The sequence below is a fragment of the Curtobacterium flaccumfaciens genome, from assembly GCF_018598405.1.
GTDB lineage: Bacteria > Actinomycetota > Actinomycetes > Actinomycetales > Microbacteriaceae > Curtobacterium > Curtobacterium aurantiacum.
Window position 1 is genome coordinate 1 of sequence record NZ_JAHEWS010000015.1, and the last position, 95,145, is coordinate 95,145.

Annotated in this window: 100 protein-coding genes; 71 read left to right on the forward strand and 29 right to left on the reverse strand. The window is 71.4% G+C overall.

Annotation, left to right across the window (positions count from 1 at the left end):
- The first annotated feature begins 235 nt into the window (after window positions 1–235).
- Genes KK097_RS18695 through KK097_RS10745 form a run of 4 tightly spaced genes read left to right on the forward strand, consistent with a single transcriptional unit; the run spans window position 236 to window position 1,958 of the window.
- A complete protein-coding gene (locus KK097_RS18695) occupies window positions 236–586 on the forward strand; it encodes an SHOCT domain-containing protein (protein WP_214544717.1) in 351 nt (116 codons plus the stop codon).
- Window positions 586–837: a hypothetical protein gene (locus tag KK097_RS10735; protein WP_214530259.1), complete on the forward strand. Its 252-nt coding sequence runs from the start codon at window positions 586–588 to the stop codon at window positions 835–837. The genes KK097_RS18695 and KK097_RS10735 overlap by 1 nt, the downstream gene beginning before the upstream one ends.
- Window positions 838–846: 9 nt before the next feature.
- The gene (locus tag KK097_RS10740) at window positions 847–1,257 is read left to right on the forward strand and encodes a DUF6314 family protein (RefSeq protein WP_214544719.1); all 411 of its coding nucleotides are present in this window, start codon (window positions 847–849) and stop codon (window positions 1,255–1,257) included.
- A gap of 35 nt (window positions 1,258–1,292) precedes the next feature.
- A complete protein-coding gene (locus KK097_RS10745; RefSeq protein WP_214544721.1) occupies window positions 1,293–1,958 on the forward strand; it encodes a pentapeptide repeat-containing protein in 666 nt (221 codons plus the stop codon).
- 60 nt (window positions 1,959–2,018) lie between these two features.
- Here the strand turns inward: KK097_RS10745 and KK097_RS10750 are convergent, their stop codons facing one another.
- A complete protein-coding gene (locus tag KK097_RS10750) occupies window positions 2,019–3,038 on the reverse strand; it encodes an NAD(P)/FAD-dependent oxidoreductase (protein WP_214544723.1) in 1,020 nt (339 codons plus the stop codon).
- Window positions 3,039–3,105: 67 nt separating this feature from the next.
- Here KK097_RS10750 and KK097_RS10755 point away from each other — a divergent pair, with 67 nt between their 5' ends.
- On the forward strand, window positions 3,106–3,711 hold the full coding sequence (locus tag KK097_RS10755) for a helix-turn-helix domain-containing protein (protein WP_214530263.1): 606 nt from the start codon (window positions 3,106–3,108) through the stop codon (window positions 3,709–3,711).
- Between the two features lie 9 nt (window positions 3,712–3,720).
- Here KK097_RS10755 and KK097_RS10760 read toward each other — a convergent pair whose 3' ends face one another.
- Window positions 3,721–4,359 (reverse strand): hypothetical protein, encoded by a 639-nt coding sequence (locus tag KK097_RS10760; RefSeq protein WP_214544725.1) that lies wholly within the window; start codon window positions 4,357–4,359, stop codon window positions 3,721–3,723.
- 111 nt (window positions 4,360–4,470) lie between these two features.
- Window positions 4,471–5,226: a glycosyltransferase family 2 protein gene (locus tag KK097_RS10765; protein WP_214544726.1), complete on the reverse strand. Its 756-nt coding sequence runs from the start codon at window positions 5,224–5,226 to the stop codon at window positions 4,471–4,473.
- 148 nt (window positions 5,227–5,374) lie between these two features.
- On the opposite strand from KK097_RS10765, the gene KK097_RS10770 reads away from it, so the two are divergent.
- The 9 genes from KK097_RS10770 to KK097_RS10810 all read left to right on the forward strand — a co-directional run bounded on the left by KK097_RS10770 (window position 5,375) and on the right by KK097_RS10810 (window position 12,113).
- Window positions 5,375–6,178: a hypothetical protein gene (locus KK097_RS10770; RefSeq protein ID WP_214544728.1), complete on the forward strand. Its 804-nt coding sequence runs from the start codon at window positions 5,375–5,377 to the stop codon at window positions 6,176–6,178.
- Entirely contained in the window at window positions 6,175–6,618 is a 444-nt protein-coding gene (locus KK097_RS10775) for a phage holin family protein (RefSeq protein WP_051597109.1), read from the forward strand. Before KK097_RS10770 ends, KK097_RS10775 begins: the two co-directional genes overlap by 4 nt.
- Window positions 6,615–7,187, forward strand: coding sequence for a DUF3618 domain-containing protein (locus KK097_RS10780; RefSeq protein WP_214544730.1), 573 nt, complete (start codon window positions 6,615–6,617; stop codon window positions 7,185–7,187). The genes KK097_RS10775 and KK097_RS10780 overlap by 4 nt, the downstream gene beginning before the upstream one ends.
- A 79-nt stretch (window positions 7,188–7,266) precedes the next feature.
- Window positions 7,267–7,692: a MarR family winged helix-turn-helix transcriptional regulator gene (locus KK097_RS10785; RefSeq protein ID WP_214530268.1), complete on the forward strand. Its 426-nt coding sequence runs from the start codon at window positions 7,267–7,269 to the stop codon at window positions 7,690–7,692.
- 58 nt (window positions 7,693–7,750) lie between these two features.
- Window positions 7,751–8,392, forward strand: coding sequence for an MBL fold metallo-hydrolase (locus KK097_RS10790; RefSeq protein ID WP_214544731.1), 642 nt, complete (start codon window positions 7,751–7,753; stop codon window positions 8,390–8,392).
- A 55-nt stretch (window positions 8,393–8,447) separates the two neighbouring features.
- Window positions 8,448–9,137 (forward strand): HAD family hydrolase, encoded by a 690-nt coding sequence (locus KK097_RS10795; RefSeq protein WP_214544733.1) that lies wholly within the window; start codon window positions 8,448–8,450, stop codon window positions 9,135–9,137.
- Window positions 9,138–9,257: 120 nt separating this feature from the next.
- Window positions 9,258–9,740 carry a GNAT family N-acetyltransferase gene (locus tag KK097_RS10800; protein WP_214544735.1) on the forward strand — a complete coding sequence of 161 codons (483 nt, stop codon included), beginning with the start codon at window positions 9,258–9,260 and terminating at the stop codon, window positions 9,738–9,740.
- Window positions 9,741–9,789: 49 nt separating this feature from the next.
- Window positions 9,790–10,410, forward strand: coding sequence for a TetR/AcrR family transcriptional regulator (locus tag KK097_RS10805; protein ID WP_214544736.1), 621 nt, complete (start codon window positions 9,790–9,792; stop codon window positions 10,408–10,410).
- Window positions 10,407–12,113 carry an MDR family MFS transporter gene (locus tag KK097_RS10810; protein WP_214530272.1) on the forward strand — a complete coding sequence of 569 codons (1,707 nt, stop codon included), beginning with the start codon at window positions 10,407–10,409 and terminating at the stop codon, window positions 12,111–12,113. Before KK097_RS10805 ends, KK097_RS10810 begins: the two co-directional genes overlap by 4 nt.
- Before the next feature lie 221 nt (window positions 12,114–12,334).
- On the opposite strand, the gene KK097_RS10815 is transcribed toward KK097_RS10810, so the two are convergent.
- Window positions 12,335–13,333 (reverse strand): LacI family DNA-binding transcriptional regulator, encoded by a 999-nt coding sequence (locus KK097_RS10815; RefSeq protein WP_307858413.1) that lies wholly within the window; start codon window positions 13,331–13,333, stop codon window positions 12,335–12,337.
- A 162-nt stretch (window positions 13,334–13,495) separates the two neighbouring features.
- Between KK097_RS10815 and uriH the strand changes: the two genes are divergently transcribed.
- The 17 genes from uriH to KK097_RS10900 all read left to right on the forward strand — a co-directional run bounded on the left by uriH (window position 13,496) and on the right by KK097_RS10900 (window position 31,894).
- Window positions 13,496–14,527: a uridine-preferring nucleoside hydrolase UriH gene (gene uriH / locus KK097_RS10820; RefSeq protein WP_214544738.1), complete on the forward strand. Its 1,032-nt coding sequence runs from the start codon at window positions 13,496–13,498 to the stop codon at window positions 14,525–14,527.
- 5 nt (window positions 14,528–14,532) lie between these two features.
- Window positions 14,533–15,963: a uridine transporter UriT gene (uriT, locus tag KK097_RS10825; RefSeq protein ID WP_214544740.1), complete on the forward strand. Its 1,431-nt coding sequence runs from the start codon at window positions 14,533–14,535 to the stop codon at window positions 15,961–15,963.
- Complete coding sequence (locus tag KK097_RS10830) at window positions 15,960–16,820, forward strand: ribokinase (protein ID WP_214544742.1); 861 nt, start codon at window positions 15,960–15,962, stop codon at window positions 16,818–16,820. The genes uriT and KK097_RS10830 overlap by 4 nt, the downstream gene beginning before the upstream one ends.
- 51 nt (window positions 16,821–16,871) lie before the next feature.
- Window positions 16,872–17,807 carry a Ppx/GppA family phosphatase gene (locus KK097_RS10835; RefSeq protein ID WP_214544743.1) on the forward strand — a complete coding sequence of 312 codons (936 nt, stop codon included), beginning with the start codon at window positions 16,872–16,874 and terminating at the stop codon, window positions 17,805–17,807.
- A gap of 173 nt (window positions 17,808–17,980) precedes the next feature.
- Window positions 17,981–18,157 carry a thiazolylpeptide-type bacteriocin gene (locus tag KK097_RS18815; protein ID WP_123701219.1) on the forward strand — a complete coding sequence of 59 codons (177 nt, stop codon included), beginning with the start codon at window positions 17,981–17,983 and terminating at the stop codon, window positions 18,155–18,157.
- 82 nt (window positions 18,158–18,239) lie between these two features.
- Entirely contained in the window at window positions 18,240–19,145 is a 906-nt protein-coding gene (locus tag KK097_RS10845; protein WP_194628255.1) for an ABC transporter ATP-binding protein, read from the forward strand.
- The gene (locus tag KK097_RS10850) at window positions 19,142–19,981 is read left to right on the forward strand and encodes an ABC transporter permease (RefSeq protein ID WP_214544745.1); all 840 of its coding nucleotides are present in this window, start codon (window positions 19,142–19,144) and stop codon (window positions 19,979–19,981) included. Before KK097_RS10845 ends, KK097_RS10850 begins: the two co-directional genes overlap by 4 nt.
- Window positions 19,982–20,140: 159 nt before the next feature.
- Window positions 20,141–22,498, forward strand: a complete 2,358-nt coding sequence (locus KK097_RS10855) for a lantibiotic dehydratase family protein (protein ID WP_214544746.1) — start codon at window positions 20,141–20,143, stop codon at window positions 22,496–22,498.
- The gene (locus tag KK097_RS10860; RefSeq protein ID WP_214544747.1) at window positions 22,495–23,625 is read left to right on the forward strand and encodes a hypothetical protein; all 1,131 of its coding nucleotides are present in this window, start codon (window positions 22,495–22,497) and stop codon (window positions 23,623–23,625) included. The genes KK097_RS10855 and KK097_RS10860 overlap by 4 nt, the downstream gene beginning before the upstream one ends.
- Window positions 23,626–23,650: 25 nt before the next feature.
- Window positions 23,651–25,222, forward strand: a complete 1,572-nt coding sequence (locus KK097_RS10865) for a hypothetical protein (RefSeq protein ID WP_214544748.1) — start codon at window positions 23,651–23,653, stop codon at window positions 25,220–25,222.
- 185 nt (window positions 25,223–25,407) lie between these two features.
- Entirely contained in the window at window positions 25,408–26,928 is a 1,521-nt protein-coding gene (locus tag KK097_RS10870; RefSeq protein ID WP_214544749.1) for a SagD/YcaO family ATP-dependent cyclodehydratase, read from the forward strand.
- 146 nt (window positions 26,929–27,074) lie between these two features.
- On the forward strand, window positions 27,075–28,163 hold the full coding sequence (locus tag KK097_RS18700) for a hypothetical protein (protein WP_214544750.1): 1,089 nt from the start codon (window positions 27,075–27,077) through the stop codon (window positions 28,161–28,163).
- The gene (locus tag KK097_RS10880) at window positions 28,160–29,866 is read left to right on the forward strand and encodes a thiopeptide-type bacteriocin biosynthesis protein (protein ID WP_214544751.1); all 1,707 of its coding nucleotides are present in this window, start codon (window positions 28,160–28,162) and stop codon (window positions 29,864–29,866) included. Before KK097_RS18700 ends, KK097_RS10880 begins: the two co-directional genes overlap by 4 nt.
- A complete protein-coding gene (locus KK097_RS10885) occupies window positions 29,859–30,038 on the forward strand; it encodes a hypothetical protein (protein WP_194628271.1) in 180 nt (59 codons plus the stop codon). Before KK097_RS10880 ends, KK097_RS10885 begins: the two co-directional genes overlap by 8 nt.
- Window positions 30,035–31,261, forward strand: coding sequence for a M20/M25/M40 family metallo-hydrolase (locus KK097_RS10890; protein ID WP_214544752.1), 1,227 nt, complete (start codon window positions 30,035–30,037; stop codon window positions 31,259–31,261). Before KK097_RS10885 ends, KK097_RS10890 begins: the two co-directional genes overlap by 4 nt.
- Window positions 31,262–31,269: 8 nt before the next feature.
- Window positions 31,270–31,572 (forward strand): thiazolylpeptide-type bacteriocin, encoded by a 303-nt coding sequence (locus KK097_RS18820; protein ID WP_367575482.1) that lies wholly within the window; start codon window positions 31,270–31,272, stop codon window positions 31,570–31,572.
- Window positions 31,573–31,669: 97 nt separating this feature from the next.
- The gene (locus KK097_RS10900; RefSeq protein ID WP_214544754.1) at window positions 31,670–31,894 is read left to right on the forward strand and encodes a hypothetical protein; all 225 of its coding nucleotides are present in this window, start codon (window positions 31,670–31,672) and stop codon (window positions 31,892–31,894) included.
- A gap of 8 nt (window positions 31,895–31,902) precedes the next feature.
- Here KK097_RS10900 and KK097_RS10905 read toward each other — a convergent pair whose 3' ends face one another.
- Window positions 31,903–32,544 (reverse strand): antibiotic biosynthesis monooxygenase, encoded by a 642-nt coding sequence (locus KK097_RS10905; protein WP_214544756.1) that lies wholly within the window; start codon window positions 32,542–32,544, stop codon window positions 31,903–31,905.
- Between the two features lie 142 nt (window positions 32,545–32,686).
- Between KK097_RS10905 and KK097_RS10910 the strand changes: the two genes are divergently transcribed.
- Complete coding sequence (locus tag KK097_RS10910; protein WP_214544757.1) at window positions 32,687–33,499, forward strand: cupin domain-containing protein; 813 nt, start codon at window positions 32,687–32,689, stop codon at window positions 33,497–33,499.
- A gap of 13 nt (window positions 33,500–33,512) precedes the next feature.
- Here KK097_RS10910 and ku read toward each other — a convergent pair whose 3' ends face one another.
- On the reverse strand, window positions 33,513–34,538 hold the full coding sequence (gene ku, locus KK097_RS10915; protein ID WP_214544758.1) for a non-homologous end joining protein Ku: 1,026 nt from the start codon (window positions 34,536–34,538) through the stop codon (window positions 33,513–33,515).
- Window positions 34,539–34,673: 135 nt separating this feature from the next.
- Here ku and KK097_RS10920 point away from each other — a divergent pair, with 135 nt between their 5' ends.
- From KK097_RS10920 to KK097_RS10930, 3 genes are all read left to right on the forward strand, one after another.
- Window positions 34,674–35,564 carry an SDR family oxidoreductase gene (locus KK097_RS10920; RefSeq protein WP_214530279.1) on the forward strand — a complete coding sequence of 297 codons (891 nt, stop codon included), beginning with the start codon at window positions 34,674–34,676 and terminating at the stop codon, window positions 35,562–35,564.
- Window positions 35,561–38,095 carry an ATP-dependent DNA ligase gene (locus KK097_RS10925; RefSeq protein WP_214544759.1) on the forward strand — a complete coding sequence of 845 codons (2,535 nt, stop codon included), beginning with the start codon at window positions 35,561–35,563 and terminating at the stop codon, window positions 38,093–38,095. Before KK097_RS10920 ends, KK097_RS10925 begins: the two co-directional genes overlap by 4 nt.
- A gap of 159 nt (window positions 38,096–38,254) precedes the next feature.
- Complete coding sequence (locus KK097_RS10930) at window positions 38,255–38,410, forward strand: hypothetical protein (protein WP_214530281.1); 156 nt, start codon at window positions 38,255–38,257, stop codon at window positions 38,408–38,410.
- Between the two features lie 281 nt (window positions 38,411–38,691).
- Here KK097_RS10930 and KK097_RS10935 read toward each other — a convergent pair whose 3' ends face one another.
- The 6 genes from KK097_RS10935 to KK097_RS10960 form a co-directional block, all read right to left on the reverse strand.
- On the reverse strand, window positions 38,692–38,868 hold the full coding sequence (locus tag KK097_RS10935) for a hypothetical protein (protein ID WP_214544760.1): 177 nt from the start codon (window positions 38,866–38,868) through the stop codon (window positions 38,692–38,694).
- A 9-nt stretch (window positions 38,869–38,877) separates the two neighbouring features.
- Complete coding sequence (locus KK097_RS10940) at window positions 38,878–39,852, reverse strand: sugar phosphate isomerase/epimerase family protein (protein ID WP_214544761.1); 975 nt, start codon at window positions 39,850–39,852, stop codon at window positions 38,878–38,880.
- 153 nt (window positions 39,853–40,005) lie between these two features.
- A complete protein-coding gene (locus tag KK097_RS10945) occupies window positions 40,006–40,689 on the reverse strand; it encodes a fumarylacetoacetate hydrolase family protein (protein ID WP_214544762.1) in 684 nt (227 codons plus the stop codon).
- Window positions 40,690–40,722: 33 nt separating this feature from the next.
- On the reverse strand, window positions 40,723–40,938 hold the full coding sequence (locus tag KK097_RS10950) for a hypothetical protein (RefSeq protein ID WP_214530285.1): 216 nt from the start codon (window positions 40,936–40,938) through the stop codon (window positions 40,723–40,725).
- Entirely contained in the window at window positions 40,919–41,269 is a 351-nt protein-coding gene (locus tag KK097_RS10955) for a hypothetical protein (protein ID WP_214544763.1), read from the reverse strand. The genes KK097_RS10950 and KK097_RS10955 overlap by 20 nt, the downstream gene beginning before the upstream one ends.
- 93 nt (window positions 41,270–41,362) lie before the next feature.
- The gene (locus KK097_RS10960) at window positions 41,363–43,819 is read right to left on the reverse strand and encodes a phosphoketolase family protein (protein ID WP_214544764.1); all 2,457 of its coding nucleotides are present in this window, start codon (window positions 43,817–43,819) and stop codon (window positions 41,363–41,365) included.
- A 197-nt stretch (window positions 43,820–44,016) separates the two neighbouring features.
- On the opposite strand from KK097_RS10960, the gene KK097_RS10965 reads away from it, so the two are divergent.
- Window positions 44,017–44,697 carry a hypothetical protein gene (locus KK097_RS10965; protein WP_214544569.1) on the forward strand — a complete coding sequence of 227 codons (681 nt, stop codon included), beginning with the start codon at window positions 44,017–44,019 and terminating at the stop codon, window positions 44,695–44,697.
- 516 nt (window positions 44,698–45,213) lie between these two features.
- Here the strand turns inward: KK097_RS10965 and KK097_RS10970 are convergent.
- A complete protein-coding gene (locus tag KK097_RS10970; RefSeq protein WP_214544765.1) occupies window positions 45,214–45,816 on the reverse strand; it encodes a DnaJ family domain-containing protein in 603 nt (200 codons plus the stop codon).
- Between the two features lie 46 nt (window positions 45,817–45,862).
- On the reverse strand, window positions 45,863–47,683 hold the full coding sequence (locus tag KK097_RS10975) for a glycoside hydrolase family 15 protein (RefSeq protein WP_214544766.1): 1,821 nt from the start codon (window positions 47,681–47,683) through the stop codon (window positions 45,863–45,865).
- Window positions 47,684–48,168: 485 nt separating this feature from the next.
- Here KK097_RS10975 and KK097_RS10980 point away from each other — a divergent pair, with 485 nt between their 5' ends.
- From KK097_RS10980 to KK097_RS10995, 4 genes are all read left to right on the forward strand, one after another.
- Window positions 48,169–49,335: an RtcB family protein gene (locus KK097_RS10980; RefSeq protein WP_214544767.1), complete on the forward strand. Its 1,167-nt coding sequence runs from the start codon at window positions 48,169–48,171 to the stop codon at window positions 49,333–49,335.
- A gap of 127 nt (window positions 49,336–49,462) precedes the next feature.
- The gene (locus KK097_RS10985) at window positions 49,463–50,296 is read left to right on the forward strand and encodes a DUF1206 domain-containing protein (protein WP_214544768.1); all 834 of its coding nucleotides are present in this window, start codon (window positions 49,463–49,465) and stop codon (window positions 50,294–50,296) included.
- 190 nt (window positions 50,297–50,486) lie between these two features.
- On the forward strand, window positions 50,487–51,362 hold the full coding sequence (locus KK097_RS10990; RefSeq protein ID WP_214530292.1) for an SMP-30/gluconolactonase/LRE family protein: 876 nt from the start codon (window positions 50,487–50,489) through the stop codon (window positions 51,360–51,362).
- Between the two features lie 70 nt (window positions 51,363–51,432).
- A complete protein-coding gene (locus KK097_RS10995) occupies window positions 51,433–52,503 on the forward strand; it encodes an alpha/beta fold hydrolase (RefSeq protein WP_214544769.1) in 1,071 nt (356 codons plus the stop codon).
- A 31-nt stretch (window positions 52,504–52,534) separates the two neighbouring features.
- On the opposite strand, the gene KK097_RS11000 is transcribed toward KK097_RS10995, so the two are convergent.
- The 5 genes from KK097_RS11000 to KK097_RS11020 form a co-directional block, all read right to left on the reverse strand.
- Window positions 52,535–53,728 (reverse strand): NAD(P)/FAD-dependent oxidoreductase, encoded by a 1,194-nt coding sequence (locus tag KK097_RS11000; RefSeq protein ID WP_214544770.1) that lies wholly within the window; start codon window positions 53,726–53,728, stop codon window positions 52,535–52,537.
- Between the two features lie 31 nt (window positions 53,729–53,759).
- On the reverse strand, window positions 53,760–54,560 hold the full coding sequence (locus tag KK097_RS11005; RefSeq protein WP_214544771.1) for an SDR family NAD(P)-dependent oxidoreductase: 801 nt from the start codon (window positions 54,558–54,560) through the stop codon (window positions 53,760–53,762).
- A gap of 8 nt (window positions 54,561–54,568) precedes the next feature.
- Window positions 54,569–55,075 carry a Dps family protein gene (locus KK097_RS11010; protein ID WP_017886495.1) on the reverse strand — a complete coding sequence of 169 codons (507 nt, stop codon included), beginning with the start codon at window positions 55,073–55,075 and terminating at the stop codon, window positions 54,569–54,571.
- Window positions 55,076–55,197: 122 nt separating this feature from the next.
- A complete protein-coding gene (locus tag KK097_RS11015) occupies window positions 55,198–55,710 on the reverse strand; it encodes a MarR family winged helix-turn-helix transcriptional regulator (RefSeq protein WP_214530296.1) in 513 nt (170 codons plus the stop codon).
- A 138-nt stretch (window positions 55,711–55,848) separates the two neighbouring features.
- Entirely contained in the window at window positions 55,849–56,415 is a 567-nt protein-coding gene (locus KK097_RS11020) for an NADPH-dependent FMN reductase (RefSeq protein ID WP_214530297.1), read from the reverse strand.
- 94 nt (window positions 56,416–56,509) lie between these two features.
- On the opposite strand from KK097_RS11020, the gene KK097_RS11025 reads away from it, so the two are divergent.
- The 7 genes from KK097_RS11025 (at window position 56,510) to KK097_RS11050 (ending at window position 62,809) form a co-directional block, all read left to right on the forward strand.
- The gene (locus KK097_RS11025) at window positions 56,510–58,156 is read left to right on the forward strand and encodes a glycoside hydrolase family 13 protein (protein WP_214544772.1); all 1,647 of its coding nucleotides are present in this window, start codon (window positions 56,510–56,512) and stop codon (window positions 58,154–58,156) included.
- Window positions 58,157–58,265: 109 nt separating this feature from the next.
- Window positions 58,266–60,275: a lectin-like domain-containing protein gene (locus tag KK097_RS11030; protein ID WP_214544773.1), complete on the forward strand. Its 2,010-nt coding sequence runs from the start codon at window positions 58,266–58,268 to the stop codon at window positions 60,273–60,275.
- 142 nt (window positions 60,276–60,417) lie between these two features.
- A complete protein-coding gene (locus tag KK097_RS11035) occupies window positions 60,418–61,077 on the forward strand; it encodes a DUF308 domain-containing protein (protein ID WP_214544774.1) in 660 nt (219 codons plus the stop codon).
- Window positions 61,074–61,337 (forward strand): hypothetical protein, encoded by a 264-nt coding sequence (locus KK097_RS11040; protein WP_027464979.1) that lies wholly within the window; start codon window positions 61,074–61,076, stop codon window positions 61,335–61,337. The genes KK097_RS11035 and KK097_RS11040 overlap by 4 nt, the downstream gene beginning before the upstream one ends.
- Before the next feature lie 319 nt (window positions 61,338–61,656).
- Window positions 61,657–61,779 (forward strand): hypothetical protein, encoded by a 123-nt coding sequence (locus KK097_RS18100; RefSeq protein WP_307858445.1) that lies wholly within the window; start codon window positions 61,657–61,659, stop codon window positions 61,777–61,779.
- A gap of 123 nt (window positions 61,780–61,902) precedes the next feature.
- A complete protein-coding gene (locus KK097_RS18105) occupies window positions 61,903–62,043 on the forward strand; it encodes an RNA polymerase sigma factor (RefSeq protein ID WP_307858446.1) in 141 nt (46 codons plus the stop codon).
- On the forward strand, window positions 62,033–62,809 hold the full coding sequence (locus KK097_RS11050) for a hypothetical protein (RefSeq protein WP_214544776.1): 777 nt from the start codon (window positions 62,033–62,035) through the stop codon (window positions 62,807–62,809). Before KK097_RS18105 ends, KK097_RS11050 begins: the two co-directional genes overlap by 11 nt.
- 69 nt (window positions 62,810–62,878) lie before the next feature.
- Here the strand turns inward: KK097_RS11050 and KK097_RS11055 are convergent, their stop codons facing one another.
- The gene (locus KK097_RS11055; RefSeq protein WP_214544778.1) at window positions 62,879–63,757 is read right to left on the reverse strand and encodes a LysR family transcriptional regulator; all 879 of its coding nucleotides are present in this window, start codon (window positions 63,755–63,757) and stop codon (window positions 62,879–62,881) included.
- 81 nt (window positions 63,758–63,838) lie between these two features.
- On the opposite strand from KK097_RS11055, the gene KK097_RS11060 reads away from it, so the two are divergent.
- Window positions 63,839–65,128, forward strand: a complete 1,290-nt coding sequence (locus tag KK097_RS11060) for an MFS transporter (protein WP_214544780.1) — start codon at window positions 63,839–63,841, stop codon at window positions 65,126–65,128.
- A gap of 130 nt (window positions 65,129–65,258) precedes the next feature.
- A complete protein-coding gene (locus KK097_RS11065) occupies window positions 65,259–65,861 on the forward strand; it encodes a hypothetical protein (RefSeq protein WP_214544782.1) in 603 nt (200 codons plus the stop codon).
- 214 nt (window positions 65,862–66,075) lie between these two features.
- On the opposite strand, the gene KK097_RS11070 is transcribed toward KK097_RS11065, so the two are convergent.
- A complete protein-coding gene (locus tag KK097_RS11070) occupies window positions 66,076–66,990 on the reverse strand; it encodes a cation diffusion facilitator family transporter (RefSeq protein WP_111046242.1) in 915 nt (304 codons plus the stop codon).
- Window positions 66,991–67,038: 48 nt separating this feature from the next.
- Here KK097_RS11070 and KK097_RS11075 point away from each other — a divergent pair, with 48 nt between their 5' ends.
- Entirely contained in the window at window positions 67,039–67,716 is a 678-nt protein-coding gene (locus KK097_RS11075) for a DUF4166 domain-containing protein (RefSeq protein WP_214544784.1), read from the forward strand.
- Complete coding sequence (locus KK097_RS11080) at window positions 67,716–68,690, forward strand: epimerase (RefSeq protein ID WP_214544785.1); 975 nt, start codon at window positions 67,716–67,718, stop codon at window positions 68,688–68,690. The genes KK097_RS11075 and KK097_RS11080 overlap by 1 nt, the downstream gene beginning before the upstream one ends.
- Here KK097_RS11080 and KK097_RS11085 read toward each other — a convergent pair.
- Window positions 68,659–69,681 carry an EamA family transporter gene (locus KK097_RS11085; RefSeq protein ID WP_250896649.1) on the reverse strand — a complete coding sequence of 341 codons (1,023 nt, stop codon included), beginning with the start codon at window positions 69,679–69,681 and terminating at the stop codon, window positions 68,659–68,661. The genes KK097_RS11080 and KK097_RS11085 overlap by 32 nt on opposite strands.
- 71 nt (window positions 69,682–69,752) lie before the next feature.
- Here KK097_RS11085 and KK097_RS11090 point away from each other — a divergent pair, with 71 nt between their 5' ends.
- Window positions 69,753–70,667, forward strand: a complete 915-nt coding sequence (locus KK097_RS11090) for a LysR family transcriptional regulator (protein ID WP_214544787.1) — start codon at window positions 69,753–69,755, stop codon at window positions 70,665–70,667.
- 143 nt (window positions 70,668–70,810) lie between these two features.
- Here KK097_RS11090 and KK097_RS11095 read toward each other — a convergent pair whose 3' ends face one another.
- The 5 genes from KK097_RS11095 to KK097_RS11115 form a co-directional block, all read right to left on the reverse strand.
- A complete protein-coding gene (locus tag KK097_RS11095; protein WP_214530044.1) occupies window positions 70,811–71,578 on the reverse strand; it encodes a L,D-transpeptidase family protein in 768 nt (255 codons plus the stop codon).
- A 41-nt stretch (window positions 71,579–71,619) separates the two neighbouring features.
- On the reverse strand, window positions 71,620–72,843 hold the full coding sequence (locus tag KK097_RS11100) for a serine/threonine-protein kinase (protein WP_214544789.1): 1,224 nt from the start codon (window positions 72,841–72,843) through the stop codon (window positions 71,620–71,622).
- A 166-nt stretch (window positions 72,844–73,009) separates the two neighbouring features.
- Complete coding sequence (purB, locus tag KK097_RS11105) at window positions 73,010–74,395, reverse strand: adenylosuccinate lyase (RefSeq protein ID WP_214530031.1); 1,386 nt, start codon at window positions 74,393–74,395, stop codon at window positions 73,010–73,012.
- Window positions 74,392–74,904, reverse strand: coding sequence for a low molecular weight protein-tyrosine-phosphatase (locus KK097_RS11110; RefSeq protein ID WP_111110721.1), 513 nt, complete (start codon window positions 74,902–74,904; stop codon window positions 74,392–74,394). Before KK097_RS11110 ends, purB begins: the two co-directional genes overlap by 4 nt.
- A 47-nt stretch (window positions 74,905–74,951) precedes the next feature.
- Window positions 74,952–75,350 carry a phage holin family protein gene (locus KK097_RS11115; protein ID WP_017886475.1) on the reverse strand — a complete coding sequence of 133 codons (399 nt, stop codon included), beginning with the start codon at window positions 75,348–75,350 and terminating at the stop codon, window positions 74,952–74,954.
- A gap of 61 nt (window positions 75,351–75,411) precedes the next feature.
- Between KK097_RS11115 and KK097_RS11120 the strand changes: the two genes are divergently transcribed.
- From KK097_RS11120 to KK097_RS11145, 6 genes are all read left to right on the forward strand, one after another.
- Entirely contained in the window at window positions 75,412–76,491 is a 1,080-nt protein-coding gene (locus KK097_RS11120) for a histidinol-phosphate transaminase (RefSeq protein ID WP_214530030.1), read from the forward strand.
- A gap of 23 nt (window positions 76,492–76,514) precedes the next feature.
- Window positions 76,515–77,651, forward strand: a complete 1,137-nt coding sequence (locus tag KK097_RS11125) for a thiamine pyrophosphate-dependent dehydrogenase E1 component subunit alpha (protein ID WP_214544791.1) — start codon at window positions 76,515–76,517, stop codon at window positions 77,649–77,651.
- A gap of 86 nt (window positions 77,652–77,737) precedes the next feature.
- Window positions 77,738–78,697 (forward strand): alpha-ketoacid dehydrogenase subunit beta, encoded by a 960-nt coding sequence (locus tag KK097_RS11130; protein ID WP_110894911.1) that lies wholly within the window; start codon window positions 77,738–77,740, stop codon window positions 78,695–78,697.
- A gap of 57 nt (window positions 78,698–78,754) precedes the next feature.
- Window positions 78,755–80,371, forward strand: a complete 1,617-nt coding sequence (locus KK097_RS11135; RefSeq protein ID WP_214544792.1) for a dihydrolipoamide acetyltransferase family protein — start codon at window positions 78,755–78,757, stop codon at window positions 80,369–80,371.
- A 110-nt stretch (window positions 80,372–80,481) separates the two neighbouring features.
- A complete protein-coding gene (locus KK097_RS11140; protein ID WP_214544793.1) occupies window positions 80,482–81,063 on the forward strand; it encodes a GNAT family N-acetyltransferase in 582 nt (193 codons plus the stop codon).
- 126 nt (window positions 81,064–81,189) lie between these two features.
- Window positions 81,190–81,924 (forward strand): GntR family transcriptional regulator, encoded by a 735-nt coding sequence (locus KK097_RS11145; protein WP_214544794.1) that lies wholly within the window; start codon window positions 81,190–81,192, stop codon window positions 81,922–81,924.
- 78 nt (window positions 81,925–82,002) lie between these two features.
- On the opposite strand, the gene KK097_RS11150 is transcribed toward KK097_RS11145, so the two are convergent.
- Both KK097_RS11150 and KK097_RS11155 read right to left on the reverse strand, forming a co-directional pair.
- Window positions 82,003–82,455: a PTS sugar transporter subunit IIA gene (locus KK097_RS11150; RefSeq protein WP_214544795.1), complete on the reverse strand. Its 453-nt coding sequence runs from the start codon at window positions 82,453–82,455 to the stop codon at window positions 82,003–82,005.
- Entirely contained in the window at window positions 82,452–82,688 is a 237-nt protein-coding gene (locus KK097_RS11155; RefSeq protein WP_071293232.1) for a PTS sugar transporter subunit IIB, read from the reverse strand. Before KK097_RS11155 ends, KK097_RS11150 begins: the two co-directional genes overlap by 4 nt.
- Window positions 82,689–82,866: 178 nt before the next feature.
- Between KK097_RS11155 and KK097_RS11160 the strand changes: the two genes are divergently transcribed.
- The 13 genes from KK097_RS11160 to KK097_RS11220 all read left to right on the forward strand — a co-directional run bounded on the left by KK097_RS11160 (window position 82,867) and on the right by KK097_RS11220 (window position 94,907).
- A complete protein-coding gene (locus KK097_RS11160; protein ID WP_214544796.1) occupies window positions 82,867–84,135 on the forward strand; it encodes a PTS transporter subunit EIIC in 1,269 nt (422 codons plus the stop codon).
- Window positions 84,136–84,261: 126 nt separating this feature from the next.
- Window positions 84,262–85,167, forward strand: a complete 906-nt coding sequence (locus KK097_RS11165; protein WP_214544797.1) for a metal ABC transporter solute-binding protein, Zn/Mn family — start codon at window positions 84,262–84,264, stop codon at window positions 85,165–85,167.
- A gap of 47 nt (window positions 85,168–85,214) precedes the next feature.
- The gene (locus KK097_RS11170; RefSeq protein WP_214530043.1) at window positions 85,215–86,060 is read left to right on the forward strand and encodes a metal ABC transporter ATP-binding protein; all 846 of its coding nucleotides are present in this window, start codon (window positions 85,215–85,217) and stop codon (window positions 86,058–86,060) included.
- Window positions 86,060–86,998, forward strand: coding sequence for a metal ABC transporter permease (locus KK097_RS11175; RefSeq protein ID WP_214530023.1), 939 nt, complete (start codon window positions 86,060–86,062; stop codon window positions 86,996–86,998). The genes KK097_RS11170 and KK097_RS11175 overlap by 1 nt, the downstream gene beginning before the upstream one ends.
- A complete protein-coding gene (locus tag KK097_RS11180; RefSeq protein WP_214530022.1) occupies window positions 86,995–87,420 on the forward strand; it encodes a Fur family transcriptional regulator in 426 nt (141 codons plus the stop codon). Before KK097_RS11175 ends, KK097_RS11180 begins: the two co-directional genes overlap by 4 nt.
- Before the next feature lie 10 nt (window positions 87,421–87,430).
- A complete protein-coding gene (locus tag KK097_RS11185) occupies window positions 87,431–88,126 on the forward strand; it encodes an alpha/beta fold hydrolase (protein ID WP_214544798.1) in 696 nt (231 codons plus the stop codon).
- 92 nt (window positions 88,127–88,218) lie between these two features.
- Window positions 88,219–89,700, forward strand: coding sequence for a lipase maturation factor family protein (locus KK097_RS11190; protein ID WP_214544800.1), 1,482 nt, complete (start codon window positions 88,219–88,221; stop codon window positions 89,698–89,700).
- 383 nt (window positions 89,701–90,083) lie between these two features.
- Window positions 90,084–90,320: a 50S ribosomal protein L28 gene (gene rpmB / locus KK097_RS11195; RefSeq protein WP_027464952.1), complete on the forward strand. Its 237-nt coding sequence runs from the start codon at window positions 90,084–90,086 to the stop codon at window positions 90,318–90,320.
- Window positions 90,320–90,490, forward strand: coding sequence for a 50S ribosomal protein L33 (gene rpmG, locus KK097_RS11200; protein WP_017886456.1), 171 nt, complete (start codon window positions 90,320–90,322; stop codon window positions 90,488–90,490). Before rpmB ends, rpmG begins: the two co-directional genes overlap by 1 nt.
- 2 nt (window positions 90,491–90,492) lie before the next feature.
- Window positions 90,493–90,798: a 30S ribosomal protein S14 gene (gene rpsN / locus KK097_RS11205; protein ID WP_017886455.1), complete on the forward strand. Its 306-nt coding sequence runs from the start codon at window positions 90,493–90,495 to the stop codon at window positions 90,796–90,798.
- A gap of 290 nt (window positions 90,799–91,088) precedes the next feature.
- Window positions 91,089–91,376 (forward strand): HU family DNA-binding protein, encoded by a 288-nt coding sequence (locus KK097_RS11210; protein ID WP_017886454.1) that lies wholly within the window; start codon window positions 91,089–91,091, stop codon window positions 91,374–91,376.
- A 178-nt stretch (window positions 91,377–91,554) separates the two neighbouring features.
- A complete protein-coding gene (locus KK097_RS11215) occupies window positions 91,555–93,582 on the forward strand; it encodes a cytochrome c oxidase assembly protein (protein WP_214544801.1) in 2,028 nt (675 codons plus the stop codon).
- Window positions 93,579–94,907 (forward strand): ATP-dependent DNA helicase, encoded by a 1,329-nt coding sequence (locus tag KK097_RS11220; protein ID WP_214544803.1) that lies wholly within the window; start codon window positions 93,579–93,581, stop codon window positions 94,905–94,907. Before KK097_RS11215 ends, KK097_RS11220 begins: the two co-directional genes overlap by 4 nt.
- Window positions 94,908–95,145: the final 238 nt, after the last annotated feature.

Sequence of the window (95,145 nt, forward strand, 5' to 3'; positions counted from 1 at the left end):
GACGTCGCCGACGCCTACTGGCGGGCCGTCGACCGACGGGCAGCGGGGGCTCGCGCTGCCTGGTCGAATCGGGAGTACCGGGTGCTGTCGGGCGTACCGGGTCGGAAGTTCTGACCAGGTACGCCCGATTCCGCTTTCCATCGCGGGCGTTCTGGGAAGGAACGTCCGCTCGTGTTCCCCGTCTCGCGCTACGCTTCGCTCGTCGTTGTGAGAAGGGGGAGCGCCATGGTGCTCAGTGGTTCGGCGTTCGGCGTTCGGTGAGATCGAGGGACCGGGTGGACCGGGGACCGAACTGTTCGACGGCTGGTTCGGCATCGCGTTCGGGGTCGTCGCGGCGTTGGCGATCCTCACGACCCTGACGATCGTCATCCTGTCGCTCTACCGCAGCAAGCGGATGGCCGACCGTGGTCAGAACCCGCTCACCATGCAGGAGGACATCGCGTACCAGGTGATGCAGAGCCGCACGTTCGCACCGGACAAGCCGCTCGAACAGCGGCTCGCCGAACTCGACGACCTGCACGCCCGCGGGGTGATCTCCGACGAGGAGCACCGCAGCGCCCGAGCCGAGGCCCTGCGCGGACGATGATGGCCTCCGAAGAAGTGCACAACCCCCTGATCCCGCCGGTCTACGACCTCGTCTGGACCGTGCTGATGGCACTCGTCGTCATCGCGGTCATCGTCGCCGTGTGCATCGCGGTCGTCCGCAGTCGGCGCCCACACGGTGCGCGCCGGAGCTCGCCGGAACAGCGGCTCCTCGAACTCGACGAGCTGCACGCCCGCGGGGTCATCAGCGACGACGAGCGCCGAGCCGCGCGGGCCGAGGCCCTCCGCAGCTAGCCTGGGCGGGTGCTGCTGCCGACGGACCTGCTCGGGGTGTGGGACCTGCACCGCACCGTGCACGACCACCGCGCCGGTGCCACGGGGATCGTCACCGGGACCACCACCCTGACCCGGGTCGGTGACGACGAGGTGCGCTGGGACGAGTCGGGCGTGATGACCTTCGACGGCCGGACCACCCCGGTGTCCCGGACCCTCATCGTCCGGCGCGGTCCCGACGGCGGCTGGACCGTGCACTTCTCCGACGGTCGGGTGTTCCACGACTGGGTGTGGGGCACGAACGTCGCGCACGCCTGCGCTCCGGACGACTACACGGGTGCCTTCGACGGTGACGAAGACCGCTGGACCGTGCGGTGGGAAGCGCGCGGCCCGGCGAAGGACTACCGGCTGGACAGCGTCCTCACCCGACCTCGGTCGTGACCCGCGGGGTCGGCGGTCACCGCCAGACTGGGGGCATGGCACGCTCCTCCGGCACCGACGCCCCGCGCATCACCCTGACCGAACCGACGAACCTCGAGGACTGGGTGCCAGCACCCGGTGACGTCCTGACGGGTGACCGCATCGAGGGCAAGCGCATCGACATGCTCGACCTGGCGGGCGAGCGACTGCCCGACCTGGAGATCGAGGAGTGCGTCATCGACACGCTCCGGGGTGACGACGCGGACTTCCGTGGACTCCGGGTCCGTGACTCGGTCATCGACTCCCTCGACGCCCCGATCCTGCGGGCATCGAGCAGCTCGTGGCGCGAGGTCCGGGTCTCCGGCGGTCGGGTCGGCTCCGCGGAGCTGTACGACTCCGGGCTGAACGGCGTCGAGTTCGTCGGCATGAAGTTCGGGTTCGTGAACCTGCGCGGATCGACGATCACCGACGTGGTGTTCCGCGACTGCGTCATCGACGAGCTCGACATCGCCGACGCGAAGCTGCTGCGGGTGTCGTTCGACGGCAGCAGCATCCGTGCCGCCGAGGGGTCGAACACCCGCATCGACCACGTGGACCTGCGCGGGGCGGACCTCGATCGGGTCGAGCGGCTCGAGGGGTTCCGCGGGGCCACGATCGGCGCCGACCAGCTGTACACGCTCGCGCCGCTCCTGGCCGCGCAGGCCGGCTACCGCGTCGACTGACCGAGCCCGGGTTTCGCGCTCACCGACACTGCACGCCCGCCCGGCCCCGCGAACTGTCGCTCAGCGCGAAACATCGGCCGCGCCGACGCCCGAGCGCGCGCCCGCACCGACGCCAGCGCCCACTCCGGCCAGCGCCGCGGCCAGGTCGGCCTGCACCAGGTCGCCGTGCACCGCCGCGCCGGTCTGGGTGCCGGCAGCCGCCGACGCGATGACCGTTGCCATCGGCGCCGTCACGTTGCCCGCCGCGTACACGCCCCGCACCGCGGTCTGCCCGGCGGCGTCGACGGTCAATGCCGTCGCGTACCGGTGGTCGCCCATGAACAGGTCGGTCGCCTCGATGCCGAGCCCGGACAGGAACCCCACCCGCGCCTCGGGGCGGCTGGCCGTCGCCAGCGCATCGAGCCCGACGAACGCACCGGACCCGAGCGAGACCCCGGTCAGCCGGTCGCCCTCGGACACGACGGCGGCGACCGGGCCCTCGACCACGTCGATGCCCCGGGCCGCCAAACCGGCCAGAGCGGTGTCGTCCATCAGGGCCGGGTCGGTCAGGAACGCGGTCACCCGCTCGCTCAGCGCCCGGAACATGAGCGCGTGGTGCGCGGCGTTCGGCGTCGTCACCAGGACCCCGATCCGCTGGTCGCGGATCTCCCACCCGTGGCAGAACGGGCAGTGCACGACCCCGCGCCCCCACTGCTCGGCCAGGCCCGGGACCTCCGGCAGGACGTCCACGGCGCCGGAGGCGACGACCAGCCTGCGTGCCGTGACGACCGCGCCGGAGTCCAGCGTGACCGAGAAGCCGACCGGGTCGTGACCGTCACCGGTCGTCGCGGACGTGGCCACGATCCTCCCGGCCGTGACCTGGACGCCGTAGGCGGCGACCTCGTCGCGACCGATGCGGATCAGCTCGGCGGGCGCGACGCCCTCGTGGCCGAGGTAGTTGTGGGCCCCCGCCGCCGGGGCGTTGCGGGGTTCACCCGAGTCGACGACGAGCACCGAACGCCGCGAGCGGCCGAGGATGAGGGCGGCGGAGAGGCCGGCGGCCGAGCCGCCGATGACGATGACGTCGAAGTGTTCAGACATGCGCTGATCATGGAGCGGGTGGGCGGGAAACAGCAACGAAGTTTGCCGGTGTGGCAAGGTGGTGCGTGTGAAGCACCCACCCGGACCGACCGCCCCGCGCACGACGGCCGAGGTCGTCGACGGTGTCGGCCCCCGCCTGCGCGCGCTGCGCGCTCACCGCGACGTCACGCTCGCCGCGCTGTCCGAGGAGACGGGTGTCTCGGTGAGCACGCTGTCGCGGCTCGAGTCCGGACAGCGGAAGCCGACCCTCGAACTGCTGCTGCCCCTCGCCCGGGCGTACCAGGTACCCCTCGACGACCTCGTCGGCGCACCGCAGACGGGCGACCCGCGCGTGCACATGAAGCCCGAGGTGCACGGGGGCCGCGTGGTCGTGCCCCTGACCAAGCGCACCGGTGGGGTGCGGTCGTTCAAGCAGCTGTTCCCGCCGAACTCGCCGGGCGGCGAACCGTCGCTCAAGACGCACGAGGGCTACGAGTGGCTCTACGTGCTGTCCGGCCGGCTGCGTCTGGTGCTCGGCGAGCACGACCTCGACCTGGGGCCGGGCGAGGTCGCCGAGTTCGACACCCACACGCCGCACTGGATGGGCAACGAGACCGACTCCGTCACCGAGGTGCTCTGCCTGTACGGGCCGCAGGGCGAGCGGGCGCACGTGCGGTCCCGACCCGCCCGGTGACCGGCTGCGCTACGCCGTGAACACGTGCGCCACGACGTCGTCGAGGAGCTCCGTCGTCTCGATGTTGGACTGCTGGACGTGGATGCCGACGTCGCCCCGGGTGAAGTACGTGTCGCCGTCGGTGACCGGGTACTGCGTGTTCTTCGAGACCTTCTGGCACAGGTACCCGTCGGACTCGTCGCCGCAGTCGTAACCCTTCGCCGCGAGCTGCTCGAGCGCATCGCGGGCTGCGGCCGGGTCGACGGCGTCGACCGCGATGGACAGGAACGAGGTGTCCGCCTGCGGCTCCCGCCACACGCAGTACAGACGCTTGCCGTCGCCCTGCAGCGCCGGTGTGAAGGAGCTCTTCGGGATCGCGATCGGGTCGCCGACGACCGACGGATCGTTGAGCGGTGCCGATGCGAACGTCTTGTCCCACTTGCCGGGAGTGATCAGGTCGGTGCAGCTGGCCGGCACGGTGGCGGTGTCGTCGATCGGGGCCTCGGTGTCGGTGGGGCTCGGAGCGGCCCCGGTGTCGGTGGGGCTCGGTGCCGTCGTCGGGTCGGTTGCGGTGGTCGCGGTGTCGCTCGCCGGTCCGGCCGGTCCGGCCTGTGCGCAGCCGGTCAGGGCGAGGCCCGCCGCCAGCAGGGCAGCGAGCGTGTGGCGCATGGTTCCCCTTCGTCCGGTCGCGTCAGGTCGTGACCGTCCCTCACGAACGTACCGACCGGGGGCCGCGATGGCTGGGACCGTCACCGATTCGTTGTCCCCCGACCCCGTCGGTCAGCGGGTGCGCCACCCGCGCCGCGCCCGCGACTCCGACCGCAGGCGTCGCGCCCAGCGGCGCACCGGGTTGGCCCGCCGGCCGTTCACCCGGAACGTGTGGAAGGCACGTCGCGTCCGCACCCAGACGGACGGGAGGCCCGACAACGGTCGCGCGGACACCTGTACCGTGAGCACGGGGTCGGCCACCACCCGCCAGGCCGGGTCGAGCTGCATGCTGAGGTCGACGTCGTCGTGGACCTCGGCGTCCTCGCGGTGTGCGCGTCCCCGGACGGCCGCCCAGGTCGACCGCCGCATCGCCATCGCGGACCCGAACAGCGGCGGGTGTGCGAGCGCGCCCCACATCAGCACGAAGTAGGGCCGCATGTAGACCGCGTCCCACGTGCGCTGCACCAGGCGTCCGCCGTCGTACGGATGTCCGGGGCCGGTCACCGCGGCCACCTCAGGATCCTCCAGCAGGCGCACGGCATCGGCGATCCAGGTCGGCGGCGGGACCGAGTCCGCGTCGAGCCGCACGATGACGTCGCCCGTCGCCCGGTCGTACCCGCGGGCGGAAGCGCGGGCGATGCCGCGGACCGGTTCGGTGAGCACGACCGCCCCGGCGGCCCGTGCGATCGAGGCGCCGTCGTCGGAGCTGCCGTTGTCGACCACGACGACCTCGTCGACGGGCACGGTCTGCGCCGCGAGGGCCTCGAGGCAGCCACGCAGGTGCACGGAGTCGTCCCGCACGGGGATGACGACCGAGACGCTGGGCATCCGTCGATCCAACCGGCCGTCGCCTGTGCGGGTTGTCGGTCCGCGTTTCTCGGCATTCCTGGGTCCTGACCCAGCGAGCAGCGCGCAGCTTCGGTGCGGAACACGCCCCCGGTGCACGCCGGGGACGACGACAACCGGAAGGCCGACCATGACCACGAACCCACCCGGGAACGACTCCGGGACGCCCATCCACGACCGCACGGCAGCTTCCGAGGGGCACGAGGTCGCCCCCGGCGTGACCGTGCCGTCGTACGCCAGCGGCACCCCCGCCGCGCGACCCGCTGACCCGGGTGCGCCGCAGACCTACGACCCGTACGGTGACAGCGCGGCCGAGGTGCCGTTCGACGCGCCCCTCGACGCCGTCCCGGCCGACGAGCAGCTCCCCGCCGTCCCGTCCGCCGGCAGCGCTGGCGGCTCCGGCAGTGACTCGGGCAGCGGCTCCGGCAAGGCCGACGCGGCCAAGGGCGCAGCGCAGGACGTCGCCGGCGACGCCAAGGCGAAGGCGTCCGACGTCGCCGGCACCGCCAAGGAGCAGGCGTCGAAGGTCGCCTCCGAGGCCACCGATCACGCCAAGCAGCTCTACGGGCAGGCGTCCGAGAACCTGAAGCAGCAGGCGGGCGAGCAGCAGCAGCGCGCCGCCGGTGGACTCCGCACCCTCGGTGAGCAGCTCGGGCGCATGGCCGAGAACGACGAGGAGCAGGGTGTCGCTTCGAAGGTCGTCCGCGACCTCTCGGGCCGTGCCACCTCGGTCGCCGGGTTCCTCGAGAACCGCGACCCGGGCTCGCTGCTCGACGAGGTGAAGACCTTCGCCGCGAAGCGCCCCGGCACGTTCATCGCGATCGCCGCCGGTGCCGGTCTGCTCGCCGGACGCCTGACGAAGGCCCTCGCGACCGAGGTCAAGCACGAGAAGGAAGCCGGCGACGGCGCCACCGGGACCGGGAGCGGCGTATGAGCCAGTCCGTCCCCGGCGCGACACCACTGGGCGAACCGACGCCCGAGGAGCGCGCCGCGACCACGCCGCTCGGTGAGCTGCTGTCCGACGTGTCGCGCGATCTCTCCAGCCTGTTCCGGCAGGAGGTCGCCCTCGCGAAGGCCGAGCTGACCGACTCCGCGAAGAAGGCCGGCAAGGCAGGCGGGATGTTCGGCGGCGCCGGACTCACCGCCGTGTTCGCCCTGCTGTTCCTGTCGATCGCCGCGTGGTGGGGCCTCGGCTACCTCATCGGCAACGCCTGGTCCGCCCTGATCATCGCGGTCGTGTACGCCATCGTCGCCGCGATCCTCGCCGTCCGCGGACGCAAGGAGATCAAGGAGATCAAGGGCGCCCCGCAGACGGTCGAGACCGCCAAGGAAGTCCCCGAGACACTCAAGCCCAACACCGGGAGGAAGCCATGAGCACCCCAGACGAGATCCGCGCCGACATCGAGCGCACCCGCGGCGAACTCGGCTCCGACGTCGACGCCCTCGCCGACAAGGTCAGCCCGTCGTCCATCGCCCACCGCCAGAGCGAGAAGGTGAAGGGCCGGTTCCAGGACGTCCGCCAGTCGGTGATGGGTGCAGCCCAGTCGGCTCGCTCGAGCGCCTCCGGTTCTGCCTCCGGTGCGACCGGCCAGGCGAAGGACGTCGCGCAGAAGGGTGTCGAGAAGGCGAAGGGCAACCCCCTCGCCGTCGGCCTCATCGCGTTCGGCGCCGGCTGGCTCGTGTCGTCGCTCCTGCCGACCACCGACAAGGAAGAAGAACTCGCCGGTGAGCTGAAGGACAAGGCAGCACCGCTCGTCGACGAGGTCAAGGAGCAGGCGAAGGACGTCGGTTCGCAGCTCGGCGACGTGGCGAAGGAGCACGCGCATGACCTCAAGGGGACCGCGCAGGACGCCGCGCAGACGGTCAAGGGCGAGGCGCAGGGGGCCGCGTCCGACGTCAAGGACAACGCGCAGGGTGCGGCGGACGACGTCCGCAGCAGCTGAGCGGGACCACACGATGGACGGGAGGTCCGTGGCGACGTCGCCACGGGCCTCCCGTCCGTCAGGCGGTAGCGTTCCGGGAATGGACCCGATCGACGAGCTCGCCGCCGAGCTGCGGCAGTCCATCGGACGCGTCGTGCGCGCCGCTCGGCGTGAGGCGGACGCGCTGCCGGCCACGCACACCACCACCCTCGGGTTCCTGCACCGCGAGGGGCCGATGACGATCGCGGAACTGGCGCGTCGCCGCGGCGTGAAGCACCAGGGTCAGTCACGGACCGTCGGCGAGCTGGCCGACCTCGGGTACGTCGACCGGACGGCGTCCGACACCGACCGACGGGCATCGGTCATCGGCATCACGGATGCGGGCCGGGCCGCCCTGCAGCGGGACATGGACGCCCGGACGGACTGGCTGGCCGCAGCGATCCGCGAGGAGACCGACGCCGAGGAACGCGCGCTGCTCCGCCGCCTGCCGGAGCTGTTCGAACGGGTCGCGCGCCGGGCCGACTGAGCGGCTCCTCACCTTCTCGGGAACCACAGAAGTACAACACCGCTGTACAGTTGTGCGCATGGAGTTGACGAAGTACAACCACGCCACCGTCGTCCTCGAGCAGGACGGCGTCACCCTCGTCATCGACCCCGGGGTGTTCACGCCCGAGGCCGTCGACCTCGTCCGCGGAGCAGCGGGCGTCCTCGTCACGCACGACCACCCCGACCACTTCGACATCGACGCCCTGCGTGCGGGGCTCGCCGCGAACCCGGACCTCGTCGTCCGCGGTCCGGAGACCGTCGTCGAACAGCTCGGCGAACACCACGGCCGGGTCGCAGCGGTGCACGCGGGTGACACGATCGCCGTCGGACCGTTCTCCGTCCGGGTCTTCGGCGAGCAGCACGCCGTCATCCACCCCGACATCCCGTCCACCGCGAACGTCGGCTACCTGGTGGACGACGCGGTGTTCCACCCGGGCGACGCGTACCTCGAGCCCGGTGTTCCGGTGCCGACCCTGCTGCTGCCGACGAGCGGGCCGTGGACGAACACCGCCCAGGCCGTCGACTACGTCCGGGCCGTGGCACCGGAGCGGGCGGTGCAGATCCACGAGGCGATGCTGAGTGAACTCGGCCAGCAGTCCGCCGCGCGCTTCCTCGGCCCGGACGGTCTCGGGCCGGTGCCCGTCCTGATCCTGCCGGCGGGGGAGACGATCACCGTCTGACGGAGGCAGGGCTGCCCCTGGGAGGCGACCCGGGCCTCCCGAGGACCATGGACGGATGGCCGACGCACCCACGACAGCAGTCCTCTTCGACATCGACGGCACCCTCGCCGACTCGAACTACGCCCACATCGACGCGTGGTGGCGAGCGATCCAGGCGGCCGGCGGGTCCGTCGACGCCTGGCGGATCCACCGCGCGATCGGCATGGACTCGGCGAAGCTGCTCGAGACGCTGTTGCCGGACGCGTCCCAGGAGACCCGCGACACCGCGAAGCAGTTCCACACCGCCTACTACGCCGAGCAGATGCCACGGCTCCGACTGCTCCCCGGAGCACGCGAGCTCCTGCAGGCCGTCGCCGAGGCCGGGCACGCCGTGGTGCTGGCGACCAGCGCCCCCGAGCACGAACTCGCCCGCCTGCGCGAACTGCTCGACGCGGGGGAGTGGGTCGCTGCCGAGACGAGCTCCGAGGACGTCGAGCAGGCGAAGCCGGACCCCGGCATCATCCGGGTCGCGCTCGAGAAGGCCGGCGTCTCTGCCGACGACGCCGTGATGGTCGGCGACGCCATGTGGGACGTCGAGTCGGCCGGCAAGGTCGGCGTGACCTGCGTCGGCGTGATGACCGGCGGGATCGGCGGCGACGAGCTCCGCGGTGCCGGGGCGGCCGAGGTGTACGACGACGCTGCCGCGCTGCTCGCCGCCTTCCGTGCCGGCGAGGGCCCGATCGCGGCGCTCGGTCGGCGCGCCTGACGGGCGGCGCCGGTCGCGCCCGACGGGCGGCGCCGTCGCGCCCGACGGGCGACGCCGGTCGCCGTCTGACGGTCGCCTCGGTTTCCGCGACGTCGGTCGCCCGTGCCAGGATCGACGTTCGTGATCACGATCGAACGCGTGTCCTGGGACGACCCTCGCAGCGTGGTGCTCCGCGCCCGCATGGACGACGAGATGCACGAACGCTACGGGTCGGCGAACGCCGGAGAAGACCCGGCGGTCACCGCCGAGCGGGGCCGTGCGCTGAGCGTCGACCCGTCGACCGTCGTCACGTCGATCCTGGCCCTCGACGAGTCCGGCGAGCCGGTCGGGCACATCGCGGTCCGACGCCTCGGTGACGACGTCGAGCTGAAGCGCCTCATCGTGCTGGACTCGGCGCGTGGCAAGGGGGTGGCCACCGCGCTGCTCGACGAGTGCGAGCGCGTCGGTCGCGAACTCGGCGCCCCGCGGCTCATCCTGCAGACCGGCGACAAGCAGCCCGACGCCGTGGCGCTCTACCGCAAGACCGGCTGGGACCAGATCGACGTCTACGAGCCCTACGTCGCGACCATGCCGTGGTCGTTCTGCTTCGAGAAGGCGCTCTAGGGCTGTCGGCCGGATTGCACTTTCGGCAGGAGAGTGCAATTCTTGCTCGGTGAGCACCACCGAACGCACCCGCGCGCTGCGCCGACGCATGATCGCCGAAGCGCGTCGGGCGACGGTCGAGCTCGGGCTGCACGGCTTCACGATCGAGCAGCTCTGCGAGACCGTCGGAGTGTCCCGTCGCACGTTCTTCAACCACTTCGGCTCGAAGGACGACGCCGTGCTCGGCATCGAGCTCAATGCCGACGTCGAGGCGATCGACGCCTACGCCGCGGGCGGCATCGTCCCCGGTGACCTCGACCCGCTCGCCTCGATCACCGCGCTGGCGATCGACCAGTTCAGCCGGGTCGGGTTCGTCCGCGCCGACGAGGCCATGATGCGTCGGGTCTTCGAGCGTGAGCCGGCGCTCGTCGCGCGGTTCCTCTCGGCGACCGACGTGCAGCTCGCCCGGGTCACCCAGGCCGTGCGCCGCCGGTTCGGGTGGGACGCCCCCGCCGACCGCCGGGCGCGCCTGGTGACCGAGGCCGCGGCCGCACTGCTGAAGGTGACCGCGGAGACGTACTTCGACGACGCCTTCGACGAGGCCACCGGGCCGACGTTCGACGCCCTGCTCACCGAGAACCTCCGCCTGCTCAGGGCGGTCACCACGACCGAACGGGAACACACCACATGAGCGCCACCGCGCCGGGCACGACCAAGCGTGCCCGCCCAGGCTCCGACGGCCCGCTGCTCCTGACGCAGCGTCGCATCTGGATCATCTTCTCCGCCCTGATCGCGGGGATGCTGCTCTCCAGCCTCGACCAGACCATCGTCTCCACCGCGATGCCGACCATCGTCGGCGAGCTCGGCGGCGTCGCGCACCAGGCCTGGCTGACGACCGGGTACCTGCTGGCCTCGACCATCGTGATGCCCGTCTACGGCAAGTTCGGCGACGTCCTCGGCCGACGCAACCTGTTCCTCATCGCGATCGCGCTGTTCACCATCGCGTCGGCCGGGTGTGCGTTCGCCGCGGACTTCACGCAGCTCGTGGCGTTCCGCGCCATGCAGGGGCTCGGCGGTGGCGGCCTGATGATCCTGTCGCAGGCGATCATCGCGGACATCGTCCCGGCCTCGCAGCGCGGCAAGTACCTCGGTCCGCTCGGTGCGATCTTCGGCCTCTCCGCCATCGGTGGTCCGCTGCTCGGTGGGTTCTTCGTCGACCACCTCACCTGGAACTGGGCGTTCTACATCAACATCCCGGTCGGCATCGCGGCGTTCTTCGTGGCGTGGTTCGCGCTGACCCTGCCGACCAAGAAGGCGACGAAGCGCATCGACGTGCTCGGCGTGCTCTTCATGTCCGCCGCCACGACGTGCCTGGTGTTCTTCTCGGAGTTCGGCGGCAGCCGGGACCACGGCTGGGACGCCCCCGAGACCTGGGCCTGGTTCGCCGGCCTGGTCGTCTCGGCAGCGCTCCTGGTGTTCGTCGAGTCGCGTGCGCAGGACCCGGTGCTCCCGCTGGCGTTCTTCCGCAACCGCACCTTCCTGCTGGCGACCGGCATCGGCCTCGTGCTCGGCATCGGCATGTTCGCCGCGATCGGCTTCGTCCCGACGTTCCTGCAGATGGCCTCCGGCACCTCGGCCGCCGTCTCCGGTCTGCTGATGCTGCCGATGATGGCCGGCCTGATCGGGACGTCCATCGCCTCGGGTGTCCTGATCACCAAGACCGGTCGCTACCGGATGTTCCCGATCGTGGGGACCGTCCTGGTGGCCATCGCGATGCTCGCGATGACCCAGCTCGCCGCGGAGACCCCGATCTGGCTCATCTGCGCGTACCTGTTCGTCTTCGGCGCGGGGCTCGGCCTGATCATGCAGGTCGTCGTCCTCGTCGCGCAGAACGCCGTGCCCGCCGAGCAGGTCGGCACCGCCACCTCGACGAACAACTACTTCCGCGAGGTCGGCGCCTCCCTCGGCACCGCCGTCTTCGGTGCGCTCTTCACGGCGCGGCTCACGACGTCGCTGACCGACGTCTTCCGCGGCGCCGGTGGCTCGGCGACCGACGCGGCCTCATCGGCGGGCAGCATCGATCCGTCGACCGTCGCCGGGCTGCCGCCGGCGGTGCAGGACGGCGTCGTGAACGCCTACGCCGACTCGCTGGCGCCGGTGTTCTGGTACCTCCTGCCGTTCATCGCGGTGGCGTTCCTGCTCGCGCTGTTCCTGCCGCAGATCACGCTGTCCGACACCGCCGGGATGGTCGCCCGCGGCGAGGCCGTCGGCGGCGAGGAGGCCGACGAGCTCGAGCGCGCGCAGCGTGCGGCCCGTGCGGAGCAGTCTGTGTCGGCGGAGTCCGTGTCGTCGGGTGGTGAGACGCCGGCGTCCCGCCGGGACGCCTCGGACTGAGCGAGACGCCGCCGGATCTGGCGGCGTCCGGCGGATCGCGGGGCGCGTTGCGGACACGACGGCGTGCTGACGGGAGGCGCGGTGCCAGCTGGTGCCGCGCCTCCCGTCCGTCGTTCGGTCGCGCTCACTGCCGCGGCCGGCGTTTCGTGCTGAGCGACACCTCACGCGTTTCAGCGCGCGTGAGCTGTCGCTGAGCGCGTGAGGTCGCGGTGACCCGGGCGCTACGCGCCGGTGCTCGCGCGCGGCACCAGCCGCGTCGGCAGGGCTGCGGGCTCGGCGGCCGTGCCGTCGAGCGTCGCGAGGAGCCGCAGTGCTGCAGCCCGGCCGAGGTCGGCGCCGGGCAGCGCCACGCTCGTCAGGGCCGGCGCGGTGACCGACGACGACGGCAGGTCGTCGAAGCCCGCGACCGCGAGTGCGCCGGGGACGGCGATGCCGAGCGAACCGGCGACCCGCAGGACTCCGTAGGCCAGGGTGTCGGCGGCGGCGACGACGGCGGTGACGTCGTCGTCCTGCCAGGCCTCGATGACGTGCTCGGTGGCCGAAGCAGCGGCGTCCACGGTCAGGTCGGCGCGGGCGGTGACCTCGGAGACGGTGATGCCGACGGCGGCGCAGGCCTGCTCGAACAGTTCGCGGCGCACGCCGAACGTCGCTGCCCTCGAGGTGCCGTCGAGGTAGCCCACGTGCCGGTGCCCCCGGTCGTGCAGGTGGGCGACGAGGTCGTGCACGCCGGTGGAGAGGTCGTAGTTGACCGCCTCGGGGCCGCCGGGGGCGTCGAGCAGCACCACGGGGACGCTCGCGGACATCGGCTCGTCGGCGGCGGGGGCGTCCACCAGGATGCCGGCGGGCCGGAGCCGTTCGAAGCGCCGGACGTCGGCCGCGACGGGCTGCGCGCCCCGTTCGGTGACGGAGAGCACGAGCTGGAACCGGTCGCCCAGGGTGTCGCGGACGCCGCGGATGACCTCGGCGAAGAACGGGTTCGACAGGTCGGGGGCGATGAACACGACGAGGTCGCCGCTGCCGCGGGCCAGCGAGCTGGCGGCGTGGTCGACGACGTAGCCGAGGTCGTCCACGGCATCCCGGACCCGCGCTGCGATGGGTGCCGAGACCCGCCCGCGGTCCTTGCCGTTCACGACCAGGGAGACCGTGGCGATGCTCGTGCCCGCACGCTCGGCCACCATCGCAGCGGTCACACGACGGCTCGGAGCGGCGGGGGAGGGCACCCGTCGATGCTAGCGAGCGCGGTGCTCGAACTTGACGTCAAACGTTTGACGTGTTTCGATGTCAAACGCTTGACGCGCCGCGTCGCCAGCGCTCTGCCGGCCCGTGGATCCCCACCACGTCGAGCACTCACCTCGATTCCCCGAAGAAGTGGAGCGCCCAGCGTGCCCGAAGCGACCCAGCCCGCCGCGAAGATCATCCTCGACTGCGACCCCGGCCACGACGACGCCGTGGCGCTCCTGCTCGCCCACGGCAGCCCGGCGATCGACCTGCTCGCCGTGACCACCGTCGTCGGCAACCAGACGCTGCCGAAGGTCACCCGCAACGCCCTGGCCGTCGCCCGCATCGCCGGCATCACCGGGGTGCCGTTCGCCGCCGGTGCCGCCCGCCCGCTGCTGCGCCAGATCGAGGTGGCACCGGACATCCACGGCGAGAGCGGCCTCGACGGGCCGATGCTCCCCGAGCCGTCGTTCGAGCTCGACGAGCGCCACGCCGTCGACCTGATCATCGACACCGTGATGGCCCACGAGCCCGGCACGGTCACCCTCGTGCCGACCGGCGGCCTGACGAACATCGCCCTCGCCGCCCGCAAGGAGCCCCGCATCGTCGAGCGCGTCAAGCAGGTCGTGCTCATGGGCGGCGGCGTGCACGTCGGCAACTGGAGCCCGGTCGCCGAGTTCAACATCGTCATCGACCCCGAGGCCGCGGCCATCGTGTTCGAGGCCGGCTGGGACGTCGTGATGGTCGGCCTCGACCTGACGCACCAGGCCCTCGCCACCCCCGAGGTCGCCGCGCGCATCGCCGGCGTCGGCACCGCTCCCGCCGCGTTCGTCGGTGAGCTGCTCGACTTCTTCGGCCAGACCTACAAGGACGCCCAGGGCTTCGACGCCCCGCCGGTCCACGACCCCTGTGCCGTCGCCTACGTCATCGACCCCACGATCGTCCGTGCCGTGAAGGTCCCGATCCGCGTCGAGACCCAGGGCGCCCTGACCCTCGGCATGACCGTCGCCGACTTCCGCGCCCCCGCGCCCGAGGACTGCCGCACGAGCGCCGCGATGGAGCTCGACCACGGCCGGTTCTGGGACCTCGTCGTCGACGCCCTCGAGCGCATCGGCGAGACGGCCGACACCGGCTGGACCCCGCGTGCCGCCGCCGACGCCGTCGAAGCCGGCATCACCACGACCCCGGAGCACTGAACCCCATGACCACCACCTCGACGAAGAAGTCGATCGGCGCGCTCACCGCCGCGCTCCTCGCCGCGTGCATCGCGTTCCAGCTGAACGCCAGCATGCTGAGCCCCGCCCTCGTCACGATGGCGCGCGAGCTCAACACCGACGACGCCACCATCGGCCTGTCACAGACCCTGTACTTCACGCTCGCGGCGCTGTTCTCGCTGTTCCTGCCGCGCCTGTCCGACATCGTCGGGCGCAAGCGTGTGCTGCTCGGCATGCTCGCCGTGATGCTCGTCGGCAGCGTCGTCGCCGCCCTCGCGGTGAACGTGCCGATGCTGTTCGCCGGCCGCATCATCCAGGGCGTCACCGGTCCGGTCGTCCCGATCTGCCTGCTCGTCCTGCGCAACGAGATCAGCGACCCGAAGCGCTACGGCGCAGCGCTCGGCCTGCTCACCGCGGTGAACGGCGGCATCGCGGGCGTCGACGCCCTGGCCGGCGGGTGGATCGCGACGAACTTCGGCTTCCGCGGGATCTTCTGGGTCATCGCCGTCGTCACCGTGATCGCCCTGTTCCTCGTCGCCGTCTGGGGTGTCGAGTCGAAGCCCTCCGCCGGTACCCGGATGGACTGGATCGGCGTCGTCCCGCTCGTGGTCAGCGTCGGCGCCCTGCTCACGGCGTTCAACGAGGCCGGCAAGCTCGGCGCGGCGAACCCCGTGCTCGTGGTCGGTGGCGTCGTCGTCGCGCTCGTCGCCTTCGCCGTGTTCTGGGCCGTCGAGTCGCGGGTGCAGGAACCCCTGGTCGAGACCCGGTTCCTGAAGCGCCGTGCGACCTGGGCACTCCTGGCGACGACGTTCCTGACGATGACGGGTGTCTTCGCGGTCGTCAACGGCCTGGTCACCTCGCTCGCGCAGAACGGTGACGCCGGCTTCGGGATGGAACCCGACCTGGCGTCGCTCGTGTTCCTCACCCCGTACGCCCTGGTCGGCTGGGTGGTCGGACCGTTCGCCGGGCGGCTCGCCCCGACCATCGGCTACCGTGCCGTCCTGCGGTTCGGGCTGATCGGCAGCATCGTCTCGACCGTCCTGATGGCGCTCGTCGGGGTGCACTCCCTGCCGGTCCTGGTCACCGCGACCGTGCTGATCGGCATCACCTACGCCGGCATCGCGAACATCATCCTGAACGGCCTCGGCATCGTGCTGTCGCCGGAGTCGAACCCCGGGTTCCTGCCCGGCCTGAACGCCGGTGCGTTCAACCTCGGCGCCGGGGTCAGCTTCGCCGTCCTGCCGGCGCTGCAGATCGCGCTCGGGGTCGGCGGGTCCGCGGGCACCGCCGGGTACTCCGGTGGCATGCTGCTCGGGGCCGCGATCACGACCGTCGCGCTCGCGATCTCGTTCCTCATCCCCCGTCCGGAGGGCGCCGAGACCACGTCCGTCGCCCCGCAGAAGGAGACCGTCCGTTGACCGAGACCATCGTCGTCGTCGGGTCGCTCAACGCGGACCTCGTGGTCCGCACCGAGCGCTTCCCCCAGCCCGGTGAGACCCTGCAGGGCTCCGACCTCGCCATCCTGCCCGGGGGCAAGTCCGCCAACCAGGCGGTCGCTGCCGGGAGGCTCGGGGGCACGGTGCGCATGATCGGTGCGGTCGGCGACGACGGGAACGGTGCGCTGCTCCGCGACTCCGTCGCGGCTGCGGGGGTCGACACGACGCACGTCTCGATCCGGGAGGGCGTCGCGACCGGCACCGCCGTCATCACCGTCGACGCCGCAGGCGAGAACACCATCGTGATCTCCGCCGGGGCGAACGGCACGCTGACGCCGGACGACGTGCCCGCCGACGTCTTCTCGGGTGCCGCGGTGCTCGGGCTCTGCCTCGAGGTCTCGATCGACGTCGTCCTCGCCGCCGCCCGGGCCGCGCACGTCGCCGGGGTCACGGTGCTCACGAACCTGTCGCCGTTCGGTGCCGTGCCGGCCGAGCTCCTCGAGCTGACCGACGTGCTGCTGGTGAACGAGCACGAGGCCGTGGCGCTCGGTGACCACGGCGTCGCACGGTCGATCGTCACCCGCGGCGGTGCCGGCTGCGTCGTGCACGACGGCGGTTCTGAGCCGGTCGCGATCGACGCCGTGCGGGTCGATCCGGTGGACACCACGGGCTGCGGCGACGCCTTCATGGGTGCGGTGGCGCTGCGCCTGGCCGCGGGGGACACCCTCGTCGACGCCGCTCGGTTCGCGGTGGGGGTCGGGGCGTACGCCGCGACCAAGCCGGGCGCACAGGCCTCGTACCCGACCACCGCCGAGCTGGAGGCGTTCCTGCGGGCGTGAGACGGGCCTCCCGGCCGTGCGGTGACTGCACGGCCCACTAGCGTTGAGTCCATGCGCGTGGGAGTCCTCGACATCGGGTCCAACACCGGCCACCTGCTCGTGGTGGACGCCCACGGCGGCGCCGCGCCGCTGCCGGCGTCCTCGTTCAAGCAGCCGCTGCGGCTGGCCGAGCACCTGGACGACTCGGGCGCTGTGACGCAGCAGGGGATCGACGCCCTGACCACCTTCGTCGCCGACGCCGTCCGGGTCGCCGAGGAGCGCGGCTGCGAGGACATGCTCGCGTTCGCCACCTCGGCGGTGCGCGACGCCGGCAACTCCGAGGCCGTGCTCGCCCACGTCGAGTCGTCCACCGGGGTCGAGCTGGCCGTCCTGTCCGGCTCGGACGAGGCCCGGTTGACGTTCCTGGCCGTGCGCCGGTGGTTCGGCTGGTCCGCCGGTCGCCTGGCGGTCTTCGACATCGGCGGTGGCTCGCTCGAGATCGCCGGCGGTGCCGACGAGGCGCCGGACGTCGCGTGGTCCATGCCGATCGGCGCCGCACGCCTCGCGCGCTCCTACTTCTCCGCAGGCACCCCGACCGAGGACGACGTCCGCCGGATCCGGCACGAGATCCGCGTCGAGATCGCCCGGGACGCCGGACGGCTGCTCCGCTCGGGCCGCCCGGACCGGGCCGTGGCGACGTCGAAGACGTTCCGGTCGATCGCCCGGATCTGCGGTGCCGCGCCGTCCGCAGCCGGACCGCTCGTGCCCCGTGCCCTCGACGGTGCGGTCCTGCGCCAGAAGCTGCCGGAACTGCTCACGATGTCGGTCGACGAGCTCGCGGCGCTGCCCGGCGTCTCGGCGAGCCGGGCGCACCAGGTCGTTCCCGGGGCGCTCGTCGCCGAGGCGTGCCTGGACATCTTCGACCTGCCGGCGCTCGAGATCTGCCCGTGGGCGCTGCGCGAGGGCGTCATCCTCGAGCGGCTCGACCAGCTGTCGGTCTTGGTCTGACACGACGCAGCGCCGAACCCCGACGCTGGCAGCGCAGCGGAGTCGCCTCGTCGTGACCGAGAACCCAATGCCGTTCCCAGACCTCGAGCCCCTGGTTGACGCCGAGTAACAACGGCAATATGTTAACGGCTAGGAACCGGATTCGCTGGTTCCGTGGCTAAGGGGATTCCATCATGGAGCGAAACTCGATCATCGATCTGCCCGATCTCGACTTCAGCGGTCTCGAGGTTCTGTCGGTCCGCGAAGCGGTCGCCGTTCCTGAGACCGGGGCGACGAGCGGGAGCAGCAGCTGCACCTCGACGTCCTGCTGCGGCAGCAGCTCGTGCTGCTCGTCGGGGTCCTGCGGCTGATCCGACGTGCGGGGCTGTCAGACGTGTGGGAGCCCCGCACTGATCCGATCACCGACGATCAAGCAACCAGACGGGACCCCCCATGGCCGCCATCACCGCCGACGGGCTGACCAAGAGCTACCGCGGAGTCACCGTGCTCAGCGATGTCGACGTCGTCATCGAAGACGGCAGCGTCGCTGCCTTCCTCGGGCCTAACGGCGCCGGCAAGACCACGCTCGTCGAGATCCTTGAGGGGCATCGCGGTCGGGACTCCGGCAGCCTCTCGGTCCTCGGCTACGACCCCGGGCACGTCGTGGACTTTCGTCGCCTCAGGACCATCATCGGTGTCGTCATGCAGCAGACGCTCCTCGAGCCCGCGCTGACGCCCCGCGACCTCCTCCTCCGACAGGCCAGCTACTACGCGGACCCCGTGCCGCTCATCGAATCGGTGAGCCGGTTCGGCCTCGACGAGTTCGCCCGCAAGCCGGTCCGCTCGCTGTCCGGCGGCATGCGTCGTCGTCTCGACCTCGCGCTGGCGTTCGTCGGTCGTCCCCGGATCCTGTTCCTCGACGAGCCGTCGACCGGCCTGGATCCGATCTCCCGACACGCGATCCGCGAGGTCATCGCCGCGTCGAACCGTGCGGGCGTGACGGTGGTGCTCACCTCGCACGACCTCGACGAGGTCCAGCAGCTGGCCGACGCAGTGCACATCCTCAGCGACGGTCGCTTCGCTGCGAGCGGCAGTCCGCGCGACATCGTGAAGCTCTCGGCAGCCCCTGGACGGGTCGAGTTCGACCTCCCCATCGGCGAACACGACCTGCTCCCCGCCGGCGCCGTCCGCGTCGGCGAACGTCTCCGGTACTCCACACCGTCGCACGGCGAACTCCTCGAACAGCTGCGGTCGTGGGAAGCGTCGACGGGGCACAACCTCGGTGACCTGACGATCGCCGCACCCACCCTCGACGACGCGTACGTCAAGCTCGTCGGCGAACCGGAGGTCTCCGCGTGACGATCGACTCGGCGGCTGTACAGCGGCACAACTTCACCAAGAGTTTTTTCTTGCACACGCGGTCAGAATTCGTCGACTTCTGGTTGTCGATCATTTCTCTCGCATTCATCGTGCTCATGCCCGTGATGTTCTACGTCGTGTTCGGTGTTGCCTTCCTCAGCGCTGCGGACAGCATTCGATCCGTGAACGGCGCGCAGATCCGACAGGCGAACCTCAGTTACGCGGGGGTCCTCACCTTCGCCTTGATGTCGGTCACCTTCGCCAACGTCGCGATCGGTCTGGCGATCCGTCGCGAACACGGACTGTTCCGTCGGTTCCGGACGACACCGGTCCCGCCCTGGGTCGTCATGGGGGCGTTCCTCGTGAACATCTTCGTCACGCTCGTGATCGTGCTCTCCGTGGTGTCCGCGATCGGCTTCCTCGGTCTCAAGGTCACCATGGATCCCGACCGGATCCTGCCGATCGTCGTGACGGCAGTGCTTGGGTTCATCGCACTCGCTCCCATCGGTGTGGCGCTCTCGCTGCTCCCGCCGAACGCCGATGCCGCCGTCCCGATCGTCAACGGCATCTTCTTCCCGCTCGCGTTCCTGTCCGGGGCGTTCATCACCGTGCCGCTCGGACCGGTCGTCGACGCGATCACGCCCTACCTCCCCGGGGCGCCGGTCTTCCACTTGTTCGCCGCCGTTTTCTCGGAGGGTGCGTTCGTCTGGGACGCACAACAGGTGCTGATCCTCCTCGGCTGGGCCGTGGTCGGGGTGGTGCTGTCCGCCGTCTTCTTCCGATGGGCGTCCGAGCGCGAGCCGCGAGGCTTCACACGCAGGAAGTCAGCCGAGTAAGCCATGCTCTCAGGGGGACAGACGGTGCGGGTCGATCTCGCACCGCGGTGGATGTTGCGTGAAAACACCTATCGGTACCGAACGCTTCGGCATGACGGGGGCGCGGAGCTCGACCGCCTGCTCGCCGGGATCCACGACGGAACCGTCCGTCGCTCGACGATGCGCGACGCGACGGTCAACGAACTCGAAGCGCTCATCCCGCGACTCGACGGGGTGAGCCGACGACAGGCACTCGCGGCGAAGCGTGCCGTCCACAACGCAGCGAGGACGTTCCCCCCGCTCGGCCCGGAACTGTCCGCTGTGGCGCCGCTCACCGTCGCGTGGTCGCACCACACGCAACGACTGGCAGCGGCAGCGCACGCGGTGGACGAGCTCGAGGGCCGCGACCTGGTGTCCGAGCGCTCGGTCCTCTCAGCGTGGGCCGGCGACGATCGAGTCCAGCAGAGCGTCGCGATGACCAGCACCGTGCTTCTCCACGCCCTGCGTGGGAGTGCTCGCGGAGGTCACCCGGACAAGCGAGGGCGGAAGTCCGAACCGGCGCTGGTCCAGTACTTCTCGCGATCGACGCTCCGAGTGAGTCCGTTCTCGCGCTACACGGCGGTCGACGTCCGCGTCCTCGGTGACCGACCCTCCGCCGACGATCCCAGGCTCCGCAGTACCGTCGCCGTGAAGCGGCTGCTGACGCGGCACGCGGTGCGTCGAGCGATGTCCGACCCGGCCAACGTCGACCACGTCGTCTGGAGCGCCCCACCGGGTGCTGAACTGGTGGGCGACGCACTGGTGTTCCGCCGCCGCCGCTGGGTCGCGCCTGGGCCGGGTGCTCGCCTCGACGCGTTCCGCGAGGTCGACGTCTCGTGGCCGGTACCCGAAGCCTGGCGGTCGGCCGTCGCTGCACTCCTGGTGGCTCGACCAGCTTCCCTGCGCGACCTTGCCGCCCGGATCACGAGGGAGGCCACCCACCGTTTCGACGCCGTGCACGCCGGCCTCGTGCAGTTCGCCTCCCGAGGGCTCCTCGTGCCGGTCGCACCGGTCTCGGAGCAGCACCCGGACTTCGAGGTCGCACTGCTCGACGCGCTGCGGGCCTGGCCAGGCGACAGCGCGCAGGACCTCGTCGCGGCATTGCAGTCGACACATCATCTGACTGCGGGGTTCGGGGAGCTCGGGGGAGCCGAACGGACAGCGCGCCTCGACACCCTCGAGCACGTCTGGTCAGCTGCGGTCGGTGCTGCGGTCACGGCACCGATCGTCGAGGACTCGTACGTCAGCACGTCGGCGTCGGTCCCGTCTCCGGTCGGGTGGCGCGCGCCAATCCGCGCCCTCGCCCCGTTGCTCACCGCGCTCGATGACCAGCGCCTGTTGTCGACGGCGCTCGAGGCCACCTTCGTCGCCGAGTTCGGCGTCGGCGGTGTCTGCACCGACATCAGGCGCTTCGCGACGAAGACCGCTGGAGCATTCCCGCTGGCGCAACGGCTCCTGTCCGGTGACGTCGACAGCGCTCCCTCGCCTGCGGCCCGACGGCTGCTCGACGCGAGAGCGATGGCCGTCCAACACCTGAACGAGCTGTCACGGGTCGATGCGACCGAGGTCGCGGTCGAGCAGGCGGTCCTCGACACGTTGGCGAGCACCCTCCCGGACGCGGAACTCGCGCGCCGCCGCACCGTGGCGGTGTTCGGCCAGGTCGCGGACGACCGCTTCGTGGTCAACCACCTCTACGGCGGGCGACTGCGGTACTTCAGCCGGTACCTGCGCCACCTCGACCCCGAGCACACCGAGGCACTCAGGGGTCACCTCCGCTCCCAGACCGACGGGGCGCTCACGGTGCAGCTGCGCCCCACCCTCGGGTTCAACGCCAACCTCTCGCCGTTGCTCACCGACGCTGAACTCGTCCTCGATGACGACGTGCCCCACTCCCCGGACACGCGACGCATCGACGACCTCGCGATCGTGCACGGGCCGCTGGGGCTCGCCGTGATCGAGCGCGTGTCGGGGCGCCCGGTCGAGATGGTCTACACCGGGTTCCTCGTGCCGCACGCGCTCCCGGCGACCGAGATGCTGCTCGCGATGATCGCGGAGGCTCCCTTCTACGGCTTCGGTGACGTCAGCATGGACCTGCACCGTCGAGGGCCGACCGCTCGGGCTCCTCGGATCGTCCACGAGGACCTCGTGCTGTTCCGCCGCCGGTGGGCAATCGACCCGACCGCACTCCCCAAGGGCGCGAACGAGTCGTCTGCCGAGCACTTCCGGCGACTCGATGCCGACAGGCGGGCCGCGCGGATGCCGTCACAGGTGTTCCTCCGCGCACTCCGCGGTGGCCACGCCACGCCGATGGAGCGGGCCATGAGTCCCAAGCCGCAGCACCACGACTTCCTCAGCAGGCTCCACGCCTCGACCATCCGGCGTCGCCTCGCGGACCTCGGACCGATGGTGATGGCAGAGGAACTCCTGCCCGAACCGACGGCGGGCGCTGCTGCATCCGAGACCTTCTTCGAAGCCACGATCGCCGGGGACCGACCATGACGACCTCCACCATCCGGGTCGACCACCGCGCCGACCCGTCGCGCTTGATCAGCGCTGGCATCCTCGCCTTCCTGCCGCAGCTGCGGGACGTCGACGTCTGGCTGCAGGTGCACTGGCTCTTCGGCCCGCACGTGCTCGTCAACGTCACCGGCGATCGACCGGCCGTGGACGAGGCGCAGACCCGGTTGGTCGATCACGTCTCCGCGTGGCTGGCTGAGACACCGTCCTCGGCGGACTTCGACGAGGTGGCATGGGTCGACCGATCGGTCGAACTCGGGCGCCTCGAGCTCGTGCCGGGCCCCCACGCGCCGATCCGGCCGGACAACCGGGTCGAGGTGGTCGACCGTCGGCTCGACACCTTCATCCGTGACGAAGCCGTCTTCGAGGCGAAGGGGCGGGTCCTGGCACGGGCCATGCGCGACCCGCGCTTCGTTCAGATGACCGAGCGGTCCCCCGCCGAGAACGCAGACTCCGTCTACACGGCGATGTGCATCATCGCGACCTCGTACCCGAAGTGGGGACTCGTGTCGGGGTACCAGGCGTTCCTGTCCCACTGGAAGGAGCAGCTGCACTGGTCGGATCCGAGCGGGCGCGCCGAGTCGGTCCTGCGCGCGTCGTTCCACCGGCAGAAGGAGGACCTCGTCCGACGGCTCGAGGCGCTCCACGGTGGGGCGCGACCGACGAGCGACGACGGTGCCTTCTGGGTCGAGTGGCGTGTCGCTGCGAGCGACGAAGCGGACCGGTTGGCGGCCCGCGAGCAGGTCCTCCCGTACCCGCTGCCCGAGCGGCACGAACGCGCAGTGTCGATCGACGACGACACCGGCCGCCGGTGGTCCGGGTCGGATGAGCGCGCGTACAGCGACTTCCACGCGCAGTTCCGGCGACTCGACTTCACGAAGCTGGGCAACGGTACGGACTTCGCCGCCTACCGCTACCTGATCAACTGCTTCTTCGACCTCCTGCCACTGCTGGGCGTGACGCCGGCCCAGCGCTACACACTCGCCTTCTACCTGACGGAGGCCGCGCAGATCGTGGTCGGCGAGACCTGGCGGGAGACGATCGAACGGGCCGTCACCAGGCAGCAAGGCCTGGCGGACGCGACGCCGACCCTGCCGTGGAAGGGCTGACGACATGGACGGACAACGGGGAACGATGACCACGACCAACGTGCGGCTGCGCGCCACGACGTCCAGCCGCGACATGGAAGGGCTTGGAGTGGCGATCAGCGCCGGCGGTTCCGCGGTGGTCATCAACGGCGTGCACGGCGTGACGCTGTGGCGTGCCGTGGAGCCACACCTCCGGCGAGGCGTCGACCCGGCGGGCTTCGTCGCGACGCTCCCCGCCAGCGCACGCTCGACGGTGCGATCGTTGATGGGGGAGCTCGAAGACCACGGGCTGCTGGTGCGGGACGAGCTCGAGGACGATGCCGCCACCGCACACCCGGCGATCGAGTACCTCCGTCGGGTCTCGCGCGCGCCCCTCGCCGCTGCGCGCCGGACTGCGTCGACGTCGCTCACGATCAGCGGTGCGACGGGCGATCTGGCGGACGCGCTCCGCGTGCAGCTCGCGGTCTGCGGCTTCGCGAGCGTCGCGTTCGAACCAGGTGCGGACGCCCTCGGGCAGCGCCCGATCGTGATCCGCGCGTCTGAGGGACTCGGGCAGCGCACGATGGTCCTGATCGGCGCACGTGGGGGATTCTGCGCCGTCGGTCCCATCGGGGCGGGAGCCGATCACGCGGAAGCGGCGTTCCGACGCTGGGCGGTCGACGCCCTGTCCTCGATCGAGCCGAACTGGGCGGCGTTGGTCGCCGGTCAGGCCGCGCTCGCAGCGCTGCGAGCGATGGACACCACGTCCGATGCGTTTCCGGCGACGCCGGGGAACACGTACGTCACCTCGACGGCAGAGCTCATCGCGGAGCCCCGGCACTTCACTGCGTTCTCCGACCACGCCGAACCCGAGACGCTCAGCGTCGACGACCTGGCTGTCGTGCCGGGACCCAAGACGTCCGTCCCAGACACGTTGGCATCGATGGAGGCACTGTGGGACCCCGTGTTCGGCGTCGTCTCCGGTGTGGTGCCGGGCGCGCTTCCGCAACAGCCCGTCGGTCTCGCCCGCTCCGAGGACGGCAGGGTGATCGGCGTCGGTGTGTCGACCGCCGAGGCTCGGCTCGCGGCCGTGTCCGAGGAACTGACCGGAGCGTGGCGCTCCATTGTGCGGACACCGGGTCCCATCGGCGAGCTCGGGGTCGGACCGACGACGACCGATGCCGCCGCAGCTGCGTTCGTCGCGCTGCTCGAAGCAGACGCGCCTGCCCGGGCGGACGCGGGCGCCACGGCCGGAACGGTCGCCATCACGAGCACCGCCCGCTGGCTCGCATTAGCGGCGGTCCTGATCCTGGGTCGCGAGGTCTCCGTTGAGTCGACCTGGCTCGGAGGGCGTTGGTCGGGGATCGTGCGTGTCACGGCGGACCTCGGCGACGGGGTGTGCGGAGTCGCGTACGGACTGAGCGAGCAGGATGCCGCTGAGGGGGCGCTGCTGCGGGCAGTCGGGCGAGCGCAGTGCGGTGACACCGCGAGGTCCGCACCGCTCGACACCCACTCGGTGCGCAACCGGGCGTTGCTCCGGTGGCCCGGGCTCGAAGGCGCCGTGCGGTTCACTCGGCTGCACGCAGACGGCTGGGACGAGCACGGAGCGCTGGCCGTGTCCGCCGAGGTGACCTCGTGAGCGCGCGGGTGATGGGTGGCACCGGCGCGCCGCCGGTGCGCCGGGTCGCCGACCTGCTCGTCATAGGTCCGGACCCAGCGCCGGACGAACCGGGCTGTGGCGAGTGCGCCGAACGGTGGGCTCTCGACGTCCACCCGCAGACTGTGCCCGCGTCCGGGGCGAGGACCTCCACGCTCCTCGAGCGGTTGGCAGATCGCCTGGGCCGCCTGCCGCAACCGCCCGGCCGCGCCGTGGTCCTCGACACGTCGAACGGCTCGTCGTCCGTGCACTCCATCGCACCGCACAGCGCGTGCTCGCGGTGTGCACCCCTCATCAGTGCATCGAAACCGGCGCAGTGGGACCTCAGCTCGCCGCAGCCGCCGCTCCCCGGAGGCCTTCGGACGCGTGAGCTGGACGGACAGGCGCTGCGAGACGAGCTCGTCGACTGGCGGTTCGGGCCGATCGCCCACGTGTACCGCGACGAGGAGTCGCCGTTCCCGTTGGTGACCGCCGAGGCCATCGCGCCGGGCCGTACGCACCGAGAAGGTGGGTACGGACGAGCGAGCAGCTTCGCGGCGAGTGAGGTACCGGCGCTGCTCGAAGGTGTGGAACGTGTCCTCGGGGGACATCGACAGCCCTCGGCCCAGGTGGTTAGGTCGTCCCACGAAGCGCTCGGCGACCGGGCGCTGGACCCGCGGTCGCTCGCCGGCCACGTTCCGGAGGCGTACGACCGAGCAGACTCCCCGTTCCGGCGGTTCGATCCGGCCGCGGAGATGGACTGGGTCGAGGGCTGGTGGCTGTCGCACGATCGACCGGTTCTGGTGCCCGCGCAGCTCGTCTACTGGCACGAGAACGCGGGCGACGACGCGCTGCTGTACGAATCCTCGAACGGCTGCGCAGTCGGTGGTTCGATCGAGGAAGCCGCCCTGCACGGGTACTTCGAGGTCGTGGAGCGAGATGCCTTCCTGCTCACTTGGTACGGGCGCCTGCGTCTACGGGAGATCGACATCAGCGGTGAGCACTCGTTCGCGGACACCCTCCTCCGCGTCGAGCGCGACGGACTCCGGCTCCGTGTGCTCGACGCGACGAGCGACCTCGGGGTTCCGACGGCGATCGCGATCGTCACGGCACCGGACGAGCTCGTCCGTGCCGGGCGTGCTCCGGCGTTCGCGCTCGCCGCCGGAGCCCATCCGTCCGGCATCCGCGCCATCGCCGCGGCGATCGAGGAGTGCGTGACGAACGCGCTCATGTACCCGAAGTGGGTCTCGATGCGTGAGTCCGTCCGGGTGGACCATTACCGTCCGATGCTCGACGACCACGAGCTCGTACGCGTCCTCGACGACCACACCGGGATGCACGGCCTGCCGGAGGCCCGTGGACTTTGGGGCTTCCTCGATGATCCGAGCGGTCGGGTGTCCCTCGACGAGTTCACCGCGCGCGGGCGGCTCGCGCCGGAGGACGTCACTGCAGAACTGCGGCACCACGTCGATGTCGCGTCACGCGCCGACGTCACCGTCCTAGCGGTTGACCAGAGCGCACCGCACCTCCGCGGGATCGGGGTGTTCGCGGTCAAGGTGATCGCGCCCGGCACCCTGCCGATGACCTTCGGGCACCTGAACCGTCGTGTCGAGAACGTGCCACGGCTATCGCGCGCAGCGTCCATCATCCACGGAGCGGTCACGGCAGGATCATGGGGGGATGCTCCGCCCCCTCACCCGTTCCCGTGACCCCGCAGGGATGGGGCCGAGCCGGCCAGGCGCTCTGGGACGCCGGACCCGGTCGCGACGTCGGGACGGTCCGGACGCTGTTCGAGGCTGACCGTCGCGTGGCCGCACCCTCGGTGGAGGGAGGCCGACGCGGAACGCGCGTTGGCGTGGTCGAGCGGCTCCAGTGCGCGACAGAGCCGCTGCGCGAGCACGGTGACGACTGGCGGGACTCCGTTCTGGCGGCCGTCTGGGAAGCGCACCGGACACGACGGGTCGCGCCGGACGACCGGTACGTCGCACACCGTGCGTACCCTGCGCCCCGTGGGATCTTCGCTGCGGACGCTGTGCTCGAGGTGCAGGACGCCGACGGCCCACACCAGCTCCGGTTCGCCCCGCTTCGCGCCGAGCAGCCGACGCTGCCCGAGCGTCCATGGGTCTCCGCGACACTCGGCTTCGACGTTGACCCCGATCGCTACCCCACCCCGTACGGTCGGCTCCGGGCGACCCTCGCCGGCCTCGAGTCCGGACACCTCGCAGCGACGGTAGCCCTCTGCGCGCACCGTGCCGGCATCCCCACGGTGCTCAGCCTGCGTACGGACGGCGAGGCACACGCACGGTTCCGACTCCACTTCCGTCCGGAGGACACGGCGGACCCTCTGCTCGACGAGTGTGTCGACGCGGCTGCGGCAGGCACCGCGAGCGACTTGCGCGGGTGGCTGGACCGACGCTCGAGCGGGCGGTCGAACGAGAACCTGGTCACGAGCGGCGCCGTCACGGAGGTCGAGGCCGACGTCGTGCACCGAGCACTGCTGGCGGGACTCGAACTGCTCGGGGAGCACGTGCCCAACGGTGCGATCCGCCTCCTCGCCCACAGCGCTGACACCGGATCGATCGATGCGGTACGGGTCGCCGACCTGCACGATCCGGGCAACGGTCGGGCGCTTCGTGGTCGACCTCGCATGACGTCGTCAAGCGGGATCACGTTCGTCGTCGAGCCCCGGCTCCTCGCGGGTCTGCACGGGTCCCAGACACACCGCACCGTGCCCTTCCTGCTCGGCTGGATCGCGCAGTGGGGATGCCTGGCCGCGGCTGCGATCGGCATCGCAGCACGGCCGGCCCGGAACCACGACGAGGTCGAGTGGGCGGATGCGCTCGGCGTCGACCCGAACCAGGTGATCGGCTACCAGCTCTGGCTACGAACGATGCAGGTCGAGGCCCAGGACGTGCCGTGGTCGACGAGGGGGATCAGACTGTGAACACCACGTGGCGCACTGCGCACATCTACCTGCACAACTCCACGTCGACGCTGTCGGCGTTCATCTCCGACACCGTCGCGCCGTCGGTCCGTGCCTGCGCTCCCACCGACTGGCATTTCGTCCGGTACTGGTGGGGAGGCCCGCACCTACGCGTCAGGATGCGTGGGGTCGGGGCAGCGGCGCACGCCGACTGGGTCCGCTCGCTGCGGGACACCCTGCCGAGCGCAGAGCTGCGCCTCGACGAGGCCTCGTTCAGCCGCGAGTTCACGAGCACGTCACCCGTCGACTGGCACGAGCACGGTCAGATCGAGGTCGACGTTCCGTACGAGGCGGAACTTGCCCGCTACGGCGGGGCGGCAGCGATGGCGTCCTCGGAGCGAGCGTTCACGCAGGCGAGCCAGATCGCCGGAGCGATACTCGGTGACCGCCCGGACAGCGCGATGCTCCGGCTGGTCGCCAGTGACGCGATGACCCTCGCCCTGCACGCGCTCGGGCTCGACGACCACAGCGGCGCACGCTCAGCACACCGGTACTTCGGCTCCTGGGACTTCGTGGGGGAACAGCAGACCAGCGGCCCAGAGGCCCGACGCGCGGCCGAGGCGACCTTCGAGGTCGACCCGGACCGATGGCTGCGGCGGAAGGACGCCGTCATCCAGTCCGCCAGCGACGGGGCCGACAGCTGGCGAGCATCACTGTTCCGACTCTTCTCCGAACTCCTCGCAGACCTCGAGGCGTTTCGTGCTCGTGGCCAGCTGGAGAACAGCATCGCGGGTGTGATCTGGAGCCAGGTGCACATGTTCTGCAACCGCCTCGGGGTGTCGGTCTCCGACGAACGCATCGCCGCGTGGCTCACTGCCCTGCAGTGGCGGGGACTGATCGACCGGCGGTTCTTCAACGACGACCCGGCCGCACCGGACCGGCACTACCTCCGAGCGAGCGGCTACAGACGCGCGCGGATGGGCGCGGACCAGATGCCGCGCTTCGACGTCCGCCCCAGCGCGCCCGACCTCGGCCCCAGACAGATCGTCCCACTCCCGGAGGTCGGAGGAGATCCCGGGCTCGACGCGGTGCTCACCCGCCGGCGAAGCACGTACGGGGCGTACGGGACGACGCTGTCGGCCACGGACCTCGGCGCACTCCTGCGATCCGCGGTCGGCGAGGTGCCGGCCGGACCGGCGGTGCCGGTACGACCGCAGACGGCAAGGCGCGCCTACCCGAGTCCGAGTGCGGCCTACGCGGTCGACGCGTTCGTGATCGTCCGCGACGTCGAGGGGACGGAGCCGGGATGTTATCGGTACGACGCTCCACGGCACATCCTCGAGCGGTGGACCGACGCCCCGGCCAATGGGGAACTGGCGCGGTGGTCGCCGTCGTTCAGCGACGTCGCCGGCACACCGCTCGCGGTCGAGCACGAGACCGTTCCGGTGATCGTCGTCCTGGCGCCGCGGCTCGACGAGCTGCGCGTGAAGTACGGGCAGCGAGCACTGCGGCTGACGCTGCTCGAAGCGGGCCACATGAGCCAGAACCTCATCCTGGCATCAACCGCACTCGGCATGCCGAGCGTCCCGTTGTCCGCGTACGACGACGACGCCGTGAACGAATGCCTGCACCTCGACGGTGCCGGCACGTTCACCGCCGCGATCATCCCGATCGGGGCGCCGAAGAAGACCACTGCCATCGAAGGGGACACGGCACATGCATGACGACGAGAAGAACCTGCAGTACGTCAGCATCGGTATCGCCTCGGCAGGCTTCGCCGTTGCGGGCCTGGCACTCGGGATGATCCTTCGGCGACCGGGGATCGGTGCCGTGGTGGGGACCGCGGTCGGACTGTTCTGGCGATCCCGGGCGATCACTTCCGGGATTCACTCGTGAAGCCCGTTCCACGTGGATTGAATGTCGCCCGCGAGGCCTTCACTCGACTGCACGCCTGTCCGGAACCAGCTGGGCACGAGACGGTCTCGAGCGCCGTCGTCGCCGACCTCTGTCAGGGCATCGGGGCGACGGTGACGACCGGCGTCGGCGGCCACGGGGTGATCGCCCGCATCGGGAGCGGCGAACCGGTCGTCGCCTTCCGCGCGGAACTTGACGCGCTGGCGACGAGCAACGGCGCCGAGCACCTGTGCGGGCATGACCTGCACGCCGCGGCGCTGGTCGGCGCGCTCGCCGCCCTGCAAGCCGGCGAGGCGCCGTGGACGGGCTCTGTCCTCGCGATCTTCCAGCCTGCCGAGGAAACAGGGACCGGGGCTGCTGCGATGGTGGCCTCAGGGATCGACCGACTCGTCCCGACACCCACGGTCCTGCTCGCTCAGCACTCATCGCCGCTTCCGCACGACGTGGTGGCGTTCCGCCCTGGGCCGGTCACATCCTGGAGCGAGACGGCGTCCATCGAACTGACTGCTCGCGGAGGGCATCCGGGGCTCGCGGGGAGCGAGCGGCATGCGCTGACCGTCGCCTTCAGTCGACTGGTGTACGGCGTCGCCCCGACGATCGGCCAGGTGACCCAGGCCCGGCTCGGTGGGGCGGCCTGGAACGCGCTCCCGAACAGCGCCGCCGTGACGGTCGACCTCCGTGCGCCGGACGAGGCCTCGCTCAGCGCCCGCCGACAGGCGCTCGGGCGGGTGCTCGACCAGGTCGGCGTGGACGGTGTTGAACTGTCCACGGCGGCGACTCGAGCCTTCGCCGGGGTCAGCAACGATCCGGACGCCGCCGCCCTGCTGTACCGAACATTTGCGCAGCGTGGTCGCACTGCGGTCCTGATGCCCGGGCCGTCGGGCACGTCAGACGATGTCGGGGGGCTGGCGGCGGCCTTCAGCGCCCCGTTGGTCTACTGGTTCTGGGGTACGTCGGGCAGCTCGCAGATGCCAGCGAGCGACCATGCCGCGCTCGCCGCCGGGCGAGCGCCGGTCACCGTGCCCGCGAACCACTCTCCGCTCTTCTCGGCGTCCGCCCGGTCGCTCGACAGCGGACTGCTGAACTTGCTGATCGCGCTTTCGGCATGGAGCTCGCCACGGAGCACCTGGAGCGAGCGGCAAATCGAAGGGCCGGCGCGAGCGCGTTCCTCGCCGGTCCGAACCACCGAAGGGGAACGACGATGACCGGATCAATGCCTGAACTGCCAGACCTCGACTTCGACGGGCTTGAGACCTTCTCGGTGCGTGAGGCGGTCGCGGTGCCTGAGACCGGCGCGACGAGCGGGAGCAGCAGTTGCACCTCGACGTCGTGCTGCGGCAGCCGCTCGTGCTGCTCAGCGGGGTCCTGCGGCCGAGGTGAGACGACCGAGGCGGGGAGTACGCGCTCCCCGCCTCGGTCGGATCCAGCCAGAGGGAAGCGGAATTACTGCTCGCGCGTCTCCAAGCCCTGGCGAGTGCGCGGACGGGCGGGCGTACCGCTACTTCACGCTCGCTGAATTCGAGGTCCGGGTCGACCACTCGGTCGTGGCATCAACGTCATCGGACGGCTTGCAAGCGGGCATGGACTGACCGATTGAGGAGTACGGGGAAATGATGACGGATTGGACTGGGATGCTCTGGGTACTGGTGCCGGTGACGGCGATCGTCTGTGGAGTGGTGTACTCGATCGCGCGTCTCCGGTGGGGCGCTGACCGCGGGCAGGCCGACCGGGCGGCCGCTGAGCAGACCGCGGCCGCGCAGCGCGAACTGGCGAGCACGCTCGCGAGAATCGAACGACGCCTCGACGGCATCGATCGGGTGTTGCGGCAGGTGGACTGAGGAACGCGTCAGCGCCGGGCGCCAATGGCGCTCTCCGGCCGTCCGCTGGGCGAGGGCGGTGGTGCGAGGAGCCACGGGCGGATCAGCTTCGTCACGAACGGCAGCACCCAGAACGTCATGATCGGCGTGAGCACGACGGTCGTGATGAGCACCCGGGGCAGGATCGCGACGTGGGCGAACGCGGGGACGAGCCAGGCCATCAGGTACGTGAACGCGAGGTTCACCGGGAAGAAGCCGAGCCAGATGCTCACGGACTGCTTCCACCGCGGGGGAGCACTCGAGGCCGGGGCGTCCTGCGGGACGTCGAACCAGCCCTCGATGCCGGTGCGCTTCTCGACGCGGGACTCCACCACCAGGTCACGGCCCAGGTCGAGCCAGCGCAGTCGGTCGTCGGAGTTCTCCCACGTGGCCAGGGATTCGTGGTCGGCGAAGCGGTAGAGCATGTGCCACTCGCGGGACTGCGCGGTGGAACGCACCCACCCGGAGCCGAGGAACCCGGGGTAGCGGTTCGCCAGGTTCACCCCGGACTGCACCCAGCGGGTGGCCTCGGGGATGCGGTCGGGTTCGACCAGGCGGGTGACGGAGACGGTGACGGGTGGGCCATCGGTCGCGGGTGGCGACGACAAGGCCCCAGGCTCTTCTGGAGTCATGCCCCCAGTGTCGCGGACCCGTGTTTCCGGCTCGTGACACGCGTCACGCGAGCCGGCTGAACGTATCCACGTGGTCTGTCGACCACGGTCCCAGGCGGGTGCAAGACGATCATCTGGCGAACGCGCCACCGAGAGGACCCCGATGACCGATCCCGAGCCCACCACCACCCTCGTCGCGACCGTCGACGGACCCGACGGCAGCACGTACGAGGTTCGGCGGCTGACGCTCCCGACCGGTGCGTCGACCGGCTGGCACCGCCACGACGCGCGTCAGACCGGACTGGTGGTGCGCGGTGCGCTGACGCACGTCACCGAAGAGGCCACGCGGGTCCTCGGGCCGGGGGAGGCCCTGGTCGAGGAGCCGCGCATCGTGCACGACGGCCGCAGCACCGGCACGGAGGACGCCGAACTGCTCTACGTCGCCCACCTTCCGGCAGGCGCCGCGGCGTCGACCCCGGGCGAGGCACCACCGAGCGAGGGGCCGGCCCGCAGCGCGCTCGTGGCGGTCCCGCTGGGCCGGCCGCAGTTCGTCCACGCGCTGCGCTACACCGCGATGTACGCACCGAAGCCCTTCGCCGAGGCACTGCTCGTCTACCGGGACAACGGCACGTACACGATCCTGTCCCCGGGTGAGGACCACCACGGCTGCTACGTCTCGGCGACCGATCCCGCCGAGGGGATGCGGCACGTCGCGTTCATGTCGTGGCCGTCCGCGGACTGGGGCCGGAACGTCGCATCGCACACCCTGACCTTCGAGGCGGCGAGCGGTGCGTTCACCCAGGAGCTCCGGTTGCCGGGTGACCCGGTCCCGCGGGCGCAGTACGGGTACGCGGTACCCGTCGAGGACCCGGAGTCGATCGACACCGGCGCTGGGTGGGCAGCGCTCCGGCAGCAGTACGCCGAGGTGTTCACCACGCTCGAGCGTCTGGCGGGCGGCAGCTCGACCGCGGCCTGACCCTCGCCAGCGGTCAGCTCGCCTGCTTCTTGGCGGCGGGCTTCTTCGCCGGAGCCTTCTTCGCCGGAGCCTTCTTCGCGGGCGCCTTCTTCGGCGCCGACTTCGCGGGGGCCGTCTCGGTCGTGCTCTCCGCGGCCTTCTTCGCGGGCGCCTTCTTCGCCGGTGCCTTCCTGCCGGAGCCGGACGTGCCCGAGCCCGAACCGGACGACGACCGTGCGGTCGACGACGAACGCGACCCCGAGCCTCCTGTCCGCTTCTTGTCGACGGACGCACGCAGGGCGGCCATCAGGTCGAGCACGTCACCGCCCTCGTCGTCGTCGTCCTCGTCGTCCTGCGCGCCGAAGGTCTTCTCGGTGTCGATGTCGTCGCCCGCCTCGAGCTTCGCGTCGATCAGCTGCTGCAGCTCCTCCTGGTAGGAGTCGGTGTAGCGGTCGGGGTCGAAGTCGGTGGACATGCTCTCGACGAGCGACGAGGACATCTTCAGTTCGTTGGCGCTGACCTTCACCGTCGTGTCGAGGGTCTTGAAGTCGGCCGCGCGCACCTCGTCGCCCCAGAGCAGCCCCTGCAGCAGGATGACCTCGTCGTGCACCCGGAGCACCCCGAGCCGGGTCTTCTGCCGCAGGGTGAACTGCACGATCGCCAGGCGGTCGGTCTTCGCCAGGGTCTCGCGCAGCAGCACGTACGCCTTCGGCGAGCGCGAGTCGGGCTCCAGGTAGTAGGTCTTCTCGAACATCATCGGGTCGACCTGCTCGACGGGCACGAACTCGAGCACCTCGACCTCGTGCGACTGCTCCTCGGGGAGCTGCTTGAAGTCGTCCGCCGTGAGCACCACGGTCTTGTCACCGTCGTCGTAGGCACGCTGGATGTCGGCGTACTCGACCTCGTGGCCGAACTCGCACACCCGCTTGTACCGGATGCGGCCCTTGTCGTCGTCGTGGACCTGGTGCAGGGACACGTCGTGCGTCTCGGTGGCCGCGTAGACCTTGATGGGCACGTTGACGAGCCCGAACGCGATGGAGCCCTTCCAGATCGACCTCATGCGCACATGATGCCCGCCCGCACGCGTGCGTGCCCGGAGCCGACGGGTCCTCCACAGGTCCGCCGTCCGGGGGATCGTTCCACGGATGTCCGGTTCGCTGGACCACCGCGAGGCCGGCGCGAGCACGATGGGCCCATGAGCCAGCTCGACAAGCAGGACCCGCGCGACCAGTTCCCCCGTCCGCCGTTCCCCGCGCAGACCCAGCAGGGGTCCGGGCTGGCGAGTGCGATGGACCCCGCCCCCGACCACGGCGAGACGAGCTACCTGGGCACCGGGCGGATGCGCGGGTACCGGGTGCTCGTCACGGGCGCGGACTCCGGCATCGGGCGCGCTGCGGCGATCGCGATGGCGAAGGAGGGCGCCGACGTCGCCCTGAACGCCCTGCCCGAAGAGCGCGAGGACCTCGAGCAGGTCCGCGACGTCATCGGCGACCTCGGGCGCAAGGCCGTGCTGCTGCCCGGCGACCTGACCGACGAGGCCTTCTGTGACGTCCTGGTGCAGGACGCCGTCAGCCAGCTCGGGGGTCTCGACGCGCTCGTGCTGGTCGCGGGCCACCAGCAGGTGCACGAGGACGTCACCCGGCAGAGCACCGAGGACTTCGACCGCACGATGAAGGTCAACCTGTACTCGCTGTTCTGGCTCGTCCGCGCTGCTGTCCCGCACATGGCGCCGGGGAGCTCGATCGTCACGACCAGCTCGGTGTCCGCGTACCAGCCGCAGGACCGCATGATCGACTACGCCGCGACGAAGGCCGCGATCATCACCTACACGAACGGGCTCGCGCGGCAGCTCGCGGCGAAGGGCATCCGGGCGAACACCGTCGTGCCGGGGCCGGTGTGGACGCCCCTGCAGCCGATCAGCTACCCGGGCGACGAGATCGCGGCGTACGGGCAGGACACCCCCTTCGGGCGCCCGGCCCAGCCGGTCGAGCTCGGCAGCGCCTACGTGTACCTGGCCGGGCCCGAGTCGTCGTACACGTCCGGCACGACCCTGACGGTGGCGGGAGCGACCGGGGTGGCGCTGTGAGTCCCGCCTCGCGCAAGACCGTCGTCATCGTCGGCGACCGTCGGCTCGCGCTGACGAACACCGACAAGGTGCTCTACCCCGAGACCGGCACCACGAAGGGTCGGGTGATCGAGTACTACGAGCGCGCCGCGCCGTGGATGATCCCGCACGTCAAGGACCGCCCCGTCACCCGGAAGCGCTGGGCCAACGGTGTCGAGGGCAAGGTCTTCTTCGAGAAGAACCTGCCCGAGTCGGCCCCCGACTGGGTGCGGCACCACACCATCCACCACTCGGAGCACGACAACGAGTACCCGATCGTCGACGACCTGCCGACGCTGGTGTGGATGGCGCAGCAGGCCGCGCTCGAGCTGCACGTGCCGCAGTGGCGGTTCGGCCCCCGCGGTGCGCAGCAGAACCCGGACCGGCTCGTCCTCGACCTCGACCCCGGCGAGGGCGTGGGGCTGCCCGAGTGCGTCGAGGTCGCCCTGGCCGCCCGCGAGATCCTGCACGGGATGGGCCTCGACCCGTACCCGGTGACGTCCGGCTCCAAGGGCATCCACCTGTACGCGGCCCTCGACGGCAAGGCGTCGACCGCGCAGGTCTCCGACGTCGCCCACGAGTTGGCGAAGGCCCTCGAGACGGACATGCCCGATCTGGTGCTCTCGTCGATGAGCCGCGCCGAGCGGAAGGGCAAGGTCTTCGTCGACTGGTCGCAGAACAACGGCAACAAGACGACCATCGCCCCGTACTCGCTGCGCGGCCGCGAACGGCCGACGGTCGCGGCACCCCGCACCTGGAAGGAGCTCGAGGAGCGCGGGCTCGCGCAGCTCACGTTGGACGAGGTCCTCGAACGCCTGGAGGCCCGGGGGGACTTCCTGCACCCGGTCGCCTCCGCCTCGCTGGCGGTCGGGCGCGACGACCACGGTCACTGGGACAGCGACCGGACCGAGCGCGCGAACGACGCCGAGCAGCCCGCACGTGACCGGCTCGCCGCCTACCGGGCGAAGCGCGACGCCGCGAAGACGCCGGAGCCCGTGCCCGCGGGCGCTCCGACCGTGCGGAAGGACGGCACACCGACCTTCGTGATCCAGGAGCACCACGCCACGCGCGACCACTACGACTTCCGGCTCGAGCACGACGGGGTGCTGGTGAGCTGGGCCCTGCCGAAGGGCGAACCGACCGACCCCGGCAAGAACCACCTGGCCGTGCAGACCGAGGACCACCCGCTCGAGTACGGCACGTTCGAGGGCACGATCCCGAAGGACGAGTACGGCGGCGGCACCGTGACGATCTGGGACGACGGCACCTACGAGCTCGAGAAGTGGCGCGAGGGGCAGGAGGTCATCGTGACGCTGCACGGTCGGGCCGGTGGCGCTCGCCGGCTCGCACTCCTGCACACCCGTGGCCGTGGCGGCGGGGACGAGAAGAACTGGCTCATCCACCGCACGAAGGAGCAACCCGAACGGCTGGCGGACGCCGGAGGCCCTGCGGGGCCGGCGGCGGCGCGACGGGCGGACCGGCCGTCGGACGGGCACGGCGATGCGCACCGCGCCGGGAAGCGACGGATCAGCGGGACCGCGGACGCCGAGACCCCGCCGTCGGAGCGCCGGACGATGCAGGCGACCCTGGCCAAGGGGGAGCCCCGGCTGGACCCGGCCGAGTGGGCCTTCGAGATGAAGTGGGACGGGGTGCGCGCGCTGGCGACGGTCCGCGACGGGTCGGTGACCCTGCGCAGCCGCAACGACAACGACCTGACGGCCCAGTACCCCGAGCTGCAGGAACTGGGCGAGCGGGCCGGGGTGGACGGCGTGTTCGACGGTGAGATCGTGGCCGTCGACGATCGTGGCCGACCCTCGTTCCAGCTGCTCCAGAACCGCATGGGCCTGACCAAGGCACGCGAGGTCCGGAGCGCGCAGGAGACCACGCCCGTGCGGTTCCTGCTGTTCGACGTGCTCGAGGCGGACGGCCACGAGCTCACGCGGCTCGGCTACGACGCCCGGCGACAGGCACTCGAGACGGTCGTGGAACCGGGCGGTGCAATCGACGTGCCGCCGGCGGTGCAGGGCGACCTCGACGCGGTGCTGGCTGCATCGCGCGAGCAGGGCCTCGAGGGCGTGGTCGCGAAGAAGCGGTCGTCGAAGTACGCCGAGGGCCGGCGGTCCGAGGCCTGGCTGAAGCGCAAGCACCACGCCACGCAAGAGGTCGTGGTCGGCGGTTGGAAGCCCGGCAGCGGACGGCGAGCCGGCGGGATCGGGTCGCTGCTGCTCGGCGTGCCCGGACCCGACGGGCTGGAGTACGTCGGCAAGGTCGGCACGGGGTTCCGCGACCGTGACCTCGACGAGATCGCCGCGCTCCTCGGTCCGACGGAGCGGAAGACCTCGCCGTTCGTCGACGTCCCGCGTCCTGACGCCCGTGACGCGCACTGGGTGACCCCGAAGCGCGTCGGCGAGGTCGAGTTCGCCGAGTGGACCGGCGACGGACGGCTCCGGCAGCCGTCGTGGCGCGGGTGGCGCGTGGACAAGGACCCGGACGACGTCGTGCGGGAGACCTGACCCGCGCTCCGGCCTCGGCTCCGCATGCGTGCGCATGGGGTCCGCCGCTGGCGAACATCCGTCCCCCGTCCCGAGCCTGCGTGGGGGACAGTATCGGCACCGCTGGCCAGAATCGGTCACGGCCTGTTACGTTCGCCGGGACGAAGGGGGCTGGAGCGGATGGACTCGAGCAAGTACCTGCCGCCGTACACGGCAGCAGAGCGCGTCGCGATCACGGGGGACGACCGGTCGCAGCGCAAGACGGAGCCCGTGGCCAGCACCACGGAGGCCGAGGTCCGGTACGCGGACTTCCTCGCCGACGAGGGCGACGGCTGACCGGCTGACGCCGGAGGGCTGGCGCACCGAACGAGCTGACGGGGCTGACGGCCCCCACGGCCCGCACGCTGGATCAGGGAGCGCACGGACCGTCGGCGGGAGGCGTGACCGGTCGGTTCAGGGAGACCGGACACGACCCCTCGCGCCAGGCGCACCGAAGCGCACCTGGCGGGTCCGTCCTTGAGACGTGTCGAGCGGCCGGTTCGTCACGCAACCACGGAAAGAAACTCGCCGGGCACCCTCGGTGGGGTGCCCGGCGAGTTCGGTGGAGCGGGGCCGAGTCAGGCCGCGGGCGCGGGGCCGTCCGCCGGCTGGGCGTGGTCGGCCACCGGGGCGTCCTCGTCGATGAGGGTGTCCTCCTCCGGTTCGACCACCTCGGTCGCAGCGGCCTTGGCCTCGTCGATGGACTCCTGGGAACGGCGGAGCAGGTCGTCGTCGTGTGCTGCCTGATCGGTCATGCCAGCAACCTACGCGGGCGTCCCTGTGTCGGCGTCCCGTCGGCCGGCACCGTGCGTCGGTGCACGGCGGTCGGAGTGCAGCGGCTCGAAGTCCACCGCGGACGTCGGCGCGGGCGTCGAGGGCATCGCCGGAGCGGCCGGGGCGCCGAACGCATCGGCGGCGTCGAGCACCGCACGGGTGGCGGCGACGGCCGTCCGGAGCGCATCGCGGACGGGCATCGCCCGGTGCGCCGGGGTCCGGACCTCGACACCCCACGGCTCGTCGAACCCGAGTTCACGGACGGTCCGGACGAAGCCGGGCAGGTCCCACGCTCCGGCACCGGGCAGGTACCGTGCGGTCCGGGACTCCTCGGCGAGGGTCATCCCGCTCGGGGTGTGCAGTAGTCCGTCGCTCAACTCGACGGCTGCGAGGACCCCCGGCGCGACGCCCTGACGGATCGAGGCGAGGGTGGAACCGCCGCGGAGCGCGTGCATGGCGTCGATGAGCAGCCCGCCGTTCGGGTGCCCGGCGGCGGCGACGAAGCGGGAGGCCCGTTCGATCGTGGGCAGGTTGGACCACGGTTCCGGTTCGAGCACGAGCTGCGCTCCGACGGCTTCGGCCTGGTCGGCGAGCACGACCCAGTCGTCGGCCATCGTCGCGGGGGAGGCTCCGGGCAACGAGGTGTCGGCGCGCACCGCCACGTGCCAGGCGCTCAGGGTCGCGGCGGCCTCGAGCACGACCCCGCGGTCGGCGTCCTCGTCCTCGGTGCGGCTCGTGCAGGTCCACCAGCGGTCGAGCGGGCCGAGCTGGACCCAGACGATGCCGGCTCCGTCGAGCATGCGGCGCAGTTCGGCGAACCCCGTCGTCGCTCGGACCTCGTGCAGGTCGTCGAGGGACAGCGACAGGCCGGCGAACCCAGCGGCACCGACGGCGTGCACGCGGTCGCGGATGCTCTCGTCGCCCGCCCACGTCCAGGACGTGGCGAGCAGATCGTGTTCGAGCACGGTGGTACCTCCGGCAGTCCCGAGGTGTCCGCGTCGCCCCGTCGCGATGCGCCGCCCCGTGTCCGTCGCGGGCCCCACCCGCGACGATGCCCAAGAACTACCCGCACAGGCTGCGAACGCTCCCAGCCCGGCGACACATCGCCGACACGTTGCTCAGACGATCCGGGTCCGGACCTCGCCGACGCCGGCGATCGTGCCGACGAGCACCGAACCGCGTTCGAGCACGCCGACACCGTCAGGAGTGCCGGTCATCACGAGGTCACCGGGGGCGAGTACGACGGACCGCGACAGCGCCGCGATCGTCTCGGCCACCGACCAGATCTGGTCGGCCAGGTCGCCGGACTGCCGGAGCTCCCCGCCCACCGTCAACTCGATCGCGCCGCTGGTCGGGTCGACCCCGTCCGCCGGGGTGATCGCCCCGATGGGCGCTGAGGCGTCGAAGCCCTTCGCGGTGTCCCACGGACGGCCGAGCCGCTTCGCCTCGGCCTGCAGGTCTCGTCGGGTGAGGTCGATCCCGACGGCGTAGCCCCAGACGTGTGCGAGGGCGTCGGCCACGGCGATGTCCGTGCCGCCGGTGCCGATCGCGACGACGAGCTCGACCTCGTGCTCCAGTTGCTGCGTCAGCGGCGGGTACGGAGTGTCGGCGCCGTCGACCACGACCGCGTCTGCCGGCTTGGTGAAGAAGAACGGCGGCTCGCGGTCCGGGTCGTGGCCCATCTCGCGGGCGTGCGCCGCGTAGTTCCGGCCGACGCAGAACATGCGGCGGACGGGGAAGCGCGCGCCCGTCGTTGTGGGCACGGTCGGGAGGCTCGGGGCCGGGATGACGAGTTCGGTCACGGTCCCAGCGTGGCAGGCCTGCGGACCACCGGTTCAGCCCTCACCGAAGGACGCCTCGTACCTGAGCTTCCGCGCCCGCGCGCGCTCCTGACGTTCGCGCCACTCGATGCGCATCTGCGCGAGCTCCGCTTCGGCGCCCTTCGCGCGCATGAGCGGACCGTAGTGGGGGCTCGCCAGGAGCCGGGGTGTCGTCATCTCGCGGTTGTCGAGCCACCGTTTGAACTCATCATCAGTCAGTGTCGAGATCATCTGCGAGCACTCCTTCCTGTTGTCGCCGGGCTTCGGTTCGCGCTGCCTCGGAGTCAGCGAGCGCCGAGGACGTCCACGTGTCGTCGTCGGTCGTCCAACTGCGGGTCACCAGCGCAGCGGACATCACACCGGCAGCCGCGCGCTTTCCTTCGTCGTCCGAGGTCGCCAGGTCGGCGACCCACGACAAACGCTGCCACCACAGGTCGCGGTGCACCGAGAACTCTGCATTTCGCCGTCCGGCGCGCCCGTCGAGCACCGAGGCGACGAGCGCACCCAGCGCGACGGACGCGCTCGTGACCGACACGAGCGCACTGATCCAGCCGATGTCCATGCCGGAACCCTGACAGCACGGAACCGGCCACGCGACGGGCGTGACCGGTCCTGTGGAGGGTGCTCCGGGCCTCCAGGCCTGTGGAGGAGTGCGTCAGTTCCCCGGCGCAGCAGCCTCGGTCTCGCCCGCCCCCGGGTCGCCGCCGGTCCCGCCGCTGGCCGGCTCGTCCTGAGGCCAGCCCGCGAACTCCCAGCCCGCGAGCGACGGGTGGTCCTCGCCCTTCGTGTACGCGAACGTCCGCGCGGCGTCACGGGCCTCGGACAGCTTCGTGAGCAGGTCGGCATGCGCCTCGGCGTCCACCCGCGTCAGGGCGTCGTGGGCCAGTGCGAAGCGGTCCATCTCGCTGCGCATGAGCATGTCGAACGGCGAGGTCGTCGTGCCCTGCTCGAGGAACCCGTGCACGTGCAGGTCGTCGTGCCCGTTCCGGCGGTACGTCAGCTGGTGCACGAGGGTCGGGTACCCGTGGAACGCGAAGACCGTGGGCGTGCCCGGCAGGAAGAGCGCGTCGTACTGCTCGTCCGGGATCGGGTGCTCGTGCTTGCGCGGGTCGCCGAGTGCCAGCAGGTCGACGACGTTGAGCACGCGGACACCGACGCCGGGAGCGTGCTTCCGGATGATGTCCGTGGCAGCGATCGCCTCGACCGTGGGGACGTCGCCGGCGCAGGCGAGGACGACGTCGACCTTGCCGACGGCCTGCTCGGTGCCGGCGAAGTCCCAGACGCCGAGTCCGGCCTGCACGTGCGCGACCGCGTCGTCGAGGGACAGGAAGACCGGTTCCGGGTGCTTGCCCGCGACGATCACCTCGATGCGGTCCGTGGTCTCCATCGCGTGCGCGGCGACGGCGAGCAGCGTGTTGGCGTCGGCGGGCAGCTTGATCCGGACGAGGTCCTGCTGCTTCGACGCGACGACGTCGAGGAACCCGGGGTCCTGGTGGGAGAACCCGTTGTGGTCCTGCCGCCACACGTGCGACGAGAGCAGCAGCGACAGGTTCGACACCGGGACGCGCCAGTCGATGTCGGTCGAGGACTCCAGCCACTTGGCGTACTGCCCGACCATCGAGTCGATGATGTGGGCGAACGCCTCGTAGGTGTTGAGCATCCCGTGCCGACCGGACAGGACGTAGCCCTCGAGCATGCCCTCCAGCAGGTGCTCGGACAGGACCTCGGTGACCCGGCCGCGGGCGGCGAGGTGCTCGTCGCCCGGGGCCCGGCGGGCGCGCCAGACACGCGTGGTGACGTCGAACACGGCGTCGAGCTTGTTCGAGATCGTCTCGTCCGGTCCGAACAGCCGGAAGGTCGAGGGGTTCTTCTCGATGAGTGCGGCGAGCCAGGGGCCGAGGGTCCCGGTGGCCGACGCCGTGGAACCTGCCTCGACCGCGTACGGCTCGAGCGGGGGGCGGTCGAGCGCGGTGCGGATGCGCCCACCGTTGCCGTGCGGGGTGGCGCTCATCCGCTCGTCACCGGTCGGCCGGATCGTCGTCATGATGCCGACCGGGTGGCCGTCCTCGTCGAAGAGCTCCTCGGGGCGGTACGAGCGCATCCACTCCTCGAGCTGGGCGCGGTGGCCGTCGTCCTCGCGCACGGCGGGCAGCGGCACCTGGTGCGCGCGGAAGGTCCCCTCGACCTGCTCACCGTCGACCTCCTTCGGGCCGGTCCAGCCCTTCGGGGTGCGCAGCACGATCATCGGCCAGCGCGGGCGCAGGGCCGCGGCACCGGCGGGCTGCCCCGCGGCGGCACGGGCGGCCTGGGCGCGGGCAGCGGCCTGGATGTCGTCGATACTGGCGAGGGCGCGTCGGAGCGCGCCGTCGAACAGGGCGTGGACCGCGTACGGGTCGTCGTCGACGCGGCGGGAGTCGACGACGATCGGATCGTACCCGAGCCCGCGGAAGTACGCGGTGAGGTCCTCGTCGGGGATGCGGGCGAGGACGGTCGGGTTCGCGATCTTCCACCCGTTGAGGTTGAGGATCGGCAGCACCGCACCGTCGGACACCGGGTCGAGGAACGTGTGCGCCTGCCACGACCCGGCGAGCGGACCGGTCTCGGCTTCACCGTCACCGACCACGCACGCGACGACGAGGTCCGGGTTGTCGAGCGCCGCACCGTAGGCATGGGACAGCGAGTAGCCGAGCTCACCGCCCTCGTTGATGGAGCCGGGGGTCTCCGGGGCGGCGTGCGAGGGGATGCCGCCGGGGAACGAGAACTGGCGGAAGAACCGCTGCAGGTCGACGTCCTGGTACAGCTCGTTCCACGTGCCGTCCAGCCAGGCGTTCGCGTTCATCGCCGGGCCGCCGTGCCCCGGGCCGCAGATGTACAGGAACTCGCGGCCGGTCTCGGCGATGAGCGCGTTGCAGTGCGCGTACACGAGGTTCAGTGCGGGGGAGGTGCCCCAGTGCCCGAGCAACCGCGGCTTGACGTCGTCGGGCTCGATCGGCCGGCTGAGCAGCGGGTTGTCCAGCAGGTAGATCTGCCCGACCGTCAGGTAGTTGGCGGCGCGCCACCAGGCGTCGACTGCCCGGAGCCGGTCGGTGGTGGGGATGTGTGCTGGAGCCATGGGTACACGGTACGAAACAGCGGGTCGCAGCGCCTCAGGAAACTCGTCCCAAACCGTTCGGGTCGGCGTGCCGAATCACTTGCACAGGGCAAAAGCCCAGGGCGCTCTCCGGTCGAATTCGGCCGACATTCAGCGTGCGTACAGAGCGAACGTTCGGCCACCGGCCGGAGTGCCCACAGAGCAAAGGACTGATCACGATGCGTAAGAGCCTCAAGACCTCCATCACCCTCGCCACGACCGGTGCTCTCGTCCTCGGCGGTGCCGCGTTCGGGATCTCCTCCGCCCAGGCCGCGACCCCGAACGTGCAGACGGTGTCCTCGTCCGAGTCGAAGATCCCCGCACCCGTCGCTTCGGTGCCCGAGGTCCTCGGTGGTTCCACCGCCGTGAAGCTCGACTCCGGCTTCACCGACGCCCTCACCGCCCTCAAGCTCACCCCCGGCGTCTCCGGCGACGCGACCCTGGAAGACGGGTCGGTGTCGTTCCCGATCACCGCCGGGTCGGTCACCTACTGGTCCCCGGACGGCGACTACCGCCCGTACGTGCAGGGCCTGCTGAACCACGACGACTCGGGTCTGACCCTGAAGGCCGGCGACACCACCGTCACGCTGGAGAACTTCGTCGTGAACCCGGGCTCGTCCAAGCTCTACGGCGACGTCCTCGTCAACGGCAAGGTCGCCGCGGCAAACGCGTTCCTGTTCGAGCTGCACGGCGGCTCCCTCAAGCCCCTCCAGCTCGAGGGCGACAACGCCATCCTGACCGGCACCACCGTCCACATCTCCGAAGACGCCGCCGGCCTGCTGAACAAGACCTTCGGCACCGACGCCGTCAAGCGCGGCCTCCTCGTCGGCACCGCCACCATCACCGCACAGATCAAGTAACACCCCGCACCACCACGGTCGGCCCGGACCACGCAGCAGCGTGGTCCGGGCCGACTTGCGTTGCGCGCCGGGCCCACCTGGGCGGAACCGGGCATACCTGGCGGAACCGGGCATACCGACCGGAACCGGGCGTACCTGGTGGTACCGGGCATACCGAGCGGAGCCGGGCATACCTGGCGGAACCGGGCATACCGAGCGTCCCTGGCGGAACCGGGCGTACCGACCGGAACCGGGCGTACCTGGTGGGTTCTTCCGACCAGGTACGCCCGTTCTTGCAAACCAACGCGCCCGCGATGGGAAAGAACGTGCGCGCAGACGGACGGGAGGCCCGGTGCCAGCTGGCACCGGGCCTCCCGTCCGTCCTGTGGGACGCCGGGCCGGCGGCCGCCGTCGTCACGGGCTGGGCGACACCTCACGCGCTCACGTGCGCGTGAGCTGTCGCTCAGCGCGAAATCCCGCCCCCGCACCGCACCGCGCCGCCGCACCGCACCGCGCCGCGCCGCGGCACCGCGCAGCTCAGCCGCGCCGCCACCACCGCCGCGGCTTCGCGTCGAGCCGTGCCTGCTCCGCAGCCTGCGCAGCCGAGGCCATGCGCACCTCGCGGCGCTCCCGCCACGCCTGCACCTCGGCCTCGACGTCGCGCATCGGTGTCACCACCGGCGGTCCACCGAGCAGCTGCCGCCTGGCCTCCTTCACGCGGGCGTTGAAGTCGACCAGGACGTCCCGCACGTCGGACTCCAGGGACAGGGCGTCGAGTGCGTCGTCGAGCTCGGCGTCCTCGGTGCGCAGCGCCAGCGCGGGCGGGGCGATGCCGCGGATGTCCTCGCGCTCGATCTTCGACTTGATCCACCAGTCCGGATCGTGCTGCCCGTCGAGTCCGGGCAGGGGCTTGCCGTGGTACGGGTTGCCCTCGAAGACGCCGCGGCGCTCGGCCTCCTCGATCTGCGCCCGGGCGTGCGCGGCGACGTCGGCGGCCTTGAGCAGCCGACGTTCCTCGCGTTCCGCGCGGACCTCGTCGGGGTCGAGCGACCCCCGCTCGATCTCCTGGTCGACGAGCTGCTGGTAGCGGTAGCGGGCTGCCCTGCGGAGCCGGTCCATCCGTGCATCGACGTCGTTCATCGTCAGACCATGATGCCCCGCACCCCCGACGCGCCCGTCCAGCCGGTCAGGACTCCGCCGACAGCTCCTCGATGGTCAGCGCAGCCTGGATGAGCGCCAGGTGCGACAGCCCCTGCGGGATGTTGCCCATGAAGTCCCCGTCGACGGCGCTGAGCATCTCGCTGAAGAGCCCGACGTCGTTCGCCTGCGCGACCATGTCGTCCATCAGCTGCTTCGCGTCGTCGGAGCGTCCGACACACGCCAGCGCGGCGGCGAGCCAGAACGAGCACGCCACGAAGGGCGACTCCTCGTCCTGGATGCCGGAGTAGCGGTACACGAGCGGACCGTGCTGCAGCTGGTCCTCGATGGCCCGGATCGTGGACTCCATGCGCGGACCACGGTCGAACGCCGACATCGCGTGCAGCAGGATCGAGCAGTCGAGCGCGTCGGTGCCCGGGTACATGACGTAGTGGCCGAGCTCCTCGTCCCACCCGTTCTCGGCGACCCAGTCCTCGATGAGTTCGCGGTTCTCGACCCACTTGTCGCGCGGGCCGTCGATCATCCCCGCGTCGTGCAGCTCGACCGCGGCGTCGAGCGCCTGCCAGCAGCCGATCTTGCTCGTCGTGTAGTGCTGCGCCTCCTGCAGCTCCCACATGCCCGAGTCCGGCTCCACCCAGCGGTGGCAGGCGTCGTCGGCCAGGTCCTGCAGCACCGAGGCGGTCTTGCGGTCGAGCACGTTGCCGGCGCGGACGTACTGGCGCATGATCTCGAACACGTCGCCCCAGACGCCGAGCTGCAGCTGGTCACCCGCGCGGTTGCCGATCGTGACCGGGCCGATCCCGTTCCAGCCCGGGACGTCGCGTTCCTCGACGTCGTCGCTCTTCGACCCGTCGAGCCCGTAGAAGATCGGCATCGTCTCGTCGTGCTCGGCGATCGTGCGCATCACCCAGGACACCGCGGCGTGGGTCTCCTCGCGCAGCCCGAAGCGGGTGAGCGCGTGCACCGTGTAGGCGAGGTCGCGCACCCAGGCGAACCGGTAGTCCCAGTTCTTCCCGCCCGTGCGGTCCTCGGGAAGGCTCGTCGTCGGCGCAGCTGCGATGGCACCGGTCGGCGCGAAGATCAGGAGCTTGAGCGCGAGCGCGCTGCGCTGCACGGCGTCGGACCACGGCCCGTCGTAGCTGAACTCCTTCGACCACGTCGACCAGTTCTCGATCGTGCGGTCGACCCCCTCGAGCGTGCGCTCCGGCTCCGGCAGGAAGATCGGCTCGTCGTAGGTGCCGACGATCGTCAGGATCGACTTCGATCCCTCGGCCGTCGCGAACCGCCCGGAGAACCGCGGGCCCTCGTCGTGGACGGGCTCGAACCCCTGCTCGACGATCGCGATCGTCACGCCGTCGATGCCGATGACAGTGCCGTTGGCGGTGTCGAGCCGTCGGGGCTCCGCGGTGTTCAGGATCGTGCCCGGCACGACGGCCCACTCCATCTCGACCGTTCCCTCGACCCCCTGCACGCAGCGGCCGATCTCGGCCCAGGGAAGGCGGCCGGCGACCCCGGTGACCATGGCGTCGGTCACGGTGGCGGTGCCGGTCGGGGTCGTCCACGTGGTCACGAGCACGTTCGTGCCCGGCAGGTACGCACGGGACACCTGCGCCTGGTCGTCCACCGGCCGCAGCGCGACGTGTCCGCCGTGCTCGGCGTCGACGATGCTCGCGAACACCGGCGGTGAGTCCATCGACGGGATCGGCAGCCAGTCGATCCGGCCGTCGAGCGCGATGAGGGCGACCGTCCGCCCGTCACCGATCGCGCCGTACGAACGGAGCGGGACGTACCCGTTTGTCCGCTCTTCGTTCTCGGTCGCGTCGGGGGTGTCTCGCGTGCGCTCGGTCATGCGTCCAGCCTGCCCCGGCGCTGGCGCCGACCATCAGGCGGACGTACCCCTCGTGGAGAACGCACGCCGGGCCTCCCGCCTGTGGAGAACCGTCGGCACACCGCGGGCGGATCCCCGGAGCACCGCCGACACGCCCACGTGACTTGCGCATCCCGGGCGTGTCGCACTAGCGTCGTCCTCCTGCCGATCGGCAGACCGCCCGTCCCGGGCACACCGGAAGGACCGCGCATGCGCGCCGTGCAGCACAACGAGGAACGCGTCGAGCTCCAGCTCGACGCGACCGCCGTGCTGCTCGGACAGCAGCAGTGGTCCCTCAGCTATCCCGCGTAGGCACGCGACGTCTGACGACGCCCCCGTGCCCACCCGGCCCGGGGCGTCCGTCTGCACGGCTTCCTTCCGTCCGCCACGTCCGGCGACGACCAGGAGGCCCGGCGTACGACCGTCTCGGACCGTCACCTCGACCGTCACGAAAGCGAGACGACACCATGCAGAAGATCACCGACCGATTACTGAGCTGGGCCTCGATGCTCGAGGACAACACCGAGCAGCAGGCCCGCACGACCGCGCGCATGCCGTTCGTGTTCCCGCACCTGGCCCTCATGCCCGACGCACACCTCGGCCTCGGGGCCACCGTCGGGTCCGTCATCCCGACCCTCGGCGCGATCATGCCGGCGGCCGTCGGTGTGGACATCGGCTGCGGCATGATCGCGGTCCGCACGCAGTTCACGGCGGCCGACCTGCCCGCCGACCTGCAGGGGCTGCGCGAGCAGATCGAGCGGGCGATCCCGCTGTCGGCCGGTGCGTCGAACCGGAAGATCGTCGCGACCGCCGCACCTCGGATCGCCGAGCTCGAGGCGATGGCCGAGACCGCCGGGTTCGACCCCGACGGCGTGCACGGCGCCTGGCGCAACCAGCTCGGCACGCTCGGGTCCGGCAACCACTTCATCGAGGTCTCCCTCGACGAGCAGGACCGGGTCTGGCTCTTCCTGCACTCCGGGTCGCGGGGCGTCGGCAACAAGATCGCGCAGCGCCACATCACGGTCGCCAAGAAGGCCATGGAGCGCTGGTGGATCCAGTTGGCGGACCCCGACCTGGCGTACCTGGTCGAGGGCACGCCGGAGTTCGACCGGTACATCGCCGAGCTGCGGTGGGCCCAGCACTTCGCCCTGCTCAACCGCGAGGAGATGATGGACCGCGTCGTCCGGCAGCTGTCCGAGGCCGTCGGCACGCCCGTCGACGAGCGCGAGCGGATCAACTGCCACCACAACTTCACGCAGCGTGAAACGCACTGGGGCAAGTCCGTGTGGGTCTCGCGCAAGGGTGCGATCCAGGCGAAGGCCGGTCAGCCCGGCCTGATCCCCGGGTCGATGGGCACCGCGTCGTACGTGGTCGAGGGGCTCGGCAACAAGCCCTCGCTGGAGTCGTCGCCGCACGGTGCCGGTCGGCTGTTCTCGCGGAGTGCGGCCCGGCGGACCTTCACCCACGAGCAGCTGCGCGCGGCGATGGCCGGCATCGAGTACCGCGACACCGACGCGTTCCTCGACGAGATCCCGGCGGCGTACAAGCCGATCGACCAGGTCATGGCGGACGCCGAGGACCTCGTGTCGATCCGGCACACCCTGCGGCAGGTCGTCAACGTGAAGGGCGACTGAGACTCGCCCCCGGACGGACGGGAGGCCCGTGACGGCACCGCCACGGGCCTCCCGTCCGCCACGTGGCGGACCGCACGACCCGGCGCGCCCCGGACAGGACGGCGCGTGTCGGGCACGCTGGGGCGTGATGAGCGACACGGCGGAGCACGCAGCGAAGGAAACCGGACGACAGGTCCGGCGAGCGGCGGACAGCCGCTGGTTCGAGGTCACGGCGCGCGCCGGGTTCGTCGGCAGCGGCATCGTCCACCTGCTGATCGGGTACCTGGCGATCCTGCTCGGCATCGGCAATGCATCCTCCGGCGGTGAGACGGACCAGTCCGGCGCGCTGCAGCAGATCGCCGCGGTGCCCGGCGGGGTGTTCCTGCTCTGGCTGATCGCCGTCGGCACGGCCGCACTCACCGTGCGCCTGGTCGTCGAGGCGATCGTCGGCGGCCGTTCCGACACCACCCGGGGCTGGCTCGCCCGGCTGAAGGACGTCGCGAAGGCCGTGGTCTACGGCGTGATCGCCTACTCGGCGGCCTCGTACGCGCTCGGTGCCGGGTCGAGCTCGAGCAGCTCGTCGCAGAGTGCCGCGGCGAAGACCCTGGCGACGCCCGGCGGGGTGTTCGTGCTGCTCCTGGCCGGGGCCATCGCGGTCGCGGTGGGCATCGGACTCGTGGTGATCGGTTGCCGCCGGTCGTTCCGCAAGCAGATCACGCGACCGTCCGGCCAGCTCGACCGGGTGGTCACCGTGCTCGGGGTCGTCGGGTACGTCGGCAAGGGCATCGCCGTGGCCATCGTGGGCGTGCTCATCGCCGTCGCGGGGCTGCGGAGCGACCCGGACCAGGCCACCGGCCTCGACGCTGCGTTCGACGCCGTGCGGAGCATGCCCGGCGGGGTGTTCGTCCTCGTCGCGATCGGTATCGGGTTCCTGGCCTTCGGCGTCTACAGCTTCTTCCGCGCGCGGTTCGCCCGCCTCTGACCCGCCGCGCCGGAACGGCCGGACCGGCGGGACCGGTACAGACTTTCGCGCTGGGCGACACCTCACGGGCACCCGCGGGCGTGAAGTGTCGCTGGACGCGTGAACTCGCCGCGCCGCGCCGCGCCGCCCCCGCGCCCGCCCCCCGCCGCGCCTGAACGGGCACGGACCGCCCCCGCGGTAGACGGGGTCGATGAGCACCAACGCCACGACCGGCCCCGCCACGGTCTTCGCCGACGCACGAGCGGTCCTCGCCGAGAGCATCGTCTGGGACCCGTCCGCACAGCTCCTCCGGTGGGCCGACATCACCCTCGGTACGCTCAACACCGCCGAGGCCGACGGCACCGTGCGCTCGAGCGTCCCGCTCCCGCCCCCGTTGGCGAGCTTCCAGCCGCGGGCATCCGGCGGGTTCGTTGCGGCCCTCGGCGACACGATCGTGCTGACCGACGAGCAGGGCTCCGTCGATCGCGAGATCGCCCGCGTCGCGCACAGCACCTCGGGCAACCGGTTCAACGAGGGCAAGTGCGACCCGTTCGGCCGGTTCCTGGTGGGCAGCATGAACGTGACGACCGGCGAACCCGACGCCGCGCTCTACTCGTTCGAGGCCGACGGCACGACCCGGCTGCTCCGCGGCGGCTTCGGCGTGACGAACGGCATGGAGTGGTCGGAGGACGGCAGCACGATGTACGTCACCGACACCAGTGCCTCGACGGTCTTCCGCGGGTCCTACGGCCCGGACGGCGAACTCGGTGAACTCGAGCCGTTCATCGTCGGCCACGCCCACGACGGCCTGGTCCGCGACGACGAGGGCTGCTTCTGGAGCGCGATCTACGGCGGCTCCCGCGTCGAGCGCTACGGGCCCGACGGCTCGCACCTCGAGACCGTCGAGCTGCCCGTCGCGAACCCCACGTCCGTGGCGTTCGGCGGACCGGACATGTCGACGCTCTTCGTGGGGACGGCCCGCGAGAACCTCTCCGAGGACGACCTGGAGCAGGCGCCGCGGTCCGGCGCCGTCTTCGCGGTGCCGACCACGGTGCACGGCTTCCCCGCGAACACCTTCAGCGGCTGAGCACGTCGCCGCCGCCGGTGCGGACGGCGGCCGGGTATCCTGGGCGACCGCCCGACCGGAGGAGACCCACGTGGACGACGAACGCCCGGCAGCCCGGCCGGACCCGGCGGGCGAACTCGCACAGGCCGAGGACGCGGACGTCACGGTGCGGGTCGACCGGGTCGCGGTGGACGGCACCTACGTCCGGGTGAGTTCGATCGGCGAACCCGGGTCCCGAGCCTTCGTGCTCGTCGCCGGCCTCGGCATCGCGTCGACGTACTACGAGCGGCTCGCCCCGCACCTCAACGAGAACGGCCCCGTGCACGCGCTCGACCTGCCGGGGTTCGCCGGCGTCCCGCGGTTCCGGGGCACGGTCTCGATCGAGCGCTACGCCGACGCGGTGGAGCGGGTGATCGACGACCTCCGGCTCGAGGACCCGGTCCTCATCGGACACTCGATGGGCACCCAGGTCGTCACCGAGGTCGCCGCCCGTCGTCCGGAGATCTCCGACCTCGTGCTCATCAGCCCCGTGGTCGACTCGTCGGCGCGCACCGCACGGCAGTCGGCGTTCCGGTTCCTGCGGTCCACCCTGCACGAGCCCGCCGCGGTCCGCTGGCACGGCATCACCGCCTACGCGCTGTGCGGCTGGCACTGGTTCCGGAAGGTGCTGCCACGGATGATCGCGTTCCCGATCGAGGAGCGCGCCGCCCACGTGCAGGCCCGCACCCTGATCGTCCGCGGTGAGCACGACGCGATGGTCCCGCGGGACTGGATCCGTCGGCTCGCGCGGGTGTTCCCCTACGCCGTCCTCCGCGAGGTCGTCGACGGCGCGCACTCGGTCATGCACGCGCAGGCCGACGCGGTCGCACGGCTCGCGGTCGCGCACGTCGACCACCGGCTGCCCGACCGGGGCGTGTCCTCGCTGCAGCGGGTGCGCGACGGCTCCACGTCGTCGGACCTGGCCCGACTCGGCCCGAGGGACGCCTGGCTGCTGGTCAAGTCGCGGTTCATCGAGCTGTTCGGCATGGCCCGGAACGACGACGAGACGCTCGAGGCGGCCAAGTCCGCGCACGCCGTCGCGATGGCGGACGGCGACGACCTGCCGGTCGACCCGGCGGACCGCCGGGCGGTCGTCGACGACGTCGCGCCCGAGTCGAAGTAGCAAGACAGTGACCGCCGCGACGGGCGAGCGGTCAGGGCGTGATGCGGCCCGGCAGCATGTCGGGCGTCAGCGCGTTCGCCTCGGCGAGCACCTTGCGGGCCTCGTCGGTCTTGTCCCACACGTTCCAGAGCAGCACGCCACGGACCGTGTCGTCGTCGTCCAGGTAGTAGACGACGCCGGTCACGGTGGGGTCCTGCCAGTCCTCGACCGTGCGGAGCTTCGCGCTGACCTGTCCCACGGCCTCGTACCCCATGTCGAAGACGTCGGAGTAGAACATCGGCGTGTGGTCGTAGGTCTCGTCGGCGTCGGCGAGGTTGCGGCCGGCCTGCCGACCCTGCTGCTGGGCGTTGTCGACGTGCTCGACCCGGCGGGTGCCGAGGATCCGGTCCGGGTACTCGGCGACGTCGCCGGCGGCGAACACCGAGTCGTCGTCGGTGAGCAGCGTCGAGGTCACCACGATGCCGTCGCGGACGGTGAGCCCGGCGTCGGCGGCGAGCTGCGTCGCGGGTTCGATGCCGAGTCCGGCGACGACCGCGTCGGCGTCGATGACCGACCCGTCGTCGAGGGTCAGCCGCACGCCGTCCGCCGTCTCGGTGCCCTCGGACACCCGGCGGCCGGTGCGGAGTTCCACGCCGTGGTCGATGAAGCGCTGCTGGAACGCCTGCGCGAGGTCGGCCGGGAACATGCGTCCGCCGACGACCTCGTCCGGGTCGACGAGCGTCACCCGCGCGCCGTTCTGCACGATGCCCGCGGTGATCTCCTGGCCGATGTAGCCGCCGCCGACGACGGCGACGTGTGCACCGGCGTCCGCGAGCTCGCGCAGTCGGCGGTAGTCCGACGCGCTGCGGTAGTCGAGCACGCGTTCCGACGGGGACAGCCCCGGCAGTCCGCGGGGCTTCCCCCCGGTCGCGAGCAGGAGCCGCTCGTACCCGTGGGTCGCGCCGTCGGCCGTGGTGACGGTCTTCGCGGCACGGTCGATCGCCGTCACCGTGGTGCCCAGGACGAACTGCGCCCCGGTCTCCTCGGTGTGCAGGTCGACCTTGTCGTCCCAGCTGAAGTCCGGGTCGGTCCAGAGCTTCTTCGAGAGCGCCGGCCGGGCGTAGGGCCGGTCGACGTCCTCGCTGAGGATCCCGATCGACCCGTCGGCGTCGAGCTCGCGGATCCCGCGGGCGGCGGCGTCGGCGACCATCCCGCCGCCGACGATGAGGTAGCGGAAGTCGGTCATGACGCCTCCTGGCGGTGCTGTGGTGCCACGGTCAGACCGTGGCGACCGAGCCGGAGTCGACCCGGTAGTTGGCGCCGTTCACGAAGCTGGCCAGGTCGGAGCACAGGAAGGCCACGACGTTCGCGACCTCTTCCGGCTCGCCACGGCGCTTGAGCTCCATGTACGGCCGCTCTTCTTCGAGGAAGCTGCCGATGGCCTCGTCGAACGAGGTCCCGCGCTGCTTCGCCCGCTTGTCCATCATCGCGTCGGTCATCGGCGTGTGGATGAACGCGGGGGAGACCGTGTTCACCAGCAGGCCCTCGGAGGCGTAGGAGCGCGACAGGCCCTTGGCGAACGAGAGCACCCCGGCCTTGGCGGCGCAGTAGGGCAGTTCGTCGTCGTACGGCTGCGAGGCGTCCTCGGACACCAGGTAGACGATGCGTCCCCAGCCGCCCTGTCGCAGGTCGCCGATGAACTCGCGGGTGATCCGCACCGGCCCCATCAGGTCGATGTCGATCGTCTCCGCCCAGCCGGCCTCGTCGATCTCGTGGAACAGGCCCTGGGCGCCGGTGACGCCCGAGGACTGCACCAGGATGTCGATCTCGCCGACGGCCTCGCGCACCTTGTCGTGCAGGGCGGCGAGGCTCTCGGCGCTCCGGACGTCGGCCGCGAAGGCGTGCAGCTTGCCGAGCGGAGCCTCGAGCTGGTCCGCACTCGTGTCCAGACGGCTCTGGTCGATGTCGGTGACGACCACGGTCGCGCCCTCCGCCAGGAGGATGCGCGCCGTGTTCCAGCCGATGCCGGAGTCGCCGCCGAAGACGAGTGCGGTCTTGCCCTGGATCCCGAGGTCCACCCGACCCCCTACGCGTGCGCCGACGCGTCGGCGACGGCGGGCGTGGTGGCGGAGGCCAGCGGGGTGCTGGGTGCGCGGTTCTCGGCGGAGACCATCCACGCGAGCTGCTCGAGGCGCTCGATGAAGCCGTGGAGCAGGTCCGCGGTCGTCGGGTCCTCCTCGTCGACCTCGTCGTGGACGTCGCGCATGGTGCCGGTCGCCTGGTACAGCCGGAGCGTGACCTGGTCGATGGCGTCGTGCGTGGTGATCTCACCCGAGGGGAACGCGTCGAGGTGGCTGCCCGCGGAGACGGTCGCCGAGCGGCCGTCCGGCACGAGGTACAGCGCGCGCATGCGCTCGGCGGTGTCGTCGGCGAACTCACGGGCCGCGTCGACGATCTCGTCGAGCTGCAGGTGCAGGTCGCGGAAGTTGGTGCCCAGGATGTTCCAGTGGGCCTGCTTGCCCTGCAGGTGCAGGTCGATGAGGTCCACGAGGACCGCCTGGAGGTTCTTGGCCATCTTGTCCGAAGCGTGCATGGTTGTGGCTCCTTTCGCGTCGGTGTGACCGTTCCGGTCTACGCGGTGCCGCAGTGCACGCTCTCAGTGCGCTCGGAGGCAGCGTCCCCCGACGGCGCCGGTGCGAGCGTCACGCCGGTCGCTCAGTGCGACGGAGCGGGGTCGACCTGGTCGACCGCCTGGCGCATCTGCTCGAGGAACCCGGCGACGATCCGGGCCTCCGACGCGGGGAGTCCCTCGGCGATGGACATCATCCGGCGGTGCATGACGCCGAGCGTGGCGCGGACCTCGTCATCGGTCTCGGTCGTCGGCGTGATGACGAGGGCGCGACGGTCGGTGGGATGCGGGTCGCGGCGCACGTGGTTCGACTTCACGAGGCGGTCGATGAGGATGGTCGTCGACGCCGACGAGATCTTGAGGTACGCGGCGAGGTCCTTCGGGCTCACGGCGGTGCCGGAGCGCTGCGCCTGCAGCAGGAAGCGGACGGCGAGCAGGTCGGTCTCGCCCATGCCCATCGAGTCACGGGTCCGGCGGCGCATGGCCGTCTCGGCGGAGCGGTACCGGCGCAGGGCGTTGAGCACCGCGACGCCGCGTTGGGTCGCGTCGTCGTCCGGGAACCAGTACCCGGACGCCTCGGTGATCTCCTGCGTGGACATGGCGTTCAGGGTAACCCGTCTCGTTTCTCGCCTGTCTAGCGGACTCCCGGGTTCCGCTCCGCCCGATGCGGACGCACAGAACGGACAGGAGGCCCGTGGCGGGGTCGCCACGGGCCTCCTGTCCGTCTGCTGGTCGCGTTACGCGGCTGCGGACTCGTCGGTGCCGGCTGCGGCCTCGGCGAGCGCGGTGAGCGCGCCCTGCACGAGCGTCGTGACCTCGGCGTCCTCACGCGGGTGGGTCTCCGCGAAGCGGACGACCGACTGCGGGATGGCGACCTTGACGTCCTCCAGGACCTTCGCGCCGGCGATGCCGGCGGCCTTGCGGGCGTCGTCGTGCGCCCAGACGCCGCCGTACTGACCGAACGCCGAGCCGATCACGGCGAGGGGCTTGCCGGACAGCGGCGAGGCGCCGAACGGACGCGAGCCCCAGTCGAGCGCGTTCTTCAGCACGGCGGGGATGGTGCCGTTGTACTCGGGGGTGATGAGCAGGACGCCGTCCGAGGCGGCGACCGCGTCACGGAACGCGACGGCGGCGGCCGGCGGGGTGTCGCCGTCGATGTCCTCGTTGTAGAACGGCAGGTCCACGATGCCGTCGAAGGTGTGCAGCTCGATGCCCTCCGGCGCGTGGTGCGCGGCGGCCTCGGCGAGCTTGCGGTTGATGGAGTCGGCGCGCAGGCTGCCGACGAGGACGAGGACGTTCGTCATGGATCTCCTTCTGGTGCTGGACGGAAGAGGTGTCAGCGACGACCAATGCGATCGTCGGGGGCGCTATTCCCGCAAGCGTGGGTACGGTGGCGACGTGACCACGCTTCGGACCCCGGCCAGCACGCCACGAACCACCGACCCGACCTGGTGGCGCGATGCCGTCGTCTACCAGGTCTACCCGCGCAGCTTCGCCGACACGGACGGCGACGGACTCGGTGACGTCGCGGGCATCACGAGCCGGGTGCCGTACTTGGCGTCGCTCGGTGTCGACGCGCTGTGGCTCTCCCCGTTCTTCCCGTCACCGCTCGCCGACGGCGGGTACGACGTCGCCGACTACCGGGCAGTCGACCCGAAGCTCGGGTCCCTCGAGGACCTCGACGCCCTGGTCCGCGCTGCGCACGAGCACGACCTCAAGGTCATCGTCGACATCGTGCCGAACCACACCTCGGACCAGCACGCGTGGTTCCGGGCCGCGCTGGCTGCTTCGCCGGGGTCGGCCGAGCGGGCGCGGTACGTGTTCCGCGAGGGGTCCGGTGCCTCCGGAGAACTGCCGCCGAGCGACTGGGTGTCGAACTTCGGCGGCAGCGCCTGGACCCGGGTGCCGGACGGCCAGTGGTACCTGCACCTGTTCGCCCCCGAGCAGCCCGACCTGGACTGGTCGAACCCCGAGGTCCGCGCCGACTTCGAGGACACCCTGCGCTTCTGGTCCGACCGCGGTGTCGACGGGTTCCGCGTGGACGTCGCGCACGGACTGGCGAAGGACCTGTCGACCCCGTACCGGCCGTCGAACGAGCAGGACCTGCCGCTCGACGGCTCCGACCCGCTGTACGACCGCGACGAGGTGCACGAGATCTTCGCCACCTGGCGCCACGTGCTCGACGAGTACGACCCGCCCCGTGCCGCGGTCGCCGAGGCCTGGGCCCCGGCACCACGCCGTGTCCTGTACGCCCGGCCGACGGAGCTCGGGCAGGCCTTCAACTTCGACCTGCTCGAGGCCCCGTTCGAACCCGACGCCTTCCGGCAGATCATCGAGCGCAACCTGGCCGCCTCGGAGCAGTCCGGCGCCTCGAGCACCTGGGTGCTGTCGAACCACGACGTCGTACGGCACCCCACCCGCTACGGCCTGCCGGACGGCACCAACACCGACGCGTGGCTCATGACGGACGGCACCTCGCCCGAGCTCGACCGTGCACGTGGGCTTCGTCGGGCGCGGGCGGCGACGCTGCTGATGCTCGCGCTGCCCGGTTCGTCGTACGTGTACCAGGGCGAGGAGCTCGGGTTGCACGAGGCCGCCGCGATCCCGCGCGACCTGCTGCAGGACCCGAAGTGGCTCCGCACCGGGCACACCGTGAAGGGCCGGGACGGCTGTCGCGTGCCGATCCCGTGGACGCGGTCCGGGCCGTCGTTCGGCTTCGGGGACGTCGCACCGCACCTGCCGCAGCCGCAGGACTTCGGGGAGTCCTCGGTCGAGGCCGAGGACGACGATCCCGAGTCGACCCTGTCGATGTACCGCCGGGCGCTCGCCACCCGCCGTCGGCTGCAGCAGGGGGAGACGCTGACGTGGCTGGAGTCCGGCTCCGAGGTCGTGGCGTTCGCGCGGCACGACGGCTGGCGGTCGGTCACGAACTTCGGCACCGCGCCGGTGCCCCTGCCCTCCGGCGCGGTCGTCGTCGCGTCCGGGCCGCTCGACGGGGTCGCGCCGGGGCTGCTGCCGGGTGAGACGACGGTGTGGCTGGCCTGAGCGGTCCGCTTGCGTCGTTCTTCCTCCACAGCCAGGAGGCCCGTGGCGGCGTTCCACAGATCGTCCCGCCGCCGCCCGGGGGTGACGTCCTGGTCGCGAGCATCGGGGCATGACAGATCCCACTGCTCCAGCTCCTGCTCCTTCCCCTGATCCGCGATCGCTCCGGTCGCGCGTCGTCCGTCGCCTCGCCGCGGCCTGCGCCACGCTGACCGCGCTCGGCGTGCTCGCGGCTCCGGCCGTCCTGCCGTCCGGCTCGAGCGCCGCTGCCCTCGACTTCCCGTACGTCAACCAGTTCTCCAGTGCGTCCGGGGGTGCCCTGCACGGGGACGCGGCGGTGTCCGGCGGTCGGCTGCGCCTGACCGACGACGTCCGGAACCAGGCGGGGGCGTGGTCGACGAACGACACGTTCCCGTCCGACACCGGGCTCGAGATCGAGTTCACGTACGCGATGTACACCGCGAAGGACGACCCCGGCGCCGACGGCCTGCTCCTGTACCTGGCCGACGGCGCCGCAGCGCAGGGCGTCGGGTCCTTCGGCGCCGGGCTCGGGTACGCCTGCCGCAAGGAGGCGACCGAGGGCGGCGGTCGTGAATGTGACCTGCCGGGTGTCCCCGGGGGCTTCGCCGCCGTCGCGATCGACCACTACGGCAACTTCTCCTCGCGCATCAACGGGTCCGGTCCGGGCGCGGAGCCCGACCACGTGGTGGTCCGCGGGTCGGGCAACGGGACCGAGGGCTACCGGTACGTCGCCGGTGCCGCGGCCCCCGGTGGCACGGTGACCGCCGGCTCCACGCCGCGGAAGGTCCGCATCACCCTGCTGCCCGACGACGACGGCGGACTCGCGGTCACCGTCCGGCTGCAGGCCGGCTCGACCATGCGCACCGTGCTCGACGCGGTCCCCCTGCACGGCGACGGGCAGGCCCCGCTGCCGAGCACGCTGCGGCTCGGGTTCGCGGGGGCCACCGGCAGCCACGTCGACAAGCACGAGGTCGACGCGCTGCGGGTCTGGAAGCCGGCGGACCTGGCGGTCGCGCACGACCTGCCCGCGACCGCCACGGCCGGTGAGCCGCTCCGCTACACCGTGACGGCGCGGAACCCCGGGCCGAACACCGCCGACCCGAGCCCGCTGCAGGTCGACGTGCCGGACGGCATCGAGGACGTCCGCTGGACCTGCACGGCGGCGGACGGCTCCGCCTGCGCCACCGCGTCGGGCACCGGGGACGTCGCGACCGACCTGTCCCTGCCCCGGGGTGGATCGGCCGTCGTGACCGTCGAGGGCCGCGTCGCCGAAGGCACGTCGGGGGCGCTGGAGAGCGTCGCGACCATCGCTCCGCCGACCTCGTTGTCCGACACGAACGAGGCCGACAACGCCTCGCGGGCGAGCACCAGCGTGACGGCCCCGGTGGTGGCGGCACACCTCGAGACGGACAAGTCGGTGTCACCGTCGACCGTCCGGCCCGGCGACGAGGTGGAGTACCTCGTGACCGCCCGGAACCGCGGGCCGGCGGTGGCGGAGCAGGTCGGTGCGGTCGACGACCTGCCCGAGGCGATGCGCTTCGCCGGCTCGGACGACGGGTGCACCGCCGAGGGGCAGCGGGTGACCTGCAGCTCCGAGGTGTCGCTCGACGTGGGGGAGACCCTGGACTTCCGGATCCGTGCCGTGCTCGACCCCGGGTACCAGGGGGACGGCTCCGACGTGGTGAACGTGGCGACGGCGACCTCCCCGACCGACCCGGACGGTGGAGACCCGTCGACCGGGGTGGCGATCGTCGTCAGACCGGACGACGAGGGGCCGGCACCGAGTCCCGCACCGACGACCGGCCCCGCGCCGGACGACGGCACCGGCGACGGCGGGGACGACGGCAACGGCAACGGCAACGGCGGCGGAACGGACGACGGTGCGGGTGACGGTTCCGGCGACGGGCGGGGCACCGGTGACCCCGCAGCCGATCGCGGGCCGGCCTCCCCCGCCGGGGCGCTCGCCTACACCGGCACCGAGGGGCTCGGCCTCGCCGCCGCGCTCGCCGCCGTGGCCGCGGCTGCGGGGTCCGTGTGCTGGTGGCTCGCCCGACGTCGTGCCCGCCGTGGCACCTCGACCGCGGACCCGCAGCAGCCCTGAGAGCACCGGGACGGCACCGCGGGACGGTGCCGTCCCGGCACGCGGGTGCGGACGGTCGCGCGGGTCGACCCCGCTCCGGTCGGGCGTCCACCCCACCGGCGGTAGGATCGGATCCACGATCCGCATGCCCGAAAGAGGTCTCGTGTCCGACACCGTGGACGACGCCACCACCGTGGACGACGCGACCCAGCGCGCGCGGTACTGGCCGATCCCGATCCTCCGCGCGGTCCCCGCAGCGATCGTCGCGCTCGTGATCACCTTCTCGACGAACCACGCCGCGGGCTACGGTCTGCTGCTGTTCGGCGGCTTCGCCCTCGTCGAGGGCCTGGTGCTCCTGTTCGCCGGGATCGCCCGACTGCCCCTCGACGGCCGTTCGCGCCGGACGACCCTGCTGCAGGCGGTCATCACCCTGCTGGCCGCGGTCGCCGGGTTCGCCTGCAACGGGTTCGGACTGCCGGCCTTCATCACGGTCGTCGTCGCGTTCGCCGTGCTGACCGGGGCCCTCGAGCTGTCGCAGGGTCTCCGTGCCCGTCGTCGTTCGCCCTTCGCCCGTGACTGGACCACGATCGGCGGTCTCACGCTGCTGCTCGCGATCGCCTTCCTCGTCACCCCGCCGGACTACTCCCAGCAGCTCGGTGGTGTGGAGCAGGTGAGCGGCATCCTCGACGCCTCGATCGTGCTCGTCGGCCTGCTCGGCGCGTACCTCGCCATCACGGCCGTCTTCCACGTGATCGCCGGCCTCTCGCACAAGTGGGGAACGGCCGCTCCGGCCGCCGCCCCGGACGGAGCACCACACGCATGACCACCCCCAGCCGTCGTGACCGCCTGCGCCCGGTCGAGCTCCTCGGGATCTCCGCGATCGTCGCGGTGTTCACCGGGCTCGTCGTGCTGTTCTCGACGCGGGAACTGCAGCTCGCCGTGATCTTCCTCGGCGTCGCGTTCATCGTGGTCGTCGTCGTGCTCGCGATGCTGCAGCTCGCCTCGTCGAGCGAGCAGGACGACAACGACATGCTCGGTGGGCACAAGACGCCCGGCGAGGGCGACGGCGACGACTTCCACTGACGGCTGAGCGTCGATCGCTGACGCCTGACGCCTGACGCCTGACGCCTGACGCCTGACGCCCGACGCTCGACCCGGCGGACACGCCCGGGGTCACGAATCCGTCACGGTCCTGTCAGGATCGCTCGTCCTGCCGACACCTCTGAGTGAAGGAGGTGGGATGTGGACGTGACGACCGGCACCGACACGGACGAGGGACTCGTCCGTGCGATGGCACAGGGGGACACCGGCGCGCTCGCCCGGGCGTTCGACCGGTACGCCGCCACCCTCACCCGTTACGGCCTGGGCGCTGGTCGACGACCGGTCCGACGTCGAGGAGATCGTGCAGGACGCGTTCCTGACGCTCTGGCAGCGCGCTGCGACCCTCGAACTGCCGGCCGACACGATGCTGCCGTGGCTGCTCGTCGTGTGCCGCAACCACGCCTTCAACACCGGGCGCAAGTAGGCCCGGCGCCGCGCGGACGAGCTCCCCGAGCACCTCGCCTCGCCCGCCGAGCACGACGAGGCCCGCGAGACCCTCCGCTGGGTCCGGGCCGAGATCGCCGCGCTCCCCGACCTCGACCGTCGCATCTGCGAGCTCTGCCTGCTCGAGGGCCACTCGTACGCCGAGGCCGCCGAACTCCTCGGGCTCACGGTCGGCGCGGTCACCCAACGGGTGTCCCGCAACCGTCGACGACTCAAGAAGGTGGTGATGCACGATGAACACTGAGCCTCCCGAGGGAGACGACCTGCAGCGCATGCTCGTCTCGATGAAGCAGAACGTCCTCGAACGTGCCGCACCGCTCCCGAAGCGTCGTCGTGGCCGGTCCGGGATCGTCATCGGCGTCGTCGCGCTGCTCGCCGTCGGCACTGCGACCGGTGCCGTCGCCCTGACCCTCTCGCAGCAGAACGCCGACCCGGTCGCCGCTCCCACCCAGACCCAGCAGCCGGAGCCCTCGCCGTCCGCGACCACGCCGAGCTCCGCCCCGATCACGGGTACCCCGACCCCGAAGCCCACCCCGACGTCGACACCGACCCCCGCCGCGGCGACCATCCCCACGGACTGTCGCGCGCTCGTCTCGGCAGCCGACTACGTCCGTTTCTTCGGTGACACTCCGCTGACGCAGCTCGACCCGCCGTCGGGGACGGACCGCGTTCCGGATGGTCAGGACCCGGAAGGCACCCAGTCGAAGGTCTCCTGCTCGTGGCGTGACCCGCGCGCGGACATCTCCGGGATCGAGGTCCGGGCCGGGACCGCCTCCGCAGCCACCATCCAGCGGGAGATCGAGGAGTTCCCCGCGTACGACGGCGGCGGGACGTGCACCGAGCGAGACGGCGGAACCTTCTGCCAGTCCCGCGGGATCGTGGAGCCGTACGGCGCCGAGAAGGCGTACACGTACTTCACCCGCGGTGACACCTGGATCACCATCGAACAGACCAACGTCCCGACCGACGGGCTCCTGGCCGCGCTCATCGCGACGTTCTGGGGGGACTGACGGCCTGGAGGCACGCGGCGGACCCGACCCGTGCCTCCAGTCCGTCGGTGGGGAAGCCCACTTCCCTGGTCACCCCACCCGCGCCGCCACGATGTCGCGCGCCAGCGTCCGGACCGCGCGGCTCGGTTCCGGGGACGTCCGGACCGCCAGGCCGATGCGGAGCGGTTCGACCTCGTCCTCCAGATCGAGCACCGCCCCGTCGTACCGCACCCCCGAGTCCGGCACGACCCCGACGCCGAGCCCGGCCGAGGCGAACCGCACCACGGCGGGCATGTCGTTCATCTCCGCGACGATGCGCCGACGGATCCCGAGCCGCTCGAGTGCCCCGTCGAGGATGATCCGGTTGCCGAACCCGTGCGCCGTGTCGACGAACGGCTCGTCGGCGAGTTCGGCGAGCGACACCGACGACCGGCCAGCGAGCGGGTGGTCCGACGCGGTGAACACCCGGAACGGCATCTCCCGCAACGGCTCCACGGCGACACCGGTCGGCGCGGTGGGCAGGCCCGTGTAGGCGATGTCGAGCCGCCCGGCGACCAGGTCCTGCACGAGGCCGGTCGTCCCCGACGGCGAGGTCATCAGCTCCACGGCGACGAGCGGGTGCTGCCGCCGGAACCGCTGCAGCACGCCCGTCAGGTCGACGATGTCCACGCTCGTGAAGATGCCGAGCCGCACCCGGCCCCGCAGGTCGGCGTCGTCGGCGGTGGCCAGGTCGCGCATCCGGTCGAGGGACTCGAGCACCGCGCGGGCGTGGGGGAGCAGGTCGTCACCGGCGGGGGTGAGCACGAGCTGCCGGCCCGTGCGGTCGAAGAGTCGCACCCCGAAGCTCCGCTCGAGTGAGGCGATGCCCGCGGACACCGTGGACTGCGCGGCCCAGAGCCGTTCCGCCGCGCGGGTGACGCTGCCCTCGGCGGCGACGGTGACGAACTGTTCGAGCAACCGGGTCTCCATCGCCCGAGTATCGACCTGCTCGATGGTTCACATCAAGCGCATCCGTTGGACTCGATGCTCTCCGAGCGCGACCATCGGAGCATGTCGACCGTCACCGAGACCCCGACGGGCACCGTCCCCGCCACCAGCGCCGCTCCCGCAACCGCGGGTGACCGCGTCGTCGCTCCCCGCGGGCGCCGTGCCCACACCCGGCGGCGCCACGGCTTCGGCTTCTGGGTCGTCGCCTTCGCGTTCCTCTCGGTGATGGCGTTCGCGACCGTCCCCGCGCCGCTCTACGTCATCTACCAGGCCCGCGACGGCTTCCCGACCTTCACGACGACGGTGATCTTCGCCGCGTACGGGGTCGGGGTCGTCGGGTCGCTGTACCTCGCGGGGCACCTCAGTGACGTGCACGGACGGCGGCCGCTCATCCTGGTGTCGATCGCCCTCGAGCTCGTCGCCGCCGTGCTCTTCCTGCTCTGGAACGACGTCACCGGCCTCATCGTCGCCCGGCTCGTGACCGGCCTCGGCGTCGGGACGCTCACCGCGACCGCGACGGCGCACCTCGGCGAGCTCCGGGTCCGGGCGACCGGTTCGAGCGACTCCGCGAAGGGCGCGAGCGTCGCCGCCGGGGCCGTGAACCTCGGTGGCCTGTCACTCGGCGCCCTCGTCGGCGGAGCACTCGCCGAGTTCGTCGGGCAGCCGCTCATGGTCCCCTACGTGGTGTTCGTGATCGCGCTGGCGGTCGCGTTCGTGCTGGTGCTCGCGGCGCCGGAGACGGTCGACCGTCCCGAGCAGCCCGTGGCCTACCGCCCGCAACGCATGCAGGCGCCGGAGGGGCAGGGTGCCGCGTTCTGGGCCGCCGGCGCAGCCGCGTTCGCCGCGCTCGCCGTGCAGGGCCTCTTCACCTCGGTCGCGCCGAGCTTCCTCGGCACCACGTTCCACGTCACCGACCGCCTGGCCGCCGGCGCCACGACCTTCGGGGTCTTCGCCGCGAGTGCGCTGTCGCAGATCGTGTTCGCCCGGCTGTCGCAGCGTGTGCAGATCCGACTCGGCATGGTGCTCCTGGTCATCGGGCTGGTCGTCCTGGCCGTCGCCGCGGTCCTGCTGCAGGTCGCCGGGTTCATCGGCGGCGGCGTCGTCGCGGGTGCCGGCGTCGGCCTGCTCTTCCGTGCCGCCATCGGCAGCGCCGCAGCACTGGTCGGCCCGGAGCGTCGGGGCGGCGTGCTCGCCGCCACGTTCCTCATCGCCTACGCCGGGCTCACCGTGCCGGTCGTGGCCGTCGGCGCGGCGCTCCTGGTGGTCCCGACGCTCCCCGTCCTGATCGGGTACGTGGTGCTCGTCGCCGTCCTGGCCGTCGTCGCCGGCACCCGCCTGGCCGCGCGCGCCTGACGCGGGGCGGGCCTCCCGTCCGCCCATCGCATCCCGCAACCAGGTTCCGGACACCGCACCACGTGATCACGCGGCGCCGTGTCCGGAACCTGGTTCCGTCGTGCGGCCGCACTCCCGGCATACTGGGCGGGTGCCCCGGAACCGCAACCGTCCCGTGATCACCGGCGTCGCGGCCGTCGTGGCCGCCGGGCTCCTCGCCGGCGGGCTGTTCCTGACGGCACGGCAGGGCGCTGACGACCCGACCATCGGCGGTTCGACCCTCGGCGCGACGACCGGTGCGGCATCGCCGTCGGGTGACAGCACCGTCACGATCACCCGCACGGGGCCGGACATACCCGGCTCCGCCGCCCTCGCACGGTGCGACGGCACGACCCGGGCGGCCGTCGCCCGGTACGAGACCGAGGCCCTCGGCCGCGTCACCCTGCAGTGCGGCACCGCTGCCCAGGGCTACGAGCACATCCGGGTGCGGCACACCGCCGACTGGCAGGACGTCGTCACCGGGCACGGCTCGCGGGACTGGGACGACGCCATGCTCACCGCGGTGCAGACGGCGCTCGAGGCCCCGCGCCCCGGGTTCCCGGTCGACGCCGGCGACGGCAAGGTCTGCTACGCCGCACCCGTCCGGTTCGACGACGGTTCGCGCCCCGACGAGGACCCGTACGTCAAGGTCATCGTCTCGGCCACCACCGACCGGGTGATCACGGCCTACCCCACGCGCACCGACGACTGCTGACCCGGTGGGCGGCGGCGCTGGCCACTGACGTCGTACGACACCGCCGTTGTCGTCCGACATCGGCCCTGTCGCAACCGGTGCCACGCAACAGTCCGCGTGTGCACGGAGCGACGATGTCGTCGTCGTACGACGTCGACCCTGTCGTTCCGCGTCGCCTCCCCCGTCGCCGCCAATCCCGACCGAGACCCGAGACGCACACGCCCCAGCACGCGACCTACGCGTGCACCTCGTACTCGTGCCGCCGGTGCGACACCGGCTCCAACTGGAACGTCGAGTGCTCCACCGGCACGTCGAAGTGCTCCGCCACGCACCGCTGCAGCTCGTCGAGGATCGCCGGGGCGTGCGCCGTCGAGAAGCAGTGGTCGTCCACCACCACGTGCGCCGTCAGGTTCGGCACCCCGGTCGCAACGAGTGTCGCGTGCAGGTCGTGCACCGCGATGACGTGGTCGAGCTCGAGGATGTGGCCGCGCACGTCGTCGAGGTCGAGCCCCGGCGGCGTCGACTCGAGCAGCACGTTCGCGGTCTCGCGCAGCAGCCGGATCGCCCGCGGCAGGATGAGCAGACCGATCAGGATCGCGGCCACGGAGTCCGCCCGCTCCCACCCGGTCAGCATGAGCACGATCGCCGCGATGATGACGGCGACCGAGCCGAGGGTGTCGTTGAGCACCTCGAGCCGGGCGGCCCGCGAGGTGAACCCTTCGCCCGAGGCCCGCAGCAGCACCGCGTAGGCCACGAGGTTGCCGACGAGCCCGACGATGCCGAAGACGAGCAGCGGCCCGGAGTGGATCTCCTCCGGCACGAACAGCCGCTGGACCGCCGAGATGATCACGTAGACCCCGACGGCGAGCAGGATCGCGGCCTGCGCCGTGGCACCGAGGACCTCGGCCCGCTGGAAGCCCCAGGTGCGCTGCGCGGTCGGGGACCGGCGGGCGAGCCGCGTCGCGACGAGCCCGATGCCGAGCCCGCCGGTGTCGACGACCATGTGCCCGGCGTCGACGAGCAGGGCGAGCGAACCGGTGACCACGGCGCCGACGACCTCGGCGAGCAGGATGCCCGCCGAGATGCAGAACGCGATGAGCAGGGCGCGCTCGGACGCGTGCCCGACGCCGTGCCCGTGGTCGTGTCCCATGTGCGACATCGTAGGGATCCGCACCGACGACATGCCAGGATCGTCACCGTGAGCGGGTCGCCCTACGAGCTGTCGACACCCCCCGAGGTGCTGGACCGGCTGCACCCTCGACTCCGCACGTACTTCGGTGCCGTCCCACCCGGACACGTCGGTCGCGGCGAGGGTGTGTTCCGCGTCGTCGGCACGCCGCGCCGCTGGCTGTGGCCGCTGCTCGCCGTGTTCGCGCGCGATGCGGTCATGTTCCCGGTCTGGGAGCGGGACGTCCCCTTCACGGTCGAGAACCGTCCGGCTCGCGTCCGACGCGGATCCGGGACCAGCCTGGAGGCCCGCCCCGCCGTCCGCGCGCACCGCACCTTCCGCTTCCGCTCCGGCACCCGCACGATGGTGGACGCCATCACCGCCGAACCCGACGGCCTGGTCGACCACCTCGGCCGCCGTGGGCGCGTCAGCGCCCTGCTCCGGGCGCAGGTCGACGCGCACGGCCCGAACGCGGGCGCCCTGCGCCTGGTCTCCGAGCGCGTGACGTTCCGCGCGCTGGGACGCGATCTGCGCCTCCCGGCCCTGATCGCACCGCGGGTGCTGCTCACAGAACGATTCGATGACGAAGCCGACCTGCAGCGCGTGTCCCTGGTGCTCACGGCGCCGGTGCTCGGCACGCTGTACCGGTACGAGGGGGCGTTCCGGTACGCCGTCGTGCCCGATGCCGGTCCTGAAGGGGGACGTTGATGGTCGAGCAGCAGAAGGTCGTGATCGCGGGAGCGAGCGGCTTCGTGGGGCGGTACCTGCGGGACGCCTTCACGGAAGAGGGCTACCGGGTCGTCACCATCGGCCGGACCGGGGACGCCGTGTGGGGCAACACCATGCGCATCCGGGAACTCGTCAACGGCGCCGCCCTGGTCGTGAACATGGCGGGCAAGAGCGTGAACTGCCGCTACGGCCGACGGAACCGCGCGGAGATCATGCGCTCCCGGGTGGACACCACACTCGAGCTCGCCGAGGCCATCCGGACGTCGGAGCACCCGACGCCTCTGTGGTTGAACGCCTCGACAGCGACGATCTACCGGCACGCAGACGACCGCCCGCAGGACGAGACGACGGGGGAGATCGGCGAGGGGTTCTCGGTCTCCGTCGCCCGCGCGTGGGAGGACGCGTTCTTCGGCGCCGACCTGCCCGCGACCCGTCGTGTGGCGCTCCGGATGGCGATCGTGTTCGGCGACGGCAGCGCGCTGCTGCCGCTCCTCCGGCTCGCGCAGGCCGGACTCGGCGGGCCGCAGTACGACGGGCCGTGGGTACCGACGCGCTCCCGGCTCCGCGCCGGCACGTACCACCACCACCGGCCGACCCACGGCCGACAGCGGTTCAGCTGGGTGCACATCGAGGACGTGCTCGGCTCGATCCGGTTCCTCCGCGACCACCCCGAGATCGAGGGGCCGGTGAACATCTCGAGCCCGAACCCGTCGGACAACCGCACCGTGATGGCGACCCTCCGCGACGCCGTCAGCCGCCGGTTCGGGGTGCCGACGTGGCGCTGGATGCTCGAGCTCGGGTCGTTCGCGATCCGCACCGAGACCGAACTCGTGCTGAAGAGCCGGTGGGTGGTGCCGACCCGGTTGACCCAGGCCGGCTACGAGTTCCGGTACCCGCACCTGCACGGGGCACTCGCAGGGATCATCGCGGAGCGCCGCCAGCACCGGGGGTGACGGTCGGGTCGAGATCGCGCGCACTGCCGCTCACGAGCGGTCCGGGCAGCACGTCGTGCGATCCCGGCGGCACGGCAGCGGCGCGTCGTTCGACCTCGTCGGCGGGGGCCGGTCGCGGACCGGCTCCCCGCGCCGGTCGCGACGACCACAGCACGGCGGCGACCACGACCGTGCCGGCGAGCACCTCGACGAGGTCAGGCACCTCGCCGAAGGCCGCCCACGACGCGAGCACCCCGACCACCGGCACGAGCATCGAGAACGGTGCGACGGTGCTCGACGGGTAGGTCGCCAGCAGCCGCGACCAGATGCCGTACCCCACCAGGGTCGCGACGACCACGATGTACAGCAGGCCGAGGTCCGCGGGCAGCGCCGACGCCGTGAACGCCGTGCCGAGTGCGGCACCGATGCGGTCGGGCCCCTCGACCACGAACGACAGCACGGCCATCGGGACCGGCGGCACGACCGACCACCACAGGGTCAGGTGCAGCGGGTTCGCCGCCCCCGCCCGCCGGGTCGCGACGTTGCCGATCGCCCACCCGAGCGCCCCGCACAGGGCGAGCACGACGGGCAGCAGGGCAGCGGTCTGCGAGCGGTGGAGGGCGATCAGGCCGAGGGCCGCGACGGCGACCGTCACCCCGACGACCTGTCGTCCGGTCAGCCGCTCACGCAGGAACACCCCGGCCAGCACGACGGTGAACGGTGCCGATGCCTGCAGCACGAGCGAGGCCAGCCCCGACGGCATGCCCGACGCCATGCTGAGGTACAGGAACGAGAACTGCAGCACCCCGAGCCCGAGGCCGACGAGCAGCAGCCGCCCGAACGGGATCCGCGGCCGCGGCACGAACAGCAGCGTCGGGACCGCCAGGATCGTGAACCGCAGCGCTGCGAGCAGGAACGGCGGGAAGTGCTCGAGCGCGAGTGCCGTCGCGGGGAAGTTCAGTCCCCAGACCACGGCCACGACGACGGCGAGCAGGCGGTCACGAGTGGTCATGGTCCGATCGTCCCCGGCCTCATGTTGTAGGTCCATCGAAACTCTTGCAACCGACGTTGTAGGGTCCCTGCATGGTCGACTTCGACGTACAGCTGCTCGCGGTCCTGCGCGAACTCGCCGAGCGGGGGAGCGTCACTGCCGTCGCCGAGGCCACCCACCGCACGCCGAGCGCCGTCTCCCAGCAGCTGCAGACCCTGCAGCGACAGATCGGGGTCCCGCTGGTCGAACGCGTCGGGCGCGGGGTCCGGCTGACCCCGCACGGCGAAGTGCTCGCGGGCCTGGCGTCCGGTGTCGCGACCGCGATCGCGCGGGTCGACGCCGCCTGGCAGGAGCACCTCGGCGGTGCGACCGGGCCGGTGTCCCTGGCGATCTTCCCGTCGGCGGCGGAGCTGCTGCTGCCCGGCGTGCTCACCCGGATGCAGGCGCACCCGGGCATCACGCTGACCCTGGTCGACGTGGACGTCAGCGAGGGGGAGTTCGCACCCCTCGCCGCGGACCACGACGTCGTCGTCGGGCACCGGTCGGACGGCGTCCGACCGGCCGACCAGGGATCGGTCGACACCGTGCCGCTGCTCCGCGAACCCCTCGACGTGGCCCTGCCGCCCGGGTACGCCTTGGCCGGCCGCGTACGCGTGGGCATCGACGAGGTCGTCGGGGAACGCTGGATCGGCGTCCCCGAGGGCTACCCGATCGACCGGGTGCTGCACGCGATGGCCGCGGCGACGGACACCCCACCGAGTGTCGCGTTCCGCACGATCCACCTGCCGGTCATCGAGAACCTGGTGGCGGCTGGCCACGGCATCGCACTCGTCCCGCGGTACACGTCTGGCACGCGGGCCGCCGGGCGCTTCCACCTGGCGGAACTCGCCGACGTCCGTGCCGGCCGCCGCATCGAGGCACTCGTCCGCCCGGACCGTGCCGTCCGTCCCGTGGTGCGCACCGTCCTGGAGGCGCTGGTCGCCGTGGCCCTGGACGTCACCACCTGAGACGGTCGCGCCCACTGCCGGGCGCACGCCGCGCCTCCAGTCCGCGGGCGGGCCGCGGCAGACCCGCTTCGTGAGCAGGAATGGTCGGGTCCCGATGCGGAACCCGACCATTCCTGCTCACGAACTGTGGCGGGGTGAGCGCGTCAGCGCACCTGGAACGGCGTGCCGAGCGGCAGGCGCTCCGCCAGGGCCGTGATGTCGGCGTTGTGCATGCGGATGCAGCCGTGCGAGGCCGCCGTGCCGATGCTCGACGTGTCGTCGGTGCCGTGCAGCCCGATCTGTCCGGGGCCGCCGCCGAACGAGTTGAGCACGTCGGAGAACGCCGTCGTGCCGTACGCGTACGGGCCGTAGCCCTCGTTCGTGGGCGCGAGCAGCTCGGTCAGCGCGAACCGACCGGTCGGCGACGGGGTGCCGCCCGTGCCGGTCGCGACGGGGTAGCTGTCGACGACCTTCCCTGCCTTGTACAGGTCGAGGGTGTTCGTCGAGCGGGTGACGACGATCGCGTACGGGTCCTCGGACAGGGTGAGCGCGCTCGTCGGCACCCAGCCGGTGCTGCCGTTCGGGCGCTGTGCGAGCTGCACCTCCGCCCAGCCGTCCTGCTGGTCGACGACCCGGAAGACGAGCGGGGCACCGGACGCCTGCGGGTTCTCGAGGGTCGTCGTGCTCGCGCCACCCGGCTTGCTGCTGACCGGGACGGACGCGCCGCTGACGGCGGCGACGGTGGTGCTGGCCGGGGCGTCGACCGCGTCGACCGGTGCTGCCGACCGGGTCGGCTTCGGTGTCGTCGTCGGGGTGGGCGTCGGTGCCGCGACGGACCGGGTCGATGTCGGGGCGGGTGCGGCTGACAGGGGACCGAGCGCGACGAACGCGACGGCCCCCGCACAGACGACGGCCACGGCGGCGGCGATCACAGTCGCACGCCGCCGTGGCTCGGTCGGGAGGATCGGCAAGATCAGCCCGTGAAGGTCGCCGTTCCGGGCACCGGGACGGCAACCGGAGCCGTGCCCGGGTCACCGGCAGCGGCCGGGTCGGCGGTGACGGTGAGCGCGGCCTGTGCAGCCTGCGCGGACGAAGCGCCGACGAGACCGACGCTGTAGGCGCCGGCGGCGTTCACGAAGTCGGCGGGCAGGACGATGGTGCCGGAGACGTTGCCCTCGGCGTCGGCGCGGAACGCGACCCCGGGGATCTCGGTGCCCTGAGCACCGGTGCCGACGCCGGCGCCGACGACCTCACCGGGGGCGAAGCCCGAGCCCTGGATGCGGACACCGGTGGTGGTGGCCTCGGTCAGGGTCGCGGTCGGGGTGAGGAGCTCGGCGGCCGCGGCGGGCTGCGGCGTGAAGTACGTCGTGGTGTCGTCGACGCGCAGCGCGGAGATCGAACCGCTGGCGTCGGCGGCGAGTGCCTGCCCGTTGACCTCGAGCGGCGCGGCGAGGCTCTTCAGCTCGGTGCCGGGAAGCCCGGTCGGTGCCGGAGCGCCGTCCACGGTCGGGGCCGGGGTGGGCTGATCGGTCGGAGCCGGCGTCTCGGTCGGCTCGGTCGGCGGCGCGGTGATCCCGTCGGCGATGTCGATGCCGACGTAGACGACGTAGCCGACGACCTCGGCGTCCGCGTCCCGCAGGTCGGCTGCGAGCTCGGTCGTCGACTCGACCTCGCCGGTCGTGGGGTCGATCCAGTTGCTGGTGCCGCTGATCGTGCCGCCACCGTCGGTGACGGGCTCGTCCGTGGCGAAGACCACGGACTGTGCGGTGGAGTCGTCGCCCTCCTGGACCGCGAGGCCGAAGCTCGTCGCGCCGGTCGTCGTCATGCTGATCCCGGCGGCGAGCGCGGGGACGGCAGCCGGGGCCACCGGCGTGTTCAGGCCGCGGACCAGCGCGACGGCTTCACCCTCGGAGACGGACAGGCCGTCCTCGTCGAGCGTGGCGTGGTCGGTGATCGTGCCCTCGCCACCCAGGTCGGTCACGGATGCCCAGTACCACTGGTCGTTCAGGGGGAACGTGCCGGTCGGCGCGGCCGTGAAGTCGTCGGCGGAGTCGGTCCAGGTGACGATGGCCGAAGCGGCGGTGCTCGTCACGACGGCGGTCGAGACCGTCGGGACGAGGGCGGCGGAGACGCCGAGCACGGTGGCGCCGACGGCGGCCGCGGTGATGCGAGAACGAAGCACGGTGTGGAGATCCATCCGGTCAGTGGACAGGGTGCATCCACTGCGACGCCCCCCGTGCTGAGATGTACTCAGCACCACGAATCTATCGAACCGCTCAGGATTGCGCACCCCCTGGCGGAGATCCGGCTGGACGGAGACCCGGCGGCGGACCGACGACCGTCCGGCCGACGGTCCACCGTGCTCAGACGTCGAGGTGGTCCACCAGCTCGTCCGCCAGGCCCGTGTAGGTCGCCGGCGTCAGGTTGGTCAGCCGGGCCTTCGCGCCGTCCGAGATGTCGAGACGGTTCACGAACACGATGAGGTCCTGCTGGCTCACACGCTTGCCGCGCGTGAGTTCCTTGAGCATCGCGTAGGGGTCCTCGATGTTCGACTGCCCGGCGGTGACCTCGGCACGGATGACCGTCTGGATGGCCTCGGCGAGCACCTCCCAGTTGTGGTCGAGGTCGTCGGCGAGCTTCGCCTCGTTCACGGCGATCTCGCCCAGGCCCCGGCGCAGGTTGTCGAGTGCGAGCAACGAGTGCCCGAACGCGACGCCGATGTTCCGCTGGGTGGTGGAGTCCGTCAGGTCGCGCTGCAGGCGGCTCGTCACGAGGGTCTCGGACAGCGTCGAGAAGAGCGCCGACGAGATCTCGAGGTTCGCCTCGGCGTTCTCGAACTTGATCGGGTTGATCTTGTGCGGCATCGTCGACGACCCGGTGGCACCGGCGACGGGGATCTGCGTGAAGTACCCCATCGAGATGTAGGTCCACACGTCGGTGGCCAGGTTGTGCAGGATCCGGTTGGCGTGACGCACCCGGTCGTACAGCTCGGCCTGCCAGTCGTGCGACTCGATCTGGGTGGTGAGCGGGTTCCACGTCAGGCCGAGGCCCTCGACGAACTCGCGGGACAGTGCGGGCCAGTCGGCCTCGGGGTCCGCGGCGAGGTGCGCCGAGAAGGTGCCGGTCGCGCCGGAGAACTTGCCGAGGTACTCGCCGCCCTCGATCTGGGCGAGCACGCGCTCGAGCCGGTAGACGACGACCGCGAGCTCCTTGCCGAGCGTCGTCGGGGTGGCCGGCTGACCGTGGGTGTGCGAGAGCATCGGCACGCTCTTCAGCTCGACGGCGAGCGTGCGGAGCTTCTCGATCACGGCGCGGAAGCCGGGCAGCCAGACCTGGTCGACGGTGTCCCGCACGGTGAGCGCGTAGGACAGGTTGTTGACGTCCTCGCTCGTGGCGGCGAAGTGGGTGAGCTCGGCGATCGCGTCGAGCCCGAGCTCGGACAGGCGGCGGCGCACGAAGTACTCGACGGCCTTGACGTCGTGACGGGTCGTCGCCTCGATCTCGGCGAGCTCCGCGATCTGGTCGTGGCCGAAGGTCGAGGCGATCGCGCGGAGTGCGGCCTTGTCGTCGACGCTGAGCGGCGAGGTGGTGAACATCGCGTGGTCGGTCAGGAAGATGAGCCACTCGACCTCGACCACGATGCGCGCGCGGTTGAGGCCGGCCTCGGAGAGGTGCTCGCCCACCGTGTGCACGATCGGGTAGTAGCGCCCGTCGAGCGGGCTGATCGGCTGCGGGGGAAGGGGGGTCATGGGGCTCCCTGACGGACTGCCGGCTCGAGCTGGTGGAAGAGCGCCCGGCAGGCACGTTCGACGGTCGAGAGCACTCGGTCGAACTCGTGCCGGTCCGCGTAGTACGGGTCCGGCACGTCGGTCTGCTGGGGCCAGGCGGCGTCGTACCGCAACAGGAGCGTCACCTTGGCGGAGTCGTCCATGGTCGGGGCCCACGAGCGCAGGATGCGTTCGTGGGAGCGGTCGAGTGCGACCACCAGGTCGAGGTCCGGGAACCGGTCCGGGTCGAACTGACGGGCGCGATGCCTGCTGCCATCGTATCCGCGCGCCGCCAGGGCTGCGATCGTGCGCTCGTCGGCGGGTTCCCCGACGTGCCAGTCACCGGTGCCGGCCGACTCCACCTGGAACCGGTCGGCGAGACCGGCGTCCGCGGCGATCTGCGCGAACACGACACCGGCCATGGGGGAGCGGCAGATGTTGCCGCTGCAGACGAACGAGACGCGGAACGGGGCGTCGACGTCCTGGGTCATGAGCACATCATGACGCAGGGCGGGGTCCGCCGCGAGGTCCGCCGACCTCACGCCCGCTGGCGGTTGAGGACCGGGCGAGCGAAGAGCCCGATCAGCCACGCGAAGACCGCGAGCACGAAGGCACCGACGATGCCCCAGCCGAAGGAGTCGACCTCGAGCCCGAAGCCGAACGCCTCCGAGATGCCCGCGACGATGAGCAGCAGGATCGCGTTCACGACGAACGAGATGAGCCCGAGCGTGAGGATGTAGATCGGGAACGCCACGATCCGGATGAGCGTGCCGATCACCGCGTTCACGAGGCCGAACACGAACGCCACGAGCAGGAAGGTGAGCACGGTCGCGGTGGTGCCGCCGTCACCGAACGGCGTCACGGAGACGCCGCTGACGATGAGCGTGGTGAGCCAGAGCGCGAGGGCGTTGACGACGAGGCGGACGAGGAATCGCATGTGCCCATGATGCCCTCGCTTCCCCTCGTGGGTGCCGTGTACGTGCCGGTAGCCTGTGCGGGTGAGCGAGCAGCGTGTGCACATCCGGCCCGAGGTGGCGGTCCTCCCCGCGTACAAGCAGGGACGCCAGGCGGCCGACTCCGCCTTCAAGCTGTCGAGTAACGAGAACCCGTTCCCGCCGCTCCCCGGGGTCGTCGAGGCCGTGCAGGCGCAGACCTCGTACAACCGCTACCCCGACGCCACCGCCCTCGCCGTGCGTGCCGTGCTGGCCAACCGCTTCGGCCTGACCGCCGAGCAGGTGCACGTCGCCCCGGGCAGCGTCGCGATCCTGCACGAGCTCGCCCGTGCCACCTCGGGCCCCGGCGACGAGGTCGTCTACGCCTGGCGCTCGTTCGAGGCGTACCCCGGCGTCGTCACGGTCGCCGGTGCCACCAGCGTGCCGGTGCCGAACCGCGCCGACGGCGGGCACGACCTCGACGCCATGGCCGCTGCCGTCACGGAGCGCACCCGCATGGTGATCGTCTGCTCGCCGAACAACCCGACGGGGCCGATCGTGACCGCCGACGAGTTCGACGCGTTCATGGCAGCGGTGCCGCAGTCGGTGCTGGTCGTGCTCGACGAGGCATACGCCGAGTTCGTCACCGACGAGACCGCCGTCCACGGTCACCCGTTGCTCGCCGCGCACCCCAACCTCGTGGTCCTCCGCACCTTCTCGAAGGCGTACGGGCTCGCGGGCCTCCGGGTGGGCTACGCGCTCGGCCCGGACTACGTGCTCGACGCGGTCCGCGCGTGCGCCATCCCACTGTCGGTGACCGCCCAGGGGCAGGCAGCGGCGCTGGCCAGCCTGGAACGCGAGGCCGAACTGCTCGAGCGCGTGTCCGAGATCGCGACCCTGCGGGACCGGATCGTCGGCGAGCTCCGCGCCCAGGGCTGGGACGTCCCGGACGCCCAGGGCAACTTCCTCTGGCTGCCGACGGGGGAGCGGACGGCCACCGCGGCAGCGGCGTTCGAGGACGCCGGGATCATCGTCCGGGCCTTCCCGCCGGAGGGCATCCGCATCTCGATCGGCGAGCACGAAGCTGTGGAAACGCTCCTCGAAACGGCCCGCTCACTTGTGGGGGACCTCCAGGTGGCCGACTAGTGCCTGGCGCTACGCTGGCCCGCATGTCATTCCGCGCCGCGGCTCCCGCGACGACCACCGTCCGGCTCCTCGACCCCGAGGGTCGGTTCGTGGAGACCGACGAGAACGCCGAGTTCGCCGCCGCCGCGCGAGCGATCCCGGACGAGACCCTGCTGGCGATGCACCGCCGCATGGTCCTCACCCGTCGGTTCGACCACGCCGGCCACAACCTCCAGCGCACGGGCCAGCTCGGCCTCTGGGTCCCCAGCCACGGGCAGGAGGCCGCGCAGACCGGCTCCGCGTTCGCCCTGCGCGCCCAGGACCACGTGTTCCCGTCGTACCGCGAGCACGCCGTCACCATGCAGCGCGGCGTCGAGCCGATGGAGATCATCGCGATGTACCGCGGGCAGACCCACGGCGGGTGGGACCCGGACCAGCGCGGCAACACGCACATCTCCACCCTGGTGATCGGCTCGCAGACCCTGCACGCCACCGGGTACGCACTCGGCCAGAAGCTCGACGGCGACGTCGGCACGGGCGACCCGGACCGCGACGCCTGCTCGATCGTCTACTTCGGCGACGGTGCCACCAGCCAGGGCGACGTGAACGAGGCCTTCGTGTTCTCCGCGTCGACCAAGGCACCGGTCGTCTTCTTCCTGCAGAACAACCACTGGGCCATCTCGGTGCCGGTGTCGGTGCAGTCCCCGACGCCGCTCGTCGACCGACCGCGCGGCTTCGGCATCCCGAGCGTCCTCATCGACGGCAACGACATCCTCGCCTCCTACACGGCGTCCGTCGTCGCGACCGAGCACGCCCGCAGCGGGCAGGGCCCGGCCTTCATCGAGGCCGACACCTACCGCATCGGTGCGCACACCAGCTCGGACGACCCGAGCCGGTACCGCGCCGACGGCGAGCTCGAGGAGTGGGTCCGCCGTGACCCGATCGTCCGGTCGGAGGCGTACCTGCGTTCGAAGGGCGCGACGGACGAGCAGTTCGCCGCGTTCGACGAAGAGGGCGAGGACATCGCCGCCGACGTCCGGCGCCGCACCGTCGCGCTGACCGCACCGTCCGTCGACGTGATGTTCGACAACGTCTACCGCGAGCCGCACCCGCGGATCACCGAGCAGAAGGCCTGGCTCGCCCAGTACGAGGCCGGCTTCGAAGGGGGCGCCCACGCATGAGCACCACCGAGCAGCTCTTCGACTACACGCTCCGCGCCCACCCGGGCGCCGGCGAGGTCCCGAGCGACCCCACCCCGACCCTGCCGATGGCCAAGGCGCTCAACGCCGGGCTCGCCGCGGCGATGGAAGCGGACGACAAGGTCCTGCTGATGGGCGAGGACATCGGCCAGCTCGGCGGCGTCTTCCGCATCACCGAGGGCCTGCAGGACCGCTTCGGCGCCGAGCGCGTGCGGGACACCCCGCTCGCCGAGGCCGGCATCATCGGCACCGCGATCGGCCTCGCCCTGCGCGGCTACCGCCCGGTCGTCGAGATCCAGTTCGACGGCTTCGTGTGGCCCGGCTTCGACCAGATCACGTCGCAGCTCGCGAAGATGGCGAACCGCCTGCCGGCGCACATGTCGCTGCCGGTCGTCATCCGCATCCCCTACGGCGGGCACATCGGCGCCGTGGAGCACCACCAGGAGTCCCCGGAGGCGTACTTCGCGCACACCCCGGGCCTGCGCGTGGTCAGCCCGAGCACCCCGAACGACGCCTACTGGATGATCCAGGAGGCCATCGCGTCGAAGGACCCGGTGATCTTCCTCGAGCCGAAGTCGCGCTACTGGCCGAAGGGCCAGGTGGACCTCGTCGAGGGCCACGTCCCGATGCACACCACCCGCGTCGCGCGCACCGGCACCGAGGTCACCCTCGTCGGTCACGGCGCGATGGTCGCGACGCTGATGCAGGCCGCGGACATCGCCGAGGCCGAGGGCACCAGCTGCGAGGTCATCGACCTCCGCTCGATCTCGCCGATCGACTGGGAGCCGCTGCTCGCCTCCGTCCGCAAGACCGGTCGCCTGGTCATCGCGCAAGAAGCGTCCGGCTTCGTCAGTGTCGGCAGCGAGATCGCCGCGACGGTCGCCGAGCGGGCGTTCTACACGATGCAGGCGCCGCCGCTGCGGGTCTCCGGCTTCGACGTCCCGTTCCCGGTCTCGAAGCTCGAGCACCTGCACCTGCCGGATGCCGACCGCATCCTCGAGGCCGTCGACCGCGCCCTCGCCTACTGACCCGTCCGACCGAGGACCCGTCCGACCGAGCTCGACCAGATCCACGAAGGAGCCGTAGTGGCCGCCGCCGAATTCCCCCTGCCCGACGTGGGTGAAGGTCTCACCGAGGCCGAGATCGTGCAGTGGCGCGTCGCCATCGGGGACGAGATCGCCGTCGACCAGGTGCTCGTCGAGATCGAGACCGCGAAGTCGCTCGTCGAGCTGCCGTCGCCGTTCGCCGGAACCGTCACCGGCCTGCTCGTGTCCGAGGGCGACACGGTCGAGGTCGGCAAGCCGATCATCCGCGTCGACTCGGACGCGTCGGTCGCGTCCGGAGCGGCCCTCACGCCGCCTGCGGAACAGCCTGTCGAGCAGCCGGGAGGCGCGGCGCCCGTCGCCGAGTCCGCCCCGGTCTCGCCCGTGGTCGCGTCCACCCCGCAGGCCGCTGCCGCCCCGTCGGCTCCGGTCGCGCAGACCCCTCCCGCTCCCGCGGCGGTGCCGGCACGCGCCGCTGCCCCCGTACCGGCAGCGCCTGCCCCTGCCCCTGCCGCCGCGCCGGCGGCCCCGGTCCAGCCGGTCGCGGTCGACGCCTCCGTCCACGGCACCGACGAGTCCTCCGGCGCCGTCCTCGTCGGCTACGGCTCGGCGACCTCGTCGCCGTCGCGTCGCAAGCCGGGCGCGCGCCGGGCCGCAGCGCTCGCGGCCGAGGCGAGCCGGGCCTCCAGTGTCGACACCGCGGCGGCTGCCGAAGCCTCCGTCGACCCGGGCGAGGAGAGCACGGCCGAGGCGATCAGCGCGCTCGGCACCGGCTCCGCCCACAAGCAGAGCACCGCGACCAACGTGCTGGCGAAGCCGCCCATCCGGAAGCTCGCGAAGGACCTCGGCGTCGAGCTGACCGAGATCGTCGCGACTGGTCTGGCCGGCGAGGTCACCCGCGACGACGTCATCCGGCACGCGAAGCAGGCCAGCGTCTTCCGCAACATCGAGACGCCCGAGTGGGGCGAGGTCCGCAGCGAGACGATCCCGGTCAAGGGCGTCCGCAAGGCCATCGCCACCGCGATGACCACGTCCGCGTTCACGGCGCCGCACGTGTCGCTGTTCGTCGACGTCGACGCGACCCACACGATGGAGTTCGTCAAGCGGCTCAAGGCCTCGCCGACGTTCGCCGGGGTCAAGGTCTCGCCGCTGCTCATCGTCGCGAAGGCCGTCATCTGGGCCGTCCGCCGGAACCGTTCGGTGAACTCGACCTGGACCGACCGCGAGATCATCGTCCACCACTTCGTGAACCTCGGCATCGCCGCGGCGACCCCGCGCGGGCTCATCGTGCCGAACATCAAGGACGCGCAGGACATGTCGCTGCTCGAGCTGGCACAGGCGCTCGAGGAGCTCACCCTGACCGCCCGCGACGGCAAGACCACGCCGAAGCAGATGGCGAACGGCACGGTGTCGATCACGAACATCGGTGTGTTCGGCATGGACACCGGGACCCCGATCCTCAACCCGGGCGAGGTCGCGATCGTCGCCATGGGCACGATCAAGCCGAAGCCGTGGGTCGTCGACGGCGAGGTCCGTTCGCGCATGGTGACGACGATCGGCGCCTCGTTCGACCACCGGGTCGTCGACGGTGACGTGGCGTCCCGCTTCGTGCACGACGTCGCCTCGGTGCTCGAGGAGCCCGCGCTCCTGCTCGACTAGTCGCCGCTCCCGTGCGGACTCCCTGCGGCTCTCCGCACGGAGTCCGCGCGATCCGGCGATCGTCGCGTGGTGTTCACGCGGATGTCGTGGGTCGGCGGCATGATCGGTGCATGGTCCACCAGCTCCTGACCCCCTCGCAGGAGATCCGAACGGATCGCCTCCTGCTCACCCCGCTGACGCCCGCCGACATCGACGACGTGCATGCGCTCTTCTCGGACGCCCGCACGTGGCAGCACCTGCCCACTGGTCGGCACGTGGCGCGGAGCTCGAGCGTGGACATGGTGCAGCGCAAGATCGGCGGTCGTGCACGGCACGGCCTCGGGTCCTGGGCGGTCCGGAACGCCTCCGACCACGCCTTCGTCGGCGTCGGTGGGGTCGACATGACCGCCGGTGGGGTCTGGAACCTCGGCTACCGCCTGGCGCCGGCCGCGTGGGGGCAGGGCTTCGCGTCCGAGATCGCCCTCGCGGCCGTCCGCGCTGCTGCCGAGACCGCTCCCGACGTGCCGGTGACCGGGCGCGTGCTCACGAACAACCCCGCCTCCGCCGCGGTGCTCCGTCGTGCCGGACTCTCGCTCGTCTGGCAGGGGCCGCCCGCCGTGCAGAACCGTGCGGCCGCCGGGGTCGACGGACAGGTCTGGACGGATCGGCTGCTCTCCGACGAGCAGTTCGCCTGGCTCGTCGCCAACACCTGAGCGCCCGCTCCGCCGTCCGACGCCGGTGCACGTTGGTCTTCCCGGGCTGACTCGCTACTGTGATGGGAACTGGTCATGTCCGCGCATGACCACCGCCCAGGACCAGCAACGGAGCACGAGGGACGCATGACGAGCCGCATCACCGAGGGTGCCGAACCGAAGCACCAGCAGCTGCGGCGCATCCTGCTCGACCTCGTCACCACCCGCCTGGCCCCCGGCGCCGCGATCCCCTCCGAACGCCAGCTCATCGCCGAGTACGGCGTCTCCCGGATCACCGTGCGCGAAGCCCTCGGTCAGCTCGTCAACGAGGGCTACCTCGAGCGTGTCCGGGGCAAGGGCACCTTCGTGGCGCACCGCCCCGTGCAGTCGACGCTGCACCTCGCCTCGTTCACCGAGGAGATGCGGGCGATGGGGCACGAGCCGACCACCGTCGTGCTCGTGCGCGAGGAGCGGGTACCGCCGGCCGACACCGCCGCGGCGCTGCGCATCGACCCGGACGTGCCGGCCTTCCACGTGAAGCGCCTGCGGATGGCCGACGGCGCCCCGGTGTCGATCGACGACGCCTGGCTCGTGGCCGACGCGTTCCCGGGCCTGCTCGACCACGACCTGTCCGGTTCGGTGTACTCGATCATCGCGACGGCGTACGGCACCCCCATCGACCGCGCGCAGCAGACCGTCGCGGCGAACCCCGCTGCCGACGACGTGGCGACGCTGCTCGGCACGAAGACCGGAGCGCCGGTGCTCGAGTTCGACCGGGTGTCGTACGCGGGGGAGCGCCCCGTGGAGCACACCCGGAGCTGGTACCGCTCGGACCGCTACCGGGTGCAGATGGAGGTCACCGCGACCCCGGCGGTCGCCTAGATCCCTCAGCAACACGAGAGCGACCGTGTGCCGCGGGTGTTCCGCAGCACACGGTCGCTCTCGAAGGGGGAAGTGGTCCTAGACCTCGTACAGGGTGTCGCCGTCGAGCACCGTGGTGCCGACCATCCCCTGGTCGACGCTGTCCGCGGTCGAACCGAGCACGACGACGGGGCAGATCGGCGAGTAGCCGGCCGCCGAGATCACCGAGGGGGTGAAGCGGACGACGGGGTCGCCGGCAGTGACGGTGTCGCCCTCGGCGGCGAGGAGCTCGAAGCCCTCGCCCGACAGCTTCACGGTGTCGATCCCGACGTGGACCAGGATGTCCGTGCCCGCGGCGCCCTGCAGCGCGAACGCGTGCGGGTGCAGCTTCACGATGGTGCCGTCGACCGGGGCGACCGCGGTGATCGCACCCTCGACGCCCGTCGGGTCGACCGCGACACCGGCGCCGACGAGCTGCCCGGCGAACACCGGGTCGGGCACGTCGGCGAGGGCGACGACCGGGCCGGCGAACGGGGTGCGGACGACGGTCACAGTTCGTCCTGGATGTCCTGCGCGAGGTTGTCGGCGATCGTGCCGACGATGACCTGCCAGCCGGTCCCGCCACCGACCACGGCCTGTGCCCCGGCGGCCTGCAGGGCGGCCTTGTCGACGAGGTCCCCGTCCTCGACCTCGACGCGGAGGCGCGTGATGCAGCCCTCGACCTCTTCGATGTTGTCGGCACCGCCGAGCGCGGCGATGATGTCGGCAGCCTTGATGTCGGCCATCGTTTCCTCCTCGTTAAGGGTTTGCGTCACAGGTTGACACCGGACCGCTCTCGGATCAGACTACGGAACTGGTCATGACCGGACAGGACCGGACCTGGCGACACCGCCGAGGTTACCTGCGCTGGCTGCACGACTCAACTCACCCCGACAGCTCCACCCAATGACGAGAGGACCTCCGATGAGCGCCACCACTGCCGCGGATGTGCCGGAGAAGAAGAAGCCGAAGAAGCAGTCCCGGGTCTTCGCGAACGCCCAGCGCCTCGGACGGAGTCTGCTCCTGCCGATCGCGGTCATGCCGGCAGCGGGCATCCTGCTCCGACTCGGCCAGTCCGACATGCTCGGTGCGATCCCCGGCTTCGAGCAGGGTGCGACGATCATCGCGGCCGCCGGGCAGGCCGTGTTCACCTGGCTGCCGCTGCTGTTCGCGGTCGGCATCGCGATCGGGTGGGCCAAGAAGTCGGACGGCACCACCGCCCTCGCGGCCGTCGTCGGGTACATGGTCATGTACCAGGTGTTCGCCGCCATGTCGCCGATCGTGCTCGACGGGGTGAAGGACTCGGCCGGCAACCCCGCGACCATCAACTTCGGTGTGCTCGGCGGCATCGTGATGGGGCTCGTCTCCGCGGTGCTGTGGGAGAAGTTCCACCGCACGAAGATGCCCGACTTCCTCGGGTTCTTCTCCGGCCGCCGACTGGTGCCGATCCTCGCAGCCGCCGCGGGTCTCGTCATCGCGGTCCTGATGTCGTTCGTCTACCGCTACTTCGACATCGCGCTGACGGCTGCCGGCACCGCCGTCGCCGACAACGCCGTGATCGGTGGCGGCATCTTCGGGTTCGCGAACCGCATGCTGATCCCGATCGGTCTGCACCAGCTGCTCAACTTCTTCCCGTGGTTCCAGCTCGGCAGCTTCACCGGCGCGGACGGCATCGCGGTGCACGGTGACGTGAACCGCTTCCTCGCGGGTGACCCGACCGCCGGCACCTTCATGACGGGCTTCTTCCCGATCATGATGTTCGCGCTGCCCGCCGGTGCCCTCGCGATCTGGCGCAACGCCAAGCCGCAGAACCGCAAGCTCGTCGGTGGCATCATGATCTCCGCCGCACTGACCTCGTTCGTCACGGGCATCACCGAGCCGCTCGAGTACTCGTTCATGTTCGTGGCGTTCCCGCTGTACATCATCCACGCGGTGCTCACGGGCACCTCGCTCGCCCTGGTGAACGCCCTCGGGATCCACGACGGGTTCTCGTTCTCGGCGGGTGCGATCGACTACGTGCTGAACTTCGGCAAGGCGGACGGTGCGATCTGGCTCATCCCGATCGGCCTCGGCTACGCGGTCGTCTACTACTTCCTGTTCAGTTTCGTGATCAAGAAGTGGAACCTCCGCACGCCGGGGCGTGAAGAGGACACCATCGCCGAGAACACGATCGACGCGGCCACCAAGCCGTAGACGCGAGCGTTTCCGGACAGGAGGCCCGGTGCCAGCTGGCACCGGGCCTCCCGTCCGTTCCCGGTCGCGCTGAGAGCCCTCATAGCGGTTTTGACAATCGTTATCAGTAGGCGTTAGCGTCGTGCCATGCGCAACCGCCTCCTCGCCCTCCCGCTCGTCGCCGGCGCCGCCGCGCTCGCCCTGACCGGGTGCGCGACCTCATCCGCCTCGGGGAAGGCCGGCACCGACGGCACGATCAACGTCGTCGCCTCCACGAACGTCTACGGCTCGATCGTGAAGACCATCGGCGGCGACGCCGTCTCGGTGACGAGCATCCTCAAGGACCCGTCGCAGGATCCGCACTCCTTCGAGTCGAGCGCCCGCACGCAGCTCGCCGTGTCGAAGGCCGACCTGCTCATCGAGAACGGTGGCGGGTACGACGACTTCATGACGACGCTCGCGGACGCCTCGGACACCAAGGCCGACACGATCAACGTCGTGAAGCTCTCCGGGCTCGACAAGGGCGGCGAGTTCAACGAGCACGTCTTCTACAGCTACCCGACGATGGTGAAGCTCGTCGACGCGGTCACGAAGGACCTCAGCGCGCTCGACGAGGGCGGGAAGGACGCGTTCGAGAAGAACGCGGACGCCCTGACCACGAAGCTCGAGGACCTCGAGTCCCAGACCGACGCGGTCAAGCAGCAGGACGCGGGCGACAAGGTCGCGTACACCGAGCCGGTGCCCGGGTACCTCTTCGACGCGATGGGCCTGACGAACGAGACCCCCGGTGACTTCTCCGAGGCGATCGAGGAGGGCGACGACGTCCCGCCGGCGGCCCTCCGCGACACCCTCGCGCTGTTCACCGGCAAGCGCGTGCAGCTGCTCGCCTACAACAACCAGGCGTCGAGCCCCGAGACCGAACAGGTCCAGAAGGCGGCCGAGGAGAACGACATCCCCGTCGTCGGTGTCACGGAGACGCTCCCCGAGGGGCAGGATTACGTCTCGTGGCAGCAGGCGAACATCGACGCGGTGAAGGCAGCGCTCCAGAAGTGACGACCTCGACCGCAGCAGCGGCGACCCACGGCCCGGCGACCACCACGGTGGACGACCGGGCTGCGGCTCGTCCGGTCCTCGCGCTCCGCGACGCCGGGTTGTCGTACGGCGCCCGGAAGCTCTGGGCGGGCCTCGACCTCGACCTCGCACCGGGGGAGTTCGTCGCGGTCCTCGGTCCGAACGGCGCGGGCAAGACCTCGCTGCTCCGCACGGTCCTCGGCCAGCAGCGGCTGACGAGCGGCACGATGTCCTTCCTCGGGCAGCCGGTGCACCGGGGACACCGGAAGATCGGGTACATACCGCAGCAGCGACTCATGGAGGCGGGGACGCCCCTCCGCGCGCGGGACATGATCGCCCAGGGTGTCACCGGGCACCGGTGGGGCATCCGTCGGGCGTCGAAGGCCGATCGGCTGCGCATCGACCGCGTCCTCGACGAGGTCGGTGCCACCGACTTCGCGGACGCCCCCGTCGCGGAACTGTCGGGTGGTGAGCAGCAGCGCACCCGCGTCGGGCAGGCCATCGCCGCCGACCCCGCCCTGCTGCTGTGCGACGAACCCCTCATCTCCCTCGACCTGCGGCACCAGCGCGGGATCACCGAGCTCATCGACCGCGAACGTCGGCAGCGTGACGCCGCCGTGCTGTTCGTGACGCACGACGTGAACCCGATCCTCGACGTCGTCGACCGCGTGCTCTACATCGCGGGCGGCCGGTTCCGGATCGGTTCGCCGGACGAGGTCCTGCGCGCCGACGTGCTGAGCGACCTGTACGGCACGCCCGTCGACGTCGTCCGCACGATGGGCCGGATCGTCATCGTCGGGGCGAACGAGGCCCACGAGCACCACCCGGGCGAGGTCGACCCGCACGCCGACCCGTCGGACGAAGGGCGGATCTGATGGACCTGCTGTCGACCGTCTTCTCGTTCCAGGACTACGGCGAGCTCCTGGTGCTCGTGCAGAACTCGATCTGGGCCGGCGCGGTGCTCGGCATCGTCGGCGGACTCATCGGCCCGTTCGTCGTCGCCCGGAACATGCCGTTCGCCGTGCACGGCATCTCGGAGCTCTCGTTCGCCGGTGCCAGTGCGTCGCTGCTGCTCGGCGTGAACGTCGTCTCCGGCTCGCTCGTGGGGTCGGTCATCGCCGCCCTGCTCATCGGTGTGCTCGGCTCCCGGGCCCGGGAACGCAACTCGATCATCGCCGTCCTCATGCCGTTCGGACTCGGGATCGGCATCCTCTGCCTCGCCCTCTACAAGGGCCGGGCCGCCAACAAGTTCGGGCTGCTCACCGGGCAGATCGTGTCGGTCGACAACCCGCAGCTGACGTTCCTCATCGTGGTCGCCGCGATCGTCGTCGCGACGCTGCTCGTCATCTGGCGTCCGCTGATGTTCGCCTCGGTCGACCCGGACGTCGCCGCGGCCGCCGGGATCCCGGTGCGCACCCTCGCGATCGTGTTCATGCTCGTGCTCGGACTGGCCACCGCGGTGTCGGTGCAGATCGTCGGCGCGCTGCTCGTGCTGTCCCTGCTCGTCACACCGGCGGCCGCAGCCCTGCGGCTCAGTTCGCACCCGGTCGTCGTACCGGTGCTGTCGACACTGTTCGCGGTGACGTCGGTCGTCGGTGGCATCCTGCTCGCACTGGGTGGCGGCCTGCCGATCAGCCCCTACGTGACCACCATCTCGTTCGCGATCTGGGTGGTCTGCCGGATCGTCGGGTCGCGACGTGACCGGCGGGGACGCAACCGTGTCGCCGGGCGGGGCGAGCGCGGCGGGGACGAGCCGGGCCTCCCGGCAGCAACGACGTCGACAGCAGGCCGGAAGGAAGAGGTGACAGCATGAACGCCGTGCAGAAGACCAAGCGGAACACGTGGCAGCGCGAAGCGGTGCGCGGGGCCCTCGACTCCACCGAGGGGTTCGTCAGCGCCCAGGCACTGCACCAGCACCTGCGGGACGAGGGCTCGACCATCGGTCTGGCCACCGTCTACCGGGCGCTCGCCGACCTGGCGACCGAGGGCGACGCCGACTCGCTGCAGCAGGACGGCGAATCGCTGTACCGGGCGTGCACGACGGACACGCACCACCACCACCTGATCTGCCGGAACTGCGGCCGGACCGTCGAGATCGAGGCGGACCCGGTGGAGCAGTGGGCGCAGGACGTCGCCGCGGCCAACGGGTTCACGAACGCCAGCCACGTCGTCGACATCTTCGGCGACTGCGCCGTCTGCACCGCCGCCCGAGCGACCGCGGCCAGCGACGAGTAGCCTGCCCCGCATGCACGTCATCCTGGTCCCCGGGTTCTGGCTCGACGCGAGCGCGTGGGACGACGTCGCCCCGGTGCTCCGCGAAGCCGGGCACTCGGTGCAGGCGGTCACGCGCGACGGTGGCACGCTCGACGAGCAGGTCACCGCACTGGTCGCGATCCTCGACGACGTCGCGTCCCCCGACGAGCCGGTCGTGCTGGCCGGGCACTCGGGAGCCGGGCCGATCGCGTACATGGCTGCCGACCAGCGGCCCTCGCTCGTCGCGCACCTGCTCTACGTCGACACCTTCCCCGGGCCGGAGGGCGGGTGCGTCAACGACGAACTGCCCGTGGTCGACGGGGTCGTACCGCTGCCGTCGTGGGACATCTGGGAGCCCGCGACCCTGCGGGGCATGACGCCTCCACTGCGGCAGGACGTCGAGCGCCGAGCGGTCCCGGAGCCCGCGTCGGTGCCGTCCGACCGGTTCCACTACTCCGACCCCGCACGGCACACGATCCCGGCGACGATCATCACGTGTGAGATCCCCGCTGCCGAGCTGCTCGCGATGGTCGCGGACCACCAGGCCTGGGCGGCCGAGCTCGTCGCCACCGAAGAGCTGTCCATCGTCGGGCTCGAAACCGGACACTGGCCGATGTTCACGGCGCCCGAGCAGCTCGGGGAGCTGATGGTCCAGGCGCTGGCGCCCAAGCCGACGCAGGCTCCGTAGGCCACGCACGCCGTCGGCGACGCACGCCGTCGGCGACGCGTCGGGCGTGACGCCGAGACGGACCGCAGCCCGCTCCGCGTACCGTCCCGCTCGTGGATCTCGCAGCGTGGACACAGTGGGCGGGCGCGTCCGACTACGACGTCGCCCGGTTCGTCCTGCAGCGCGGCGTCGCGGCGATCGCCTGCCTCGCCTTCCTCTCCGCCATCGCCCAGTTCCCGGCGCTCGTCGGCGAGCGGGGGCTGCTCCCCGTTCCCCGCTTCATGGAGCACCCGTACGCCCGTCGGCTCCCCGTGGTCTGGCGGTGGTGGAAGTACACCGACCGGCGGCTGCGGCTGCTCGCCGGCGGGGGAGCCGTGGTGTCCTTCGCCCTGGTGGTCGGGCTGCCGCAGCGGGCCCCGTGGTGGGTGCCGATGCTGTGCTTCCTGCTGCTCTGGCTGGCCTACCTGTCGATCTCCGACGTCGGGCAGACGTTCTGGGCGTTCGGGTGGGAGTCCCTGCTGGTCGAGGCGCTGTTCACCGTCGCGTTCCTCGGTTCCGACGACGTCGCACCGCCGATCGTCGTGCTCGTCGCGCTGCGCTGGCTCGTGTTCCGGCTCGAGTTCGGCGCCGGGATGATCAAGATGCGTGGCGACCGTTCGTGGCGGGACCTGACGGCGCTGTACTACCACCACGAGACGCAGCCGATGCCGAACCCGGTGTCGCGCACGGCGCACCTGCTGCCCCGTCCCGTGCACCGGTTCGAGACCCTCGGCAGCCACTTCGTGCAGCTGGTCGTGCCGTTCTTCCTGTTCGCGCCGCAGCCCGTGGCCTCGATCGCCGCCGCCCTCGTCCTGCTCACCCAGCTCTGGCTCGTGGTCTCCGGCAACTTCGCCTGGCTCAACTGGATCACCCTCGTGCTGACCTTCGCCGCGATCGACGACCGGTCGGTGGCGGCGGTGCTGCCCTGGTTGCACGACGCAGTCGCAGCCGGGCCGTCGGCCACCCCGGTCTCCTTCGTCGCGGTGACCGTCGCCGTCGGACTGCTGCTCGCGTGGCTGTCCTGGCCGGCGGCGAAGAACCTGGTGTCGCGGCGACAGCTGATGAACGCCTCGTTCAACCGGTGGCACCTGGCGAACGCCTACGGGGCCTTCGGCAGTGTGACGCAGCAGCGTGACGAGGTCATCGTCGAGGGGACCCTGGCCGAGGACCCGTCCGACGAGGACTGGCAGCCCTACGAGTTCCGCGGCAAGCCGGGTGACCCGAGGCGCCGGCCCGGGCAGTTCGCGCCGTACCACCTCCGGCTCGACTGGCTGATGTGGTTCCTGGCGCTCGGGGCCGACGACCGGTGGTTCCGGGTCTTCGTCCTCCGCCTGCTCGAGGCCGACCGGCCGACGCTGCGGCTGCTCGCCCACGACCCGTTCGACGGGCGGCCTCCGCGGTGGGTGCGTGCGCGGATGTTCCACTACCGGTTCGCCACCCGGGCCGAGCGGCGGGAGACGGGGCTGTACTGGATCCGGCGGGAGCGGTACCTGCTCATGGCGCCGGTCGGGCTCCCGCGCGGTCGTGCCGCGGAGGGTGGTTCGTCCACTTCGTGAGCAGGAACGGTCGGGTCGAGGTGCTCGACCCGACCGTTCCTGCTCACGATCGCGGGCGGTGGGGGTGACCACGCGTGCGCGTGAGCGGTCCGGTCGGCCGCACCGGGCCTCCCGGCCTGGAGGCGCGGCTTGCGACACGCCCGGTCCTCGCGTAACGTGGACCCCTGGTTCTCCGCGTCCGCGCGGCGGACCCGTTGTTCCAAGCCCTCCGACCGTCGCGAACGCCGCGGTCGCGCGGTGTCCGGCTCTCCTTCGACAGGGGATGCGGACCTGGGCGGTGCACACAACCCCCTCGCACGGCCACCCCGGTGGCAGTGCGCGTGTGCACCAGGCAAGTGAACTTGGGTGCGGCCGTCCGGTCGCACGGTACTCAGGAGGAAACCATGGCAGCAGTGTGCCAGGTGACCGGCGCCGTTCCCGGCTTCGGTCACAACATCTCGCACTCGCACCGCCGGACGAAGCGTCGCTTCGACCCGAACGTGCAGAAGAAGACGTACTACGTGCCTTCGCTTCGTCGTAACGTCACGCTCACGCTCAGCGCGAAGGGCATCAAGGTGATCGACGCACGTGGCATCGAGTCCGTCGTCAAGGATCTCCTCGCCCGTGGGGAGAAGATCTGATGGCGAAAAAGGGTCAGGACATCCGTCCGATCATCAAGCTCCGCTCGACGGCGGGCACCGGGTTCACCTACGTGACCAAGAAGAACCGTCGGAACAACCCCGACCGTCTCGTGCTCAAGAAGTACGACCCGGTGATCCGCAAGCACGTCGACTTCCGTGAGGAGCGCTAAGCATGGCGAAGAAGAGCAAGATCGCGAAGAACAACCAGCGTGCCGTCATCATCGCGCGCTACGCCGAGCGTCGTCTCGAGCTGAAGAAGGCCCTCGTGGACCCGAACGGCACCGACGAGTCGCGTGAGGCCGCCCGCGTGGGCCTGCAGAAGCTGCCCCGCGATGCATCGCCCATCCGGTACCGCAACCGTGACGCCATCGACGGCCGCCCCCGTGGCCACCTCGGTGAGTTCGGCATCAGCCGTGTCCGTTTCCGTGACATGGCCCACCGCGGCGAGCTCCCCGGCATCACGAAGAGCTCCTGGTAAGCACTCGCAGTACCCGACGCCCCGTCACCTCCTGGTGGCGGGGCGTTCGCTGTGTACGGGGTACAGGTGACCGTTCATTCGTCACATCTGCCCCTCCAGCACCCCTCCGGACCCCCGACAACCCCGGAAATCCGGGCGAGTCGGCAGGTTCCGTCCCCTGGGGCTGGTAGGTTCAACTCCGGTTCCGCCGGGCCCTCGGCCCACTGGCACCGTGGCACGGGGCAACCGCTCCGGGCGCCGGACGACACGTGCGTCCGACCGATACTGCAAGAAGTCCGAGGAGGACATCCATGGCTGACAAGTCACTGAACCGCACCGAGCTCGTCGCTGCCGTCGCCGCTGAGTCCGGCCAGAGCCAGGCCACCGTCAACGGCGTCGTCGACGCGCTCTTCAGCGTCGTCTCGTCGTCCGTCGCCGACGGCACGAAGGTCACGATCCCCGGTTGGATCGCCTTCGAGAAGACGCACCGCGCCGCCCGCACCGGCCGCAACCCGCAGACGGGTGACGCCATCGAGATCGCCGCGAGCGACTCGGTCAAGGTCAGCGCCGGCTCGAAGCTCAAGGCTGCGGTCAAGTAAGACTGTTCCGCGCATCGGGAGGGACGGCTTCGGCCGTCCCTTTCGTCGTTCCCGGGGGCGGGCGGGCGCGTGCGTGGGCGGGCGCCCGGTGCGCGCGTCCGGCCTGGAGGCCCGTGCCGCTTTGCACAGATCGGCCCGCCCGTTCGGCGGCCGGGTGGGCACCGCCTAGGCTTGACGGGTGAATCGGATCGCGCGCATCGCCGGTCCCGCCGTGCTCCTGCTCGTCGGGTTCGTGGCGCTGCTCACGGCACTCGTCATCGGCGGCGGTGCGGACCCCGCGCTCATCGCCGACCCGGGGCCCGTCGTCCGCTTCGGGCTGCCGATCGCCCGGCTCGTCGTCGACCTGTCCGCGGCCACCACGATCGGTGGGCTCGCCCTCGCGACCATCGGGCTCTCACGTTCGGGCCCCGAGTGGAACCGCGCGATCGACGTCGCCGCCGGGGCCAGTGGCGTCTGGACGGTCGCGTCGGCCGTCGCCACGTTCTGCACCTTCCTCAGCGTCGCCGGTTCGCGCGTCAGCATCGACGAGCAGTTCGGGCAGTCGATGGGGGTGTTCCTCACCGGCACCGAGCTCGGGCTCGCCTGGCTGGTGACCGTCCTCGTCGCCGCGGCCGTCACGGTGCTCTGCTTCGCCGTCCGCTCGCGGGGCATGGTCGCCCTGACCGCCGGGGTGTCGATGATCGGCCTCATCCCGCTCGCGCAGCAGGGCCATGCCGCCGGCACCGCCAGCCACGACGCCGCCGTGACCGCCCTGGGGCTGCACCTGGTCGGCGCCGCGCTGTGGGTCGGTGGGCTCGTCATGCTCGTGCTGCTGCGCGGGGTGCTGCCCGGTGACCGTCTGGCGGCCGTCGTCGCCCGGTACTCGAGCATCGCCCTCGGGTGCTTCGTGCTCGTCGCCGTGTCCGGCATCGCGACGGCGCAGATCCGCGTCGGCGCGCTGTCGAACCTGTTCACCCCGTACGGCACGCTCGTGCTGGTGAAGATCGGGGCGATCGTCGTCGCGGGGGTCCTCGGTGCGTTGCAGCGCCGTCGGGTCATCCGGGCGCTGACGACGTCGCCCGCTCGGCAGCGGCCCTTCTGGACCCTGATCGTCGTCGAGCTCGCGGTGATGGGGGTCGCATCCGGCTTCGCCGCGGCCCTCGGGCGCACCGCGACCCCGGTCGACCAGATCGCTCTGAGCAAGACCACCGACCCGAGCCCGGCGGAACTCCTGACCGACGACCTGCTGCCGCACGCGCCCGGTGCGTGGGGCTGGCTGACGCATTGGAACATCGACCTGTTCTGGCTGATGGCGGCCGTGCTGCTCGTCGTGACCTACGCGGCCGGCGTGGTGCGACTGCGTCGGAGCGGCGTGCGGTGGCCCGTGCGGCGCTCGGTCGCCGCAGCCCTGGCGATCGTGTCACTGGTGATCGCGACCTCCGGCTCGCTGCACCAGTACGACCGCTTCCTGATCTCCGCGAACGTCGGCGCCCACGTCCTGCTCGGCCTGGTCGTGCCCGCGCTGGTGTGGGCCGCGGCGCCCGTCGCGCTCATCCGTGCCGCCGTGCACCCCCGGAGCGACGACAGCACGGGTGTGCGCGAATGGACCGACGTCATCGTCGAGCACCCGACCGTGCGGTACCTGGCACAGCCGTTCCCCGCGTTCGCGTTGGCGGCGGCGCTCTGGTGGGCCTTCTTCGCCACCGACGCGCTCCGGTGGTCGGTGAGCGATCCGATCGGACGCACGGTCAGCGACGCCGTGTTCCTGCTGGTCGGGCTGCTGGCCGTCCCGACACTGTGCACCCCGATCCCTGCCGGGCGCCGGCGTCCGACCACCGCTGCCACCGTCGTCCGGATCGTCGGGGCCGCGGTGATCGCCGCGGGCACCGTCTCGCTCGGGTTCGCCATGCGCGGGCCGCTCGGGCTGCTGCAGGCATCGTGGTTCGGCGCGATGGGCCGGACGTGGGGGCCGGACCCGCTCGTCGACCAGGCCCGGGCCGGCCTCGTGCTCATCGTCGCCGGGGTGCTGCTCCTGGTGACCGTGGTCGTGGTGGTGCTCGTGCGACTGCGGCGTGACGGGGGAGCCCCGGGCGACGCAGCGACGCCCGACGACGCGGTTGTCCGAGCTGTCCCCGCTGCCCGGGCCGACCGGGACGACCTGGGCGACCTGGACTTCGACGACGGCAGCGACGACCTCGAGCCCTCGCCGGGGGCGGACACCCGATGAGCATCGAACTGAGCGACGAACAGCGCGCCGTCTTCGAGTACATCGAGCACACCCGCGACAACGTCTTCATCACCGGTCGCGCCGGCACGGGCAAGTCGACGCTGCTCAACCACCTGTCCTGGAACACCGAGAAGCAGGTCGTCATCTGCGCCCCGACGGGGGTCGCCGCGCTCAACGTGGGCGGCCAGACGATCCACTCGCTGTTCCGGCTGCCGATCGGGCTCATCGCCGACGCCGAGCTGCGACAGGGCCCCGACACCCGCAAGCTCCTCAACACCATCGACACCCTGGTCATCGACGAGGTCTCGATGGTCAACGCCGACCTGCTCGACGGCATGGACCGCTCGCTCCGCAAGGCCCGCGGTCGGCAGTTCGAGGCGTTCGGCGGCGTGCAGGTCGTGATGTTCGGCGACCCGTACCAACTGCCCCCGGTGCCCGGCGACGCCGACGAGCGCGCCTACTTCACCGACCACTACCGGTCGATGTGGTTCTTCGACGCCAAGGTGTGGCTCGAGACCGAGCTCAACATCATCGAGCTCGCCACCGTGCACCGGCAGCGTGACGACGCCTTCGCCGCCATGCTCACCGCCGTCCGGCACGGTCGGGTCACCGCGGACATCGCCGAGCAGCTGAACACAGCCGGTGCGCGTCCCGCGCCGGACGACGCCATCACCCTGGCGACGCGCAACGACACGGTTGCCCGCATCAACAAGGCGGCCCTCGAGCGGCTGCCCGGCAAGGTGAAGACCGCGAAGGCCGACGTCAACGGCGACTTCGGCGGGCGGAACTTCCCTGCGGACGAAGCCCTCGAGCTGAAGCCCGGCGCGCACGTGATGTTCCTGCGCAACGACGCCGACCAGCGCTGGGTGAACGGGACGCTCGGCATCGTGACGGCCATACGCGACACCGTGTGGGTCGACGTCGACGGGGAGTCCTTCGAGGTCCAGCCGTCGGTGTGGGAGAAGTTCAAGTACTCGTACGACCCCGACAAGAAGGAACTCAAGAAGGACACCGTCGGGGAGTTCCAGCAGTTCCCGCTCCGGCTCGCCTGGGCCGTGACCATCCACAAGTCACAGGGCAGCACGTACGACCGCGCCGTGGTCGACCTCGGCAACCGGGTGTTCAGCGCCGGGCAGACGTACGTGGCGCTGTCCCGGCTGACCTCGCTCGAGGGGTTGTTCCTCACCCGCCCGCTCCGGCCGCAGGACATCATCGTCGACCTGGACGTCCGTCGCTTCATGTCCGAGGCACCCCGCATCGTCGCGACCGAGCTCGAGCCCCCGAAGCCGAAGCCGAAGTCGGACGCCGAGCCCGACGCCGACTGACGCGTCCGACTGACCCGTTCGGTCCGCATCGGCCTCACGCCGCCGGGCACGCGCGCCTGCACGCCCGGTTGCACACCGCCGAGCGGTCACGACTCCTCGTCGGTCCTGCGCCGAGTGGTCACTCGTCGTCGCCTGGACACTCCGCGTCCGACAGTTCGTGACCGGCCGGCGGACCTGAGCGGGGAGTCGTGACCGCACACACCCCCGCCGGACCACACCCGCCGGACCGCCCCACCGC

Coding starts and splice junctions, on each gene's coding strand:
- KK097_RS10735 (WP_214530259.1), top strand. CDS start 586: ATGGCCTCCGAAGAAGTGCACAACCCCCTGATCCCGCCGGTCTACGAC.
- KK097_RS10745 (WP_214544721.1), top strand. CDS start 1,293: ATGGCACGCTCCTCCGGCACCGACGCCCCGCGCATCACCCTGACCGAA.
- KK097_RS10750 (WP_214544723.1), bottom strand. CDS start 3,038: ATGTCTGAACACTTCGACGTCATCGTCATCGGCGGCTCGGCCGCCGGC.
- KK097_RS10760 (WP_214544725.1), bottom strand. CDS start 4,359: ATGCGCCACACGCTCGCTGCCCTGCTGGCGGCGGGCCTCGCCCTGACC.
- KK097_RS10765 (WP_214544726.1), bottom strand. CDS start 5,226: ATGCCCAGCGTCTCGGTCGTCATCCCCGTGCGGGACGACTCCGTGCAC.
- KK097_RS10770 (WP_214544728.1), top strand. CDS start 5,375: ATGACCACGAACCCACCCGGGAACGACTCCGGGACGCCCATCCACGAC.
- KK097_RS10775 (WP_051597109.1), top strand. CDS start 6,175: ATGAGCCAGTCCGTCCCCGGCGCGACACCACTGGGCGAACCGACGCCC.
- KK097_RS10780 (WP_214544730.1), top strand. CDS start 6,615: ATGAGCACCCCAGACGAGATCCGCGCCGACATCGAGCGCACCCGCGGC.
- KK097_RS10785 (WP_214530268.1), top strand. CDS start 7,267: ATGGACCCGATCGACGAGCTCGCCGCCGAGCTGCGGCAGTCCATCGGA.
- KK097_RS10790 (WP_214544731.1), top strand. CDS start 7,751: ATGGAGTTGACGAAGTACAACCACGCCACCGTCGTCCTCGAGCAGGAC.
- KK097_RS10795 (WP_214544733.1), top strand. CDS start 8,448: ATGGCCGACGCACCCACGACAGCAGTCCTCTTCGACATCGACGGCACC.
- KK097_RS10810 (WP_214530272.1), top strand. CDS start 10,407: ATGAGCGCCACCGCGCCGGGCACGACCAAGCGTGCCCGCCCAGGCTCC.
- uriT (WP_214544740.1), top strand. CDS start 14,533: ATGACCACCACCTCGACGAAGAAGTCGATCGGCGCGCTCACCGCCGCG.
- KK097_RS10835 (WP_214544743.1), top strand. CDS start 16,872: ATGCGCGTGGGAGTCCTCGACATCGGGTCCAACACCGGCCACCTGCTC.
- KK097_RS18815 (WP_123701219.1), top strand. CDS start 17,981: ATGGAGCGAAACTCGATCATCGATCTGCCCGATCTCGACTTCAGCGGT.
- KK097_RS10845 (WP_194628255.1), top strand. CDS start 18,240: ATGGCCGCCATCACCGCCGACGGGCTGACCAAGAGCTACCGCGGAGTC.
- KK097_RS10855 (WP_214544746.1), top strand. CDS start 20,141: ATGCGCGACGCGACGGTCAACGAACTCGAAGCGCTCATCCCGCGACTC.
- KK097_RS10860 (WP_214544747.1), top strand. CDS start 22,495: ATGACGACCTCCACCATCCGGGTCGACCACCGCGCCGACCCGTCGCGC.
- KK097_RS10865 (WP_214544748.1), top strand. CDS start 23,651: ATGACCACGACCAACGTGCGGCTGCGCGCCACGACGTCCAGCCGCGAC.
- KK097_RS10885 (WP_194628271.1), top strand. CDS start 29,859: ATGCATGACGACGAGAAGAACCTGCAGTACGTCAGCATCGGTATCGCC.
- KK097_RS18820 (WP_367575482.1), top strand. CDS start 31,270: ATGCCTGAACTGCCAGACCTCGACTTCGACGGGCTTGAGACCTTCTCG.
- KK097_RS10900 (WP_214544754.1), top strand. CDS start 31,670: ATGACGGATTGGACTGGGATGCTCTGGGTACTGGTGCCGGTGACGGCG.
- KK097_RS10905 (WP_214544756.1), bottom strand. CDS start 32,544: ATGACTCCAGAAGAGCCTGGGGCCTTGTCGTCGCCACCCGCGACCGAT.
- KK097_RS10910 (WP_214544757.1), top strand. CDS start 32,687: ATGACCGATCCCGAGCCCACCACCACCCTCGTCGCGACCGTCGACGGA.
- ku (WP_214544758.1), bottom strand. CDS start 34,538: ATGAGGTCGATCTGGAAGGGCTCCATCGCGTTCGGGCTCGTCAACGTG.
- KK097_RS10920 (WP_214530279.1), top strand. CDS start 34,674: ATGAGCCAGCTCGACAAGCAGGACCCGCGCGACCAGTTCCCCCGTCCG.
- KK097_RS10930 (WP_214530281.1), top strand. CDS start 38,255: ATGGACTCGAGCAAGTACCTGCCGCCGTACACGGCAGCAGAGCGCGTC.
- KK097_RS10935 (WP_214544760.1), bottom strand. CDS start 38,868: ATGACCGATCAGGCAGCACACGACGACGACCTGCTCCGCCGTTCCCAG.
- KK097_RS10950 (WP_214530285.1), bottom strand. CDS start 40,938: ATGATCTCGACACTGACTGATGATGAGTTCAAACGGTGGCTCGACAAC.
- KK097_RS10955 (WP_214544763.1), bottom strand. CDS start 41,269: ATGGACATCGGCTGGATCAGTGCGCTCGTGTCGGTCACGAGCGCGTCC.
- KK097_RS10960 (WP_214544764.1), bottom strand. CDS start 43,819: ATGGCTCCAGCACACATCCCCACCACCGACCGGCTCCGGGCAGTCGAC.
- KK097_RS10965 (WP_214544569.1), top strand. CDS start 44,017: ATGCGTAAGAGCCTCAAGACCTCCATCACCCTCGCCACGACCGGTGCT.
- KK097_RS10970 (WP_214544765.1), bottom strand. CDS start 45,816: ATGAACGACGTCGATGCACGGATGGACCGGCTCCGCAGGGCAGCCCGC.
- KK097_RS10975 (WP_214544766.1), bottom strand. CDS start 47,683: ATGACCGAGCGCACGCGAGACACCCCCGACGCGACCGAGAACGAAGAG.
- KK097_RS10980 (WP_214544767.1), top strand. CDS start 48,169: ATGCAGAAGATCACCGACCGATTACTGAGCTGGGCCTCGATGCTCGAG.
- KK097_RS10985 (WP_214544768.1), top strand. CDS start 49,463: ATGAGCGACACGGCGGAGCACGCAGCGAAGGAAACCGGACGACAGGTC.
- KK097_RS10990 (WP_214530292.1), top strand. CDS start 50,487: ATGAGCACCAACGCCACGACCGGCCCCGCCACGGTCTTCGCCGACGCA.
- KK097_RS11000 (WP_214544770.1), bottom strand. CDS start 53,728: ATGACCGACTTCCGCTACCTCATCGTCGGCGGCGGGATGGTCGCCGAC.
- KK097_RS11010 (WP_017886495.1), bottom strand. CDS start 55,075: ATGCACGCTTCGGACAAGATGGCCAAGAACCTCCAGGCGGTCCTCGTG.
- KK097_RS11015 (WP_214530296.1), bottom strand. CDS start 55,710: ATGTCCACGCAGGAGATCACCGAGGCGTCCGGGTACTGGTTCCCGGAC.
- KK097_RS11020 (WP_214530297.1), bottom strand. CDS start 56,415: ATGACGAACGTCCTCGTCCTCGTCGGCAGCCTGCGCGCCGACTCCATC.
- KK097_RS11030 (WP_214544773.1), top strand. CDS start 58,266: ATGACAGATCCCACTGCTCCAGCTCCTGCTCCTTCCCCTGATCCGCGA.
- KK097_RS11040 (WP_027464979.1), top strand. CDS start 61,074: ATGACCACCCCCAGCCGTCGTGACCGCCTGCGCCCGGTCGAGCTCCTC.
- KK097_RS11050 (WP_214544776.1), top strand. CDS start 62,033: ATGAACACTGAGCCTCCCGAGGGAGACGACCTGCAGCGCATGCTCGTC.
- KK097_RS11055 (WP_214544778.1), bottom strand. CDS start 63,757: ATGGAGACCCGGTTGCTCGAACAGTTCGTCACCGTCGCCGCCGAGGGC.
- KK097_RS11060 (WP_214544780.1), top strand. CDS start 63,839: ATGTCGACCGTCACCGAGACCCCGACGGGCACCGTCCCCGCCACCAGC.
- KK097_RS11070 (WP_111046242.1), bottom strand. CDS start 66,990: ATGGGACACGACCACGGGCACGGCGTCGGGCACGCGTCCGAGCGCGCC.
- KK097_RS11080 (WP_214544785.1), top strand. CDS start 67,716: ATGGTCGAGCAGCAGAAGGTCGTGATCGCGGGAGCGAGCGGCTTCGTG.
- KK097_RS11085 (WP_250896649.1), bottom strand. CDS start 69,681: ATGACCACTCGTGACCGCCTGCTCGCCGTCGTCGTGGCCGTGGTCTGG.
- KK097_RS11090 (WP_214544787.1), top strand. CDS start 69,753: ATGGTCGACTTCGACGTACAGCTGCTCGCGGTCCTGCGCGAACTCGCC.
- KK097_RS11100 (WP_214544789.1), bottom strand. CDS start 72,843: ATGGATCTCCACACCGTGCTTCGTTCTCGCATCACCGCGGCCGCCGTC.
- purB (WP_214530031.1), bottom strand. CDS start 74,395: ATGACCCCCCTTCCCCCGCAGCCGATCAGCCCGCTCGACGGGCGCTAC.
- KK097_RS11110 (WP_111110721.1), bottom strand. CDS start 74,904: ATGACCCAGGACGTCGACGCCCCGTTCCGCGTCTCGTTCGTCTGCAGC.
- KK097_RS11115 (WP_017886475.1), bottom strand. CDS start 75,350: ATGCGATTCCTCGTCCGCCTCGTCGTCAACGCCCTCGCGCTCTGGCTC.
- KK097_RS11125 (WP_214544791.1), top strand. CDS start 76,515: ATGTCATTCCGCGCCGCGGCTCCCGCGACGACCACCGTCCGGCTCCTC.
- KK097_RS11130 (WP_110894911.1), top strand. CDS start 77,738: ATGGCCAAGGCGCTCAACGCCGGGCTCGCCGCGGCGATGGAAGCGGAC.
- KK097_RS11140 (WP_214544793.1), top strand. CDS start 80,482: ATGGTCCACCAGCTCCTGACCCCCTCGCAGGAGATCCGAACGGATCGC.
- KK097_RS11145 (WP_214544794.1), top strand. CDS start 81,190: ATGACGAGCCGCATCACCGAGGGTGCCGAACCGAAGCACCAGCAGCTG.
- KK097_RS11155 (WP_071293232.1), bottom strand. CDS start 82,688: ATGGCCGACATCAAGGCTGCCGACATCATCGCCGCGCTCGGCGGTGCC.
- KK097_RS11160 (WP_214544796.1), top strand. CDS start 82,867: ATGAGCGCCACCACTGCCGCGGATGTGCCGGAGAAGAAGAAGCCGAAG.
- KK097_RS11165 (WP_214544797.1), top strand. CDS start 84,262: ATGCGCAACCGCCTCCTCGCCCTCCCGCTCGTCGCCGGCGCCGCCGCG.
- KK097_RS11175 (WP_214530023.1), top strand. CDS start 86,060: ATGGACCTGCTGTCGACCGTCTTCTCGTTCCAGGACTACGGCGAGCTC.
- KK097_RS11180 (WP_214530022.1), top strand. CDS start 86,995: ATGAACGCCGTGCAGAAGACCAAGCGGAACACGTGGCAGCGCGAAGCG.
- KK097_RS11185 (WP_214544798.1), top strand. CDS start 87,431: ATGCACGTCATCCTGGTCCCCGGGTTCTGGCTCGACGCGAGCGCGTGG.
- rpmB (WP_027464952.1), top strand. CDS start 90,084: ATGGCAGCAGTGTGCCAGGTGACCGGCGCCGTTCCCGGCTTCGGTCAC.
- rpmG (WP_017886456.1), top strand. CDS start 90,320: ATGGCGAAAAAGGGTCAGGACATCCGTCCGATCATCAAGCTCCGCTCG.
- rpsN (WP_017886455.1), top strand. CDS start 90,493: ATGGCGAAGAAGAGCAAGATCGCGAAGAACAACCAGCGTGCCGTCATC.
- KK097_RS11210 (WP_017886454.1), top strand. CDS start 91,089: ATGGCTGACAAGTCACTGAACCGCACCGAGCTCGTCGCTGCCGTCGCC.
- KK097_RS11220 (WP_214544803.1), top strand. CDS start 93,579: ATGAGCATCGAACTGAGCGACGAACAGCGCGCCGTCTTCGAGTACATC.